We start from the raw sequence: 110096 nt of genomic DNA on the forward strand, positions 1-110096 counted from the left end.
CATTTCGAACCCGGAAGCTAAGCCTTTCAGCGCCGATGGTACTGCAGGGGGGACCCTGTGGGAGAGTAGGACGCCGCCGAACAATTTTTGTGAAAGCCCCGTGGGAACTTCGGTTCCCGCGGGGCTTTTTCGCGTTCCCGGAAAGGAAACGGGAATTCGCCGGCCGGCGGCCTCCGGTGCTGGGATGCTGAGCCGATGGGGTACCTGATCAGAGCCGTGCGGCCGGACGAGTGGCAGTGGCTCAAGGAGCTGAGACTGGCGGCGCTGGCCGACCCGGTGGCGCGGATGGCGTTCGTCGAGACGTACGAGGCCGCCGTAGGTCAGCCGGACGAATTCTGGCAGCGGAGAGCGGCACGGGGTGAGGAGAGCGGCGCCTCGGTGACGTATGTCGGCGAGGCGGCGGACGGTGGCTGGTGCGGCATGGTGGTCGTCTTTGTGGAGGAGGACGCCGCCGGGGAAACGGAGGGCGGCGGGGTGCCGCAGGCGCATGTGGTGGGGGTTTATGCGCGCCCGGAGCACCGTGGGACGGGGCTGGCGCGGGAGTTGTTGGGGGCGGCGGTCGGATGGGCGTGGAGCCGGGCGGAGCCGGCGGTGGGGCGCGTACGGCTGTGGGTGCATGAGGACAACGGGCGGGCCGCGGCGTTCTACCGTTCGCTCGGGTTCGAGGAGACGGGGCGGGTGATGACCGATCCGAAGAACGCGGCGGCCATCGAGCGGGAGATGGCGTTGGCGCGGGCGTGACCTGGGGGTGGTCAGGCGGGGAGGGGCTGGTGGGGCCAGCGGGCGCGGGCCTGTTCCGGGGAGCGCATCGTCGCGAGCGTCAACAGGCCGCGGGTGTGGCCCGTTTCGAGGAGATCGGGGAGCGCGGGGAACGGCGCGAGTGCCGCGATGTCGTCGAGGACCAGGGTGAGTGGTGGGTCGAGCCGACCGTCAGATGACCGTTCGGCCATGCGGCGGCCGTGCTCGACCACGTGCGAGAGGAGTGCGGTGAGCAAGGGCATCGCACCCGGATCGGTACGAGGATCCTCGATGGAGTCCCCGACCACATAGAGCGTTCCCCCTTCGTTCACGAATGATTCAAGAACGAGCGAATCCGCGCGCAGGGGATTGCAGGCGTCGCGGATATGGATCGAGGAGAGGGCGGCCAGGGCGCGGCCGACCAACTCCTTGGCCAGCTCGCGGCGTTCGGCGTGCGCGGTGAGGACGGATTCCAGTTCGCCGGCCTGGCCGGCGGACGCCTTGGGGTGGGTGCGCAGGACGCGTACGGGTTCCTGGGCGGCGCCGGTGGCGTGCGCCCAGCGGTGGAGTTGCCGGAACGGCCGGCCGTCCACCGCTGCGGCGTGCAGCCAGCAGCGCAGCAGCGTCTGGGCGGCGTCCGCGACGGCCGTGTCGAGCGTGCCGGCCGGGCGTACGGGGGCCAGGAGGGCGGCGGCGCGGGCGGTGGCGGTGGCGAGGTCGGCGCAGCCGGAGGCCGGGGACCAGCGGAGGCGGGCGGGGGTGTCGAGGCGGTGTGCGGGGTCGTACGTCAGCAGCGGGCCGAGCTTGGCGCGGGCGTCCTTGGTCTCGGACCAGAGGGCGGGGTCGGTGGTGGCGACGATGAGGGGGCCCTCGGCGGCGGCGACGGTGGCGGCGGCCGCGGTGCGGGTGGCGGCGCGGTCGGTGCCGTAGCGCAGGCGGGGGAGGGCGGCTTCGGTGAGGGCACGGGCCGAGGCGGGGGCCGCGAGCGGGGGTGTGGCGCGTTGCTCGGGGAGCGGGCCGTCGGCCGGGTCGTGCGGGGGGTGGTGGATGTCGGGGGTGGCCGAGGCGGGGGGTGTGACGCCGTCCGGAGCGGGGGTTGTGGGGAGGGGGTGGGTGGCTTGCGGGGGTTGCGGTTGGGGCTGCGGGGGCGGCTCTGGGGCAGTGCCGGCGTGGCCGGTGCTGTTGGTGAGCGGGGTGGGGTTCGGTGTGTGGGCCGGGGTGGCGGTTTCGGTGGGGGCTGCCGCGTCCAGGGTGGCTTCCCGGGCGTCGCGGGTCGCTTTACGGCGGGCGGCCCGGACGGCTCGGTAGCGGGTGATCGTGCCCAGCGTGAAGATCGTCAGAACGAGCAGCACCATCAGTTCGCCGATGAGGATGCCCCAGAACAGGCCGTAGCCCGGGAGTTGGCCTTTGGGGGTGCCGGGCCAGGCGGCGGCGAGGTCGTGCGGTGCGGAGACGAGGTGGCGCAGGGCCATGGGCGTGCCGGGGTAGGTGACGCCGTCGGGCCAGGCTCCGTGTGAGAACAGTCCGGCGAGGCCGGTCGCCGTCCACACCAGCAGGGTGAGGCCGAGGAGGAAGGCGAGCAGCCCGATGAGCAGGGAGTCGGGGACTCCGCGCTCGCGGCCGCCGTGGGTATCCCGGCCGTACCGTCCGTTGTCCCGTCCCTGCTCGTATCCGCGTGTCACGCCACCGTCTCGCTTGATTCGTCCCGCAACTGCCGTGCCATCGCCAGTGCTTCGGCGCGTTCCTCCGCCTCGGCGTCGGCCGCCCGTTCGATGGCGAGTGCCTCGTCCGTCAGCATCGAGGAGGCTTCCGTCATCGCGCGGTCGGTGTAGACCAGCGGGCGTTCGGCCTCGGTGATGAGGTGTTTGACGACCTGGACGTTGCCGTTGACGTCCCAGACGGCGATGCCGGGGGTGAGGGTGGGGATGATTTCGACGGCCCAGCGGGGCAGGCCGAGGACCCGGCCGGTGGCGCGGGCTTCGTCGGCTTTCTGGGCGTAGATGGTGCGTGTCGAGGCCATTTTGAGGATGGCGGCTGCTTCCCGTGCGGCGGCGCCGTCGACCACGTCGCTGAGGTGGTGGACGACGGCGACGAAGGACAGGCCCAGGCGGCGGCCGAACTTCAGCAGGCGCTGGAAGAGCTGGGCGACGAAGGGGGAGTTGATGATGTGCCAGGCCTCTTCGACCAGGAAGATGCGTTTCTTGCGGTCGGGGCGGATCCAGGTGTGTTCCAGCCAGACGCCCACGATGGCCATCAGGATGGGCATCGCGATGGAGTTGCGGTCGATGTGGGAGAGGTCGAAGACGATCAGCGGGGCGTCGAGGTCGATGCCGACGCTGGTCGGGCCGTCGAACATGCCGCGCAGGTCACCGTCGACGAGCCGGTCGAGGACCAGCGCGACGTCCAGGCCCCAGGCGCGGACGTCGTCTATGTCGACGTTCATGGCCTCCGCGGACTCCGCCTCCGGGTGGCGCAACTGCTCGACGATGTCGGTCAGGACGGGCTGGCGGTTGGTGATCGTGTCGTTGACGTAGGCGTGGGCGACCTTGAGGGCGAAGCCGGAGCGTTCGTCCAGGCCGTGCCCCATGGCGACCTCGATGATCGTGCGGAGCAGGGCGAGCTGGCCGGTGGTGGTGATCGACGGGTCGAGGGGGTTGAGGCGGATGCCGCCGTTGAGGGCGGCGGTGGGGTCCAGGCGGATGGGGGTTATTCCCAGCTCCTGGGCGATGAGGTTCCATTCGCCGACGCCGTCCTCGCCCTGTGCGTCGAGGACGACGACCTGCCGGTCGCGGAAGCGCAGTTGGCGCAGGACGTAGGTCTTCTCCAGGGCGGACTTGCCGTTGCCGGACTCGCCGAGGACCAGCCAGTGGGGGGCGGGGAGTTGCTGGCCGTAGAGCTGGAAGGGGTCGTAGATGTAGCCCTTGCCGCTGTAGACCTCGCGGCCGATGATCACGCCGGAGTCGCCGAGGCCGGGTGCGGCGGTGGGCAGGTAGACGGCCTGGGCCTGGCCGGTGGAGGTGCGTACGGGCAGCCGGGTCGTCTCCACCTTCCCGAACAGGAAGCTGGTGAACGCCTCGGTGAGCGCTGCGAGCGGATCGAGCATGGCCATGACGTACGCGCCTCCCAGCGGCTTTAGCGGCGGATCCCGGTCGCGAAAGGAAGGGTGTTGACGAACGCCCGGTGGTGCTCGCGGTCGCACCACTCCAGTTTGAGGTAGGACTTGCCGGCCGAGGCGCGGATGGTCCGCTTGTCGCGGGCGAGCGCTTCGGGCGAGCGGGAGGAGACGGTGATGTAGCCGACGAGGTTGACGCCGGCGGCGCCGGACGCCAGGTCCTCGCCGCGTTGGTCGATGCGGCCGTGGTGGGCGACATCGCGCGGGTCGACCACGCGGTTCATCTTGGCGGCGCGGCTGGCTTCCGCGTCGTCGTTGGTCTTCTCCGTCAGCATCCGTTCGATGGCGACCTCGGTGGGCTCCAGGTCCATGCAGACCGCGACGGTGCGGATCACGTCCGGGGTGTGCACCAGGAGCGGCGCGAGGAAGTTGACGCCGACCGGGGTCAGCGGCCATTCCTTGATCCAGGCGGTGGAGTGGCACCAGGGGGCGCGGGTCGTCGATTCGCGGGTCTTGGCCTGGAGGTACGTCGGCTCCATGGCGTCCAGTTCGGCGGGCCAGGCGTTGCGCTTGCTCATGGCCTGGATGTGGTCGATGGGGTGGTCCGGGTCGTACATGGAGTGCACGAGGGAGGCGAGGCGGGCCTGGCCGAGGGGCTGGCGGACGCGGATGTCGGCCTCGGCGAGGCGGGCGCAGATGTCGGTGAGTTCGCGGGCCATGACGACGGCCAGGCCGGCGTCGCGGTCCAGTTTCTGGCGCAGGAGGCCGCCGCCGCGGTGGGTGCGGGCGGCGCGGGCCATGGTGTGGGCCTCGGCGGCCAGTTCGCGGGTGTAGTGCATGCACGCGACGAGGTAGGCGCGGTGCTGTTCGGAGGAGGTGGAGACCATCGACTGGAGCTGCTCGTAGGACTCCTGGAGCCAGCGGGGGGAGGAGTGATCGCCGCGCTGGGCGACGTCCTTGGCGTGGGCGTCGGGGTCGGCGGGCAGCGTACGCGCCAGGATCTGCAGGCGGGTCACGAAGCCGTCGCCGTTGGCCACGTGCTTGAGGAGCGTCCCGAAGCGGTCTACGAGGGCCTCTTGGTCCTCGCTGTCGCGCAGGCCCACGCCGGGGCCCTCGATCTCGATGGCGGCGGTGACGGTCCGGCGGTCGGCGTGCAGGAGCACGGCGATCTCGTCGGGGCCGAAGGGGGCGGCCAGCCAGTTGATCCGGCCGATGCCGGGCGGCGGGCCGATCTCGACCTCGCGGCCGTCGAGCCGGATGCCGGCCTCGGCGGCGCCGGAGCGGTAGGTGGTGCCGCGGCGGACGGTGCGGCGGTAGCTGCGGTTGATCTCGAACCACTTGTAGAACGTCCGGCCCTTGTACGGGACGTAGACGGCTGCGAGGGCCAGCATCGGGAAGCCGGTGAGGGTGACGATCCGCAGGGGGAGCACGGGCACGAGGAGGCCGCAGAGCATGCCGATGAACGCGCCCGCGATGATCATCGCGATCTCGCCGGTCTCGCGGTTCTTGCCGACGATGGCGTTGGGCCGGGCGCGGCCGATCAGATACGTGCGACGGGGGGCGATCGGGTGGGACATGGAATGGGACTGCGTGCTCACCGCCCCTCACCTCCTGCTGTCTTGCCGGTGCGGGTGCTGCCGTGGGGGCCGGGGCCGGGGTTCGTACGGGGTGCCGGGGCGGCGGTGCCCGAGCCGCGGCCGCCGCCGGTGCGGGAGCTGTGCGCGGCGACGCCGCCGGAGACGGCGTCGGCGGGCCGCGACTGGCCGCCCTGTGCGCCCTGGGCCTGGCCGCCGTCGCCGCCGGAGCTGCGGGAGCTGTGGGTCTTGATGCCCTGGGAGACCAGTGCGGCGGGTGAGGAGATCATGGCGGCGGCCTGGCTGCCGTCGGTGGCGCGGCCCTTGTTCGTACGGGCCGAGACCATCTCGTCGCCGAAGCCGGGGACGAAGCGGTAGATGACGGCGCTGGCGAAGATGGCCAGGATGATGATGGCGAGGCCGGAGACGACGGCGGAGAAGGCGTTGGGGCCCTTGTCGTGGGAGAGGGCGCCGGCGACGCCGAGCACGATGACGATCACGGGTTTCACCATGATCACGGCGATCATGATGCCGGCCCAGCGGCGGACGTGGCCCCACATGTTCTTGTCGACCAGGCCGGCGTAGACGACGGTGCCCAGCAGCGCGCCGACGTACAGCAGTGCCGCCCGGATCACCAGCTCCAGCCAGAGCACGCCGGCGGCGAGGACGGACACCAGGGACACCACGATCAGCATGATCGGGCCGCCGCCGATGTCGGTGCCCTTCGTGAGCGCCTGGGAGAACGCTCCGAAGAAGGTGTCGGTCTGGGCGCCGGTGCCCTTGGCGATGATCTCGGTGACGCCGTCGGCCGCCGAGACGACGGTGTAGAGGATCAGGGGGGTGAAGGCGGAGGCGAGGACCGTCAGCCAGAGGAAGCCGACGGCTTCGCTGATCGCCTCGGTGAGCCGCACCCCGCGCACGGCGCGTTTGGCCACGGCGAGCAGCCACAGGACGAGCGTCAGGACGGTCGAGGCGGCGAAGACGACGGCGTACTGGCGCAGGAACGCGGTGTTGGTGAAGTCCACCTGGGAGGTGGACTTCACGGCGGCGGAGAGCTTGTCGACGATCCAGGCGGCGGCTTTGGCGCAGCCTTTGGCCAGGGATTCGAGGGGGTCGAGGGGGTTGTTGTCGAGGAGGCCCTTGGGGGGGGCGGGGGTGCCGCCGGGTTTGTCGCCGGATTGGCAGTAGTCCTTGGCGGGGCCGACGATGAGGTCGCAGTTGTCCTTGGGGGACGGGCTGGGGGTCGGCGCGGCCTGGGCACGGGCGGCCAGCAGGAAGAGTGTGGTGTGGACGGCCGCCAGGGCGGTGGTGATCGTAAGGGCGCGCTTCCGCCGGTTATCGCGCATAGGTGAACCCTCCGTACTGCTCAACCGCGTCGGCGATCTGGTCCGCGCCAGACGTCTTGTTGTCTCCGTTGACGGGGGCCGGGCCGTCCTGCTGCGCGAATCCCTCGACCTTCCAGTCGCCGTTGGCCCATCGCAGTTGGAGGCGCATGGTGAACCAGTCGCTTGTCACCGGGTTGGTCGACTTGACGCCGGCGGTTCCGAAGAGTCCCGTGCACCAGACCTCGACGTTCGCGGTGTCCTGCTCGAGCTTGACGACCTTGGTGCCGACGGGAACGGTCCGCGAGATGTACGTCATGCCCTGGGCGGCGTTGCCTTTGGCGTCGAGGCCGAGTTTCTTGAGGAAACCGGCTGAATACGCGCCGTCGAGCTTGCTCTGCATCTCGTCGACCTTCGTGGGGACGAAGGCTTTCTGGACGATCGCATGGCGTTCAGTGGGCTTGAGGATGTTGGCGGAAACGAGCGCCACCGCGTAGTTCGCCGCCGCCGACTGGGCGCCCTGTTCTGTCTTGGGGAAGCCGGTGGCGATGGTGCCGGTTTTGCCGGTGACGGGCTTGGTGCCGGTGGGGGCGGTGGGTTGGGCGGCGGGGTCCTTGGGGGTGTCGTTCGACGTCGTTTCGCTGTTGCCGCTGCCGCCGCGGTTGGCGAACGCGATGGCCGCGATCAGCAGGACGACGACGCCGACGATCGTGACGAGGTTCCGGCTGGAGAGGCCGGTTCGTGAGCGTCGTCCCGAGGCGTAGAGGTCACCCCCGCCGTCGGGGAGTCTCGTACGTGTCTGGCCCGTGTCGGGACCGTGGTGTTCGACGGTGCCGTAGCCGTCGTCATCGTTGAGACTCATCGCGCCTGTGCCCCCTTCGCCGACATCGCCTTCCCTGCCGTCACTGTGCCGCCCTCATATGACCGTAGCCGCGCGGGCGCCGGCTCGGGCGGAGTGGTACGAGTACATCTCACCGTGACGGGTCCTCAGAGGCTGGATGACGGAGGCGAATGGGGGACTCTGGGCTATTTGTTCCCAGGGTCGGTTCCGCGTCCGCCGTCGCCTTCTTGCCCCCGGCTCCACCTGTCCCCGCGCGGCGGGCGGCCCAACCGGTCCGCTGGTGGCGGGGGTGGCGACGGTCCGGCGAGGTGCCCGTCGCGCCGGGGTGAGCGGTCGTCAGCATGGGGCCTCGGCAGGGAAGGTGGGACCGGTGGGGGTGAGTGGGGGCACGGGGCGGCGGAGTGGAGGCGGGCGGGGGCGCATGGGGGCGGCGCCGGGAAGGGCGGGTTCGGGGCACGGCAGGGGCGGGGCAAGGGGTCGGGTACGCGGCACGGGTGGCCGCGGGGTCAGACCGCCATGCCGTAGACGATGGTGAAGAGCGTGCCCAGGGAGCCGATGATGAAGACGCCGGTCAGGCCGGCCACGATCAGGCCCTTGCCCTGTTCGGCGCTGAAGGTGTCGCGGAGCGCGGTGGCGCCGATGCGCTGCTTGGCCGCGCCCCAGATCGCGATGCCGAGGCAGAGCAGGATCGCCACCGCCATGATCACCTCGACCATCACGCGGGCTTCGGTGCCCAGGCTCCCGAACGGCCCCCAGTCGGGGGCGATTCCGCCGATGATGGTGGTGATATCGCCTTTGTCGGGTGCAGCTAGGAACATGTGTGAACTCACCGCCTTGTGTGGGTAATTGTGTCCCGCGCCGCATGGCGCAGGTCAGCTTCTATCTTCGCCGACGAAGACGCCATGGGATGTCGACTTGGCGGCTTTCTTCGATGGATCCGGTGGGGGTGCCGTGCGCGGGTGCACGCGCGTCGTCCATCGAACCCATTAGTCTCACTGTGTGTATCACGCCGGGTAACGCTGAGCAATGATCATCAGTGGGGGGTGGCCGGGTGGTGGCTACTTCGGGGCGTGGGACATGGCGAAGATCATGAGGAGCGCCACGAGGTGGATGGCGAACAGGAAGTACCCCACGCGCCACCACAGGTGCCGGTTCATCTGCTTCTCGTTGCCGGTATCCATGGGGCGCGTCCTGTCATAGGGGTTCCTTGAAGTGTCCCTCACGGGGGAGGGGAAGGGGGCCGTTGTCGCGGTGGGGTCGGCGATGATGGCCGGGGGATGGCCGGGGGGTGGCCGTATCGGAGGCCCGGGGGCGGCGTGCACGGCCCGGGAGCGGGTGCGCACGGCCGATGGCGGGTACGTCGAAGTCGGGGGCCTGACCGGGCTCTTGGGGCGGCGCAGGTGGCAGTGGCGCCTTCCCCTCGCCTCCCGCTCGCCTTCCCCTCACGTCAGCCGAGGAGTTGGTTCCGGGTGGTGCCGGGGGATGGGCCGGTGGCACTGTTGGTGGTCGGGGACCTTCGGCCGCGCCCGGTGGGGCGCCCCGTGCGCCGGTCGCGCGTCACCGTGTGCGCCGCCGTGCGGCGGCAACTCGCGCGTGGACGGTCGAAAGGGCGGTGAACCGCGCCTGGATAGGGGAGGGTTGGAGGGTGCGGAAATTCTGGGTTGCCGGTGGGCTCGGGGTGGGGCTGGTGCTCTGCCTGCTCGGGCTGCTCGTGATCGGTACGTACACCGCCGCCGCCGGGCTGGCCGGGGTCGGCGGGCGGGCCGTCGGGCTGGCGAAGGGGGCGGTGCCGGCCGCGTACCAGTCGCTGGTGCAGAAGTGGGGGACGCTCTGCCCGGCGATCAACCCGGCGCTGCTGGCGGCGCAGCTCTATCAGGAGAGCGGCTGGAATCCCAAGGCGCAGAGCCCGGCGTCCGCACAGGGGATGGCGCAGTTCATCCCGGGGACGTGGCAGACGCACGGCATAGACGGCAACGGTGACGGCAAGCGGGACGTCTGGGATCCGGAGGACGCGATCCCGTCGGCGGCGTCGTACGACTGCGAGCTGGCCCGGTATGTGAAGGACGCGCCGGGCAACGCCACGCACAACATGCTCGCGGCGTACAACGCGGGGGCGTACCGCGTGATCCAGTACGGCGGGGTGCCGCCGTTCCGTGAGACGCGGAACTACGTGAAGGTCATCACGACGCTGGCGAAGAGCTTCGAGGCGCCGGTGGGGCCGGTGGCGCCCTCCAGGCAGGCCGCCGGGGCGATCTACTACGCGCAGGAGAAGCTCGGTACGCCCTATCTGTGGGGCGGAAACGGGACAGCCGCGCAGAACGGCCGCTTCGACTGTTCCGGGCTGACGAAGGCCGCCTACCACTCGGTGGGTATCGAGCTGCCCCGGGTGGCGAACGATCAGTGGAACGCCGGCCCGCACCCGAAGCGGGCGGAGTTGCTCCCCGGCGACCTGGTGTTTTTCGCGTTCGACCTGAAGGATCCGCGATCGATCCATCACGTGGGCATCTACGTCGGTGGCGGATACATGATCAACGCGCCGTACACCGGGGCCGTGATCCGGTTCGACAAGATCGATACGCCGGATTACATCGGGGCCACACGGGTGACGTCCGATGGCGCAAAAGCGCTCCCCGGCGCGAACCCTGCGTGAACATAGGGCCCTGAACTGCGGCGATGAGTCAAGCTTCGATAACGTCCTGGTGATCATCCGGTGGAGGGTGGAACGTCGGGGGCGTTCATCGCGTTTCCTTGGCGTGGGGACGTAGGCAGAGCTCGACGCAGCAAACGCTCGACGACCACGGGGGTTGGCAGCACACGTAGGCGCTCGCGCGCGCGAAAGGTAAGGGGTCGCGGCAGATGGCTGGACTCGCACTGGAGGGGCCGAATCCGGATGTCGACGTGCTCGACGGCATCAACGGCCTCGCGAAAGACGCGCCGCAGTGGGTCAACCGCGCGATGGAGTACATCGGCGAGTACGGCATCATCGCCGCGCTCGCGGTGCTGTGCCTGATCGCCTGGTGGTCCGCGCGCCGCCGGCCGGACGCGCCCGCCGCCGTCGCCGGTCCCGTCTGGGCGCCGCTGGCCGCCGGGATCGCGCTGCTGGCGAACATCCCGATCCGGGCGTTCGTGGAGCGGCCGCGGCCGTTCAAGGACCACGCCGGGCTGGAAGTGCTGATCCCCGGCAAGAGCGACTTCTCGTTCGTCAGCGATCACGCGACGCTGACCATGGCCGTGGGCGTCGGCCTGTTCGTCGCCCACCGCAGGTACGGCCTGATCGGTATCGCGCTGGCGCTGCTCGAAGGCTTCTGCCGGGTGTACATGGGCGTGCACTACCCGACCGATGTGGTGGGCGGCTTCGCGCTGGGCACCGCCGTCGCCCTGCTGCTGGCGCCGCTCGCGCAGGCGCTGCTGGTGCCGCTGGTGACGGCGATCGGCCGGTCGCCGGCCGGGTGGCTGGTGCGGGCGCCGGGCGCCGGACAGGGGTCCGGGGCGGACGGCCGGGCGGAGCGGGACGCGGAGGACGAGCGGCTCCTGGCCGCGGGGTCGGCGGTGCCGCCGCGGCCGGACGAGCGCGACAAGGATCTCGCGGCCTGACGGATCGGCACCCTTGCGGGTCCGACGGCCGGTTGACCTGGCGGATGTGTACGGCCCGGTCCCCACGCGGGGGCCGGGCCGTACGTATGCGGACCGTCAGGGGGCCCTACGTGCCGTCAGAGGGCCTGCGAGAAGGTGCTGAACAGCCGCTGCGGGTCGTAGGTCCGCTTGACCGTGGCCAGACGGGCGGCGGCCGGTCCGTAGTAGGCGGACTTCCAGTCGGTCAGGCCCGGGTCGGTGTAGTTCTGGTAGGCGGCGCCGGAGGAGTGGCGGCGCATCGCGCCGTGGAAGGCGTCCAGCCACGCGGTGCGGGGGCCGGCCGACCCGCCGGCGGGCCAGGAGGCCAAGTACTGGGCGAGGAAGCGCGATCCGCGGTGGACGAACGCGGTGTCGGTGCGGCCCACCCGGTTGATCGCGCCGCCCAGTGCCGTCAGCGCGACGTTGCCGTTGACGCCCTTGTGGCCGGCGCTTTCGATCTGGTCCATCAGGGTGCGGATGCCGGTCGCGGACAGCGAGCGGTCGAAGAAGTGCGAGCGGGCGACGTAGGTCTCGCGGCCCAACTGGCCGGCGGCGTTCTGCCCCGGCAGCGAACCCGGGGTGTGGCACTGGGCGGTGGACTTCGACGAGCAGCCCGCGTACGCCTCCATCGCGTCCAGGTAGCCGATCCGCTTCAGGTGCACGGTGGCCGCCGGGCCGGGGCCGCCGGACTGGTCGGCGAGCTTGTCGACGGCGTTCTGGAGCTCGCGGTAGCCGCCGAGGGAGAAGACGGCGACCGAGACGGAGGGGGTGCCGCCGGGGCGGGCGTCGAGGTGGCAGGCGGACCATATCTCGTCGGCCTGGGCCGGGCCCCATTTCTGCCAGGACGCCAGGACCTTCGCGGCCTTGGCCCACGGCCAGGTGAGGTACGCCCGGACCGCGCCGGGGGCGGGGTGCGTACGGAAGCGGAGTTCGGTGACCACGCCGAAGTTGCCGTTGCCGGCGCCGCGCAGCGCCCAGAACAGGTCGGAGTGGTGGGAGGAGTCGCAGTCGACGGTTTTGCCGTCGGCCGTGACGAGGGTCGCGCCGACGAGGCTGTCGCAGGTCAGGCCGTAGGCGCGGGAGACCACGCCGTGTCCGCCGCCGAGGGTGAGGCCGGATATGCCGACGGTGGGGCAGGAACCGCCGGGGACGGTGACGCCGTGCCGGGCCAGGCCCTGGTAGACGTCGATGAGCTTGGCGCCCGCGCCGATGCGGGTGACGCCGCCGGAGGGTGCGGAGACCTTGGCGAGGGCGGAGACGTCGATGACGAGCTTGCCGTTGCCGCTGGAGAAGCCCGCGTAGGAGTGGCCGCCGCTGCGGATGGCGACCGGTGCGTCGTAACGGCGGGCGAAGGCGAGGCATTCGGCTATGTCGGCGGGGTGCTTGACGTAGGCGATGGCCGAGGGCTTCAGCGTGTCGTAGCGGGTGTTGTACAGGCGGCGGGCCCGCGCGTACGCGGCGTCGGAGGCCCGTATCAGACTGCCGTCCAGGCTTTTGCCCAGCGCGGTCCAGGAGGCGTTGGTCGCGGGGGCCCGCAGCGCCTTGGGGGAGGCGGCGGCGTTGGTCTGCACGCCGCCGGTGCCGGCTCCCGCCGTGGCGGCGGAGGAGGTCGCGCGGGCCCGGGCGGCGTGGGTGTCGCAGCCGGTGGCCCAGGCGAGCGAGGTCGCCGCGAGGCCACCGCCGGCCTGGAGGAGTGTGCGCCGGTTCACTGGGATGAGTCCCCCTCGAAGTCGTACGGCCCCGCCCCGGTCGGCCGTGGGCGGGCCGGTGGTCGCGGGGCGGTGCCGGGAGCGGGCTACCGGGCGGGTGCGGCGCCGCGGGAGGGCGGCCTGCCGTGGTGTCCGGTATCGCTCCGCGTTGTCCCGGGCCGTACGGATGGTCCGGTACCGCCCGGGCGTTGCCTGTCTGACTAGCCAGATGCGGTACGGGGGTCGGGGGTTCCCCGGACGGACGGTGTCATTCCGCGCGGTGTGCGGGGCCGGGCCCGTCGCCGCCTTCGGTGCCGGCCAGATGGCGTGCGGCGTCGGTACGCGCCTGGGAGCGGGCGCGGCGGGCAGGTCCCGTCCAGCCGCAGGCGCAGCGGGCCGTGCAGAAGGAGCCGCGTTCGGTGGTGGAGGTGTGGTGCGCGGGAGTCGCGGGAGCGTCGTCGGGGGCGGCCGGGCGGGGGGTCGGGCCCGTGGTCCGGGGGGCGTGGGGGCCGGTGGCGGGACCTGGCGGCGGCTCTTGGGGGGCTCGGTCGGGCACCCGGCCACGCTACGCGCTACCGGGTGGGGTTGCGTGACGGGCCCCCGTAACGGTCGTTGAACGGATCGGTTGGCGTTAGGCGTCCGACGAGTCGTTGGCGAAATGTCCGACCGCCCGGAACGGACCGGCCGGCACAGGCCGTCTCCAACACAGCGGCCGAGGGGGCTCGTACGCGATGGTGGTGCAGGACAGGCGAGGTGGCGTGGTCGCCGTGGCCGTGGCGTGCGGGACGGGTCTGGCGGCCGGGGTGCTGGCGACGGGTTGTTCCCCCGACGGTGCGGCGGCCGACGACCAGGCGCCGCCCGGCCGGGCGGGCGCGACGGCCGGGGACCTGCGCGACAGCGCGGATGTGCTGGTCGGCGCGGGGACGGCCCGGGTCCGTTCGGCGATGGAGACGGTCAGCGGCGGCACCCGGGTCGCGATCCGGGGGGCCGGCGGGTATGACTTCCGTCGCGGCGGCGGGCAGTTGCGGGTCGTGCTGCCCGATCCGGCGGGCGGGCCCGGCGGCGGGCATCAGCCGATCACCGAGATCCTGGCGCCCGGCGCCCTGTTCATGAAGAACCGCGGGGCGGGGGTGCCGGCTGACAAGTGGGTGCGGGTGGACACCGCTTCGCTGGCCGACGGCAATCTCGTCACCGGTGGTGCGACGGATCCGCTGGCCGCCGCGGAACTGCTGCGCGGGGCGCGCGATGTGACGTATCAGGGGGAGGAGCGGCTGGACGGGGTGGCGGTGCGGCACTACAGCGGGACGACGGACATCGGGGCGGCGGCCGCGGCGGCGTCGGCGCGGAGCAGGCCGGCGCTGGTCGCCGCGGAGAAAGGGTTCACCACCGACGCGGTGCCGTTCGACGCCTATCTGGACGACGCGGGCCGGCTGCGCAAGGTCCGCCAGCGGTTCCGGTTCGCCAACGGCGCGCCGCAGGGCGCCTCGGTGACCTCCACGACCGAGCTGTACGCGTTCGGGGCGAAGGTGGAGACGCGGCTGCCGCAGGAGGACGACATCTTCACCGGGAAGATCGCTTCCGCGGCGCCCTGAGGGTGCCCCCGGTGCCTTCCCGGCGCCTTCCGGATGGGCGGAAATGGCCCATCCGTGCCATGCGCGCGGCGTGCGGCCGTCCCTACTGTGGGCGGTAGCCACCGTCAGGCGTGGAAGGCGCTCGAAGGAGGAGGTGTCGCACGTGGCCCGGGACCGCCATCCAACGGTTCAGGATCACGCAGCCCTCGTCGAGATCGAGCTGATCGGTGAATTGATGATCGCGGCGGCGGCCGCCGCGGGGGACCGGCTCAGCCCGGACCGTATCGACGAGGTGCTGGAAGTGGAGGGCGACGGCGCGGAGCGGGCGCGGCCGTGGCCGGACACGGCCCGGCCGGACAGACCCTAGGCCGCCGGTCGCACGGCGGGGCGGGCCCCGGAGGTTGCGTGGCGGGTCAGGTGCGCAGCATCCGTTCGATGGCCTTGGTGGCCTCCTGGACCTTGGCGTCGATGGCCTCGGGGCCCTTGAGGGCGGCGTCGGCGACGCAGTGGCGCAGGTGTTCCTCCAGGAGCTGGAGGCCGAAGGACTGCAGGCCCTTCGTGCTCGCCGAGACCTGGGTGAGTATGTCGATGCAGTAGACGTCTTCTTCAAGCATGCGCTGGAGGCCGCGGATCTGGCCTTCGATGCGTCGCAGTCGCTTGAGGTGAGCGTCCCGCTGCTTGGCGTAGCCGTGGGCGCCGTCCCCGTGGGAGGGCGGTGCGGCGTCGGTCACGGCATTCGGGTCGCTTCGGGGGGTGTTTGGCGGCTGCCGGGTGGGGCGGGCCGTGGCGGTTTCGGCCCCGCCGTCGGTGTCGGCGTCCGTGGTCGTCATGGCCGTCTCCCGTGGTATTCCGTCGATTCTCATACCCCTGGTGGGTATATGGTACCGAACTTAGCGGGCACCTGCGGTACCCCGTGCAGAGCATGCTGCCCGATGGGCGACACTGAGGGAATGCCGGTTAGCTGTGGCTGGATGATGCGCCTAGCATCAACTCGACCGAATCCGATGCACCCCGAGGATTTCACGTGCGCTTTCGTCTGACCCCCAGGGAGACGAGCTTCTACGACATGTTCGCCGCCTCCGCGGACAACATCGTCACGGGCTCCAAGCTCCTGATGGAACTGCTCGGGGCGGACGCCTCCGCGCGGGCAGAGATCGCCGAGAGGATGCGGGCGGCGGAGCACGCGGGTGATGACGCGACCCACGCGATCTTCCACCAGCTCAACTCCTCCTTCATCACGCCGTTCGACCGCGAGGACATCTACAACCTCGCCTCGTCGCTCGACGACATCATGGACTTCATGGAAGAGGCCGTCGACCTGGTCGTCCTCTACAAGGTCGAGGAGCTGCCCAAGGGCGTCGACCAGCAGATCGAGGTGCTGGCGCGGGCGGCGGAGCTGACCGCCGAGGCCATGCCCAACCTGCGGACGATGTCCCACCTCACCGAGTACTGGATCGAGGTCAACCGCCTGGAGAACCAGGCCGACCAGATCCACCGCAAGCTGCTCGCGCACCTGTTCAACGGCAAGTACGACGCCATCGAGGTGCTCAAGCTCAAGCAGATCGTGGACATCCTGGAGGAGGCGGCGGACGCCTTCGAGCATGTCGCCAACACGGTCGAGACCATTGCGGTAAAGGAGTCCTGAGCCCCGGCCATGGACACCTTCGCGCTCGTCGTGACCATCGCGGTCGCGCTCGGTTTCACGTACACCAACGGCTTCCACGACTCCGCGAACGCCATCGCGACCTCCGTCTCCACCCGGGCGCTGACCCCGCGGGCGGCGCTGGCGATGGCCGCGGTGATGAACCTCGCCGGTGCCTTCCTGGGCAGCGGGGTCGCCAAGACGGTCAGCAAGGGACTGATCTCCACACCTGAGGGCAACAAGGGGATGGGCATCCTCTTCGCCGCCCTGCTCGGCGCGGTGGTCTGGAACCTCGTCACCTGGTACTTCGGGCTGCCGTCCTCCTCCTCGCACGCCCTGTTCGGCGGCATGGTCGGCGCGGCGCTCGCGGGCGGCATCGAGGTGATCTGGACCGGGGTGATCGAGAAGGTCGTCCTGCCGATGTTCATCTCCCCCGTGATCGGCCTCGGCCTCGGCTATCTGGTGATGGTCGTGATCCTGTGGATGTTCCGGAAGTCCAACCCGCACAAGGCCAAGCGCGGCTTCCGTATCGCGCAGACGGTCTCGGCGGCGGGCATGGCGCTCGGCCACGGCCTCCAGGACGCCCAGAAGACCATGGGTGTCGTGGTGATGGCCCTGGTCATCGCCGATGTCGAGGACGCCAACGACTCCATCCCGATCTGGGTCAAGCTGGCCTGTGCGATCACCCTCTCGCTCGGCACGTACGCGGGCGGCTGGCGCATCATGCGCACGCTGGGCCGGCGGATCATCGAGCTGGACCCGCCGCAGGGCTTCGCCGCGGAGACCACGGCCGCCTCGGTGATGTACACCGCGTCGTTCATGTTCCACGCGCCGATCTCCACCACCCATGTCATCACCTCCGCGATCATGGGCGTGGGCTCGACCAAGGGCTCGCGCGCGGTGCGCTGGGGCGTCGCCAAGAACATCGTGATGGGCTGGTTCATCACGATGCCGGCGGCGGCGCTGGTCGCGGCCGTGGCCTTCTGGATCATCCAGCTCGCGTTCTCGTAGCGGACGTCCCCGGGGCCTCGCGGCGACGGGGAACGGCACCACGGCACCACGGGACAAAGGAATGGGCCCGCCCCTCCGGGAAGGATGGGGCGGGCCCTTCGCCATGCGGTGGCACCGCCATGCAGCACCGCAGGACGCGGGGGGCGGCCCGGCGGGCGCCGGGGCCGTGGCCGGGCTCAGCCGAAGCGGCCGGAGATGTAGTCCTCGGTGGCCTGGACCGAGGGGTTGGAGAAGATCCGCTCGGTGTCGTCGATCTCGACGAGCTTGCCGGGCTGGCCGACGGCCGCCAGGTTGAAGAACGCGGTGCGGTCCGACACGCGGGCGGCCTGCTGCATGTTGTGCGTCACGATGACGATCGTGAAGCGCTCCTTCAGCTCCCCGATCAGGTCCTCGATGGCGAGGGTGGAGATCGGGTCGAGCGCCGAGCAGGGCTCGTCCATCAGCAGGACCTGCGGCTCGACCGCGATGGCGCGGGCGATGCACAGCCGCTGCTGCTGGCCGCCGGACAGGCCCGAGCCGGGCTTGTTCAGCCGGTCCTTGACCTCGTTCCAGAGGTTGGCGCCTTTGAGGGACTTCTCGACGACGTCCTTGAGGTCGCTCTTCTTGTACGAGCCGTTCAGCCGCAGCCCCGCCGCCACGTTGTCGAAGATCGACATCGTGGGGAACGGGTTGGGGCGCTGGAAGACCATGCCGACGGTGCGCCGGACGGCGACCGGGTCGACCCCGGAGCCGTAGAGGTCCTCGGAGTCCAGCAGCACCTTGCCCTCGACGCGGCCCCCGGGGGTGACCTCGTGCATGCGGTTCAGGGTGCGCAGGAAGGTGGACTTGCCGCAGCCGGAGGGGCCGATGAAGGCCGTCACCGAGCGCGGCTCGACGGTCATGGAGATGTCGTCGATGGCCTTGTGGCCGCCGTAGTACGCGGAGAGGCCGCTGACGTCGATTCGCTTGGCCATGGGGATCACTGCTTCTTTCATACGGGCGTGGGGCTCGGCGGCCGGCCACGCGGCGGAGCCGCGCATCAGCGCTGCGGGGCCTTCCAGCGGGCGATGCCGCGGGCCACCAGATTGAGGATCATGACGAAGGCGATCAGGACGAGGGCCGCGGCCCACGCACGGTCGTAGGAGGCGTCGGACCCCTGCTGCCATTGCTGGAACACATACAGCGGAAGCGACTGCTGGGCGCCTTCGAAGGGGTTGTTGTTGATCGTCTTTGCGCCCCACACCAGGAGGAGCACCGGGGCGGTCTCGCCGGTGATGCGGGCGATGGCCAGCACGACGCCGGTGGTGATGCCGCCGAGCGAGGTGGGCAGGACGACCTTGAGGATGGTGCGCCACTTGGGCACGCCGAGCGCCAGGGACGCCTCGCGCAGCTCGTTGGGGACGAGCTTGAGCATCTCCTCGGTGGAGCGGACGACGACCGGCATCATCAAGATCGCCAGGGCCATGGCGCCGGCGAAGCCGGAGGGGCCGAAGCCGAGGATCAGGATCCAGACGGACAGGATGAACAGGCCGGCCACGATCGAGGGGATGCCGGTCATCACGTCGACGAAGAAGGTGACGACCTTGGCGAGCTTGCCGCGCCCGTATTCGACCAGGTAGATGGCGGTGAGCAGGCCGATCGGCGCGGCGATCAGGGTGGCCAGGCCGACCTGTTCGAGGGTGCCGACGATCGCGTGGTAGATGCCGCCGCCGGGCATCGCGTCCGGCAGGGTGCCCATCGAGTGGGACAGGAAGAAGCCGTCCAGGACCTTGGTGCCGCGCGCGACGGTCTCCCACAGCAGGGAGGCGAGCGGGACGACGGCGAGGAGGAAGGCGATCCAGACCAGGCTGGTGGCCAGGCGGTCCTTGGCCTGCCGGCCGCCCTCGACGACGGCGGCCAGCGCGTAGCTGCCGAAGACGAAGACCAGGGCGGCGATCAGGCCCCACTGGATCTGACTGTCCAGGCCGGCGGCCAGACCGGTGCCGATGCCCACGGCCGCCGCGACGAGCGCGAGGACGGGCGGGGTCCAGCGAGGTAGGCGGGGGTGCTTGAGGGAGACGTGCAGGGGCGTGCCGCCGGGGTCCGCGACCGTTCGGCGTTCGGTCATGACGTCGCTCATGCCGCCACCTCGCTTCGCGAGGCACCGCATGCGCGAAGCGCGCACCTCTTGTTGATTCGTTCGCTGCGCTCACTCATGCTGCGGCTCCCGAGTACTCCTTGCGGCGGGCGATGATCAGCCGGGCCGCGCCGTTGACGAGCAGCGTGATCACGAAGAGGACGAGGCCGGAGGCGATCAGGGCGTCCTGGCCGAACTCGTCGGCCTCGCTGAACTTGCTGGCGATGTTCTGGGCGAACGTGCCGCCGCCCGGGTCCAGCAGGCTGCTGCCGATCAGGAAGCTGGGGGAGAGGACCGTGGCGACGGCCATGGTCTCGCCAAGCGCGCGGCCCAGGCCCAGCATCGAGGCGCTGATGACGCCGGAGCGGCCGAAGGGGAGCACCGACATCCGGATGACTTCCCAGCGGGTGGCGCCGAGCGCGAGCGCGGCCTCCTCGTGCATCCTCGGGACCTGGAGGAAGACCTCGCGGCTGACGCTGGTCACGATCGGCAGGATCATGATCGCGAGCAGGATGCCGACGGTGAACAGGGAGCGGGCGGCGCCGTCGCCGTAGGCGAAGACGCCGGTCCAGCCGAGGTAGTCGTCCAGCCAGCCGTAGAGGCCGCCCAGGTGGGGGACGAGGAAGAGGGCGCCCCACAGGCCGTAGATGATGCTGGGGACCGCGGCGAGCAGGTCGATGACGTAGCCGAGCGGTGAGGCCAGCTTGCGCGGGGCGTAGTGCGAGATGAACAGGGCGATGCCGACCGCGACCGGGACCGCGATGACCATGGCGATCACCGAGCTGACGACGGTGCCGAAGGCCAGGACGGCGATGCCGAACCGCGGCTCGGCGCCCGTGGCGTTCCACTCCAGGGTGGTGAAGAAGTTGGCCTTGTCGCCGGATATGGCGAGCACCGAGCGGTAGGTGAGGAAGGCCGCGATGGCGGCCATGATCACCAGCAGGGTGATGCCGGAACCACGGGAGAACCCGAGGAAGATCCGGTCACCGGGGCGGACCGCCTTGCCGGAGACGGCGGAGCGCTCGTCGGCCGGCGGTGGTGGCGTGTCGGGTATCAAGGATGTCGAAGTCATGGTTTCTCCGGTCTGCGGAGCCGGCGGGGGCTCCTGGCGCGGCGGTGCACCGGACGGGCGGCGGCCCCGGGGCCGTACGGCGGGCCGGGTGCGGGCCCGGGGACGTACGGCGGGTGGGGCCGCCGCCCGGTGGGTCAGGAGAGCGTGGCGACGGTCTTGCGGACCTTGTCGGCGATCTCGGTGGGCAGCGGGGCGTAGCCCAGTTCCTTGAGGGCGTCCTGGCCGTCCTTGCTGGAGACGTAGGTCAGGAAGGACTTGGTGGCGGGCAGCGTCTCGGTCTTGTTGCCCTTGTCGCAGGCGACCTCGTAGGTCACCAGGGTGATCGGGTAGGCGCCTTCGGCCTTGGAGGTGTAGTTGAGCTGGAGGGCGAGGTCGTCGCCCTTGCCGATCTGCTTGGCCTCGGCGATCGCCTTGGAGGCGTTGTCGACGGTGGCCTCGACCGGCGCCTTGGCCCCGGTGTTCAGCTTGACGGTCGGGATCTTGCCGGCCGTGGCGTAGGACAGCTCGAAGTAGGAGATGGCGCCGCTGGTCTGCTTGACCTGCGAGGAGACACCGGCCGAGCCGGAGGCCGCCTGGCCGCCCTTGCCTTCCCAGGTCTTGGCCGGCGCGTGCTTCCAGGCGGCCGGGGCGGCGCCCTTGAGGTACTTGGTGAAGTTGTCGGTGGTGCCGGAGTCGTCGGAGCGGTGGAACGCCTGGATCTTGAGGTCCGGGAGCTTGGCGCCCGGGTTCAGCTTCTTGATCGCGGCGTCGTTCCAGTTGGTGATCTGCGCGTCGAAGATCTTCGCGAGGGTCGGGGCGTCCAGCACGAGGTCGTCCACGCCGGGCACGTTGTAGCCGACCGCGATGGGGCCGCCGACCATCGGCAGGTTGATGGCCTGGCCGCCCTTGCAGATCTTCTTCGACTTCTGGACCTCTTCGGGCTTGAGGGCGGAGTCGGAGCCGGCGAACGCGGTCTGGCCCTGGAGGAACGTGGTGATGCCGGCGCCCGAGCCCGTGGGCTGGTAGTTGATCTCGGTGTCCGCGCAGGCGCCGGAGTAGTTCTGCACCCATACGTCCATGGCGTTCTTCTGCGCGGACGAGCCGGAGGCGAGCAGCTTGCCCTTGCCCTCGCACTTGACGTCGGCGGGCTTGGCGGACTTGCCGCCGCCGGCGCTGGTGTCGTCGGAGCCGCACGCCGTCAGGGCCAGGGCACCGGAGACGGCGAGAGCGCCAACGGCGAGGGCGCGAACCCGGTTCTTGCGCTGAAGCTTCACTGTCGAGAGTTCCTTCCTGGGGCGCGCCGCTTCTTCGGCGTGCGGGGGAGACGATCGGTGGGACCGCCGCGGGCCGCGGGGACTGCCGCGGTTCGCGGTGTCAGCTAGCCGTGCCGCGTCCGGTTGGGGGGGCGTGACGCGCACTCGGTACGGCTGAAATTAGGCAGATGAGGTGACGTGGCCGAAGGAGGGGAGTGAACGGAAGGTGAACCTCGGCCATCAGGTGGGTGCGGGATCTTGGGCGGGTGGCGACCGGGCGTAACTCGGGGGTCAGGGGCCCGTCGCCCTGTTGAATTACCGGCCGGTATGGCAGCATCCGCGCCTGAGGCGTAGACGCGAATCGGTGCGGACCGACCGGAGGTGGCTGGTGGGGAGCCAGGGGGCACGGCAGGACGTACGAGGCATGCGCGACGTACGAGGCGTACGCGGGGTGTGGGGCTTCCAGGGGCGACGGGAGCACTGGGGCGCGTGGGGCGGCCGGGTGGTGGCGTGCACGGCCGTCGTGCTGTGCGCGACCGGTCTGCTCGGTGGCACGGCGGCGGCCGCCGCCGCGGATCCGGGACCGGCCGGCGCGGCGGACGCCGCGGACCGGACGCCGGGGAGCGGCAAGCGCCTGGAGGAGGTCCGCAAGGAGATCGACGCGCTCTACCGCGAGGCCGAGCGGGCGACCGACGCCTACAACGGGGCCAAGGAACAGGTCGAGGTCCAGCAGAAGGAAATCGTCCGGCTGGCCCGGAGCATCGACGCGGCCCAGCGGAAGCGGGCCGCTCTCAAGCGGCAGGCGGGGGTGCTGGCCAGCGCGCAGTACCGCGCCGGCGGGGTCCCGCCCGAGGCCCGGCTGATGCTCGGCGCCGACCCCGAGGGATTCCTCGACAACGCCACCCTCGTCCGCAAGGCCCAGCAGGCCGCCAAGAGCGTGATCGGCCAACTGTCGCGGCAGGAAAACGACTTGGAGCACTACTCGGCGGCGGCCACCGACCGCTGGGAGCGGCTGGAGGCGAACCGCGAGAAGAAGGAAAAGGCGCGGCGGGACGTCGAGAAGAAGATCGAGGCGGCCAAGAAGCTGGAATCCCGGCTGGCCGCCGACGAAAAGGACCGGCTGAAAAAACTGGAGGACGAGCAGGCGTTCCGGGAGCAGCAGAAATGGCTGGATTCCGGTGTCCTGAAAGAGATCGACAACAAAGCCTCGGCCACCGGCAAGAAGGCGATCGCGTATGCCACGTCACAGATCGGCAAGGACTATGTGTGGGGCGCGGAAGGGCCGGACACCTTCGATTGTTCCGGGCTGACCCTGCGTGCCTGGCAGGCCGCCGGCCGGACGATTCCGCGGACCTCGCAGGAGCAGTGGCGGCGGCTGCCCCGGGTCGCCCTCAAGGACATGCGTCCCGGCGACCTGATCATCTACTTCTCGGACGCCAGTCATGTCGGGATGTACCTCGGCGACGGCGCGCTCGTGCACGCCCCCCGGCCTGGTCGGCAGATCACGGTCACGGGCGCCGGATCGATGCCGATCCTGGGTGTCGTGCGGCCCGATAAATGACCGGTTAGCTCGTTATCTGAGGGTTGCCGGACGTCGCCGAATGCGGTCATGCGGGGTGATGTTCGTCATTCCGCTTTCCTCCCTTCCCGCGCGTTACCGCAGATGGGATGCGGCATATGACGATGGCGGATTGCCATCGGCCATTCCAAAGCGCTCGGTCCTGGCGCTATGGTCGCCTCTCAGTGCCCGGCAACGCCCCGCTCAATTGACTCACGAGCGGTGGGGAACCGGGCACGGTGGTGCGCCGGTCGGCTCGCCACCGTACCCCTCGGGGGGAGGGAAGGAAGCAGAGGAAATGCCCGTACCCGTACCGCACCAGCGGACGGTCGTGCTGCCGCACCAGGCAGGACCGGTGGACACCGCCTGCGCGGATGCCGCGCGCACGGCCGGTACACCGACGGAGGGGGACGCGATGGTCCGGGGCACCGGCGACCTGTCGCGGACCGGCCAGGAGCAGGCCGCGCCCGAGCAGCCCGCGGCCGCCCAGCAGCCGACCCCTCAGGGCCTGACCCTGCTCCTCATAGGCGAGGACCCCAACAGCCCCGTCCCCGACATGTCGGACTGGGCGGGCCGCAAGGTCCGCCTGCGCACCGCCCGCAACCTCACCGAGGCCGAGCGGCTGCTCACCGACGACGTGCACTGCATCCTGCTCGACCTGGCACCGCCCGAGAGGCCCGACCGGGCCGAGAAGGCCGACAAGGGCGCCTCCGACGACGGCCGCCCCGGTGACGAGCTGGACGTGCTGCGTGAGGTGCTGCGGCTGGCCCCCTCGCACGCCGTGCTCGTCCTCACGTCCGAGACCGACGCCGAGCGGGCCGCGGACGCCGTACGCGTCGGCGCCCAGGACTACCTCTTCCGCGACGAGCTGGACGGCGCGGTGCTCAGCCGCGCGGTGCGCTACGCGGTCGAACGCAAGCGCGCCGACCTCGCGCAGCGGCAACTGACCGAGTCGCGGATGCGCGCGCAGGAGAACGCCCGCCTGGAGCGCGGCCTGCTGCCCACGCCCCTGCTCGACGGCTCCGACCTGCGCTTCGCGTCCTGCTACCGCCCCGGCCGCAGCCGCGCGCTGCTCGGTGGCGACTTCTACGACACCGTGCGCACCCCGGACGGCACGGTTCACGCCATGATCGGCGACGTCTGCGGCCACGGCCCGGACGAGGCCGCGCTCGGCGTCGAGCTGCGTATCGCCTGGCGCGCGCTGACCTTCGCCGGGCTGTGCGGCGACGAGCTGCTCTCCACCCTCCAGAAGGTGCTGGAGCACGAGCGCGCGGACGACGAGATCTTCGCGACGCTGTGCACCGTCGACATCTCCCCGGACGGCCGGCGCGCCGGCCTGTGCCTGGCCGGTCACCCCGCGCCGCTGGTGGCCCGCGCGGGCCAGGCGCCGCGGCTGCTGCCGTACGAGTCCGGCGGTCCGGCCCTCGGCCTGCTGCCGCACGCCCGCTGGCCGCGCCGGCAGGTCGAGCTGGGCGGCTCGTGGAACCTGATGATGTACACCGACGGCCTGATCGAGGGCCGGATCGGCGAGGGCAACCAGCGCCTGGGCCAGGACGGCATGGTCGAGCTGGTGAGCCGCCAGATGGCGGCCGGCCTGCGCGGCGAGGAACTGCTGGACGCCGCGGTCCGCGAGGTGCGCGACCTCAACGGCGGGGAACTGACCGACGATGTCGCCGTGCTGCTGCTGGACCGCCGCCAGGACGGCCGGGCTCAGCGGCCGCCGTTGTAGGGGCCGTACGGGCCGTCCGAGCTGGAGCCGCCGCGGCGCGGGCCGCGGCCGCCGCCGGAGGCGTCCTTGAGCGCGGGGCGCACGTCGACGGTGTAGACGATCACCGCGATGATGCCGATGACCGGCAGGAACGACATCAGCGGCAGCAGGAACAGCAGCGCCGTCGCGAGGGCGAGGAAAATGAGCCACATGCCCTTGGACTGCTTGCTCGCCGCGCGGTAGGCGTCGTCGCGGTGCACGGCCGCGTCGATCAGCATCACGGCGGCGTACACGCCCAGGGCGAGCTGCACCCAGTCCAGAACGTTCTGGAACCCGTAGATCAGCACTCCGCCACCACCCGTTCGCCTCGTTGTCCCTGGTCGTCCCTCGTCGCCCCGGCCCTGAGGGGCCCGACGGGGCCCCACCGTACCCGGTGAACGGGCCGGGCACGCCAAGCGTGCCCGGCCCGCCGGACGGACCTCTCGGGTCCGTCCGCCGCCGCTCAGATCACTTCGCGGACGGCGGCGTGGTCTTCTTCGCCGCAGGCTTGCGCGCCGTGGCCGTCTTCTTCGCCGTGGCCGGCTTCTCCTCGGTCTTGGTGCCGTTCGCCGTGGCCGGCTTCTCCTCGGCCGTGGTGCCGTTCGCCGTGGCCGGCTTCTGCTGGGCCTTCAGAGTGTCGCGGACCGTCGGCTGCGGCTTCGCCTCGGGCTCCGGCTCGATGGCCACCGCGAGCTCCTCGACCTGGTCGGCGGTCTCGCCGCGCCAGGTCTGCACGGCGCCGCGGCCCCGCTCGGCCAGCCCGTCGTACGTCTCCCGCGCCTTGACGGCGTACTCGGCGGCCCGGCCCACGCCCTGGAGCGCCAGGCCCTGCGCCTGCTCGCGGATCTTCTTCAGATCGCCGTCCAGCGTGCCCAGCAGCTCGCCCAGCTTCTCCTGGGCGTCCTTGGCCTGCTTGGCGACCCGCTCCTGCACGTCCTTGGGGTCGGTGGCGCGCACGGATTCGAAGGCTTTGGGCGCCTCGGCCCGCAGCTTCTCCACCAGCGCCGGCACCTCGCCGAGCTTCTCGGCGGCCAGGTCGGCGGTGCCGGCCAGCGCGTACAGCGGGGTGGCGTCGGTCAGGGTCTTGCGGAGGTCATCGGTGATGGCCATGACGTACTTCCTCCTGGAATCGAATGGGTCGCTCAGGTGGCGTGCGGGCCGCCGTCGGCCTCAAGCCTCATGGGTGTCCGGTCCCGTTCCGTCCTCGGGCCCGCGCGCGGTGCCGCCCCCGCCGCTCCCGAGCCCGTTCTCCTTGCGGAAGGACTCGTAGATCTGCAGCAGGACCTGCTTCTGCTTCTCGTTCAGCGCCGGATCGGTCAGGATCGCGGTCTGCACCTCGACCCCGTCCAGTCCATGCCGCTCATCGAGAATCCCGGCCTGGACGTAGAGCGTCTCGGCGGAGATCCGCAGTGCCTTGGCGAGCTGCTGCAAGATCTCCGCACTCGGCTTGCGCAAGCCGCGCTCGATCTGACTGAGATACGGGTTGGACACCCCCGCCGCATCCGCGAGCTGCCGCAGGCTGAGCTGCGCCGTGCGCCGCTGCTCCCGCAGGAACTCGCCGAGATTGCCGACGTTGAGTGATGCCATGCCTCGATAGTGCCCCCTCATGCTAACTATTGCAAGCAAGCGCTAGCGGGAGTGTCGGCGGCGGGCGACCGGGATGCTGTGCCTGAGCACGCTAGTTGTCACTTGAGCAGCACAACTGTCACCGTGCGTCTTGGCGGACTCCCGTGCAGGCGAGGATTGCGCTGGCGTCGTCGGCGAGGAAGAGCATGAAGGCCCACGTCCGGTCCGGTGAGAAGATGCGGCCGATCCTGACCTGAGTGGCTTCGAGCCGGGTGAGGGTGTCGACCGTGGACGGCAAGGCGAGAGTCTCAGTACCTCGCTTCCTCGCCCGCCGGAGGCGAGCCGCGTAGATGCCGGCAAGCTGCTGGCTGGGAACGCTGCCGTCCCATACGACGAAGTCGCCTCCGTCGAGAAGCGCCGCTCTGGCGGGTTCGCAGGCCGCGGTCTGGTCGCCCAGCATCTCGGCGAGTTCCGCCCGGTCCATCTGTCGTCCTCTCGCGTGCGGTCCCGTTGTCCGCTCAGTCGTCAACGTGGAGTTCGGGCCGAGTCCAGAGAGTGAGGTCGCTGCTGGTGGCGACCGCGAGAGTCAGGCCGGAGGGCGAGAACCCGGCTACACGGAATTCTGAGTACTCGGAGTGGAAGACTCGCGCAGATGCCCACGTCGACTCGAATTCTTGCCGGGTGATTTCGGCAGTGCCGTCCGCTTCTTGCCACCCTTGCAGGGTGCTTTCCGCAAGGACGCCGTACTGCCGCTCGTAGGAGGCCATGGCTGCCAGGTCGCCGCGGTCGCGGATCTCGATGACCTCCGCCAGCGAGGCTGCGGTCACAGGCTGGCGCTGAAGTCCTTGCAGGTCGACGTGCCGCAGCGCCCATTCCTCATTGTCGAGCTCGAAGTACGACCAGACATTGCTCTCGCCGTCGTAGGCGCGGATCCACAGCATCACGCTCACATGATCTCTCGGTGAGAAGAGGGGGCGTCCGGCGAGGCCCACGGGTCAGCTCCTTCCCGTTGACGCACCCGCGACGCCGTCCGACTCGGTTAGGGGTGGCTGCGGTGGGCGCGACGGTAGCTTCGTGGTCGGCTTTCGCTGGCCGTCCGATGGGGCAGGACCGCGGGCGATGATCAGGTGCATCGGAGCCCTGTGATTGAAGTGGTTCATGATGACGATCCGAAGCGGGAAGGGCCGATATTCGGTTGCCAGTCGGTGGGGGGCGCGGATGCAATGTCCGGCATGGTGACTCGGGTCCGCCCGCCACGACCGGATGAAATGGCTGCGTACTACCGGGCATTGCCGTTCGCGAACGGGCTGCCGAAGTGGGAGCCAGCGGACGCTGCGTGGCACGGTGGTCCTGAGCCGTGGCCCCCGCAGCGTGCCCCCGCGACCGCGGAGCAGCTCGATGAGTGGGCAGAGGCTGATATCAAGGATGAGTCCTTCCACCCGATCGCGACGTTCTTCGACGGCACGTGCGTCGGCGCATCCGCCACCATCTCCTTCGAGGTGACGGTCCCCGGCGGGGGTACGGTCAGGATGGCCGGCGTCACTGCCACCGGGGTGATCGCGACCCACCGCCGACGCGGTTACTTGCGGCAGATGATGCAGGCCATGTTCGAATCAGCCTTGGCCCGAGGCGAGCCGCTGGCGATGCTCAGCGCGAGTGAAGGCAGCATCTACGGGCGGTACGGGTTGTCGCCGTCGACCTACCGCGTCAGGTGGGAGCTGGCCCGTCACGAAGCCACCCTCCTTCCAGCCGAGACTGACCCCGGGGCGCTGGAGTTGGTCGGCGCCACGCAGGCGAAGCAGGCCTGGCCTGTGGTGCATGCGAGCGTACGTACATCGCGCGTCGGTGAACTCACCCCGCTCACCGGACGCTGGGAAGGGCTGTCCGACAAAGCAGACGGCACGAACGGACCGCTGCGGTATCTCGTCCACCGCAACCAGCGCGGCAATGTGGACGGCATCGCCAACTTTCGACTGCCGTGGTCCTCGACAGAGGACAACGCGGGAACACTCGTCGTGGAGGCCCTTGAGGCCATGAATCCGATCGCCTACCGCGCCTTGTGGAGCGTGCTGATCGACTTCGATCTCACCAAGACCATCGTGGCACCCGGCCGTCCGCGCGACGAACCCCTGCGGTGGATGCTCACGAACCCCCGCGCGATGCGCATTACCCGCCAGTCGGACAACCTGTGGGCGCGACTTCTCGACGTCCCCCTCGCCCTGACACAACGGTCGTACGACACGTCTGGCGAGCTGACGTTCACCATCGGCGGCGACCGGATGTGCCCAGCGAACAACCGGACGTGGCATATCCGAGCAGACGGTGCTTCGGTGACGTGCGTTCCGACCAATCAGGTGGCGGACATGACCATCACGGTCCCGGCGCTCAGTTCGCTCTACTTCGGTGGCATGTCGGCGCACGACCTGGCGTATGCGGGCCACATCACCCCGCACGCCGACGGCGCGATCGGGCGGCTGGCCCGGTTGTTCCGGATCGACCCCGAACCGCACAACTCCTTCGGCTTCTGACGAGTTGATGCGACCGGCTGCATGAGGAGTTCCGCCTGATCCTCCGGGACTGGCGGGCCGTACAGGAATACATTCCGGGGTTCGGGGACCGGGCCTTTGACTGGATGACCCAGAGCGTCAATGCCGCCTTTGACGCACTCGGCCGCAGTCGGCTTCCCGTCAGCATCGTCAATGGCTCATTGAATTGCCACACAGCGTACCTCGGCAAAGACGGGATGCAGATATCCGAATGGGAACCCCGGTACCTGGGGCACCCGTTCATGAACCTTGCCTCGCTGCTGCACGTACGCGGTGGATCCTTCACGTCGTTCTCACAGTCCCGCCTGGCACAGCCTTACTTGTCGGCCTGGTTGAAGAACTTCTCCATGACCGAGCCCGGCGGAGAGGTACGCGGGGCGATCATCGCCGGATGCGCGGTGCAGGCGATGACCACATGGCGAAGCACCACCAATTCACCCGAGGTCCGTGCCCTTTCCCTGGGGGCGGAACTCGCCTCCTGGTGGGAAATCATCATTCGCAGCTCGCTGTGAACCAGATGCACGGGAAAGGGAAAAGCCAAGGGTGCATCTTTCATGCCCGGGTACACTCGGCGCATGATGCGGGTACGCCCCATGCAGGAAGAAGACATCTGCGATGTTTCGACAGTGCGGGTGAAAGGCTGGCAGGCCGCCTACTCGGGCATGGTGCCGCAGGACTACCTCGACGCACTCACGGTCGCCGAGGACGCCCGCATGCGACGTGACATGTTCGTGCGCAGCACGGGGAGCGTCCTGAACTTCGTCGCCGAGGAAGACGGCGCCGTGGTCGGCTGGGCGGCACTCGGCCCCTCCAAAGAAGAGGACCGGAAACCCCAGGACGGCGAACTGCTCGCCCTCTACGCGGCCCCTGATCGCCTCGGCACCGGTGTCGGAAAAGCGCTGATGCAGCAGACGCTGGGGGCTGCCCGGGAGCGCTCGTTCCACAGGCTCGTACTGTGGGTGATCGCCGCCAACACAAGGGCGCGCCGCTTCTACGAGCGGGGCGGCTTCGTACTGGACGGCCGCTCGGCGGACTGGTCGGTGAACGGCACAGCGGTCCCCGAAGTCCGCTACTGCAAGGATCTCGCACCGCCGAACCTGCGAGGCTGAACTCAGCAGGGCTTCACTGCAGCTCTTCTGCCCGCCGGAAGATCCATCACCGCTTGCCTGAGCGGGACCGAGATCCAAGACGGGCGACGAAGCCATCTGCTCAGTGCGAGATCGGCTTCTCTCAGCCGTTCCTGCCGGGATGCGGTTGCGCCACTTCTCCGCCGTACGGAACCGGATACGCAACGGCTGCGACAGCACTTCCACCAGATCACCGGCAAAGTCCAGAGCTACCAGCAGCTGATCCTCTTCGAGGCTCTCGAACCCATGCAGGCGCCCCGTCGACACCAGGGACTCCAGACCGGGCCTGTGCCGCTGCTCCCGCCGCCAGGTGAACCCCCGCATCGGCCCACGGCTCGCCACCGGCACCTACCCCAGGTGCCGGACCGGCCCCGCAACCTCGTCCCCGGCGTACTTCCACGTCGCCGTCCACCGGTTCGGCCAGCCATCGGACAGGTCCAGGCCGCCCCGCCGCGCGTCCAGCGAGACAGGGACCAGCAGATCCGTCCACGTACAGATGTGGGACCACAAGGAGCCCCGGGTATCGCTCATCGAGAAAGGCCAGGTCGGGATAGGAGGTTAACGACAACTATCGCGCTCAGGCTCAGATGCGACGGTGAGAACGGGGCGGGCGGTGCGCGGCATACACACAGGCGCCGGCCGGCCGCTATTGCCTGAGCCAGTAGCTGACGCCGTCCAGCCAGGAGTCGAGCAGCCGTGCGTCGCCGAGGATCTCGACCGGGTGGGTGGGGGCGGCGGACCGTCCGTAGATGTGCAGGAGCAGGCCGGCGAGCGGGCCGCGGACGGTTACGGCGGCCTCCTCGCGGGCGCGGCGCCAGGTGAGGGGCTCGTGGGTGAGGTCGACCAGCCAGTGCGCGAGTGCCTGTGGCGCGGTGTCGGTGGCGTGGAAGTGGAGGGTGCGGCCGGGGCCGATCAGGGCGCGCAGGCCGGGGCCTTCCTCCAGGGCCTGCGGCAGGCAGGCGAAGGACATCCACTCGTCGAGGGCGTCGGCGGCGATCGGGTCGGCGACGGTGAAGCGGACGCCCAGGGCGACGGAGGCGTCGGCGCGGTGGACGACGGTTTCGTGCAGCATGCGGCGGGCCCAGAACTCCGGTGTGCCGCCGGGCGCCACGGTCCAGACCTCGGCGTCGGGACCGGCCTCGCGCAGGGCGGCCGCGAGCTGTTCGGCGCCCTCGGCGAGCCAGGCGCCGAGAGCGGCCGGGTCCTTGTCGGCGTACCCGGACACGTCGTTGACCTGCGCGTCGGACACGGGCCCGGACGCCCGCGTCCGCACGACCGTCTCGGCCCAGCGGTGGGCTCCGCCGACATGGCGCAGCAACTGGCCGAGGTTCCAACCGGGGCAGCCCGGCACCGGCGTCCCCAGGTCCGCGTCCGCGAGGAGAGACCTCAACAGGGCGGCCTGGGCGACGATTTCGGCACAGTGGTGGTCGTAGCTCATCGGAGGCATGGGAGCACGGTAGACCGGATGAGGTGGTGGGGTGGAGGGGAGGGAGGGGAGGGAGGGGAGAGCGGGCGGGTGCGTCGGGTGGGCCCGGTCCGGTGGTCAGGTGGGCTGGGGGGAGTTGCCGGGGCGGGTCCCGATGATGACGGTGGCGTACCACTCGTCGGAGGTGGCCACTTGGGGGAGCAGGCCGCCGCGGGTGAAGGTCTCGACGGCCCGTGGCGCCTGGCGTTCGCTGGTTTCGACCAGGAGGTGGCCGCCCGGGGCCAGCCACTGTGCCGCCTGCGCCGTCACCCGCCGCAGGACGTCGAGCCCGTCCGCCCCGCCGTCGAGCGCCACCAGCGGCTCGTGCTCCCGGGCCTCCGCGGGCAGCAGCCCGACCTCCTCGGTCGGTACGTAGGGCACGTTCGCGACGAGGATGCCGACGCGGCCCCGCAGGCGGTCGGGCAGCGGGGCGTAGAGGTCGCCCTCGTGGACCGTGCCGCCGGCGGCGGTGAGGTTGCGGCGGGCGCAGCGGACCGCGGCGGGCTCGATGTCCGCGGCGTGCAGTTCCACGGGGCCGAGGGCGGCGGCCAGGGCGGCGCCCACCGCGCCCGTACCGCAGCACAGGTCGACGACGACCGCGGGAGGCGCGGCGGCTCGCGCGGCGAGGGCGAGGGCCTGGCCGACGAGGAACTCCGTACGGCGCCGGGGCACGAACACGCCCGGGTCCACGGCCACCCGCAGGCCGCCGAACTCGGCCCAGCCCAGGACGTGTTCCAGCGGCCGGCCGGCGGCCCGGCGTTCGACCATGGCGGCGAGGTGGGCGGGTGTGCCGGCCGTGGAGAGCAGCAACTCGGCCTCGTCCTCCGCGAAGACGCAACCGGCCGCGCGCAGGCGGGCGATGACGGCGGCGCGGGAGAGCGCGGGGGAGGCGGGAGCGGAGAGTGAGGTGCGAGGGGACGGGTGTGACGACATGGGTGAGCCTTTCGGGGCGCCGATGGGCGCGTCCCGGTCACGACTGCCGGAGGGTCACCTTGTCCGGGTGGACCGTACGGCCGTGAGACGGGAGCACCTGCCTGGTCTGGCGGGAAATCGGTCTCACCTCCTCGGTCGGTCCACTGCTCGATCCGCCAACTCTACCGGAGCCGGAGCGGCGCACCGGCCCGGCCGCAGCGTTGTTGACTTGAAGTGCGCTCCAACTCCTACGGTCTGGCACAGGAGTCCGGGAGCGACCGGATCCGTTCCCGACACAGTGCCAGGAGGCAGCAGCGATGACCGACACAACCCGGCGTCACCTCGGTGAATTGGTGGTCTCCGCGCAGGGACTCGGGTGCATGGGGATGAGCCACGGCTACGGGGCGGCCGACGACGACCAGTCGGTCGCGACCATCAACCGGGCGCTCGACCTCGGCGTCACCCTGCTGGACACCTCCGATTTCTACGGGGCGGGGCACAACGAGGAGCTGATCGGGCGGGCCATCGCCGGGCGGCGCGACGACGCGGTGGTGGCGACCAAGTTCGGGTTCGCCAACCGGCTCGGGGAGCCGACCGCCATCCGGGGCGACGCCGCGTACGTGCGGCGGGCCTGCGAGGCGTCGCTGCGCCGGCTCGGCGTCGACCACATCGACCTCTACTACCAGCACCGCGTCGACCCCGACATACCGATCGAGGAGACCGTCGGCGCGATGGCCGAACTCGTCGCGGCGGGCAAGGTCCGCCACCTCGGGCTGTCCGAGGCGGGCGCGGCGACCCTGCGACGGGCGCACGCGGTGCACCCGATCGCCGCGCTCCAGAGCGAGTGGTCGTTGTGGACCCGCGACCTGGAGCGGGAGATCGCGCCGGTGTGCCGGGAACTCGGCATCGGGCTGGTGCCGTTCTCGCCGCTCGGCCGCGGCTTTTTGACCGGGCGTTACACCTCGGTGGAGAAGCTGCCGGAGTCCGACATCCGGCGCACCCAGCCGCGCTTCGCCGAGGGCAACCTGGAGCGGAACCTCGCCATCGTGGCGCAACTGGACGCGCTGGCCGCCGCGAAGGGCGTCACCGCCGGACAGCTCGCGCTGGCCTGGGTGCACCGCCGTGGCGACGACGTGGTGCCGATCCCCGGCACCCGGCGGCAGAAGTACCTGGAGGAGAACCTCGGCGCGCTCGCCGTGGAGCTGTCCGACGAGGAGCTGGCCGCCATCGACGCCGCCGCGCCGGCCGGCCGGATCGCCGGGACGCGCTACGACGAGGGGAGCCTGGCGTTCGTGGAGGGGTGACCCGCTCGGCGGGGGAGCCCCGCCGTGCGCTCCTCGGGGGGCGCGGGCCGGTGGCCGCCGGGCGGCGCGTTCGCCGTCGCGTCCCTAGACTTCTGGCGGGGAACGAGGCGGCCGGCCGCGGTTCCGCCCCGGGCCCCCTCCCGCCCGTACGGAAGGACGGCGCGTCATGGACTGGAAGCTCGAACTGGTCCCCATCCCGGTGTCCGACGTGGAACGCGCGAAGCGGTTCTACAGCGAGCAGGTGGGCTTCGCCGTCGATCACGACACCCGCCTGGGCGAGGGCGTGCGCATCGTGCAACTGACGCCTCCGGGGTCGGACTGCTCCATCGTCATCGGCTCCGGGCCGGGCGTCACGACGGCGGAGCCCGGGACGGTACGGGGCTTGCAGCTCGTGGTGTCGGACATCGCGGCGGCCCGCGCCCAACTGGTCGAGCGGGGCGTCGCGGCCGGTCCGGTGCGGCACGTCGAGGACGGGCGGATGGCCGAGGGGGGCGGTGGGCCGTGGAACTCGTTCGTCTACTTCGACGACCCCGACGGCAACGGCTGGTCGGTGCAGGAGGGCCCGCCCCAAGCGCCGCCCCGAGCGCCGGCGCGGCCTCCCGCGGACGACGAATGACGGTCGGGCCCCCCTCGCGGCCCCTTGCGCCGCTCAGAACCCTTACCCCTCGTACGGCCGCGCCGCCCGGGCCTCGCGCAGGGTGACCGCCCACCAGGTCACCTGGCGGAGCAGGGCGTCGGCGGCGCGCTCGGCGGGGGCCGCCTCGCGCAGTCGGCCGGTGTCGTCGAAGAGGGCGCCGGCGAGCGGGAAGCTGACCGTTTCCCGGACCGTCGTGGCGTGCAACTCGGCGAAGACCAGGCGCAGTTGCTCTACGGCGCGCAGGCCGCCCGAGATCCCGCCGTAGGAGACGAAGCCCACCGGCTTCGCCTGCCACTGGGCGTGCAGCAGGTCGATGGCGTGCTTGAGCGGGGCGGGGAAGGAGTGGTTGTACTCCGGGGTGACCACGACGAACGCGTCCGCCTCGCCCACCCGTTTGGCGAAGGAGGCGTGGTCCTCGCCGCCGGGGCTCAGTTCGTAGGGGCGGACGGCGTCGAGGTCGATGACGTCGAGGTCGATGTGGGGGTGCCGGGCGACCTGCTGGGTGAACCAGTTCGCGACGACCGGCGCGAACCGGCCCTCCCGGGTGCTGGCGATGATCACTGCGAGGGTGTAGCGGGGCGCGGACATGCGGGGGCCCTTCGTGGCGTGTGCGGGTGAGCGGCGGTGTTGCCGTCAGGTCCGGACGCTAGGACCTCGACCAAACTTGAGGTCAAGCTGGGACGGGCCGGCCGCCCCACCGCGCTCGCCGCCCCACCGCGCTCGCCGCCCCACCGCGCTCGCGGCTCGACCGCGCTCGCCGCCCGGCCCCGGCCCGCCCGGTCCTGGCCCCACCCCGCTCACTCGGCGCCGAACAGCTCCAGCAGCTCCGTCTTCTGGAACATCCGGGCCGTCTCGATCGCCGACGGCGTCCCCGCGGCCGGGTCCGCGCCGTGCGCCACCAGGATCCGGACGATCTCGTCCTCGCCCTTGAAGACCGCGCCGGCCAGCGGCGTCTGGCCCCGGTCGTTGGGCCGGTTGGCGTCGGCGCCGCGCTGGAGCAGCACCGACACGGTGTCCGGGTGGCCGTGGTAGGCGGCCAGCATCACCAGGGAGTCGCCCTTGTCGTTCGTCAGGTTGGCGGGCACGCCCGCGTCCACGTAGGCGGCGACGGTGTCGGTGTCACCGTGCCGTGCCAGCTCGAACACCTTGGCCGCGAGCTGGAGTACCTCGGGGTCGTGCGCGTGCTCGGTCGCCTCGGGCTTCTGCGGCTCGCTCTTCGCGTCGCTCATGGTCGCCGGCCTCCTGCTGGGGTGAGTGTGCGGTGATCGTGGACTGTGTTCTCGCCACTTTATGCAGGCCACCGCCCTCGGGTCAGCGTCCCCGGCGGAGGGGATGGGCGCCGCCCCGGACGGATCCCCCACCGCCCCGGCCGCCCCCCCACGGTCCCGGGTGGCGCCTCAGAACGCCGCGCGGATCTCGCCGACCCGGGCGCCGCCGCCGAGCAGCGGAGCGTCCTCGATGCGGGACAGTACGGGCGCGTCGACGCCCATCCGGCGCAGGACGCGGGCCAGGACCGGGCCCAGGGTGCGGGTCGAGCCGTCGTCGATCTTGAAGGCCAGGGCCCGGCCGTCGGGCAGCGCCAGTGCCTGGACGGCCTCCGCGCCCATCTTCGCCAGCGTCCCCGGCAGCTCCCGCATCAGCCAGGTGTCCGGGCGCCGGGTGCCGGCGACGTACTCCGGGTGAGCCCGCATGGCGTCCGCGACCCGGCGCTCGGGGGTGCCCGGGTCGGCCGTCACGAAGTACCGGAAGGCGCGGGCCAGACCGGTCAGCGACAGGGACATCAGCGGCGCCCCGCAGCCGTCCGTCCCGATGTGCGCGACCTCCTCGCCGCTCGCCGCGCGGACACCGTCCAGCACCAGCCGCTGGAGGGGGTGGTCGGCGTCGAGATACGAATCGAGCGGCCAGCCGTTGAGCGCGCAGGCGGCCAGCATCGCGGTGTGCTTGCCCGAGCAGTTCATGGTGAGCCGGTCGCGCACCCCGCCCGAGGCCAGGTACCGCTCCGACTCCTCCGGGTCCAGCGGCAGGTCCGGCGGCGTCCGCAGTTGCTCGGCGGCCAGCCCGTGCTCGGCCAGCATCGTCCGTACGAGATCCAGGTGGAAGCCCTCACCGGAGTGGCTCGCGGCGGCCAGCGCCAGCCGCTCACCGGACAGCTCCAGGCCCGCCCGCAGCACCGCCGCCGCCTGCATCGGCTTGTTCGTCGAACGGGGGAAGACCGGGGCCGTGACATCACCCAGTGCCCACTCCACATCGCCGTCGGCCGCCAGCACCACCACCGAGCCGCGGTGGCGGCCCTCTACGAAGCCGGAACGGACGACCTCGGCGAGGACGGGGGAGACCGAGAGCCGCGGGGACGGCGCGGCTGCCGGGGACGGCACGGGTATCGGGCTGGGCGAGGTCATCGTCGGCCTTCCGGGAGGAGAACCAGCGTCCCCCCAGGGCTGGTGGCCGGGTCAGGACAGCAGGTCGTCTACTTGCGCTTCGCCTTCACGGTACCTGCGGGTCATTTCCGTGCTGCAATCGTCGGCCATGCGCTGCAGCGACTGGCGGCGCCGCGAGACCTGCCGCTCGTAGCGGATCAGCCGGGCCATCGCGTCGTGCAGCTCCTGATCGGTGCGGGCCGTGAGGTCCGACAGCTCGATGTCGCCGAGCATCTCCTCGGCCATCTTGCGGTACTCCTCGCTGTGCGGAGTGCCGAGCGTCACGTGCCGGGCGGAGGAGCGGTGCCGCGACGGGAGGTCTGTCAGGATCTCCGGCAGCCGGTCCAGCAGCGGCGAATGCTGCGCGCTGCGCCGGGCGATCTCGGCCCGCAGGATGTCGATCCGGCCCTGGAGCAGCCGCCGCAGATAGCTCAGATCCGCCTCCTCCCGCTGCGAATCGCGGCGCACCACCCGCAGCTCGGGCAGGCCCAGGCCGGACAGGTCGGGCGTCGCCACCGCCCGGAAGCGGTCGCGTTGCTGCGGGGGGCGGGGGTGCTGCGCGTGGCCTGCCTGGAGCATGGGGCCATCCTCGGTGCGGGTCGGCTCGGCGCGAGCCGTCGCCGTGGTCGTCAGGGCGGTCGTGGTCATGGCCGTCGGCGCGGCCGGGGTCGTGCGGGCGGGTGGTACGGGACCGGGCCTCGGCCCGGAGGCGGCAATGCTCATGAATCGTTCCGTCCCCTCGTCCGGTGCGGCATCCAGGGCATGTTGTCCATGAAACGCACCGCGTGCACGCATCGTGCCACTCTGGGCGGTCCGTGTGCAGGGCCATGGCACCCGAACGGCCCTTGCGGGGGTACGGCTGTCCGAACGCCGGCGGCCGCCCGGCATGATGGCGCGTATGCGAGCTGTGGTGCAGAGGGTCGACGGCGCACGTGTCGACGTGGCGGGCGAGACGGTCGGCGAGATCGTCGGAGAAGGGCTGTGCGTGCTGGTGGGGGTCACCCACGAGGACACAACGGACAAGGCGGCACAGCTCGCCCGCAAGCTCTGGTCGGTGCGGATCCTCCAGGGCGAGAAGTCCTGCTCGGACACCGGGGCGCCGCTCCTGGTGATCAGCCAGTTCACTCTCTACGGTGACGCCCGCAAGGGCCGCCGCCCCACCTGGAACGCGGCGGCCCCCGGCCCGGTCGCCGAACCACTGGTCGACGAGGTCGTCGCGCGGCTGCGGGAGCTCGGGGCCCGGGTGGAGACCGGCCGCTTCGGCGCCGACATGAAGGTCTCGCTCACCAACGACGGGCCCTTCACCGTCCTCATCGAGGTCTGAGCGCACCGTCCTCATCGAGGCCGGAGCGCCCGGCCGCGTCACGGCCGTACGGCGCGCCCTCCCCGGCCCGCCGCACGGCCACGCCGGCTCACGGCTCGACGACGACCTCCTGGGCCGCCGCGGTGTCGCCGGCCAGGAGCGCCGCGTCGGTCGGCACATTGCGCTTGATCAGCGCCAGGGCGATCGGGCCCAGCTCGTGGTGACGCGCCGAGGTGGTGAGGAAGCCGAGCTGCCGGCCCTCCTCGCCGTCCGCGGCCAGCCGCACCGGGGTGCCGTGCGGCGGCAGACGCACCTCGCTGCCGTCCAGGTGCAGGAAGACCAGGCGGCGCGGCGGCTTGCCCAGGTTGTGGACCCGGGCGACCGTCTCCTGGCCGCGGTAGCAGCCCTTTTGCAGGTGGACGGCGGTGCCGATCCAGCCCAGCTCGTGCGGGATGGTGCGGTGGTCGGTCTCCAGGCCCAGGCGCGGGCGGTGCGCCTCGACGCGCAGCGCCTCCAGCGCCAGGATGCCGATCGCCGGACCGTGCGTGGCCGCGAACGACTCCAGGTCCGCGCGCGGGAGGAACAGCTCCCGGCCGTGGGCGGTCTCGCGGGTGACGACGCCCGCGGGCACCTCGGCGATGGAACCGGCCGGGAGGTGCACGACGGCGGTGTCGCCGGTGCGGTCGGCGACCTCGACGCGGTAGAAGAACTTCATGCTCTCCAGGTAGGCGATCAGCGCCTCCTGGCGGCCCGGCTCGGTGTGCATCCACGTCGTCTCGCCGTCGTCGACGAGATACAGCGCGTGCTCGATGTGGCCGTGCGCGGAGAGGATCAGGGCCTCGGTGGCGTGGCCGGGCGGGAGATCGCTGACGTGCTGGGTGAGCAGCAGATGCAGCCAGCTCAGCCGCTCGGCGCCGGTGACGGTGACCACGCCGCGGTGGGAGAGGTCCACGAAGCCGGAGCCGTCGGCGAGTGCCCGCTGCTCCCGGAAGAGGTCGCCGTAGTGCGCGGCGACGCCTTCGTCGGGGGCCTCGGCCGGGACGGCACCGGGCAGCGACAGCAGGGGGCCGGCATTCGAAGGTCGCAGCATGGGGCAAGCCTACGACTCACCCGCGAACATCCGCCGGACAGGCCCTAGGCGCCGTCGGCGGCGGCCTTCGCCGTGCACCGCGCGCAGCGGCCGAAGATGGCGAAGTGCTTCATGTCCGTCTCGAAGCCGAACGTCTCGCGCAGCGTCGCGGTGAACGGCGCGGCCACCGACAGATCCGCCTCGATGACCTCCGTGCAGTCCCGGCACACCAGGTGGATGTGGTGGTGGCGGTCGGCGAGGTGGTAGGTGGGGGCGCCGTGGCCGAGGTGGGCGTGGCTGACCAGGCCCAGCTCCTCCAGCAGCTCCAGGGTGCGGTAGACCGTGGAGATGTTCACGCCGCCCGCCGTCTTGCGCACCTCGGTGAGGATGTCGTCGGGGGTGGCGTGTTCCAGCCTGTCCACAGCCTCCAGGACGAGCTGGCGCTGCGGGGTCAGGCGGTAGCCGCGCCTGCGGAGGTCGCTCTGCCAGTCGGTGGTCACCACAACGCCAGTGTAGGAGGGCGGGCGGCGGGCGCGTATTCCCCGGGGTCGGTCGTCAGCCGGTCCGGACGCCGCGCAGATAGCGGGCAAGGCGGGTGACGGCGGCGGGGTTGCGGGGGCTTTCGACGAGGTCGGCGTAGTCCAGGACGTAGATCCGGTCGTTTTTGACGGCCGAGACGCCGGCGAGCGGCGCGAAGGACTTCAAGAACGCCTTCTTCTGCGCGGCGGTGGGGGTGCCGTAGTCGTTGATGACGATGACGTCGGGGTCGCGGGCGACGACGCTCTCCCAGCCGACCGTCGTCCAGGAGTCCTTGAGGTCCTTCATGACGTGGTCGCCGCCGGCCTTGGTGATGATGTCGTGCGGCCCGGCGTAGCGGCCCGAGGTCAGCGGCTTGTCCTGGCCGCCGTCGTAGAGGAACACCGAGGGCCGGTGGCCGTCCTCGGGCAGCCGCGCGCGGACATCGGCGATCTGCCGCCGGTAGGTCTTCACCAGCGCGGCGGCACGGTCCTCGACGCCGAAGATCCTGCCCAGGTTCTCCAGGTCGGTGTAGAGCGCCTCCAGGGGCGGCATCACCCCGCGCGCGCCGCCGGAGGCGCCGTTGCGGCAGGACTCGGTGAGGACGTAACTGCCGATGCCCAGCTCCTTGAGGGAGGCGGGGGTGAGGTGGGTGTCCTCGCCGAAGCCGTAGTTCCAGCCCGCGAAGACCAGGTCGGCCCTGGCCTGGAGCGCGATCTCCTTGGTGAGCGCCTTCTTGCTCAGCCAGGGGACCTTGTCGTAGGCGTCCTTCCAGGCGACGGCCTCGATCCTGCCCCGGTAGGCGGGCATGACGTAGCCGGCCATGCGGTCTTCGAGGCCCAGCGCGAACATGATGTCGGCGATCCCGACGTCGTTGGTGACCACGCGGCGCGGGGCCGCCCGGAAGGTCTTGCGCACACCGCAGTTCTCGACGGTGACCGGGTAGCGGCCCGCGCCCTTCCCGGCGGTCGCCCCCTTGTCGTTTCCGGGGGCGATCTCGGCGCCGCAGCCGGTGACGGCGGCGGCGAGGGCCAGGGCGAGGACGGTGAACAGGACGGCGGGGCGGCGCGGGCGCATGGGGGTCCTCACGGGGCGGGCGGGGCGAGACGGTCGAACAGGAGCTGTACGGCGCCCGATCGGGGGTGCCGTACGCGGTGGGCGCGGACGCCGAAGACGTCGGCGAGCAGGGCGGGGGTCAGCACGTCGTGCGGCGGGCCGGAGGCGACGATGCGGCCGGCGTCGATGACGTACAGCTCGTCGCAGTGCACGGCGGCCAGGTTCAGGTCGTGCAGCGCGGCCAGCACCGTCAGGCGGCTGTTCCGCACCAGCGCCAGCACCTCCAACTGCTGTGCGATGTCGAGGTGGTTGGTGGGCTCGTCGAGCACCAGCACGGCCGGTTCCTGGGCGAGCGCGCGGGCGATCAGGACCCGCTGCTTCTCGCCGCCGGACAGGCTCGCGAAGCCGCGGCCGGCCAGATGGCCCGCGCCGACCCGGGCGAGCGCCCGCGCGCAGATCTCGGTGTCCGCCGCGCTCGCCCGTCCGGAGCCGCGCTGACGTGGCAGCCGCCCCATCGCGACGACCTCGCCGACGCTGAAGTCGAAGTCGGTGGCGGCCTCCTGGGGCAGCGCCGCCAGCAGCCGGGCCCCCTCGCGGGCGTCCATGGCGTGCAGATCCGCGCCGTCCAGGCGGACCGTTCCGGTGGTCGGCCGCAGTGCCCGGTAGACGCAGCGCAGCAGGGTCGACTTGCCGCTGCCGTTGGGCCCGACCAGGCCGACCAGCCGTCCGCTGCCGGCCCGCAGCGCGATGTCGTGGACCAGCCGGCGCCCGGCCACCTCGACGGACAGGTCCTCGATGTCCAGCCGCATCAGGCACCCCCGGAGAAGCTGTAGCCGCGCCGCCGCATCAGGAGGACGAAGCAGGGCACGCCGATGACGGCGGTGATGACGCCGACCGGCAGTTCGACGGGTGCCAGCAGCACCCGCGAGAGCAGATCCACCCACACCAGCAGCACCGCGCCCAGCAGCGGAGCGACGGCCAGCACCCGGCGGTGGTCGGCGCCGACCAGCATCCGCGTCGCGTGCGGCACCATCAGCCCGACGAAGCCGATCGCGCCGCTGACCGCGACGACGGCGCCGGTGACGGCCGCGGCCACGACGAACAGTTCGCGGCGCAGTCGGCCCGCGTCCACGCCCAGCGCGGCGGCGGTCTCGTCGCCCATGGCCAGCGCGTTGAGCCGGCCCGCGGCGAGCAGCAGGTGGACGAGCGCCGCGGCCACCGCGACGGCGGCGATCGGTACCGAGCCCCAGCCGGCGCCGCTCAGGCTGCCCAGCAGCCACATCATCGCCGAGCGGGCGGCCTCACCGCGGTCGGCGGTGAACACCATCAGCGTGGTGACGGCGGAGAAGCCGTAGTACATGGCGGTGCCGGTGAGCACCAGCCGCAGCGGGGTCAGCCCGTGGGGCGTACGGGCGGCCGCGTAGACCAGGACCATCGCCAGCAGCGCGGAGACGAACGCGGACACCGACAGGGCCCAGACGCCGAGGGCGCCGAGCGCCCCGAACAGCAGGACCGCGTTGGCGCCGACGGCGGCACCGGAGGAGATGCCGAGGACGAAGGGGTCGGCGAGCGCGTTGCGCACCAGGGCCTGGACGGCGACGCCGATGGCGGCCAGGCCCGCGCCGACGACGGCGGCCAGGACCGCGCGCGGGAAGCGCAGTTCCCACACGATGGTGTAGGCGGGGACCTCGTCGGCGGAGATCGTCCCGCCGGTCAGCCCGGCGAGGAGGTAGCGGGCCGCCTGTGCGGGCGTCAGACCGGACGCGCCGAGGGCCACGCCGCCGAGCACGGAAGCGAGCAGCACGGCCGTCAGGACGGCCACCAGGGGCGTCACGGGCAGCCGGCGCGGCGGCGCGGGGCCGTCGGGCGGCACGTGGACGGGAGGTGCGGCGTCGGTGGTGCTCGCCACGGGCGGGTCCGCCTTCGGCTCGGGCCGTGGTCCCGGCGGAGGGGGAGACACGGCCCGGCGCGGAGGCGGCGGAGGCGTCCCCTCGCAGTCCACGGCGAGTTGTCGGGATCGGGCGCCGCCGCGGGCGATCGGGCTCGCGGAACGACGTTCCGCTCTACCGTTGCGGGTCAGCGCCGGGATCTCACCGGACTTCCCCCGCGGGGCGTTGTGGTGCGGGTGTGCGGGTGCCTGCCGGTAGGCCGGTGGCTCACCGGCCTACCGGGTCACGCGGCTCACCGGAAGAAGGCGATGCCGTCGTCCGGCAGGTCCTTGAGGTCCTTGGCCCACTCGCGCGGGTCGACGACCTTCTTCAGGTGCGCGGACATGTAGGGGCGCAGCGGCACCTCGGGGGTGGCCTTCTCACCGACCCACATCAGGTCGCTGTTGACGTAGCCGTAGAGCCGCTTGCCGCCGCTGTACGGGCCGGAGGCACCGGTGCGCGCGATGGCGTCGGTGGCCAGGTCGATCTGCGGCTTCTTGTCGGCCAGCTCGCCGTACCAGACCTCCACCACGCCCTGGTCGCGGATCATCACGATCTCGACCTTGCGGTCGGCGTCGATGCGCCAGTAGCCGCTCTCGGTCTCCAGCGGGCGGACCTTCTTGCCCTCGCTGTCGAGCACCCAGGTGTGCGAGGTGTATTCGAGGAAGTCACGGCCGTCGTGGGTGAAGGTGACCTCCTGCCCGAAGTTGCACTTCTCGGCGCCGGGGAAGTCCGCGACGCCGGCGCCCTCCCAGTTGCCCAGGAGGAAGGCGAGCGGCACCAGGGCCGGGTTCAGGTCGGACGGGATCTCGATCATGAGCTCAGGCGATCTGTAGGGGGAGGTCGGAGGGGTGGTGGGGTACCTCAGCGCTGGCCCTGGTAGAGCTTCTTCCAGGTCAGGGCGGCGAAGCCGAGCACGCCGACGGCGACCAGGACGAGCAGGGTGGTGAAGAATGCCTCAAGCACGAGCGCGCTCCTTGGACGGAGTGAGGTGTTACGGACCGGAAGCGAGTCTAGTCGGCGGCGCCGGGGGCGGCGCTGTGAGGTCCGCCGCCTACGCTTGGTCTCATGGCGAAGAAGCTCGTGATCAAGGTGACGGCGGGCGCGGACGCGCCCGAGCGGTGCTCGCAGGCGTTCACGGTGGCGGCGGTGGCGGTGGCCAGCGGTGTCGAGGTGTCGCTGTGGCTGACCGGGGAGTCGGTGTGGTTCGCGCTGCCAGGGCGGGCCGCCGAGTTCGAGCTGCCGCACGCGGCGCCCCTGCCCGAGCTGATCGACGGGATCGTGGCGGGCGGCGGCGCGATCACGGTCTGCACGCAGTGCGCGGCCCGGCGGGACATCGAGGAGAAGGACCTGATCGAGGGTGCGGCGATCGCCGGGGCCCAGGTCTTCGTCAGCGAGATCATGCCGGAGGGCGTGCAGGCGCTGGTCTACTGACCGGGGGCCGCGGCGCGCGGCGGCGTGCGGCGCGGGTTACTGGGGGTGGCTGTCGTCGCTGTCGTCCAGCTCGCGCCACCAGCGGTCGGACTCCGGGTCGCCGGACTCGTCCCACCAGCGCTCGCCGGGCTCCCGGCGGTTGCCGATGATCGCGGCGACGGGCGGGATGACCATGGCCACCACGCACATCCCGACCGCGGCGGGCACCGACCACAGCCGGACCACGCTCCAGGCCAGCACGAACAGCACCAGGCACACGCCCATCAGCAGGAAGTACCTGCGGTGGCGGCGCTGTGCGGGCGACAGCCGGCGGTGCGCGTACATACCTCAACGGTAGATCCGGGCGGGCCCGTGGAGAAGTCCGGACGGCAGCGCGGAGGGCCGCTCCCCGGTCAGGCGTCCAAACCCCTGGGGTGCGGCCCTCCGGCCGTACGGGTCACGGGAGGCGGCTCCTCCCGGCCGAAGCCGGGAGGGCCTGTCCGTGCGTGGTGTCAGACGGCGATGGCGACCTCCGCCAGCCCGCCCTTCTGGGCGACGACGGTGCGGTCCGCGGTGCCGCCGGGGACGAGCGCGCGCAGCGTCCAGGTGCCCTCGGCCGCGTAGAAGCGGAACTGCCCGGTCGCCGAGGTGGGGACCTCGGCGGTGAACTCGCCGGTCGAGTCCAGGAGGCGGACGTAACCGGTGACGGGCTCGCCGTCGCGGGTCACGCTGCCCTGGATCGTGGTCTCACCGGGCTTGATGGTCGAGGCGTCGGGGCCGCCTGCCTGTGCTCCACACATGGGATACGTCCTTGAGGGGTTCGGGGGAAAGCTTCGCTTACCGGTTACTTGTTGGCGCCGAGCTCGATCGGCACGCCGACCAGCGAGCCGTACTCGGTCCAGGAGCCGTCGTAGTTCTTGACGTTGGTCTGGCCGAGCAGCTCGTGCAGCACGAACCAGGTGAGCGCGGAACGCTCGCCGATGCGGCAGTAGGCGATGGTGTCCTTCGCCAGGTCGACGGACTCGTCCTCGTAGAGGGCCTTGAGCTCGTCGTCCGACTTGAAGGTGCCGTCGTCGTTGGCGTTCTTCGACCAGGGGATGTTGCGCGCGCTGGGCACGTGGCCGGGGCGCTGCGACTGCTCCTGCGGGAGGTGCGCCGGCGCGAGCAGCTTGCCGCTGAACTCGTCGGGGGAGCGGACGTCGACGAGGTTCTTGGCACCGATGGCGGCGACGACGTCGTCGCGGAAGGCGCGGATGGAGGTGTCCTGCGCCTTGGCCTTGTAGTCGGTCTTGGCGCGCTGGGGCACCTCGGCGACCAGGTCGCGGGAGTCCAGCTCCCACTTCTTGCGGCCGCCGTCGAGCAGCTTGACGCTGTCGTGGCCGTAGAGCTTGAAGTACCAGTAGGCGTAGGACGCGAACCAGTTGTTGTTGCCGCCGTAGAGGATGACGGTGTCGTCGTTGGCGATGCCCTTCTCCGAGAGAAGCTTCTCGAAGCCCGCCTGGTCGACGAAGTCGCGGCGCACCGGGTCCTGGAGGTCGGACTTCCAGTCGATGCGGACGGCGTTCTTGATGTGGTTCTTCTCGTAGGCCGAGGTGTCCTCGTCGACCTCGACGATGACCACCTTGGGGTCGTCGATGTGGGCCTCGACCCAGTCGGCGTCCACCAGGACGTCACTGCGGCTCATGTTGTTCTCCTCCGGGGCAGATGCGGGGGCGGATGTGCACGCGGATACGCCGGTGTGCGCGGGGGGCCTTCCGGAGGGAGGTCCGGGGAGGCCGCGTTCGCGCGGCGCCGCGCGGGGTGCGTCAGGGAACGGCCCGAGGGGGCCGGGCCGGCGGAAGACGGGGAGAGATAGGGGCCCGTCAGACAGGGCGACAGAGCATGGCGGCGACGCGGCACAGGTCAACTGCCCGCCGCTTCGTCAGGACCGCCTGTCCCCGTGGACGGAGACCGCTCAATGAGCTCTGCATGGCACCGATCGTAGGGACGGACGGCGGGGCGTGTCACCGGCGTGTCAAATGGCGAGACGCGTTTGTCCGCGATGTGGGATGTCGAGTGGTGCGGCGGGGCCGGACGCGCGGGCGGGGCGCCCGTACGCCCGTGGGGGGTCTGGCGTACGGACTTCCCCGTCTCAGCGACTGGACGAGGCGGGTGAGGCGGATGAGGCGGACGAGGTGGGGCTCGTCCGGGGGAACGCGGCGGGAGTGGCGGCTCAGCCGGGGAGCTTGACGTTCTTGCCCGAGGCGGTGATCGAGATGCCGTCGCGCATCGTCGTCACCTTCTCCAGGTCGAGGTTGCCGGGCAGTTGGTCCAGCTTCCAGTCGTGGTCGGTCTGCGCGCGGACCTTCGACTCGCACCCCGGCAGGACCCGGCACATGCCCGGGATGGAGTCGGCGCGCAGTCGGACGGTGTCGCCGCCGACGGTGGTGATGGAGCCGGTCACCTCAAGGGAGCTCAGCAGCGGCATGTTCGGCGAGATCCTGACCTGGCTGCGGCCGTTCTTCTGCCCGGCGTAGTCGATCTTCACGCCGCCGCCCGCGGCCTTGGTCAGGTCCGCGTAGGTGATCTTGGCCTTGCCGGTCGCCGAGTCGGCGCTCTCGATGGAGCTGTAGTCGCTGGTCAGGCCCACGCCGTAGAACCGCGCGCTGAGCCGGTCGATGCGCAGCGTCCGCCCGTCGGCGCTGGCCTGGAGCCCGCCGAGCTCGGCGTCCACTTCCTCCAGCGAGCGGCCGGCCACCTGCGTCAGGAACGGGAAGCCCTTGATGGAGACCTCCGGGGTCCGGTCGAGCCCCTGGGCGGCGCGGATCTTGTCCGCCGCCTTGTCCTCGGCCAGATTCACCGCGACCCGGTCACCGGCGACGAACAGCGCCCCGAGTATGACGACGATGAACAGCAGTATCCGTAGTGCGCGCATCGAACCACTTCCCCCACGCCAGGGCCGGACGCCCGGCCGTTTTCCGTCCCGCAGGCCCCAGCCCCCGCCTGCGCACGGGGGAGCCTAGACGACCCGGTCCCCCTCGCGCGCGAGCCGGCCGCCGGAAGGCACCGACGGGTGGCCTCCGGCGGCCGGCTCGGCCGTGGGGGACGGGTGCGGGCGGTCCGGGTCAGGTCAGCGCGCGGCCCAGGACGTACACGGCGGGGGCGGCCAGAGCCAGGGGCAGGGCCACGCCCGCGGTCATGTGGACGAAGCGGGAGGGGTAGTCGTAGCTGGCCACGCGCAGGCCGATCAGGGCGCAGCCGCCGGCCGCCAGGCCCAGCAGCGCGCCGGACGGGCCGAGGCCGGCCAGACCGCCCGCCGCGATCCCGGCGCCGGCCGCGGCCAGCAGGGAGACGGCCACGGACGCGAGCGAGGGCAGCGGCAGGGCGCGGGCGAGCGTCGCCACGCCCGCGCCGGCCGCGCCGACCACCACCGCCTCGGGGGCGGCGGAGAGCTGGCCCGAGGCGAGCACCGCGAGCGCGGTGGAGGTCAGGCCCGCGGTCAGCGCGTACATCCGCTCGTCGGCGCTGCCGCGGTTGCGCATCTGGAGCACGAGGACGAAAAGGCACCACACACCGAGCGTGCCGACGGCCACGACGGGCGCGTCCTCGCGGTCGGTGGCCAGCAGGGCGGCGTCGGTGGCCAGACCGGCCAGGAACGCCAGCGCGATGCCCTGGCGGGCGGGCCACATGCCGTTCAGCCGGAACCAGCCGGCCGCCGTGACGGCCTGGAGCAGCGCCACCGGCACGGCCAGCACCGGGCGGCCCAGCGGCGCGGTCACCGCGAGCAGCAGGGCGAGCCCGGCGGTCAGTACGGCCGGCTTCATCCCCGGCGGGATGATCGGCGAGCGGCCCTCGGCGCGGGCGCGCTGATTGGGCGCCAGGTGCGCGGTGGAGGCCGGCGCGGGGGCGGCGGCGGTGACGGTCGCGCGGGCGGGGGGCGGTCCGCCCGCCTCGGCGCGCGCCTGCTGCGGGTACCGGGGGGCGCGGGTCTCCTCCGGCGGCATCGCGGCGTGCCGGCCGTGGCCCTGGCCGCCCTGCCACTGCTGCGCGTAGGGGTCGGGGTGGCGGGCGTACGGAGGCTGCGGGGCGTAGCCCTCACGCGGCGGGTACGGCTCGGCGGCCGGGTACGCCTCGCCCTGCTGGTACTGCTGGTGCGGCTGGTGCGGCTCGTACGGCTCGCGGGCGTGTCGGCCCTGCGGCTGGTGGTCGCTCATGGTCTGTCCTCACCCTCCCGCGAACGGCGGGAGGACCTCGACGGTGCCGCCCTGGGCCAGGCGCACGGCCGCGTGGTCGCGGGTGCCGACCGGATCGCCGTCCACCAGGAAGGAACAGCGCATCAAAACGCGCGCGAACTCGGGGTTCTCGGCGTGTGCCGCGCGCGCCGCGTCGAGCGCCTCGGCGAGCGTCGCCGCCGCGTACGGCTCCTCTGCCGTACCGGCGGCGGCCTTGGCCGCGGCCCAGTAGCGCACGGTGCCAGTTGTTGTCACGGCGGCCTCTTCATCGTCTCGGTCGTGGGTGTCCGTCCGGGCGGCTGCCCCGGCGTTGCCGCCTCCATGATGGCGTACGCGCGGGCCGGCGCGGTCCCGGGCAAGATCTGGCAAAGGCGCGCGTGCCCGCCCGGCGGCCCCGCGGAAATTCGATTGCCGAAGGCAAGTGTTCGCATAGGCTCGATGGGTGTTGGTCCGACTCGCGCGGGCGCATTTGCGGCCCCATAGGCGCTCGATATCCCTGATCGTGCTGCTCCAGCTCATCCAGACCCTGGCCACCCTCTACCTGCCCACCCTCAACGCCGACATCATTGACAACGGTGTCGTGAAGGGGGACGCGGGCTACATCCTCCGCCTGGGCGGCTTCATGATCGCCGTCACACTGCTCCAGATCGTCTGCGCCCTCGGCGCGGTCTACCTCGGCGCCCGTACGGCCATGGCGCTCGGCCGCGACATCCGCGCGGCGGTGTTCGACCGGGTGCAGTCCTTCTCCGCGCGGGAGATGGCCTCCTTCGGCGCGCCCTCACTGATCACCCGGACCACCAACGACGTCCAGCAGGTCCAGATGCTGGTGCTGATGACGTTCACGATGATGGTCTCGGCGCCGATCATGTGCGTCGGCGGTGTCGTCATGGCGCTCAACCAGGACGTCCCGCTGTCGGCCCTGCTGCTCGTCATCGTCCCGGTCCTGGGGATTCTCGTCTCGCTGATCGTGCGCCGGATGCGTCCGCTCTTCCGCGGGGTGCAGGAGCGCATCGACACCGTCAACCGCATCCTGCGCGAGCAGATCACCGGCATCCGCGTCATCCGCGCCTTCGTCCGCGACCGGCACGAACGCGAGCGGTTCGGCGCGGTCAACACCGACCTGTACGACGTGTCGATGCGCGCCGGCCGGCTGATGTCGATGATGTTCCCGCTGGTCATGCTGGTCATGAACCTCTCCGGCGTCGCCGTCGTCTGGTTCGCCGGGCTGCGCATCGACAGCGGCGACATGCGGATCGGCGCGCTGACGGCCTTCCTCAGCTACCTCATGTACATCCTGATGTCGATCATGATGGCGACGTTCATGGTCATGATGCTGCCGCGGGCCGAGGTCTGCGCCGAGCGCGTCCAGGAGGTGCTGGCCACCGACACCAGCGTCCTGCCGCCCGAGCACCCCGTCACCGAACTGCGCCGCCACGGCGAACTGGAGCTGCGGGGCGTGGAGTTCCGCTTCCCGGGAGCCGAGCAGCCGGTCCTCAAGGACGTCTCGCTGGTGGCCCGCCCCGGTGAGACCACCGCCGTCATCGGCTCGACCGGCAGCGGCAAGTCGACCCTCCTCGGGCTCGTACCGCGGCTGCTGGACGCCACCGGCGGCACGGTCCTGGTGGACGGCGAGGACGTGCGCACCCTGGACCAGGAGACGCTGGCCGACGCCATCGGCCTGGTCCCGCAGAAGCCGTATCTCTTCTCCGGGACCGTCGCGACGAACCTGCGCTACGGCAATCCGGACGCCACCGACGACGAGCTGTGGCACGCCCTGGAGATCGCGCAGGCGCGGGAGTTCGTCGAGCGGATGGAGGGTGGCCTGGACGCCCCCGTCGCGCAGGGCGGCGCCAATGTCTCCGGGGGCCAGCGGCAGCGGCTGGCCATCGCGCGGGCGCTGGTGCGCCGGCCCGAGATCTACCTCTTCGACGACTCCTTCTCCGCGCTGGACTACGCCACGGACGCCGCGCTGCGCGCGGCCCTGTCCCGGGAGACCGACCGGGCGACGGTGGTGATCGTCGCGCAGCGCGTGGCCACCATCCGCGGCGCCGACCGCATCGTCGTCCTGGACGAGGGACGCGTCGTCGGCACCGGCACCCACGCCGAGCTGATGGCCGGCAACGACACCTACCGGGAGATCGTGCTCTCCCAGTTGACCGAGCAGGAGGCGGCGTGACCACCGCGGACAAGGCGGCGGGCGCCCCGCCGCAGACGCCGAGGGCGCCCGCGCGCGGGCCCGCGCCGGCGCTCGGACCGGGCCGGATGATGGGCGGCCAGCCCACCGAGAAGTCGATGGACTTCACGGGATCGGGCAAGCGGCTGCTGGGCTGGATGCGGCCCGAGCGCGGCGTGATCTCCTTCGCGCTGACGCTGGGCGTCCTGTCCGTGGCCCTGTCGGTGGTGGGCCCCAAGGTCCTCGGCCACGCCACGGACCTGATCATGGCCGGCATCGTCGGCCGCCGGCTGCCGGAGGGCATCAGCCGGGCCGAGGCCGCCGAGCGGCTGCGCGCGCACGGCCAGGGCGGCCTGGCCGACATGCTCGCCACGCTGCCGGTCGTGCCCGGCCGCGGTATCGACTTCGGCGCGGTCGGCGTCGTCCTGCTGTGGGCGGCGCTGATCTACGCCGGCGCCTCGCTCTTCGGCTTCGTCCAGGCCAGGATCGCCACCCGCGTCGTGCAGAACACCGTCTTCCGGATGCGCGAGCGGGTCGAGGAGAAGCTGGCCCGGCTGCCGCTGAGCTATTTCGACAAGCAGCAGCGCGGCGAGGTGCTCTCCCGGGCCACCAACGACATCGACAACATCCAGCAGACGCTCCAGCAGACCCTCAGCCAGATCGTCGCGTCGGTGCTGACCATCGTCGGCGTCCTGGTCATGATGTTCTGGATCTCGCCGTTGCTGGCGCTGGTCGCCCTCGTCACCGTCCCGGTGTCGGTCCTGGTCGCCACCAAGATCGGCAAGCGCGCGCAGCCGCAGTTCGTCCAGCAGTGGAAGACCACCGGCAAGCTCAACGCGCACGTCGAGGAGATGTACACCGGCCACTCCCTGGTGAAGGTCTTCGGCCGCCAGCGGGAGTCCGCCGAGCTGTTCCGCGAGCAGAACGACGCCCTGTACGCCGCCGGGTTCAAGGCGCAGTTCATCTCCGGCGTCATCCAGCCCGCGATGATGTTCATCGGCAACCTCAACTACGTCCTGGTCGCGGTCGTCGGCGGTCTGCGGGTCGCCTCCGGCGCCCTGTCCATCGGTGACGTCCAGGCCTTCATCCAGTACTCCCGGCAGTTCAGCCAGCCCCTCACGCAGGTCGCCTCGATGGCCAACCTCGTCCAGTCCGGTGTCGCCTCCGCCGAGCGGGTCTTCGAGCTGCTCGACGCCGACGAGCAGGAGCCCGACACGGAGCCGGCCGGGCGTCCGGAGCGGGTCACCGGCCGCGTCGCCTTCGAGCACGTCTCCTTCCGCTACGACGAGGACAAGCCGCTCATCGAGGACCTCTCGCTGAGCGTCCGCCCCGGCCAGACCGTCGCCATCGTCGGCCCGACCGGTGCCGGCAAGACCACCCTGGTCAACCTCCTCATGCGGTTCTACGAGGTGCGCGGCGGCCGGATCACCCTCGACGGGGTGGACATCGCCCGGATGCCGCGGGAGGAACTGCGCTCCCACATCGGCATGGTGCTCCAGGACACCTGGCTCTTCGGCGGCACCATCGCCGAGAACATCGCCTACGGAGCGCCCGAGGGCACCTCGCGCGAGAAGGTGATCGAGGCCGCCAGGGCCACCCACGTCGACCGCTTCGTGCGGACCCTGCCCGACGGCTACGACAGCGTCATCGACGAGGAGGGCGGCAACGTCTCCGTCGGTGAGAAGCAGCTCATCACCATCGCCCGGGCCTTCCTCGCCGAGCCCGCCATCCTCGTCCTGGACGAGGCGACCAGCTCGGTCGACACCCGCACCGAGGTGCTGATCCAGCACGCCATGGCCCAACTGCGCACCGGCCGCACCAGTTTCGTCATCGCCCACCGCCTCTCCACGATCCGCGACGCCGACGTGATCCTGGTGATGGAGTCCGGCGCGATCGTCGAACAGGGCACGCACGACACCCTGCTGGCCGCCGGCGGGGCCTACGCCCGCCTGTATGCCGCCCAGTTCGCGCGGGCGGTGGCCGAAACGGAGTGAGATGCGACCGGCATGAGCGCCCGTGACCTGCGCGTAAACCCAACTCCCTTTCGAATATGGCAATTTGTGTGTAGGTCGTACGGGGGCGCCGCTATGGTGTGCGGGACACGTGACGCGAGTCGGCACTGTGACGCAGGGGTCCGGGAATGATCCTGGAAGCCGCCGCCCGTCGGGACGTTGACGGGCGAGGCTGCTGCTTGGGGTGAGTGTGCGCCTCCCATGAGGTCTGATCCGCCGCAGAGCCAGTATCCGGTCCGGCCGCCGCGCAGCACGTGGGCGTGGTGAGTGGGAACGCTCCACGCCCCGCTCCGCGACCGAAGGGCTTGCCCGGGCGGCGGACGGGGGAGGGGGCGCGGACGATGGCGTTCGCGCGCGGTCCTCAATGCGGCCCAGTACGGAGATGGCTGTCATGGCCACCAAGGACTCCGCCGCGCCTCTGCGGCTCATCTATGTCGACGACACCGGCGACTCCCGCAGGACGGCGGCGTTCGCCTCGTTATCCCTCGCCGTGGACCAGGTGGCTTCGGCCAAGCGGCATCTGCTGCGCTTCCGCGCCGAGCTCGAAGCCGACCCGGCGCTGGAAATCCCCCTGGACGCCTCCCTGCACGCCCAGGATCTCGCCGCCGGCCGCGGACGCCATGTGCACCGCTACGGCCCGGCCGACCGCGACGCGCACCTCGCCAACTGCCGCGGGGTGATCCTGCGCGGCCTGCGGGCCGTCGCCGGCATCTCCGGGGCGCGGGTGACCGCCGTCTACCGGGAGACCGACGACTACGGCTGCGACCGCCCGGCGCTCTACCGGGCCTGGCTCGCGCGCGTCAACGCCGAACTCGCCGCGTCGGACGAGTACGGCGTGGTGATCCTCGACGGGGACGGCACCGAACGCCCCCTGATCGAGGCCCACCAGGCGCTGCCGGCGCGCGACCGGCGGATCAAGGGCGACCCGCTCTTCCAGTCCGCCCGCATCAACTACTTCCTGCAGGCCGCCGACCTGCTCGCGTACGCCGCCTACCAGAGCGTGGCCAAGCGTGCGGAGCGGGAGTTCATGTGGGACTGGTTCGGCGCCACGCTTCCCGGGGCCGACGGCCCCTGCGCGCTGTGACGCCCGTCAGCGGTCCACCACCACCCGAGCACGACGGAGGGGTTATGTCGAAGTCCGCGGCCCAGCAGCCGATCACCGTGGAATGGGGCAAGGAACAGGTCGTGGTGTCCGACGTCGCGCGGGAGCTGCCCGACGCGTCGCACGTCGACGACCGGTTGAAGCTGGTGAAGGCCGGCACCGCCAGCGGCCTGGCCTCGCTCCCCGAGGACGCCTGGCACGCGGTCTCCCGCGCCTCGGTCAGCCCCGAGCTGGTCGCGCTCCAGCTTCGCCAGTCCTCGGAGTCGGGCGGCAGCCTGCTGCTGGAGGAGCACGTGGACGGGGCCACGCTCCACTCGGTGCACACCCGGGTGTGGCTGACGGAGCTGTTCCCCGGCATCCAGCCGCGTACCGGCCAGGAAGTGCTGGACGAGGACGATCCCCAGGTCTCCGGCCTGGCCGAGGACGGCCGCCCGCAGGCGATCCTGCGCTACCGCTACCGCGACCTCGCCCACCTGCGCAAGCACGTCTGGCAGACCATCGACGCCACCTTGAAGCTGAACTCCTACGAGGAGTCGATCCTGGCCCGGCGGGTGACCCGGGCCCTGATCGTCCACCCCGTCGTCTTCGACTTCGCCGACGGCACGGAGTCGGTGCACGCCCTGGTCGCACGGGACGGCATCACCCGCCTGGCCAGCGCCTGGAAGGTGCTGGCGGGGCCGGGCGCGGTGCAGGAGGAGGCGGCCGAGCTGGCCGTGGAGACCCTGCTCGCCGAGCGCAAGCAGCCCGCCAACGAGTCGCTGAAGTCGCGTACGCAGCGCTGGGCGCTGGGCCGGGAGCTGCGCCGCGGCCTGCTGCGGGAGGAGTTCGCCAAGGAGGCGGCCGGCGAGGTGCCGTCGCTGCGCGCCATCCAGATCGCCCAGACGTACGTCGTGCCGGCGCATGTCGCCGTGGGCGCCCAGGCGCACGGGAGCGGCATGCTGGCCGCCGAGGACGTGTTCGACGACGCGCTGCGCTCGATCCTGGCCTCGGTGCACGTGGAGTTCAAACCGTGGGACGCGGCGGCCCAGAACCTGGAGGTGGCCACCCGCGCGCTCAAGCTCGTCGTCCAGACGCGGGCCCGCGAGTGGGGCAAGGAGGACGAGCTGGGGGCGGTCTACTCCCTGGCGGTGGGGCGGCGCCCGGCGGCGGACACCCCCGCCATCTTCCGGGACGAGCGGATTCCCGGCACTCCCCTGTGGCGGGCGGTCTGCCTCCTGCACGTGCTGACCCGGTCCGAGCTGTTCGCGGAGCTGCGGGGCCGGGCGAAGGAGATCAAGAACGAGCGGCGGATGACCATCAAGGGCTATGCGGGGCTGCTGGGCCCTGTGGTGGACGAGCCGTGGCGGGCGCAGAAGAAGTCGGCCGTCAAGCAGGCGCGCAACGCGTGGAGCAACGGCGGTGTGCTCTGTGCCGACGTGCTGTCCGACGGCTGGGTGCCGGTGCCCACCGAGGACTTCACCACGCTCGTCGAACCCGCCCTGAACGGCGATCTCGACGCCCGCTGCACCCTGGCCCTGGCCGGCGGTACGGCGCTGATCGCCGACAAGTTGATCACCCGGAACGTCGGTTCCGCCGTCGGCACCCAGCGCCAGCCGGGCAAGGTGCCCTTCCGGGCCGACGCCTCCGCCGTCGTGGCCGGCCTGGCCCGCGAGGGCAACGCGCTGGGCCTGTGGACGCTGGCCCTCGCGGCCCAGCGGTTCGAGGCGGGCCGGCTGCCCCGTAACGCCAGTTCCCGGCAGGAATTCGGGCTGCCGGACGAGGACGGGCCGGAGGGGGCGCTCTACCAGCACGTGGCGGTGGATCTCAAGGCGCCGGACCGGGTCCGCCGGGCCGGTGAGGACGAGGTGCCGCTGCTGCCCTGGGACGTCGTGTACGCCTCGGACGAGGCGCGGGCGCGCAAGACGATCGCGGACTCGCTGCCGCCGGCGCCCGCCGGACCCCCGCCGACCGCCCCGCCGGGCCAGGAGGGGGCGCCCCACGCGGACGAGGACGACACGGCGGCGCCGGGCGGCTCCCCGGGGGCCGGCGACCGGCCCGTCGGGCTGCGGATCGCCGATCAGCGCCGCGCGCTCGCCCTGGCGCTGGCCGACGCGGAGGGGGCGCTGGGCAGGCTGCGCGAGCTGGGGCTGAACCGGACCTATCCGCCGCTGTTCACCGACGTCGACGAGTGGAACGAACTGCGCGAGACCGCGATCCGGGTCCAGAACGAGATCCATGACCACCGGCCGCCGACGGAGGACGACGACCTGGGGGAGGACGGCGTGGAGGACTGACCGAGGGCGGCCGGGGGGCCGGGGCGCGGCGCGCCGGGGCCGGGGACCGGCGTGCGCACCCGTGCGCCTCTCGCGCGCCCCCCGGCCGTAAAGCGCCGCCCACCGGGGCGGCCGCGGCGCCGGGATCGACAAGGTGATCAGGGCCGCACGCTGGGGAAACGTAGGCCCCGGTCCGGACGCCGTCTTCCGTCAACAAAGGGGCCCAACGACCACTCGAAGTGATCGACAGAACACAAGAACGTGCAAAATCGGCCGCCGGTCCGGAACCCAGGTGAGCTATTCTGCTGGACAAGAAGGATCCGGGCAGCGTTGCCCCCGGGTCCTTTTGTGCTTTCAGCCGGGATAGGGCGCGGTTGAGAGGACCGTACGAAGCAGTGCCGCAGACTCCCCCGGCCCAGGCCGGGAGGTGCCCCCCGTCGCCGGGACCGAGGAGGAACCAGACGTCATGGGCGAGCGAAGCGAGCAGGACCGCGAGCAGCACACGATGAAGCACGCCGTGAACCGGGTAGGTGGTCGGAAGTGAGTTCGCTTCTGCTGCTGACCAACGCACTCCAGCCGTCGACGGAGGTGCTCCCGGCGCTCGGCCTGCTGCTGCACAGCGTCCGGGTGGCCCCCGCCGAGGGCCCGGCCCTGATCGACACCCCAGGGGCCGACGTCATACTGATCGACGGCCGCCGAGACCTTCCCCAGGTGCGGTCGCTGTGCCAGCTCCTGCGCTCCACCGGACCGGGCTGTCCGCTGGTCCTGGTGGTCACCGAGGGCGGCCTGACCGCCGTCACCGCGGACTGGGGCATCGACGACGTCCTGCTGGACACCGCCGGCCCCGCCGAGGTCGAGGCCCGGCTGCGGCTGGCGATGGGCCGCCAGCAGATCACCACCGACGACAGCCCGATGGAGATCCGCAACGGCGATCTGTCGGTGGACGAGGCGACCTACAGCGCCAAGCTCAAGGGCCGGGTCCTGGACCTGACCTTCAAGGAATTCGAACTGCTGAAGTACCTGGCGCAGCACCCGGGCCGGGTGTTCACCCGCGCCCAGCTCCTCCAGGAGGTGTGGGGCTATGACTACTTCGGCGGTACGCGGACGGTGGACGTGCACGTACGGCGGCTGCGCGCGAAGCTCGGCCCCGAGCACGAGTCGCTGATCGGCACGGTCCGCAACGTCGGCTACCGCTTCGTGACGCCCGAGAAGGTCGAGCGGGCGGCGGCGGAGGCCCAGGCCAAGGAGAACGCCGCCCAGGCCGCCAAGGCCGCGCAGGCGGCGAAGGCCGCCGGGAGCGGCTCCGGTGACCAGGGCGGGGAGCCGGTGGCGCCCGGTGCCCGGCCCGCGTCCGGACGGTCCGGCCAGAGGTGAGGGGGACGTCCGGCAGAGCGGCGGGGAGCGCGCGCTCCCCGCTCGGCGTACAACTGCCGGACACCCTCGTGAACGACCCGCGTAGACTTCCGCGCGTGGCCAAGGTGACGCGGGATGATGTGGCAAGGCTGGCGGGTACGTCCACCGCCGTTGTCAGCTACGTCATCAACAACGGACCAAGGCCGGTCGCCCCGGCCACACGCGAGCGGGTGCTCGCCGCCATCAAGGAGCTCGGCTACCGGCCGGACCGCGTCGCGCAGGCGATGGCGTCCCGCCGTACCGACCTCATAGGTCTGATCGTGCCGGACACCCGGCAGCCGTTCTTCGCGGAGATGGCGCACGCCGTGGAGCAGGCCGCCGCCGAGCGCGGAAAGATGGTCCTGGTCGGCAACGCCAACTACCTCGACGAGCGCGAGGTGCACTACCTGCGCGCCTTCCTCGGGATGCGGGTCTCGGGACTGATCCTGATCAGCCAGGGCCCCAGTGAGCACGCCGCCGCCGAGATCGACGCCTGGGACGCGCGGGTGGTGCTGCTGCACCGCCGGCCGGACGCCATCGACGACGTCGCGGTGATGACGGACGACGTCTGGGGCGCGCAGTTGGCCACCCGGCACCTGCTGGAGCACGGCCACCCCTACGTCGCCTTCCTCGGCGGCACGGAGGAGACCCCGAAGTCCGGCGACCCGGTCACCGACCACGTCGAGGGCTGGCGGCGGGCCATGCAGGAGTCCGGGAAGTCGCCCGAGGGCCGGTACTTCCAGGCGCCGTACAACCGCTACGACGCCTACCAGGCCGCGCTGAAGCTGCTGGCCGGCCCCGACCGGCCGCCGGCCATCATGTGCGCGACGGACGACCAGGCGATCGGCGTGCTGCGGGCCGCCCGGGAACTGCGCATCGACGTGCCGGGCGAGCTGGCCGTCGCGGGCTTCGACGACGTGAAGGAAGCGGGCCTGACCGACCCGCCGCTGACGACGGTCGCCTCCGACCGGCCGGCGATGGCGCGGGCCGCGGTCGATCTGGTGCTGGACGACGGGCTGCGCGTGGTCGGCTCGCGCCGGGAGCGGCTGAAGCAGTTCCCCTCGCGGCTGGTGATCCGGCGGTCCTGCGGCTGCGGAGGCTGAGCCGGGAGGCTCTCCTCCCGCGCGCAGGCCGCTCCGGCCGCCCGCCTTTATACCGGGCATACCCACTTCTGTCGGGTCTCTCAGGGCGTTCTCAGACGTTTCTCATGGACCTCTCGCACAGTCGGAGGCATGACCGACAGCTACCGCCGAAGCGGCGATGACATGCCTGAGGACCGGCCGTTCGGATACGGCCAGGACGTTCCCCGCGGCGGGCCGGTGTTTCCGCCGCCGCCTCCGAACCCGCCGGCTCCCGGGCCGCGCGAGCCGCGGCGCACCGTGCGCCGGCCGGTCGCGCTGATCGCGGCGGTGGCGGTCGCCTCCGGCCTCATCGGCGGCGGCAGCGCGGCCCTGATCGCCGGCGCCACCCACTCGGCGACCGGCGGCGTCTCCACACCGGTGGTCAACGCGGGCAAGACCGGCGGCAGCGGGGTGTCGGGCGTCGCCAAGGCCGTCGGCCCGGCCATCGTGGAGATCGAGGCGCGGACGGCCGGCGGCCGGTCCACCGGCTCCGGCGTCGTCCTCACCGGCGACGGCGAGATCATCACCAACAACCACGTGCTCTCCGGCGCGCGCACCGTCACCGTCACCTTCAGCGACGGCGGCCGGAAGACCGCACAGGTCGTCGGGACCGACCCCGGCAAGGACCTGGCACTGATCAAGGTCCAGGGCGCCAAGGGCCTGACCACCGCGGCCCTCGGCGACTCCGACGACGTCGCGGTCGGCGACCAGGTCGTCGCGATCGGCTCCCCCGAGGGCCTGACCGGCTCCGTCACCAGCGGCATCGTCTCCGCGCTCAACCGGGACGTCACCGTCCCCAAGGAGGACGGCCAGGGGCCGGGGCCGGGAGAAGGCGGCCCGGGCGGGGACGGCGGATGGCCCTTCGAGTTCGGCGGCAACGAGTACAACGGCGACACCGGCTCCTCGAAGACCTCCTACAAGGCCATCCAGACCGACGCCTCGCTCAACCCCGGCAACTCCGGCGGCGCCCTGATAAACCTGCGGGGCCAGATCATCGGCATCAACTCCGCGATGTACTCGCCCAGTTCGGCCTCCAGCAGCACGGCCGGCAGCGTCGGGCTGGGCTTCGCCATCCCGGTCAACACCGTCAAGGCCGACCTCGACGATCTGCGCGGCGGCGGCGGCCGCGGCGGCGGCGTCTGAGGACGCGCCCGTCCGGCCGCCGTGCGAGGCTGAGGACCGGCCCGCGACCCGGCGGCCGCCGCCCGCACATCCGCATCCCTCCGAGGTAGTCACGCATGAGTCCCGCCGAGCACGGTGACCAGCCCGCCCGCATCCTGATCGTCGACGACGAGCCCGCCGTCCGCGAGGCCCTCCAGCGGTCGCTCGCCTTCGAGGGCTACGGCACCGAGCAGGCCGCCGACGGCCTGGAAGCGGTGGAGAAGGTCGCGTCCTTCGACCCCGAACTGATCGTGCTGGACGTCCTGATGCCCCGGATGGACGGGCTGACGGCCGCCCGCCGACTGCGGGCGAGCGGCGTGACCGTACCGATCCTGATGCTGACCGCCCGCGACACCGTCGGCGACCGCGTCACCGGGCTGGACGCGGGCGCGGACGACTACCTCGTCAAACCCTTCGAGCTGGACGAACTGCTGGCCCGCATCCGGGCGCTGCTGCGGCGCACCTCGTACGCGACGACGGCCGGGGCCCGCCGCGAGGAGGGCGACACGCTGGCCTTCGCCGACCTGCGGATGGACCTGGCGACCCGCGAGGTGACCCGCGGCTCCCGGCGGGTCGAGCTGACCCGCACCGAATTCACCCTGCTGGAGATGTTCCTCGCGCACCCGCGGCAGGTCCTCACCCGCGAGCAGATCCTCAAGGCCGTCTGGGGCTTCGACTTCGAGCCCACCTCCAACTCCCTCGATGTGTACGTGATGTACCTGCGTCGCAAGACGGAGGCCGGCGGCGAACCGCGGCTGGTGCACACCGTGCGCGGCGTCGGCTACGTCCTGCGGGCGCCGGGCGGCGCCGAATGACCGGCCCGCGCCGCTACCGCCGGCTGCCGCTGCGCTCGCGGCTGGCGGTGCTCACCGCGGTCGCCGTCGCCTTCGCCGTGGCCCTCTCGGCCGCCGCCTGCTGGCTGATCACCCGCGACCGGCTCACCGAACAGCTCGACACGACCCTGAGCACCGTCGAGGTCGACCAGCGCTACGTCCAGGCCCTGATCACCTACTGCGCCGACCCCACCGACCGGGCGCCCTTCCAGCCCACGCCGTACACCGTCCAACTGGTGTCGGCGGGCGGCTACGTCTGCACCTCGCCCGACAAGAAACCCATCCCCGCGCAGCACTCGGACACGGCGGTGGCCGAGGGCCGGCTGCCCGGCACGGTGCACACCACCAAGGCCGTGCACGGCCCCGAGATGCGGGTGTCGACGGTGCCCGACCGCAGCGGGCTCACCGACGCCCGGGGCAACCGGCTCGCGGTGTCCGTCGCCGTACCGATGGACCAGGTCACCCAGCCGCTCAACCAGCTCGCGCTGGTGCTGCTGATCGTCGCCGGCGTCGGGGTGCTGGGCGCGGCGACCGCGGGACTGTGGGTCGCCAGCGCGGGCCTGAAACCCGTGGACCGGCTGACCGAGGCCGTCGAGCACGTCGCCCGCACCGAGGACCTGACCCTGCGGATCCCCGCCGAGGGCGAGGACGAGATCGCCCGCCTCTCGCGCTCCTTCAACTCCATGACGGCGGCCCTGGCCGCCTCCCGGGACCTCCAGCAGCAACTGATCGCCGACGCCGGTCACGAACTGCGCACCCCGCTGACCTCGCTGCGTACCAACATCGACCTGCTGGTGCGCAGCGAGCGGTCCGGCCGGCAGATTCCGGCCGCCGACAAGGAAGCGCTGCTGTCGTCGGTGAAGGCGCAGATGGGAGAGCTGGCGGCGCTGATCGGCGACCTCCAGGAGCTGTCGCGGACCCCGGAGGCCGGGCCGGGCGGCGCGGGCGCGGTGAAGGTGGTGGCCCTGCACGACATCGTGGCCACCGCGCTGGAGCGGGCCCGGCTGCGCGGCCCGACGCTGACCGTCACCGCCGACCTCGACCCCTGGTACGTGCGCGCCGAGCCGGCCGCGCTGGAGCGGGCGGTGGTCAACCTGCTCGACAACGCGGTCAAGTTCAGCCCGCCCGGCGGCACGGTGACGGTCCGGCTGGCCGCCGGCGAACTGGCCGTCCGCGACCACGGACCCGGCATCCCCCAGGACGAGCTCCCGCACGTCTTCGAGCGGTTCTGGCGCTCACCGTCCGCCCGCAGCCTGCCCGGCAGCGGCCTGGGCCTGTCCATCGTCGCCCGCACCGCCCAGCAGGCCGGCGGCACCGTCCGCCTGCGCCCCGCCCCCGACGGCGGCACCGAGGCCCTGCTGACCCTGCCGGGCGCCGCCACGCCCCCGCCGGACCTGCCGGAGTCCTAGGCCCTGTCGGCCTAGCGCCGCTTCTTCGCCGCGTCGCCGAACGGCAGGTCGGTGCCGACGAGTTCGGCGCGGATGCCGTCGCGTTCGACGGAGATGTCGCGCAGCCGGACGTCGCCGGGCGTCCTGGGCAGTTGGAAGGACAGGGAGAGCTGGTCGGCGAGCTGGGGCTTGGTCAGGCCGGTGAGGGCGCCGAGCACCTTGGGGTCGATGCCGACCTTCTCCAGCAGCCAGGGGTGGTCGATCACCACGTCGACGAGATTGACCTTCATCAGCTTGTCGATGAAGCGCGGTGAGCCGGTCAGCTCGTGCAGCTTCTCCTCGCTGCTCAGCGCCTGCTCGATGTACGGCCGGGGGATGCCGATGCGCTCCGCGATGGCCGGGATGCCCAGCATCGCCTTGACCTTGGCCGCCTGCCGGCTGACCTCGGCGGCGGCCCGGCGGGTCAGCCGCAGGCCCTCTTCCTTGCCGGTGCCGGGGCGGTAGACCGCGACGTCGCCGAGGTCCAGGCGCATCCCGCTGATGTCGGTGGAGATGCCCCGGTCGCCGGCCCGCCGGATGCGCGCCTCGGCCCGTACGCGCAACTCGTGGCCGGCGATGGACAGCCGCCCGACGGCGCGGACCGCGTCGGGCCCCCGCTCGCTGAACCTCACCTGCGAGGCGCCCAGCTCGCGGTTCATGTCGTCGAAGGCCAGCAGCACGCTGCCGTGCATCCGGCCGATCGTGGCGCCCTTGATGGAGGAGGGCAGGTCACCGTCGAGACGGATGTCGTTGGCGGTGGCCTCGAACTTCGCCAGGGAGATCCGGTCGGCCGCCACGTCGGGAATGGTGAGGCGGACCTGTTCGAGACGCTTGCCGAGGACCTGCGTCAGGAAGGGGAAGCCCCGGATGTCGACTTCCGGCGCCGCCGTCAGGTGCAGCGTCTTCTTCAACTGCTCCTCGGCCTTGTCCTGCGCGTACAGCACGGCGAACCGGTCGAAGAGGGCGAGGAAGGCGGTGCAGACCAGGACGGCGACCAGCAGCTTCGCGGTGCGGGGGACGGCGGCGAAGCGGCTGATGCCGCGCTTGGCGCGGCGGTGGTTGGGCGGGGACCACGCCGCGTCGTCGCCGTCGTCCTCGTCGTCCGAGCGCAGGCCCAGCCCCAGCGGGTCGTCGCTGTCGTCGCGTTCGTTGAGGTAGGTGCGGCGGCCGGTGCCGCCGGCCCGGCCGTGCTCCGGCTCGGACTCCGCGACCGGCTCCGGGTCGGCGAGGGCGGCCAGGTCCGCGTAGGGATTGGCGGGCGGGAACTCCCTGGTGTCGCCGTGTGCGTCGCGCTCGGGGCCCGCTGCGGCGGGGTGCGGCTGCCGGGCGGTCGGTGCCGAGGCGGGCGAGGATATGCGTGTGGGGGTTCGCATCCGAACATCCCACCACGCGCGGGACCCTTGAACGCAAGTCCTACCGGCAGTATGTGAGATACCCGAAATTCGTGTGGTCCGTCCGGACGGAAATTCGCGGCGGCGACGGGGCGGCCTGAACTACCGTCACACCTTTGGCCGCACTTCCTTCCCGAGGGTGGATCCATGATTGTGGTAACCGGAGCAACCGGCAATATCGGACGCAGCCTCGTCCGTCGTCTGCTCGCGGAAGGCTCGCCGGTGCGCGCGCTGACCCGCGACCCGGCCCGCGCCCAGCTCCCCCAGGGGGTGGAGACGGTCCGCGCGGACCTCACCGACGCCACGGCGCTGGAACCGCTGCTGGCCGGCGCCGACGCCCTCTTCCTCAACCTCGCCGCCGGCGGCGTCCAGGCCGCCCGGGCGCTGCTCGGCGCCGCCGTGAAGGCCGGCGTCCGCCGTGTCGTGCTGAACTCCTCGATAGCGGTGACCGACAGCCCGGACGGCGAGAGCCATCACATCGCCCGGATCCACTCCGACCTGGAGCGCGAGGTACGGGACTCCGGTCTGGAGTGGACCTTCGTGCGGGGCGCCAACTACGCCACCAACGCGCTGATGTGGGCCCCGTCGATCCGCGAGTCCGGCGTGGTCCGCGACGCCCACCCGGGCGCTCAGGGCGTCCCCGTCCACGAGGACGACCTCGCGGATGTCGCCGCCGTCGCCCTGCTGGACCGCACCGGCGCCCACCTGGGCCGGGTCTATGCCGTCACGGGCCCGGAGCCGAAGACCGTGGCCGAGCAGGTCGCCGAGATAGGCCGGGCGATCGGGCGCGAGACGCGGGTCGAGCGGATCTCGGAGGAGGAGGCCGCCGAGACGATCGCCCGGCACGGCCTGCCGATGGAGGGCGCGCGGGAACTCGTCCGGCTGTTCGGCGAGTCGGTCGGCCGGCTGCCGAATCCCGTCTCGGACGCCGTCGAGAAGGTCACCGGCCACCCCGCCCGCCCCTTCTCCCAGTGGGCCCGGGACCACGCCGCCGACTTCTCCTGAACGCCTGGACGCCCGGGCGGGCGAGCCCGAAGTCCCGCCCGCCCGGCGGGCCTAAAACCCGTTGATCGTCGGCGACTTCGGGCCGTACCGTCCGCGCATGCTGCCTCGCGTGGATACGGACGACGAGTGGGACGCGGTGGTCCCGGACGAACAGGTGATGCGACCGGGAGCCGCCGCCCTGTGCGCCCGGCTCGGTCTGGCCGGTGCGCCGCTGACCCGCTATCCCGCCGGCTCCCAGCCGGTCTACGCCGTGGGCGACCGCCACGTCCTCAAACTCTTCCCGGCGGCCGCCGCGGCCGATGCCATCGCCGAGGCCCGCGTCCTGGCCCACGTCCAGGGCCGGCTGCCGGTCCCCACCCCGTACGTCCAGGACGCGGGGGAGTACGACAACGGCTGGCGCTACGTCCTGATGTCCCGGCTGCGCGGCACGGACCTGGCCGTCACCTGGCCCCGCGTCCCGCGCGCCGAGCGGGAACGCATCGCCACCGAGGCCGGTGAGACGCTCGCCGCGCTGCACGCCCTGGACCCGGCGCCGCTCGCCGACATCCTCGGACCCGGCGACTGGGCCTCCTTCGCCACCGGGCAGCGCGCGACGGCCGTCGCCCGGCAGCGCGCCCGCGGCCTGCCCGAACCGTGGCTCGACCAGATCCCCGGCTTCCTGAACTCGGTGGCGCTGCCCGCGGATCCCCCGGGCGTCCTGCTGCACACCGAGTTCATGCGGCAGCACCTGACCGTCGACGCGCACGACGACTGGCGCCTGACCGGCCTGCTCGACTTCGAACCCGCCATGATCGGCCACCGCGCCTACGACTTCGTGGCCGTCGGCCTCTTCCTCTCCCGCGCCGAGCCCCGCCTCCTGGCCCGCGTCTTCAGCGGTTACGGCGAGAGCTTCGACCCCCGCGAACTCCTCGCCCACACCCTCCTGCACGTCTACGGCAACCTCCCCCGATATCTGCGCGAGCTGCCCGCCCCACCCGAGCCGACGCTGGAGTCCCTGGCCCGGACCTGGTTCGGGACGGACCGCTGAGGCGGGCGCCGGACCGGTGGATACCCTGGGCGTCCACTCACGGAATTGGGGAACTGCCGCATGGCGATGCGTAAGGCAACGATGAAGGAACAGGTCTCCGAGGCGATAGCCCAGCAGGCCCCAGGCGACCGGGCGTTGGTGACGATCGCCTGCCTCACCGGGCCCACGCCCTGGCTGACCGGCGCGCTCGGACTGATCGGGCAGTTCCTGGTGAAGTACTACTTCGTCACCGTCACCGACCAGGCCATCGTCCTGCACCGGATGCACCGGCTCAGCCAGCGGCCGCAGGAAGTGGCGTACGCGATCCCGCGCGACCAGGCCCAGCGGTCGATCTCCGAGGTCAACCTCAACCCGCTGTGGAGCTCGTTCCACCTGCTGCTCACCGGCGACGTGGCGCCCACCCGGCTGAACGTCCACCGCCTGTGGCGCGACGAGCTGGAGCAGCTCCTGGCCGTGGTGGGCGGCGCACCGCAGCCGCAGCAGGGGTACGCGCCGCAGCAGCCGCAGGCCCTCGCACCGCAGCAGCAGGGTTACGCGCCGCAGCAGGGCTACGCGCCGCAGCAGCAGCCGGCTCCCGCGGCTCCCGCACCGCAGCAGCAGCCGGGCTACGCGCCCCAGCAGCCCCAGGGCGTCCCCCAGCAGCAGGGTTACGCGCCCCAGCCCGGATACCAGCAGGCCCCGCCGCAGGCCCCCCAGCCCGGCTACCCGCAGGCCCCCCAGCCCGGTTACGCCCAGGCCCCGCAGGCCCAGCCCGGCGCCGGCCAGTACGGCTACCCGGCCGCGCCCGCGCCCGGGCAGCCGCAGCAGGGCAACCCGTACGGCGGCTGAGCCCGTACGCGCGCCGACGGCCCGGTGGGAGCACCCACCGGGCCGTCGGTCTTGTCTCACGGAGGGCGGCGCTCAAAGCCGCCCGCTTCCGGTCTACTTCACGACCGTGATCCGGTCCGCCTTCGGCGGGGCGAGCGGGTCGGCCGCCGAGGAGTGGGCGGTCAGGTAGGCGGTGAAGGCGTCCAGGTCGGACGGGCCGACGTACTTGTTGCCGCCGCCCTTGAAGGCGGTGAAGCCGTCCCCGCCGCCGGCCAGGAACTCGTTCATCGCCACCCGGTAGGTCTTGGCCGGGTCGAGGGCCGCGCCGTCCAGCTTCACCGAGTCCTTGACCACCCGGTCGGCGCCGGACTTGGTCATGTCGAGGGTGTAGGTCAGGCCCCGGGAGACCTGGAGGATCTTCGGAGAGGCCGCGTTCGGGCCGCTGACCTGCTGCTGGAGGGCGGTCAGCAACTGCGCGCCGGTGAGGTCGACGACGTTCGTCATGTTGGTGAACGGCTGGACGGTGAACGCCTCGCCGTAGGTGACCACCCCGTCACCTTCCGAGCCCGACGCCTTGAACGCCAGGTCGGAGCGGATGCCGCCGGGGTTCATCAGGGCGAGCTGCGCACCGCCCTTGTCGGCCGCCCGGGTGGCCTCCAGTTGGGCGTCGGCGATGACATCACCGAGCGGGGACTCGGGCGCGTTCGCGCCGCGGCCCGCGATGTCGGCGGAGATATGGCCGACCGGCCGGCTCGCGACGGGCGCGGCGAGCTTGTTCCAGCGGGCGATCAGGGACGTCATGTCCGGGGCCTTGGGCTGCGTGCGGTCCACGACGTGGTTGACCGCGCCGGGCGCCGTGACGCTGGTGCGCACGATGTCCCGGGTGCGGCGGTCGTACGTCAGCGTGGTGTCGGTGTAGAGCTTGCCGTAGGACGCGGCGGAGGTGACGGTGCGCGGCGTGCCGGCGGGGTCCGGGATGGTGCAGGTGTACGCCTGGTGGGTGTGCCCGGTGACCAGCGCGTCGACCTTCGGCGTGACCCGCTTGGCGATCTCGGTGATCGGCCCGGAAATGCCCCCTCCCGGACCGGGGCTGTCGCAGTCGTAGTTGTACGAGGTGGAGGCGGGCAGCCCGCCCTCGTGGATGAGCGCGACGATCGCCTTCACGCCCTGCCGGTTGAGCACCTTGGCGTACTTGTCGATGGTCTCGACCTCGTCGTGGAACTTCAGGCCCTTGATGCCCTCGGCGTTGACGATGTCCGGCGTGCCCTCCAGCGTCACACCGATGAAGCCGATCTTGACGCCCTTGTGCCGCCAGACCGTGTACGGCTTGAGCAGCGGCCGGCCGCTCTTCTCGTCCGTGACGTTGGCCGTCAGGTAGGGGAAGCCGGCGCCCTCGAAGGTCCTGCCGTCCTCGTAGCAGCCGTCCTTGGGGTGGCAGCCGCCGTTCTGCAGCCGCGTCAACTCCGCCCGGCCCTCGTCGAATTCGTGGTTGCCGACCGAGGTGACGTCCAGGCCCAGCTTGTTCATCGCCTCGATGGTCGGCTCGTCGTGAAACAGGCCGGACAGCAGCGGGCTGGCCCCGACCATGTCGCCGGCGGCGGCCGTGACGGAGTACGGGTGACCCTTGCGGGCCGTCCGCAGCGACTGGGCGAGGTACTCCACGCCGCCGGCCGCGATGGACTTCTTGGTCCCGTCCGGCTGTATCTCCTCCACCGTGCCCGAGGAGCCCTGCGGCGGTTCGAGGTTGCCGTGGAAGTCGTTGAAGGAGAGGAGCTGCACATCGACCGTCCGGCCGGAGCGCGCGGTGCCGCTGTCGGCACCGGCCGGCATCGCCGTGACGGTGGCGGCGAGGGCGGCGGCCAGTGCGGCGGTCCCGGCCGCCAATCCGCGCCCGAGGCGGCGCCGTTGAGGTGTCGCTGACATGAGTTCCCCTTCGTGAACCGGACGGACAGCCGTGATCGGTGTCCGAGCGGTGGGCAGCTTATTGTCGACGCGCGTAGTGCGACAGGGGGGACGGGCGACGAGCCGGTGTCCGGCGGGGAAAAGGGGCTCCCTCGGCCGCGCCGCCCGGTGGCCGTGCCGGGGGCGTTCCCGGCCTCGGGAGCCGCGGGGGTCGTACGCTTCAGGCATGACTGACGCAGCACAGGAGATGGGTCACAGCCGCCGCAGGATCGAGGTGGCCGAGGAGCTCGGTCCGGAGCGGGCCGCCACCGTCCTCGCTCTGATCGAGCGGGCCGCGCGGACGGACGGGCAGCCCGCCGTGTCCGAACAGGGACGGTTGCAACTGCGGGGCGGCGCGCGGGCCGGGGTCCGCCATGTGCTGGTGTACGTGCCCGGCGAGGAGGGCGAGGAACTCGTCGCGTACGGGCAGCTCGAGGACACCGACCCGGTGGAGGCCCCCGCCGCCGAGCTGGTCGTGCTCCCCGGGCACCGCGGCCGCGGGCACGGCCGGGCGCTGGGCACCAAGCTGCTCGAACAGTCCGGGCGCCGGCTACGGGTATGGGCGCACGGCGGCCACCCCGCCGCCCGGCATCTGGCCCAGACGCTGGGACTGACGATGTTCCGCGAACTGCGCCAGATGCGGCGCTCGCTGGCGGACCTGGACCTGCCGGAGCCGGCGCTCCCGCCGGGGGTGAGCGTGCGGACCTTCCAGCCGGGCACGGACGACGCGGCGTGGCTGGAGATCAACGCGGCGGCCTTCGCGCACCACCCGGAGCAGGGCGCGCTGACCCAGCGGGACCTGGACGACCGCAAGGGCCAGCCGTGGTTCGACCCGAAAGGTTTCTTCCTCGCGGAGCGGGACGGCCGCCTGGTCGGCTTCCACTGGACCAAGGTGCACGCCGAGGAGGGCCTGGGCGAGGTCTACGTCCTCGGGGTCCGGCCCGGCGCGCAGGGCGGCGGACTGGGCAAGGCGCTGACCGCGATCGGGCTGCGGCACCTGGCGGCGCAGGGGCTGCCGACGGCGATGCTGTACGTCGACGCGGACAACACGGCGGCGGTGACGGTCTACGAGCGGCTGGGCTTCGTCACCCACGAGACGGATCTGATGTACCGCTCGGAGACCTGAGCCCCTCCCGCTCCGCCTGTCCCGCCTACTCCTGCTGTCCCTGACGCCATTCCCGGGCCAGGAGCGCGTAGACGACCTCGTCGGTCCACTCGCCGTCGAGGAACTCGTTCTCCCGCAGGTGGCCCTCGCGGCGCATGCCCAGGCGTTCCAGCAGTCGGGCCGAGGCGGTGTTGCGGCCGTCCAGTTCGGCCTGGACGCGGTGCAGCCGCAGGTCGTCGAAGGCGAGCCGCAGCAGTGCCCGGCACGCCTCGGTGGCGTAGCCGTGGCCGGCGGCGTCGGGGTGGAAGACGTAGCCGATGCCGCCCTGGCGGTGCTCGCGGCTGGTGTAGACGAAGGTGACGTCGCCCACCAGCCTGCCCGACTCCCGTACGACGACGGCGAGTTGGAGGATGTCGCCGCCGGCGCGCAGCGTCGTGCGGGTCGCCTTGGTCTCGACGGAGGCGCGGGAGGCGGCCTCGTCGAAGGGGCCCCAGTAGAGGTAGCGGCAGACCTCGGGGCGGCGCTGGTAGTCGTGGATCGCCGCGAGGTCGTCGGCGCGGACCGGGCGCAGGTCCAGGCGCTCGGTGCGTATCGGGTAGTCGGGGCGGTACGGCAGGGCAGGCAGCGGCGGTGGGGTAGAAGTGGGCACGGCGGGCAGCGTACGCAGCGGAGGGCGGCGGGCGCGGCCGATTTTCCGGGGATGGTTCACGGTTTGACGAAGGGCAGCGTCCGGGCGTGGGAATACTCGTCGTCCGGGCACGGAGAACACCCGTCCTCCGGGCACGGAATTACCCGCCGGTAGCACCCCGCTTGCCTGTCCGCCATGTCGGCGTTACCGGCGATTCAACGGCGCTTGCGAACATCACCGAATGCAGCCCGCTGTGCCGAACGCCGCCCACCCGGGGCTCCGAGTCGCTCCGCCTCCTCCCGACGCGCCTGGAATCGCCCCGGCGCGGAAGAATGAGGACATGAACCAGCAGCCCAGCGCGCAGGCCCAGGTCCAGCCCGACGCGGCGCTCCGGCGGCCGCAGCAGACCCCACCGCACGGCACCGGCCCCGCGGCCCAGCCGTCGGTCGGTTCGATCGCCGCCCACCGGCCGCACGCGGTCGGCCCCGCGCTGCCCGAACTGGAGCTCGACCTGGACGCGGATCTCGACGCGTACGAGGACGAAGGGGTGCCCGGCGCCAACGGCGAGGAGCTGCCCAGCGGGCGGTTCCTGGACCGCGAGCGCAGTTGGCTGGCGTTCAACGAACGGGTGCTGGAGCTGGCCGAGGACCCCGCCACCCCGCTCCTGGAGCGGGCGAACTTCCTGGCGATCTTCGCGAGCAACCTGGACGAGTTCTTCATGGTCCGGGTCGCCGGCCTCAAGCGGCGGATAGCCACGGGCGTCGCCACCCGCTCCGCCTCCGGGCTCCAGCCCCGCGAGGTACTGGACCTGATCTGGACGCGCTCGCGCGAGCTCATGGCGCGGCACGCCGCCTGCTACCAGCACGACGTCGCCCCCGAGCTGGGCGAGCAGGGCATCCACCTCATCCGGTGGCCCGAGCTGACGGAGAAGGAACAGGCCCGCCTGTTCACCCTCTTCCGCCAGCAGATCTTCCCCGTCCTCACCCCGCTCGCGGTCGACCCCGCGCACCCCTTCCCGTACATCTCCGGCCTGTCGCTGAACCTCGCCGTCGTCGTCCGCAACCCGGTCAGCGGCCACGACCACTTCGCCCGGGTCAAGGTGCCGCCGCTGCTCTCCCGCTTCCTGGAGGCCGCCCCGCAGCGCTACGTCCCCATCGAGGACGTCATCGCCGCGCACCTGGAGGAGCTGTTCCCGGGCATGGAGGTGCGCGCGCACCACATGTTCCGCGTCACCCGCAACGAAGACCTCGAAGTCGAGGAGGACGACGCGGAGAACCTCCTCCAGGCGCTGGAGAAGGAGCTGATGCGGCGCCGCTTCGGGCCGCCGGTCCGGCTGGAGGTCGAGGAGTCCATCGACCCGGCCGTCCTGGACCTGCTCGTACAGGAACTGAAGGTCTCCGACGCGGAGGTCTACCCGCTGCCCGGCCCGCTGGACCTGACCGGCCTGTTCGCCATAGGAGCCCTGGACCGGCCGGAGCTGAAGTACCCCAAGTTCGTCGCCGGCACGCACCGTGACCTGGCCGAGGTGGAATCGGCGTCCGCGCCCGACATCTTCGCCGCCCTGCGGGCCCGCGACGTCCTCCTGCACCACCCCTACGACTCGTTCTCCACCTCGGTGCAGGCGTTCTTGGAGCAGGCCGCCGCCGACCCGGACGTCCTGGCGATCAAGCAGACGCTGTACCGCACCTCGGGCGACTCGCCGATCGTGGACGCGCTGATAGACGCCGCCGAATCCGGCAAGCAGGTCCTCGTCCTCGTCGAGCTCAAGGCGCGTTTCGACGAACAGGCCAACATCAAGTGGGCGCGGAAGCTGGAGGAGGCCGGCTGCCACGTCGTCTACGGCCTGGTCGGGCTCAAGACGCACTGCAAGCTGTCGCTCGTCGTCCGTCAGGAAGGCGAGATGCTGCGCCGGTACTCCCACGTGGGCACCGGCAACTACCACCCCAAGACGGCCCGGTTGTACGAGGACCTGGGGCTGCTGACCGCCGACCCGCAGGTCGGAGCCGACCTCTCCGACCTGTTCAACCGGCTCAGCGGCTACTCCCGGCGGGAGACCTACCGCCGGCTGCTGGTCGCGCCCAAGTCCCTGCGCGACGGCCTGGTCCAGCGCATCACCAAGGAGATCGCGCACCACCGCGCCGGGCGCCCCGCCTCGGTCCGCATCAAGGTCAACTCCATGGTGGACGAGGCGGTCATCGACGCGCTCTACCGCGCCTCGCAGGCCGGCGTGGAGGTCGGCGTCTGGGTGCGGGGCATCTGCGCGCTGCGCCCGGGCGTCCCCGGACTGAGCGAGAACATCCGCGTCCGCAGCGTGCTGGGCCGCTTCCTGGAGCACTCGCGGATCTTCGCCTTCGGCAACGGCGGCGAGCCCGAGGTGTGGCTGGGCAGCGCCGACATGATGCACCGCAATCTGGACCGGCGGATCGAGGCACTGGTGCGGGTGACCGACCCGGCCCACCGCGTCTCGCTGACCAAACTGCTGGAAACCGGCATGTCGGACGCCACCTCCTCCTGGCACCTGGGCCCGGACGGCGGCTGGACCCGGCACGCGGTGGACGCCGAGGGCGCGCCGCTGCGGAACGTACAGGAAATGCTCATTGACGCGCGGAGGCGCCGGCGTGGCCCAGCGACATGACCAGTCGGCCGGGGGGCCGACCGGTCTCATCGGCAGCGGATACGAGCCCGGCCGGGCGCCCGGAGCCCGGGCGGCGGTGGTGGACGGCCCCTACGGTCCCCACGGCACCCACGGCACCCACGGCACCCACGGACCGGGCGGGCCGCCCGGGCGGTACGGGGACACGGGGGGCGAGGGCCGGGCCGGCACGGACCCCGGCGGGCAGACCGCCGGGGAGCTGCTCGCCGGCTACCTGCACCGGCAGTCCGCGGAATTCCTGCGCGGCCTGCGACTGCACCGCGAGAGCGGTTCGGACGCGGTGGGCGCGGCCGAGGCCGCCTGGCTGCTGCGCGGCGCGGCCCGCCGGATCAGCGCGTCCCTCTACACCTTCCGGCCGCTGACCGAGGAGGGCTGGGCCGACCAACTCCGCTGCGAACTCGGCTGGTTGTCCGGCACGCTGGCCCGCGAACACGCCTGCGCGGCCCGCCGCGAGCGGCTGATGGCGGCCCTGCAGCGACTGACCGGCCGGGCGGAGCGGGCCGAGCGCGCGGAGCGGGGCGGCCGGGGCGCGCGCCCGGCCGCGCCGAAGACCGCCGAGGCCGAGCCCGAAGGCGCCCTGGCGGCCGGGGCGGCGCGGGCCGGGGCGCTGCTCGACCGCCAGCTCACGCTCGCCCGTACCCGCGCGCACTCCGCCGCCCTCCAGGCGCTGGGCTCCTCCCGCTTCCACGCCCTCGCCGACGCGGTGGCGGTACTCGCCTCGGAAGCGCCCCTGGCCGCCGCGACCGGGCCGGCCACCGAGAGCCTGGTACCGCTCGCCGAGCAGGCCCACCGGCGGCTGGCCGAGGCGGTCACGGCGCTGCCGCTGTCCCGCGCCGGCCACCCGTACAACGCCGACGCCCTGGCCGCCGACCCCCGCCAGGACGCCCCCTGGCACCAGGTCCGGCTGCTCCTGCGGCTCAGCCGCTACGCCCGGGAGGTGAGCGCTCCGGAGCACCCCGACGCCCGCCTGGCGGAGGCCGGCCGCGCCCTGGAGCGCCATCGGGACGCCGCCGAGGCGGCCGCGGCGGCCGCCGCCGCGGCCCGCACTCCCCGGATCGCCCCGGCCACGGCGTACGCCCTGGGCGTCCTGCACGCCGACCAGCGGCACGAGGTCGAGGCGGCCCGCTTCGCCTTCGGCCGGACGTGGCTGACGGAAGGACCGCGGACGTGACGGCGTCCCCCAAGCCGGTGCGGGCGGCGGGCTGCGTCCTGTGGCGCCGCGCCGCGAACGAGGACGGCCTGGAGGTCGCGCTGGTGCACCGTCCCAAGTACGACGACTGGTCGCACCCGAAGGGGAAACTCGAGCGCGGCGAGGACGCGCTGGCCGGTGCGGTGCGCGAGGTGGCGGAGGAGACCGGCCTGCGCTGCCGGCCCGGGGCGCCGCTGCCCACCGCCCACTACCTGGCCAACGGCCGCGCCAAGCAGGTGCGTTACTGGGCGGCGGAGGCGGTCGCCGGGGCCTTCACGCCCAACCGCGAGGTGGACCGCCTGGCCTGGCTGGCACCCGCCGAGGCCCGCGCGCGCCTGACCCACGAGAGGGACCGGCCCCTGGTCGACGCGCTGCTCGCCGCCCTGCACCTGACCTGAGCCGCGACCGGCGACGCCGCGGGGACCGTAGCCGCCGGGGATCAGCGGCGCCGCGGGGACCGGAACCGGCAGGGCATCAGCGGCGCCGCAAGGACGCGTCCTCGATGGCGGGCGGCAGGTAGTAGCTGTCGGCCCGGTTCAGGTCGGTGCCCGGCGGGACGATCGCGTCGATCCGGTCCAGGACCTCCGCGCTCAGCGTCACCTCCGCGCCGTCCAGCGACGAGGTGAGCTGGTCCAGGGTGCGCGGGCCGATGATCACGGACGTGACCGCCGGGTGGGACCGTACGAAGGCGGTCGCCAGGTGCGGCAGCGACAGGCCCGCCTCCGCGGCCAGCTTCGCCAGCGCGTCGACCGCCGCCGCCTTCCGACGGTTCTCAGGGAGGGACAGATCGAACTTGCCCGTCTCCAGGCCGGCCCGCGAACTGGCCGACAGCTCACGCCCGGACAGCCAGCCGGCGCTCAGCGGCCCCCAGGTGAGCACGCCCATGCCGTAGCGGCGCGCCGTCGGCAGGACCGCGTTCTCCACGCCGCGGGCCAGGACCGAGTACGGCGGCTGCTCGCTGCGGAAGCGGACATGGCCGCGGCGCTCGGCCGTCCACTGCGCCTCGACGAGCAGCTCGGCGGGGAAGGTGGAGGTGCCGATCGCGCGCACCTTGCCCGACCGTACGAGGTCCGACAGGGCCGAGAGGGTCTCGTCGATGTCGGTGGCCGGGTCGGGGCGGTGCGCCTGGTACAGGTCGATGTAGTCGGTGCCCAGGCGGCGCAGGCTGTCCTCGACCGCACGGACGATCCAGCGCCGGGAGTTCCCGCCGTGGTTGGCGTCCGGCCCCATGGGGTTGAAGAACTTCGTGGCCAGTACGACGTCCTCGCGCCGCCCCTTGAGGGCCTTGCCGACGATCTCCTCGGACTCGCCGGCGGCGTAGATGTCCGCGGTGTCGACGACGTTGACGCCGGCGTCCAGGGCGCGGTGGACGATCCGCACACAGTCCTCGTGGTCGGTGTTGCCCCAGGCGCCGAGCATCATCGTGCCGAGCGTGTACTCGCTGACCGAGATGCCGGTGCCGCCGAGGATCCTGCGCCGCATGAGGTGCTCCCTTGTACGAGGTACGAAGTCGGTGGGCTTTTACGCAGTCGGGCGGGCGGTGCAGGTGCCCGGTGGCCGCCGCGGGCACCAGCCTGCGCCGCCCGCTGAAGGGGGACCAGGCCCGTCGCAGCCTGGGTCCGGCGGAACCACCCAGGAGGCGGCGCGTCGCATACTGGACGGATGCTGCATGCGGAAGTCGAGATCAGCTCGTTCCTCAAGGCGCGTCGCGCGGCGCTCGACCCGGCCGACCTCGGGCTGCCCGACGGGCTGGGCCGGCGGCGGGTGCGGGGGCTGCGGCGCGAGGAGGTCGCCCAGCTCGCCGGTATCAGCGTCGACTACTACACCCGGATCGAACAGGGCCGCGCCCCCGCCATCTCCGACTCGGTCCTGGACGCCGTCGCGCGGGCGCTGCGGCTGACCGACGGCGAAGTGACGTATCTGCGCAATGTGGCCGTGCCGCGCCGCCGCGGGGACGACCCCTGCTCGGCCGCCGACCGCCCCGGGCGGACGGTGCGCCCGGAGATCCAGCAACTGCTGGACGCGATGGCGACCACCGTCCCGGCCATGGTCATCGGCCGCGGCATGGACATCCTGGCCTGGAACACGCTCGGCGGCCGGGTCGCCTTCGACCTCGAAGAGCTCGACCCCGACCGGCGCAATTCGGCGCTCCTGGTGTTCCTCCACCCCGCGGCGCGGACCCTGCACCCGGAGTGGCAGCGCATCGCCGAAGAGGTCGTCGGCAATCTGCGGGCCGAGAGCGGCCGGCATCCGGACGATCCGCGGTTGTGCGAGGTCGTCAGCGAACTCCTGGAGCGCAGCGCCGACTTCCGGCGGGTGTGGGAGGCGCAGGCGGTGCACGAATGCCTCCGCGGCACCAAACGCCTCATCCATCCCCAGGTCGGCGAGCTCCACGTCACCTTCGAGAGCTTCCGGCTGGCCACCGACCCCGATCAGGCGCTGGTGACGTACACCGCGCCGCGCGGCTCGGTCACCGAAGCGCGGCTGCGGGAGCTGGCGAGGGCGGCGGGAACGGGCGCCGGGCGGCCGGCGACCGGTGAGCGGCGCGCCGGAGAGCCGGCGGGCGTCGCGGCGTCGGCGGGGACGGCCGGGGCCGCTTAAGCCCGCGGCACCGGCCAAGAGGCGGCCCGCGGCGCCAGCGCGTCCCACCGCACCGTGATCTCGCCCTGGCGCCGCCGCCGCGGATCGCCGGTGAGCGGCCAGTCCGCCGCCAGGCTGCCCACGGCCGCCAGCCAGCGCTGGCGCGCGCCCAGCGCTCCCAGCGGTGCGGCCGCCGCCCAGGCCCGGTCGAAGTCGCGCAGGAAGGCGTGCACCGGCTCGCCCGGGACATTGCGGTGGATCAACGCCTTCGGGAGGCGTTCCGCCAGGTCGGACGGGGTGCCCAGGGATCCGAGCCGGGTCGCGAAGGTGACCGTGCGGGGCCCTTCGGGGCCGAGCGCCACCCATACGTGGCGCCGGCCGATCTCGTCGCAGGTGCCCTCCACCAGCAGCCCGCCGGGCGCCAGCCGCGCACACAGCAGCCGCCACACGGCGGCCACCTCGTCCTCGTCGTACTGCCGCAGCACGTTCGCCGCCCGGATCAGGACCGGCGCGCGCCCCGGCCCGCCCGGCAGCGGCAGCTCGAAGCCGCCGTGCACGAAGTCCAGCCCCGCCCGCTCGTACGGTCTGGCGGCCTCGACCCGCGCCCGCTCGATCTCGATGCCGACGACCCGCGCGTCCGGCCGGACCGTCCGCAGCCGGCCCAGCAGCTCCACCGCGGTCCAGGGCGCCGCGCCGTACCCGAGGTCGACGGCGACCGGATCGGCGGCCCGCCGCAGCTCGGCGCCGTGTTCCGCGGCGATCCAGCGGTCCATGCGGCGCAGCCGGTTGGGGTTGGTCGTGCCGCGGGTGACGTTTCCGACGGGGCGGGACGGCGCGGACGCCGGGGCGGCGGCGGGGACGGGGGAGCGGCGGGCCATGCGACGAGCGTACGGGGACGCGGTGCGGGCCCCGCCGCCCGTCCGCCGGTGGGTCACGCTTTGGCAAAGTGCGAAGAGGGCAGGCCGGACGGAAATGGATGGCCGGATGCCGTTGTTGACGGGGTTCGGAGCGGCCGGCCGGCCCGCCCCGGTAGGAGGTAGCTCACCTTGAGCCCATATGTGTCCCGGCTCCGCAGCCGTCCCCACGGCCCGTTCCCGGGGCAGGCCCGGCTGCGGCTGCCCGGCGGCGCGCGCCGCCCGCGCCGCGTCGCGATGCTCAGCGTGCACACCTCCCCGCTGCACCAGCCCGGCACGGGCGACGCCGGCGGCATGAACGTCTACATCGTCGAGCTGGCCAGGAAGCTCGCCGCCATCAACATCGAGGTGGAGATCTTCACCCGCGCCACCACCGCCACCCTCCCGCCCGCCGTCGAGCTGGCCCCCGGCGTCCTCGTCCGGCACGTCGACGCCGGACCGTACGAAGGACTGGCCAAGGAAGAGCTGCCGGCCCAGCTCTGCGCCTTCACCCACGGCGTCATGCAGGCATGGGCGCGCCACCGCCCCGGCTACTACGACCTGGTGCACTCCCACTACTGGCTGTCCGGACACGTCGGCTGGCTCGCCTCCGAGCGCTGGGGCGTCCCGCTGGTGCACGCCATGCACACCATGGCCAAGGTCAAGAACGCCTCCCTCGCCGTCGGCGACACCCCCGAGCCCGCCGCCCGCGTCATCGGCGAGACCCAGGTGGTGCGCGCCGCGGACCGCCTCGTCGCGAACACCGCCGAGGAGGCGGACGAGCTCGTACGGCACTACGGCGCCGACGCCGCCAAGGTCGCGGTCGTGCACCCGGGCGTCAACCTCGACCGCTTCCGGCCCACCGGCGACGTCGCCGCCAGCCGGGCCGCCGCCCGCGCCCGCCTCGGCCTGCCGCAGGACGCGGTCATCCCCCTCTTCGCCGGGCGCATCCAGCCGCTGAAGGCCCCCGACATCCTGCTGCGCGCGGCCGCCGCCCTCCTGGAGGCGGACCCCTCGCTGCGCTCCCGGCTGGTGGTGCCGGTGGTCGGCGGGCCGAGCGGCAGCGGCCTGGCCCGGCCCGAGGGGCTGCACAAGCTCGCCGCCCGGCTCGGCATAGCCGATCTCGTACGGTTCCGTCCCCCGGTCGGCCAGGAGCAGCTCGCCGACTGGTACCGCGCCGCGTCGGTGCTGGTCATGCCCTCTTACAGCGAGTCGTTCGGGCTGGTCGCCATAGAGGCCCAGGCGTGCGGCACCCCGGTCGTCGCGGCCGAGGTCGGCGGGCTCCCGGTCGCCGTGCGCGACGGCGTCAGCGGCTTCCTGGTGCCCGGTCACGACCCGTCCGACTACGCCCGCGCGCTCGCCCGCTTCGTGGCGGACCCGGCGCTGGCCACCCGCATGGGCGCCGCGGCCGCCCGGCACGCCCGGGCCTTCGGCTGGGACACCGCCGCCGCCGCGACCGGCGAGGTCTACTCCGCGGCGATGCAGGAGCGCCACCGTCACCTACGATCCCACCATGCGTGACGTGACAGAGGTGACCGAGGAATCCGGCGGGCCCGGCGGCGCGGGCGACCCGCGCGAGGTGATCGAGCGGACCTTGCGCGACGCCGAGCTGGAATGGGAGTCCCCCTCCGCCGGCACCTACGTCGTCAAGCTCCCCGGCACCCGCAAGCTCTCCACGACCTGCTCCCTCATCGTCGGCAGGCACTCCCTCTCCCTCAACGCCTTCGTCGTCCGCCACCCGGACGAGAACCACGAAGCCGTCCACCGCTGGCTGCTGGAGCGCAACACCCGCCTCTACGGCGTCAGTTACGCCATCGACAAGCTCGGCGACATCTACCTCGTCGGCAAACTCCCGCTCGCCGCCGTCACCCCCGACGAACTCGACCGCCTCCTGGGCACGGTCCTGGAAAACGCCGACGGCAGCTTCAACACCCTGCTGGAGATGGGCTTCGCGACCGCCATCCGCAAGGAGTACGCCTGGCGGGTGTCGCGCGGCGAATCCACCCGCAATCTGGACGCGTTCACGCATCTGACGGGGCGCTCGGCCCGATAACGGGCCGGAAGCGCCCGCGCCGCCACGCCACCCGCCCCTAGGCCGACACGACGGTCTCCTGCGCGGACGCCTTCCCTTCCTCCGCCCCCGTCTCCGCCATCTCCGTCTCCGTCTCCGTTTTTCCCGAACCCGTCACCGGCTCCGACTGCCCCGGCAGGTTCCGCAGCAGCAGCCCGTACCCGACCGCCGCGACCGTCCCGACGACCGCGCAGCCGGCCCACAGCGCGTCCGCTCCGTAGTGGTCGATCACCGCGCCGCCGATCAGGGGGGCCGTCAGGGAGGCGACCGACCAGGACAGGGAGTACATGCCCTGGTAGCGGCCCCGGCCGTGGACGGGGGAGAGGCGGACGACCAGGCTCATCTGGGTGGGCGAGTTGATGATCTCGCCGAGGGTCCAGACGGAGACGGCCAGCGCGTACATGGCGACCGAGCCCGCCAGCGCGGTCAGTCCGAAACCGTAACCGGCGAGCAGTGCCGAGCCGATCAGCAGCATCGCGGGGCTGCGGTGTTCGATGAACCGCGTCACCGGGATCTGGAGCAGCACGATCAGCACACCGTTGACCGCGACCACCAGGCCGAAGTCCGTACTGGAGAAGCCGTCCTGACCCATCGACACCGGCATCGAGACGTACGCCTGCTGGTAGAGGAGGGCCAGCAGCAGGTTCAGCCCGACGACGATCATGAAGCGGCCGTCGCGCAGCACGGTCAGCATGGAGATCCGTGCGGGCTCCGGACCGGCCGCCTCCCCCGATCCGTTCGTGGCCGGGCCCGCGGCGGGCTTGGACTCCGGCAGCTTCCAGAAGACCACCAGCGCGCAGGCCAGCACGAGCGCCGACTCGCCCAGGAAGAGGGCCAGGTAGCCGTGCCGGGCGATGAGTCCGGCGGCGGTCGAGGAGATCGCGAAGCCCAGGTTGATGGCCCAGTAGTTGAGCGAGTAGGCACGCACCCGGTCCTTGGGGGCGACGATGTCCGCCATCATCGCCTGCACGGCGGGCCGGGAGGCGTTGGACGCCATGCCGACCAGCCAGGCCACCGCCGCGATGGCGACCGGGTGTTCCATGAACCCGAGCAGCGCCACCGACGCCGCCGTCGACAGTTGCGCGATCAGCATGGTGGGCCGCCGGCCGAGCCGGTCGGTCATGACGCCGGCCCCGATGGAGGAGACCACGCCGCCGAGCCCGTAGAGCGCGCCGACCAGGCCGGCGTAGGACGCCGAATAGCCGCGGTCGACGGTGAGGTAGAGCGCCAGGAACGTGGCGACGAACGCGCCCAGCCGGTTGATCAGGGTGCTGGTCCACAGCCACCAGAACTGCCGCGGCAGCCCCGAGACGCTCTCCACGGCGGCTCGCCTGATCCCAGCGATGGATGCGGACATGACATTTCCCCCGGCGGCAGTCACTGAATGGGTGGTCGGCGCGGTCGGCGCGGTCGGCGGGTCTAGGTGCTGGCGTACGCCAGGACGCGAACGCTTCTCACGCCCTCACTCCCTCACTCCCTCGCCCCTCGCTCCCCGGCACCCGACCCGCGCCGGAAGCGCGTCACCCGCCCCCTGTGTAAGTGGCGTAAGCGACGATCGCAACCTACTTTCCCGCCCACCCCCACCGCCACTCAATTGCGGAAACCGTCAAACCGCGCCGTAACCCCCCCGGCCACCACCCCGGCCGGGTCACACGCGGCCGTGGATTACGCTCGACGTCATGGCCGACGCACCGTACAAGCTGATCCTCCTCCGCCACGGCGAGAGCGAGTGGAACGCGAAGAACCTGTTCACCGGCTGGGTGGACGTGAATCTCAACGAGAAGGGCGAGAAGGAGGCGGTCCGCGGCGGAGAGCTGCTCAAGGACGCCGGTCTGCTCCCCGACGTGCTGCACACCTCCCTCCAGAAGCGCGCCATCCGCACCGCGCAGCTCGCCCTGGAGGCAGCCGACCGCCACTGGATCCCGGTCCACCGGAGCTGGCGCCTGAACGAGCGCCACTACGGCGCCCTCCAGGGCAAGGACAAGGCCCAGACCCTCGCCGAGTTCGGCGAGGAGCAGTTCATGCTCTGGCGCCGCTCGTACGACACCCCGCCGCCGGTCCTCGCCGACGACAACGAGTTCTCCCAGGCCAACGACGCGCGCTACGCCACGATCCCGCCGGAGCTGCGCCCGCGCACCGAGTGCCTCAAGGACGTCGTGGTCCGCATGCTGCCGTACTGGTACGACGGCATCGTCCCGGACCTGCTGGCCGGCCGCACGGTCCTGATCGCCGCCCACGGCAACAGCCTGCGCGCCCTGGTCAAGCACCTCGACGGCATCTCCGACGCGGACATCGCCGGCCTGAACATCCCCACCGGCATCCCCCTCTCCTACGAGCTGGACGCCGACTTCCGCCCCCTCACCCCCGGCGGCACCTACCTCGACCCAGAAGCCGCCAAGGCCGCCATCGAGGCTGTAAAGAACCAGGGCAAGAAGAAGTAAGCAGGGCCGAACAGGCCCCCTACCTGCGGGTTGTCCGTTGGTAGGGGGCTTCTTGGTGGCGCTGGGCCGTGTGTGGGCCGTCAGGTGCGGGACGGCTCGGGCCGGGCCGTGTCGAAGACGGCGGCCACGGCCTTGCGAGAGCGCTCCTGGCTGGACGGCATGAGGTATCGCGTACACGCGGAGGGTTAGGCCGGGGTCGGAGTGACCCAGGTACTCGGCGAGGGCCTTGATGTTCTCGCCAGCGTCCAGAAGTACCGAGGCGTAGAAGTGCCGGAGCGCGTGCATGCCGTTCTCACGGGACTCGGCGTAGGGCTGGCCCCGCTCTGGAACCGGTATGACCCCGGCAGCGGCGAGCGCCGGTTTCCACGCCTCCTCGTTGAGTGACGTACGCCAGACATGCACCGCCATCTCCGGCGGCGCGGCCGGTGGCGCCGGCGCTACGATGCGAGGCGTCGACAAGGGCCTGCGCGACATCGCGAACGACCTCAGGGGTACGCACACCCCCGAGAGCCACGACATGGCCAGAGACACCGCGTGGGGCACCGCCGTCCCCATCGCCGGCGGTGTCGCGGCGAACGACGGCAAGGACGGCTGGGGAGACGTGGACGACCACAACAAGGACGTCCAGTCGGGCGCCGAGCAGGGCACCAAGGGGCGCGACGCCTCGGCGACCGACGAGGTGCGGAATGTCTTCGGCTGACCGGACCGCAACCGGCGCCGGTCCCGCCCTTCGCCGGGTGGGCGCGGGACCCCGCCGGGCCGGGGCGTGGTTCGGCGCGCTGGGGCTGGCCGCCCTCGTCCCCGTCTTGCCGCTGTGGCTCTTCTGCTCGGATCCGGAGCCGCGCCGGACGGCGATCCTCGTCGCGCTGGGGTGCGCACTGGCCTGTGTCGGCGGCGTCGCCGTCTTCCAGCGCGCGGCAGGTGGACGCCAGCCGTACGCCGCGGTCGCCGTCGCCGAGTTCTCGGGTGCCGTGGAGGCGGGCGGACCGGGCGCCCCGCAACCGGAGAGGCCGGGCGCCGCGGAAGCGGAGGGACCGGGCGCCGCGCAGCCGGAGGGACCGCCCCGGGTGCTGCCCTCGCGCCGGGGCATGCAGGGCCGTTCCCTCGCGTGGTACCTAGGGGTCTGCACGGCGCTGGTGACCCTTCTCGCGCTCGTGATGGGGACGCCCCAGCGTCCGGAACTCATGCAGCGGATCGCCGACGCCGGTGCGGAATTCGCGCACGTCCGGGTGGAGAAGGTCAGCGACGTCCAGCTCCACGACCCGAGCAAGGGCCATGACTACTACACCTCGACGGCGGTCGTCCGGCTTTCCCCGGGCGCGGGCGGGGAGCCGGTGACGGCAACGGTCCATCCGGTCACGCCCGACCGTCCGCACACGGGCGGCGAGGTCTCGGTCCTCTACGCCCCGTCGCGTCCCGCACTGGGCGCCCTCGCGGGGGACGAGCAGAGCCTCGGTGCGGCACTGGAAGGCTCCACGATGGCGACCGGCCGCGTCTGGATCGTCGGCATCGCCTGGGCCGCCGGCATCGTCCTCTCCGTGGCCGGCCTTTCCCTGCGCCATGGGTTCCGTTCCTTCTCCCGGCTGGGCGGCGCCGATATGGCCGTACGCGGGAAATGCCTGGGGCCCGGGTTCTGGCAGCGGGACTCCCAAAAGCAGAGGTGCCTGAAAATTGTCACCGCGTCATCCCGCACCGCGCATTTCCTGGCCTCTGTAGCAGAGGAGCATGTCCCCGACTCCCTGACGGGGCAGCACCTGTGGCTGTGCTGGGGCGCCCGGCGTGGCGCCGACGGCGGGCGGTCCTCCGGGGGCGACACCCCGGCGGTACTGGTGTCCGACGACGGCTGGGTGATGCACGGGATGCTCAAGCCCGACGATGCGCGGATGATGGCCGCCGAACGCGTCTCCGTCGAAAAGGCCGCCGTGGGGACCGGCGAGCCACGCGCTCTGCGGCTCTGGGATCCCCATTCCGCGTGGCCGCTTTACGTGGCACCGTCCGTGCTGGTGCTCGCCGCGGCGCTCATCGGCTGCGCCGCGCTGCTGACCTTCGACATCACGGGCGTCTGGCGCTGGGTGACCGGGATCTCGGGCGCCGTCGCCGGGCTGGTTCTCGGCTATCTCGCGACGACCGCCCCGCACTCGTCGAACCTCCAGGCGGCCCCGTCCACCGGCGGGACGCATCCGGCCTGAGCCCCTGCCCGGACCCCTTACTTGGGGTCCCCAGGCCGGATTGCGCGGTTGCCAGTCGGCCCGGTCGTCAGGCGAGCAGGTGTCGGCGGCCCAACTGGCTCGCAGCGCCTTGTCCCAGGTCGAGCAGACTCCAAGCGGTCATGCCGACAGCATCCCAGCCACCGCTGACATCGCGGACGAACGACCGCCCCGCCGCAGGTCAGTTGGGGTACCGCCGCCCCTTCGCGCTCCACGCGGCAAGCCCCCTGCCCGCAGGAATCTGTGGGCAGGGGGCTTGTGCGTTGGCTGGAGCGGGTTGCGGCAGGCCGTATGTGTCGCAGTCATACGGCCCGCCGGCGGGCTATGAGCAGCCGCCGCCGCACTGGCAGGGGCCGCCGGACTGGCAGCCGCAGCTACAGCCCGGGCCGCAGGAACACGCGCTGAGCAGGGGGAGCCGTGGTCGTGCCGCGGCCGGTGGGGCGTCGTGGGATGCCGGGTTGAGGGATTCCGCCATGAGTGCCATGAAATTGCCTCCTAGGGGTCACCTGCCGCCCATTGCAATCCCTGCCCAAGAGGCGCGTCAACGGCGCGCGGAGGCACGAGCCAACGCGGCACGGTGTGCGAGGGGCGGCCGCGCGCCCCCTGCCCGCCGTCGCCGCTACGCGCCCTCCACCGGGGTGGGCGGCGCGATCTCGTCGGCGTGTTCGCCGGTCACCAGGTAGACAACCCGCTTGGCCACGGAGACCGCGTGGTCCGCGAAACGCTCGTAATAGCGGCCGAGCAGGGTCACGTCCACGGCCGTCTCGATGCCGTGCTTCCAGCGGTCGTCCATCAGGTGCTGGAAGAGGGCGCGGTGGAGCAGGTCCATCGCGTCGTCGTCCTGCTCCAACTGGAGCGCCAGATCGACGTCCTTGGTGATGATGACCTCGGCGGCCTTGGCCATCAGCCGCTGCGCGAGCTGCCCCATCTCCAGGATGGTGGCGTGCAGATCACCCGGTACGGCCGTCTGCGGGAACCGCAGGCGCGCCAGCTTGGCCACGTGCTGGGCCAGGTCGCCGGAGCGCTCCAGGTCGGCGCTCATGCGCAGGGAGGTGACGACGATCCGCAGGTCGGTGGCGACCGGCTGCTGGCGGGCCAGCAGGGCGATCGCGCGGGCCTCCAGCTCGCGCTGGAGGTCGTCGACCTTCTCGTCGCCGGCGATGACGTTCTCGGCCAGCTTGAGGTCCGCGTCGAGTATCGCCGTGGTGGCGCGCCCGATCGCGGAGCCCACGAGCCGGGCCATCTCGACCAGGCCCTCGCCGATCGAGTCAAGCTCCTCGTGGTACGCGTCCCGCATCAGTGACCTTCTCTCGCGTTGAATTTGCTGGGGGTGGGGTGGGGAGGTGGGTGAGGGCCGGAGGGTGCCCCCGGGCCCTGGCCATGGCCGTACGGTGCGGCCGGTCCGTGTGGTCCTCATGGAGCTCGCGGTTTATGGAGCTCACGATGGTCCTTATGGGCTCACGCTCCCACGGTCCGGGGCCGCGTGGCCCGTACTTCGCCTGGCCGGCCGGACCGGGACACCGGGTCTTCCCGACGTCCCCCGGTTCCGGCCCGGGCCCCGACGCCAGGTCGTTCCGGCCCCCCGGGCCCGTCGTGCCGGAACCCGTTCCGGTACCCCCGGCCCGTCGGCCGGAACCCGTTCCGGCCTATCTCACCTTGCGGTGGCATCGCGACCTGCGGTCCCACCCGGAGTGAATCCCCGCCGACGTGAAGGTGAACTCTGGGCGACGCGACCACTGCCCCGTGGCGCCACGGGCCCGACCCGGCGGCGCCTCCGGTGCCACCGCGCCGGGCCTCACGCGCTCGTCACGGGCCCCGAACGCCCCGTCCGACCCCTCACCACCCTCCGAACGCCCCGTCCGAGCCCCGCACCACCCTCCGAACGGCCCATCCGCGTCCCGCACCACCCTCCGAACGCCCCGTCCGCACCCCTCACCACCCTCCCAGCGCCCCGTCCGCGCCCCTCCCCGCCCTCCGGAGTGAACCGGCACCAACGCCGTGGTGAACTCTGGGCGACTTGTGTTCGAGCAGGGGCTCGTACGGCTGGGGAAGTGTCCGACCCGGCGCATAACCTGGAGTCATGAACGTGGACGCGGCCGTCGCCGCAGTGGCAGCGATCGCCGGGTTGTGCACCGGCGTCTTCGCCATGCTGGCGTTCCGCTGGAGCGAACGCGAGCAGGCCAAGCCGACCCGCAGCTCCCTGCACACCGACGCCGTGCTGCCGCCCGGAGTCGACACCGTCCTGTCGGTGCTGCGCTCGTCGGCCGTCGTCCTGGACGAGGCCGACGCCGTCGTCAAGGCCAGCTCCGCCGCGTACGCCCTCGGGCTCGTCCGGGGCGGCAAGCTCGCCGTCGAGCCGATGATGCAGATGGCCCGCGACACCCGCCGGGACGGCGAGATACGCCAGGCCGAGCTCGACCTGCCGCGCCGCGGCACCGGCCGCGGGGACGCCCTCGCCGTCTCCGCACGCGTCGCCCCGCTCGGCTCCCGCCTCGTTCTCCTGCTGGTCGAGGACCTCACCGAGGCGCGCCGCATCGAGGCGGTCCGCCGCGACTTCGTGGCCAACGTCAGCCATGAGCTCAAAACGCCCGTCGGAGCCCTCTCGCTCCTGTCCGAGGCCGTGATGGACGCCTGCGACGACCCCGAGGCCGTCACCCGCTTCGCCGGCCGGATGCAGAACGAGGCCACCCGCCTCACCAACCTCGTCCAGGAGCTGATCGACCTCTCGCGGGTGCAGAACGACGACCCGCTGGAGGACGCCGAACCAGTCCGCGTGGACGAGCTGGTCGCCGAGGCGATCGACCGCTGCCGCCAGCAGGCCGGCACCAAGCAGATCACCATGGCCAGTGCGATCGGCGGGCCCGAAGGGTCCTCCACCCGGGGTGGTGGCCCGGAGGGCGAAACCTCCGCCCTGTATGTCTGGGGAAACCGCGGCCAGCTCGCCGCCGCGCTGGGCAACCTCGTGGAGAACGCCGTCAACTACTCCCCGGCGCGCACCCGCGTCGGCATCGCCGGCCGCCGGATTCCCGCCCCCACCGGCAAGGCCGTCCCGCACGCCGGCGGCACCGGGGGACTGATCGAGATCTCGGTGACCGACCAGGGCATCGGGATATCGGAGAAGGACCGGGACCGCGTCTTCGAGCGGTTCTACCGTGTGGACCCGGCGCGCTCGCGCGCCACCGGCGGGACCGGCCTCGGTCTCGCCATCGTCAAGCACGTGGCCGCCTCGCACGGCGGGGAGGTCACGGTGTGGAGCGCTGAGGGTCAGGGCTCCACCTTCACCCTGCGTCTCCCAGAGGCCGGAGCCGCTCGCGACCGCGAACGGCCCGCCGATTCCCCGACCGCGGAGGACCTCGACCCCGAGGACCCCCCGTACGAGACCTTCAACGATCCACTTCCAGCTCACCCTGCCCCGGAGGTCCTTCCGTGACCCGAGTGCTCGTCGTCGAGGACGAGGAATCGTTCAGCGACGCACTGTCCTACATGCTCCGCAAGGAAGGTTTCGAGGTCGCCATCGCGGCTACGGGCCCCGACGGACTGGACGAGTTCGAACGCAACGGTGCCGACCTGGTCCTGCTGGACCTGATGCTGCCGGGCCTGCCCGGCACCGAGGTCTGCCGCCAACTGCGCGGCCGTTCCAACGTCCCGGTCATCATGGTGACCGCCAAGGACAGCGAGATCGACAAGGTGGTCGGCCTGGAAATAGGAGCTGACGACTACGTCACCAAGCCCTTCTCCTCCCGGGAACTGGTCGCCCGCATCCGCGCGGTGCTGCGCCGGCGCGGCGAGCCGGAAGAGGTCGCCCCGCAGGCGCTGGAGGCCGGCCCGGTCCGGATGGACGTCGACCGCCATGTCGTCACGGTCTCCGGCGGCAAGGTCGACCTGCCGCTGAAGGAGTTCGACCTCCTGGAGATGCTGCTGCGCAACGCCGGCCGGGTGCTGACCCGTATGCAGCTCATCGACCGGGTGTGGGGCGCCGACTACGTGGGTGACACCAAAACCCTCGACGTCCACGTCAAGCGGCTGCGCGCCAAGATCGAACCGGATCCGGGCGCGCCGCGCTATCTGGTCACGGTCCGCGGCCTGGGCTACAAGTTCGAGCCGTAAAGAGAAGCCGTCGACAGAAGCCGCGAAGACGAGCCGCGAAGGCAAGCCGCGAAGAGAAGCCGTCAACGCCTCAGGGGCGCCCGTCCGGACCGGACGGGCGCCCCTGAGGCGTTCGGGCTGCTCGCGGGCGGTCAGTGACCGGCGTGCGCCGCCTGGGAGGTCTCGCCGGACGGGGTGGCCGAGCCGGAGGGCGTCGCGGAGCCGGACGGCGTGGCCGACCCCGAGGGCTCACCGGACGGCGACGCCGGAGCGGGCGTCTGCGGCACCTCGGTGGGGCCGTACTCCTCGAAGTAGCTCTTCGCCGGGACGACGAAGGCCCGCAACTTGACCTTGCCGGCGTCGCTGAAGGTGAACGTCACGGCCTGCGCGTTGCCGTCCTGGACGGCCTCACGGCTGTCCTCCAGGACGGCCGTGGCGTTGCCCTTGCCGCCGATGACGACGGAACCGCCGGCCGGCACGGTGATCGAGCGGCCCTTGAGGGGCGTCAGCTTGGCCCGCGTGCCGGTGGCGTCGAGGGTGATGGCGGTCAGCTTCTGGGCCTCGGTGCCGTTGTTGAACACCGTCGCGGTGACCGCGGCCGGGCCCTTGGCCTCAGGGTCGGGCTGGGTGACCACGGAGGCGTTCTGGATCTTGATGTCGCCGACGGTGATCGCGGCGTTGTCCGGCTTCACCTGCAGCGTCTGAGCGTCGGCCCCGGCCCCGCAGGCGGAAAGCGAGGCGATCGAGAGCGAGAGGACGGTAGCGGCGAGGACGCCGCGTCGAAGGCTGCGGCTCACGGCGGCGGCATCTCCTTGACGAGCTACGGCGGCCGAACTTGTGCCCGGTCGCGGATGGACGGCTGGGGCGGTCCTCGCGTACGCGTCATGACGACGGGTGCGTAAAGCCGCCCTAAGGGTGTGTCAGCGCCGCTAGGTTACCGAGCCGTCCACGCGCCGCCGCACCCGACCCGCCCCCGGGGCCGTCCGGCACCGCCGCCCGCGACTTTCCTCGGGTCTTCCGCCGCCACTTCCCCCGCTTCCCGCGCACTTCTCCCCGCCGTTTCCGAACCTTCTCGGCCCCGTTCCGGACCGCGTTTCACGAGCCCGTTCCGGACTCCCTTCCAGGACGCTTCCCGAGTGTCGTGCGAAGGGGACGCATATTCGGCAAGACGCCGTTCGGGTGGTGACCGCATGACTTTCCGCCGGGGGAAAGCGGTAATGCCGGGGAATGCGCGCGCCGCGCGTAATTGATCACGCTCCGGGGCGCGCCGCGCGGTGATCAATTCGAGAATCGGGCCCGAGCCGCCCCCCGGCCACCGAACGGAGTAGCGGAAGTCGCTCTTGCGGATCGCCGCAAAACGGGACGTTCGTCATGTCGGCCGCCGAGTTCCCGGTGTGTGACGGGCGCGTTTCCGCTCGGCGGCGAAGCCCCTCCGACCTGCGAATACCTGCGTCGAGCGGCCCCTCGCAGCACGTGGCGGGCGCTGTTGTCAAGCCCCGAGATATGCCCTGACCTGCGAAAACGCCATTCAGAACGCCCCGTTCCCGTGTTAGCATGGATAGCCACGGAAGGGGTACCTGTCACATGACGTTCAAGGTTGGCGACACCGTGGTCTATCCCCATCACGGGGCCGCGCTGATCGAGGCCATCGAAACTCGCCAGATCAAAGGCGTGGACAAGACCTACTTGGTGCTGAAAGTCGCCCAGGGCGACTTGACTGTTCGTGTGCCAGCGGACAATGCGGAGTTCGTCGGCGTACGCGACGTGGTTGGTCAGGACGGGCTCGACCGGGTCTTCGAGGTGCTTCGCGCACCGTATGCCGAAGAGCCGACGAACTGGTCCCGTCGCTACAAGGCAAATCTTGAGAAGCTCGCTTCCGGCGACGTGATCAAGGTCGCCGAGGTAGTTCGAGACCTGTGGCGGCGGGAGCGCGAGCGCGGACTCTCCGCCGGTGAGAAGAGGATGCTCGCGAAGGCCCGCCAGATTCTGGTGAGCGAACTCGCCCTCGCGGAGAACACCAACGAAGACAAGGCCGAGGCTCTGCTCGACGAGGTCCTCGCGTCCTGACGACGCTGTGCGAAATGCGAGACCGCAAGACCGCTTGAAGCGCCCGTGACGCCTCGGAGTCAAGATCGCTTGAAGCAGCATCGCTTGAAACAGCACTGCCGCGGTGCCCGAGTGACGACCGCCTCCCCAGTGGAGGCGTCTGTCGCCGGGCGCTGCGGCATATCTGCGGTCATGCGTTTCTGCGGTCATGCGTATCGCGGTCATCTCGCGAGCGGTCGATCGCCGCGTCAACCCTCGCGTCCTCAACGTCACCCTCGCCGTGTGGCGTCACCCGCCCGCCGTACGCGCCACGCCGTGTGCCGGGCCCGGGCTGCCGCCTCGACGGATGTCACGGAAGGGTCCGGTCAAGGTGTCGCGCCCGGCACGCTGACGCTGAGGCCATACCCAACCCGGCCGAGGAAACAAACCTGTCTGCGCCAATTCCGGGGCTGCCCCGGACTCCGGAGTCATCGATGCCAGATACCTCCCGCCCCCACCGCACCGCCGCGGTGATTCCCGCCGCCGGCCGCGGTGTCCGGCTCGGCCCCGGTGCCCCGAAGGCGCTGCGCGCCCTGGGCGGCACCCCCATGCTGGTCCACGCCGTCCGCGCGATGGCCGCCGCCCGCACCGTCTCCGTCGTCGTCGTGGTCGCACCCCCCGACGGCGCCACCGAGGTCCGCCACCTCCTGGACGAGTACCCGCTCAGCGACCGCACCGACCTCCTAGTGGTTCCCGGCGGCGAGACCCGCCAGGAGTCGGTCCGGCTCGGCCTCGCGGCACTGCCGGACGCCGTCGACGTGGTGCTGGTGCACGACGCGGCCCGCCCGCTGGTACCCGTCGACACCGTCGACTCCGTGATCGCGGCGGTACGCGCCGGCGCGCCGGCCGTCGTCCCCGCCCTGCCCCTAGCCGACACCGTCAAGCAGGTCGAGCCGCAGCCGCAGGGCACTCCCGAGCCCGTCGTCGGCACCCCGGAGCGGGCCCGGCTGCGCGCCGTGCAGACCCCGCAGGGCTTCCAGCGCGAGACCCTGCTCAGGGCCCACGACACGGTCGTCGAGGGCGAGGGCGCCACCGACGACGCCGGGCTGGTCGAGCGCCTCGGCGCGCCGGTCGTGGTCGTCCCCGGACACGAGGAAGCGTTCAAGGTGACCCGGCCGCTGGACCTGGTCCTGGCCGAGGCCGTACTCGCCCGTAGGAGGGCCACCGATGGCTATGTCTGACACACCCGGAGCCGCCACCGCGCCCGGCGCCGGAGGGCTGCCCGGCATCCCGCTCGTCGGCATCGGCACCGACGTGCACGCCTTCGAGCGGGGCCGCGAACTGTGGTGCGCCGGCCTGCTGTGGGACGCGGCGGAGAGCGACGGGTACGGCCTGGCCGGTCACAGCGACGGCGACGTGGTCGCGCACGCCGCCTGCGACGCCCTGTTCTCGGCGGCCGGCGTCGGCGACCTCGGCGCGCACTTCGGCACCGGGCGCCCCGAGTGGTCCGGCGCCTCCGGTGTGACGCTGCTGGCCGAGGCCGCGCGGATCGTACGGGCCGAGGGCTTCGCGATCGGCAATGTGGCGGTGCAGGTCATCGGCGTCCGGCCGAAGGTCGGCAAGCGGCGGGACGAGGCGCAGAAGGCCCTGTCGGCGGCGGTCGGGGCGCCGGTGTCGGTCTCCGGCACGACGTCGGACGGGCTGGGTCTGACCGGCCGCGCCGAGGGTCTGGCCGCGGTGGCCACGGCGCTGGTCGTCCGTACGGCCTGACGGGGCGCGGGCGGGAGCGCGAAGGTGCCGGCCCGGCCCCGCGCGCCTACCGGGGCAAACCGGTCAAGTGTCGATCCGGTGCGACCCGGTGGCCCAAGGGGTCGCGGGGCACTGCTCGGTTCCGACTACCCTGGTTCCGTGACGATTCGCCTGTACGACACCAGCGCCCGGCAGATTCGCGATTTCAACCCGCTCACGCCGGGCTGTGTCTCGATCTACCTCTGTGGTGCGACCGTGCAGGCCGCCCCGCATATCGGTCACATCCGGTCCGGTCTGAACTTCGACATCATGCGCCGCTGGTTCACCTACCGCGGCTACGACGTCACGTTCGTGCGGAACGTGACCGACATCGACGACAAGATCATCCAGAAGTCGGCGGAGCAGGGCCGCCCGTGGTGGTCGATCGGCTACGAGAACGAGGTCGCCTTCAACGCGGCGTACGACAGCCTCGGCTGCCTGCGTCCGACGTACGAGCCGCGCGCCACCGGCCACATCCCCGAGATGGTCGAGATGATGCGCGGCCTGATCGAGCGCGGCCACGCCTACGCCGCCGACGGCAACGTCTACTTCGACGTCAAGTCCTTCCCCGGCTATCTCCAGCTCTCCAACCAGGAGTTGGACAACCTCCTCCAGCCGTCCGGCGACGGCGAGACCGGCAAGCGCGACCCGCGCGACTTCGCGATGTGGAAGGCGGCGAAGGACGGCGAGCCGAGCTGGGAGACGCCCTGGGGCCCCGGCCGGCCGGGCTGGCACCTGGAGTGCTCGGCGATGGCCCACAAGTACCTGGGCTCCGCCTTCGACATCCACGGCGGCGGCGTCGACCTGGTCTTCCCGCACCACGAGAACGAGATCGCGCAGGCCAAGGCGTTCGGTGACGACTTCGCCGCCTACTGGTCGCACAACGCCTGGGTGACCATGAGCGGCGAGAAGATGTCCAAGTCGCTGGGCAACTCCGTGCTGGTCTCGGAGATGACCAAGCGCTGGCGTCCGATCGTGCTGCGCTACTACCTGGGCACCCCGCACTACCGCTCGATGATCGAGTACAGCGAGGAAGCGCTGCGCGAGGCCGAGTCCGCCTTCGCGCGGATCGAGGGTTTCGTCCAGCGCGTCGTGGAGAAGGCCGGGGCCGTGGAGCCCGCCGACGAGGTGCCGCCGGCCTTCGCCGAGGCGATGGACGACGATCTGGGTGTCCCGCAGGCGCTGGCGATCGTCCACACCACCGTCCGGCAGGGCAATTCCGCGCTGACCGCCGACGACAAGGAAGCGGCGGTGGCCCGGCTGGCCGAGCTGCGGGCGATGCTGGGCGTGCTCGGCCTTGACCCGCTGGACGAGCGGTGGTCGGGGAGCGGCGCGGACCATGGCCAGGACCTGCACGGCGTCGTGGACTCCCTCGTACGCCTGGTCCTCGACCAGCGGCAGGCAGCCCGCACCCGCAAGGACTACGCCACCGCCGACGCCATCCGCGACCAGCTCCAGCACTCCGGTCTCGCCATCGAGGACACCCCCTCCGGCCCCCGCTGGTCGCTGTCGTGAACCGCCCGATCCTGGACGGGAACCGCTCGGCCGCGGACGAGAACCCCTGATGGGCCGCACGTGAGCCCGTCCTGACCCCCGCCGTGCCCCAGCCCCCGACCTTCGTCGCGCCCCCGGTCCGACCCCCGGATTCGCCCTTCCCGGGGGCCGCGGGCGACACTCAATCCATACGTACGTACCCACTCCACGTCGCGAGACGTCGAGAGCAGTGAAGAAACAGGTGACCCATGGCCGGCAACAGCCAGCGCAGGAACCGCCGCACGTCCAACAAGAAGGGCGCGCAGGTCGGCAGCGGCGGTAAGCGGCGCCGGAGCCTGGAAGGCAAGGGCCCGACCCCGCCCGCCTCCGAGCGGAAGGGCCACGTCAAGAACCGCGTCGCCAACGCCAAGGCCAAGCACGCGGCCACGCGCCGGCCCGCCCCGCGGCGCGGCGGCGCGAAGGGCACCTCCGAGCTCGTCGTCGGCCGCAATCCGGTCTTCGAGGCGTTGCGCGACGGCGTGCCCGCGACGACGCTCTACGTCCAGCAGTTCATCGACACCGACGAGCGGGTGCGCGAGGCGCTCCAGCTCGCCTCGGAGCGCGGCAACATCAACCTGATGGAGGCGCCGCGGCCCGAGCTGGACCGGATGACCAACGGCCTCAACCACCAGGGCATGGTCCTCCAGGTCCCGCCGTACGACTACGCGCACCCCGAGGACCTGGCCGCGGCGGCCTTTGACACCGGGGACGACCCGCTGATCGTGGCGCTCGACGGTGTCACCGACCCGCGCAACCTCGGTGCGGTCGTGCGTTCGGTGTGTGCCTTCGGCGGCCACGGCGTGGTCGTGCCGGAGCGCCGGGCGGCCGGTATGACGGCCGGTGCGTGGAAGACCTCGGCGGGCACGGCCGCCCGTACGCCGGTCGCCCGCGCCACGAACCTGACCCGGACCCTGGAGGCGTACCAGAAGGCGGGACTGACGGTCGTCGGTCTGGCCGCGGACGGCGAGATGGAGCTCCAGGACGTCGCGGCGCTGGACGGCCCGGTCGTCATCGTGGTCGGCAGCGAGGGCAAGGGCCTGTCGCGGCTGGTCGGCGAGACCTGTGACGTACGGGTGCGGATCCCGATGCCGGGCGTCGCGGAATCGCTGAACGCCGGTGTCGCGGCCGGCGTCGTCCTGTGGGAAGCGGCGCGGCGCCGCGCCTGACCAGGGCATTTGAGGGCAGTATGGGGTCATATGCCCCCGGATGGGCGGTTCGCCCACCTGGGGGCAGGGCCTGACGCTCCGTACTTCTTTCGCGTATCCTGTGATCTTTTGACGGGTCTCGGACAGTTCGGGCCGGTCAAGGCAGTGTCTTAACCGGGGGTCACTCGGTTAGATGAGCGTGGACACCAGAACACCCCGCACACCTACGGGGGGACGCTCGCCGGGCTTTGATGACGAGCCGGTCCTGAGCTCGGTCAAGGTGCCGTGCGATCCCGCGCAGGTCATCGTCAACCACGCCAGCTTCCGCGTGCAGCTCGCCGCCCCCGTGCGCAGCGCCATGACGGACACCGCGCGTATCCCCGCGGTCCGCAGCCCGGCCGCCGGCGCCAGACGCCGGGCGCCCGTGGTGTGGAGCGGGCGCACGGACCCGGGCGGCACGGCCGGCGCCACCACCCAGCTACTGCACGCGGTACGCGACGCGGGCATCGGCCTCGACGGCGGCCCCGGCCGGGACACCGGCACGACCCAGGTCCTACCCCGCGTCCGCCTCGGCGACGCGCCCCCGGGCTCGACCGTGATCGGCCAGCGCGGTCCCGCCGACTCCGACACGACCCTGCTGCGCGGCGTACGCCCCGTAGCCGGCGCGTACGGCGACGACGCCTACGGCGACGACTACGGCGGCGCCGACGACGGCTACGACGACGACGGCTTCGACGACGGCTTCGGGGCGCGCGACCGCTACGACTCCGACGCCAAGCGGCGCGCCGCCGACACCGTCCGGCACGCGTACTACCCGGGCCGCCGGATGAACCTCGGCGTCGTCCTGCTGCCGCTGCGGATCTTCCTCGGCCTGATCTCCGTCTACGCCGGCATGGGCAAGCTCTGCGACCCCGTCTACTTCGACGGCGGCGAGCGGGGCTCCATGGTCACCTGGCTCCGGTCGCTCGACCCCTGGGCGCTGGCCGTGCCGCTGCGCGACTTCGCCGTGGCCCACCCCGTCGGCGCCGGCCTGACGGTCGCCTTCCTCCAGGTCGTGGTCGGCGTCCTGACGATGTGCGGCCTGTGGCAGCGGCTCGCCGCGTCGTTCGGCGCGCTGCTGTCCGCGGCGCTGCTGATGACCGTCACCTGGCGCACCGTCCCGGCCTACGACGCCCCCGACATCATCTACCTCGCCGCCTGGAGCCCGCTGATCATCGCCGGCGCCCCCGTCTACTCCATGGACGCGCGGCTGGCCGGCGAGGCATGGCGGCGGCTCGGCCCCCGCGTCGAGGTCGCCGACCTGCGCCGCCGGGTGCTGCGCCGCGGCTCCGTGATGACCGCGGTCGTCGCCGGCCTGACCCTGCTCATCGGTTCGCTGCTCGGCGGCGCCGTACGGTCCGCGACGGTCGCGCCCGTACCGCGGCCCGGGGAGCCCGCGATCAACAACCTCCCCGGGTCGCCGCTGCCGCGCCCCGGCAAGAGCGTCAACCGGCCCGGCAAGGGCCGCGCCGGCCTGCCCACCCCGCGCCACCGCGGGACGCCCTCCGCGGGCGCCTCGCACAAGGCCGGCAAGGCCGGCAGGCCGTCCGCCCCGGCCCGCGGCACCGCCCCGTCCGGCAGCGCCACCGGCAGCGCCCAGCAGCCCGGCGCGACGACCAGCGGCCCGCCGCGCCGAACGGCACCGAGCCGGGCCCCCGCCACGACGCAAGGATCGCCCGCCTCGGGCGGCACCGGCGGCGGCACCAGCGGCGGCGGCACCGACAGCTCGGGCTCCGGCGGCGACTCCGGCCGCGGCAGCACGCTGGGGGGTCTGCTGGGGTGAGACCCGGACGGCGCGCGCCCCTCGGCACTTGTGTGCCGGGGGGCGCGCGGCGTGAGTGGGGATCTGCGGTGCGCGGTCCGAGCCTCACGCCAGGCGCTCCGAGCCTTCCGCCCCTTACGCCCGCCACAGCCCGCACGCGCAACCCAGGGGTCCGCTTCCCCGCTTCGCGGTGTGGGGGGACCGGTGACAGGTGGCCGTGGGTGGCGGCCGTGGGGGCGGCAGTCGGCGGCGGCGAGCGGCCACCGGTCGGGCCGATGCTGTGGTGCTCCCTGGTTCCCTCCCGCCCTTGCTCCCTCGGGGAGGGGGGAGTCGCGGGCAGGCGCCCGCGTGCGGGGCGGACGGCGCCTGGTGGGCCTCGGGGGAGGTCGGGTGGCCCGGGGGTCGTCCGGCGGCCGGGCGGGCGCCTGCGGGCGGTTCAACGCCTCCGTGGGGGCAGTTCAGCGCCTCCGTGGGGATGGCTCAACGCCCCCGTGCGGGCGGCTCGACAGCCTTGCCCGGGCGGCTTCCCGACCAGGCGCGGGCGGCTCAACGCCCCTGCGCGGCCAACTCCTTGGCGGCCTCGGTGAGGTCCTTGGCGGTGTCGATGGCGCGCCAGTACGCCCCTTGGGGCAGCGGATAGCCGGCCAGCCGGCGTTCGCGGGCCAGGCGCGGGAAGGTGGTCCGCTCGTGGTCGCCGCGGGTGGGCAGCAGGTCCGTGAAGGCGGCGGAGAAGACGTAGACGCCCGCGTTGATGAGATACGGCGAGGGGGGCGACTCGATGAAGTCCAGGACGTGCCCGAACGCGTCGGTCTCCACCGCGCCCCAGGGGATCCGCGGGCGGGCCAGCGCGAGGGTGGCCTCGGCGTCGCGTTCGTAGTGGAACTCCGCCATCTCACGGAGCGGGAAGCGTGTCCAGATGTCGCCGTTGGTGGCGTACCAGGCTTCGTCCTGGCGCGGGAGGGAGGCGGCGGCGTACTTGAGGCCGCCGCCGCGGCCCAGAGGCTCGGGCTCGACAACGGTCGTGACCCGCAACGGCAGTTGGGCCTGGGAGAGCCAGTCCTGGAGCACCTCGGCGAGGTGGCCGCAGGAGATCACCGCGTCCGTGACGCCTTCCTCGGCCAGCCAGTTGAGCTGATGGCCGATGATCGGGGTTCCGGTGCCGGGAATCTCGACCATCGGCTTGGGTCGGTCATCGGTGTACGGGCGGAGTCGCGAGCCCTGGCCTCCGGCCAGGACCACGGCTTGCGTGGGGTACGGATGCGGGGCGCCTGTCATGGGTCGCACCTTAAGTGGTGCGCGTAGCGGTCACTGGGCGGCGGCGACGCCGGTGGCGAAGGAGGTGTCACAGACCGGGCGGGAGAACGCCTGGGCGCGGTGCGGGGCGCCGTACTTGGCGACCGCGGCGCGGCCGAGGGCACGGGCGATGGAGGCGCAGTGCTTGGCCAGAGAGGGCCGTGCGGTGGTCGCCTCCTGGAGGTGGGTGAGCGCGACCCCGGGGTCCTTCTGCTGAAGTTCCGCGAGGAGGCGGTCCCGCAGGACGTCCTGGGCGGCCCGGGGGCCAGCCTTGGCGGCGGCGACCTTCCCGGAGGACGCGGTGAGCACCTGCGATTCGGTGGCCGTCGACGCCCACGGGACGCGGGTGACCGCGAGGGTCCCGGACAGGACGAGGACGACGGGGAGGACAAGGGCGAGAGATCGGCCGATACGGCGGGCTGCTGAGTTCACGGTGGTGATGGTAGCGAGGAGTAATGATTTGGCGACATTTGGTCACCTTATCGAGGGACAGAATGGCTCGTCACCGTGGTTGCGATGTTGACGCGCTGGCGCGAAAGGCCGTTTCTGGCCCGGTCTGCGGCCGTTTGCCGAACTCTCGGGATGTATGCCTCTGTCTGCGGATGTCTGCTGCCGTCTATTGCCGTCTATCGCTGTCTATTGCCGTCTGGGGGCTTTCCGGGACCGCCTGACGTCCCCTCGCGCACTTCTGCCGAGGGTATTTGTCGACACGGCCGCCCTTGCCGGCCCCACGGTGGTGGCGTCCGGGCCCGCCATACGCCGACGGGGCGCCGGGCTCGTACGCCCAGCACCCCGCCGTGTAACCGCTACCGCTACCGCTTCCGCTTCCGCTTACCGCTCAACCTCTGACCGGTCGGGCCTGTCAGTCGGTGAGGCGCTCGCCCGACGACGTCGAGAAGACATGCGTCTCGCCCGGGCGCGGCACGACGTGCAGCCGGGCGCCCTTCTCCGGCACCTCCCGGCCGTTGACCCGCACGACCAGGTCCTTGACCTCGCCGCCGACCTCCGCGGTGCCGTAGACGTAACCGTCGGCGCCCAGCTCCTCGACCACGTTGACCGTGACGGCCAGGCCCGCCGGGGCGTCCGCGCTCTCCTTGGTCAGCGACTTCGCGGCCGCGCCGTCGCGCTCGACGATCTCGAAGTGCTCGGGGCGCACGCCCACCGTGACCGTCGTGTCGCCCTTGTCGGCGGCCGCGGTCAGCGCCTCGCGGTTGACCGGGACGACGCTGTTGCCGAACTTCACGCCGCCGTCGGTGATCGGGACCTCGACCAGGTTCATCGCGGGCGAGCCGATGAAACCGGCGACGAACAGGTTCGCCGGGCGGTCGTACATGTTGCGCGGCGAGTCGATCTGCTGGAGCAGTCCGTCCTTGAGGACGGCGACCCGGTCGCCCATCGTCATGGCCTCGACCTGGTCGTGGGTGACGTAGACCGTGGTGATCCCGAGCCGGCGCTGGAGGCCGGCGATCTGCGTACGGGTCTGCACGCGGAGCTTGGCGTCCAGGTTGGACAGCGGCTCGTCCATGAGGAAGACCTGCGGCTCCCGGACGATCGCACGACCCATCGCGACCCGCTGCCGCTGACCACCGGACAGCGCCTTGGGCTTGCGCCCGAGGTACTCCGTCAGGTCCAGGATCTTCGCCGCGTCCTCGACCTTCTGCCGGATCTCGGCCTTCGGCACACCGGCGATCTTGAGCGCGAAGCCCATGTTGTCGGCGACCGTCATGTGCGGATACAGCGCGTAGTTCTGGAACACCATGGCGATGTCCCGGTCCTTGGGCGGAAGGTGGGTGACATCGCGGTCCCCGATGCGGATGGCACCGCCGTCGACGTCCTCCAGCCCCGCGAGCATGCGCAGCGACGTCGATTTGCCGCATCCGGAGGGGCCGACGAGGACGAGGAATTCGCCGTCCTCGATGGCGATGTCGAGCTTGTCGACGGCGGGCTTGTCGGAACCCGGGTAGATGCGGGTTGCCTGGTCATACGTGACCGTAGCCATGGTGAGGTGTCCCTTCACCGGCAGGAACGTGCCGGACGATCCGAGTAAAGGAGTGGTGTAGTCCACTGTGCGGTGGACTCCGCGTGACGCTACCTCCGCGACGCCCGTCTGTCAGTAGCCCCCGGGTCACGAAATGGGGGACCGGCACCCGACGCTCCTGGGTACACTTCTTCACGCACGCCTCCTTAGCTCAGTTGGCCAGAGCACCGCTCTTGTAAAGCGAAGGTCGTCGGTTCGAATCCGACAGGGGGCTCTGAGAAGTCCAGGTCAGCTAGCCTCTGACCTGGGCTTTCTTTATGCGCGGACCCTGCTGGACGGGAACGCGATGATCTTCGCGCCGCCGCGTGTGGCCGACGTGTGGCCATCGTGTTCTGCGGTTGTGGTCGCAGCCAACGCGAGTCCCTGCTGCGGAGCATCGACCGTTACCGGCTGCGGCTCCTCGACCGCCTCTTGCTTCGGCCGGCGGGCGGCGCCCCTGGGAACGATGGCGGCGGTTGCCTCGGCCGCCTCCTGAGCGGCCTTCGGCATGACCGACTGATAGATGTCCCGAGTGATCACGTGCGGGCGGCGGACCGTCAGCATCCGGCGCGGCGAGGGTGGGTGGTCATGCCGGCGTACAGGCTCGCTTGGGTTCTGTCTTCGGCAAGCTGTCCGCGTCCACCTTCCGTCGACTCCCACAGGTCGGCGGCGGTGATGTCCACGCGGACGATGCCGGGGCCGGCCGATGGTGCGGTGTCGGTCATGCCGTCGGGCACGCATGAGCCGGCCGCCGTGGTTCGCCGGGCGGTGGGAATTCACGCGACCGGGTGTCACCGCGCGCATACGACGGTCTCGAGTGCGGTCGTGCGGCGCGCCCCCGCCCCGCCCTGTCGTAGGCGCTGTTGGTGAATTGAACTCGGCACTAGCCGCATCCGAGCTCACGCTCCGCCCTCTATGCCGCCAGAGCTGTCCTTCTGGTGCCGATCCGGTTCTGGAGTCGAGTCACGCCCCGAGTGAAGCGATCTGTCATATCAGTGGCGATTTGCACCGAAAGGCGAAAGTGGCTGCCCGCTCCCCGGAGCTGATAGCGTCGAATATGGGCACGAATTAACTTCGTTGCCATGTGCACTCATGACCAGAGTGTCGAAGTGAATCCTTGGGGGAAATTTATGAATAGCACGGCGAAACTCGGAGTGCTTGCAGGCGCGCTCGCGATCAGCGTGCTCGGAGCTGGCGTTACTTCAGCTACCCCTGCCGTCGCGCAGGATAAGGGGCGCAAGCCTGGAGTCGACACCTCTATCAAATTCTTCAAGCCTGGCGCCAACACCATAGTCAAGCTGAACGCTGATTATGCTGGCCCCTCAGCGGACGCCCCTGCGAACTCCTCTGCGAGCCCCTCCATGAGTGGCAATGCGATTCAGGGTCCAAACTTGCCCGCAGAGAAGTTCAAAAACCGGAAGTACAGGGGGCAGGTATGCAGCACTGAGAAAATATCGAGCACGAGCGGTCAGGGCAAGACCACGCTAGTGCTGGCGGTCGACGAGGCCGTATCGACACAGGTGGACGCAGAATTCAAGCTCGAAATGGAGGGTCTCTCGGCGGGAGTGGGCTTCAATGTACAGAAGTCTCGCACCGTGAAGAATGAAACCCGATACGAGGTTGCCAAGGGAAAGATGGGGACTGTTGAGGCATACCCCACCTACGACATGTATCAGGTCTCAGGGTATAACATACTCGGGCAGTTCGTGGGATACGCCACTGTGCTGAAACCAGTCGGCGTATGCTTCAACCAGTGGTCGAAGTAGCCTAGAATCACGCGCGAATGAAGGAGTGGCCTCGTGGCTCGAGTAATCCGGAAGCTAGTCGTCGGGGCCGCTCTTTCTCTTTCCTGTGTCGCCTGCACGGCGAATAGCGGGGGTAATTCCCCCGCCACCGCTTCTTCAGTGGACCAGTTCGCGCCAATAAACCAGCTCAAGCCGATCAGCCTTGAAGGGGACCCGCTCTCCGAAACGGAAACTTCTGATACGCATAAGATCCCCCGGGCGGTAGGGGAAGTTCACGCAGGCCACTACCGCATAATTGCGTATATTCAAGGAAGTTCCTGCGGGCTCCTAGTAGTCGACGCGAAGAGCTCGAAGCGACCTTTGATAAACCTTGTTTCGGCCTGGCCAAAGAATGCTTCAGAAGGCAGTAAACGTTATGCTGCTGGCCCTTACGGCTTTGCTTCGGGTGAGGGCGCAGACGGTTCTCACTCGCGAGCGTCGCTGTACTGTGGCAAGAGAGCGATGGTCGTCGAATTCGCGTCCGGGGAAAACATGCCGACGTCTGGACAGCAAGGCCATGTTTCGCTCAAAGAGCGCCAATCCGAGCCTGAGGCATTGGTAATAATCGTCGGTTCGGATGGTGCGCGCAAGAAAATCACGGACCAGGTAAAATGAACTCGTGCAGTGAACGACTTCGGGGCGTATAAATTCGTAAAGTTCGCGTGCCGATGAAAATTCACGGCAAGGCCCTACCCCTCAACAGTCATACGGCGGGGCGCGCGGCTGTTATACGGCCTGGTCAGTCTGTCGCGCGGGCCGGTGTGGCGTGAGGGTGGCGGCCGTGACGGTGGGCGCTACTCCGGGCGGGCAATGGCCGCGGTGCCACGCCTCGTAGTACACGTTCGCTAGGGCGAGCAGGGCCTGTTGGGCGGCGTCCGACGCGGTGCAGCCGGTCTCCATAAATCCGTACAGATCGTCCTACATGCCCTCGTCGGTAACACGCACGGGCAGTTGCTTGCCGATCGTCGGCGGGAGGTTCGATGCCGGCTCGGTAGAGTTCTTCTTACCCATGCGGGGGCTGCTCCCATCTGTGGCGAGGTCCGTCCGGGGTGTGGAGCGCCTGGCGGGCCGCTTGCGTTTTCAGGGCCAAGGCGCCCGCCCCGACCGTTGAGGCCGAGGCGGGCAGGCTGAATCAGCCGAAGAGCGCTCCCTGCTCGCCCTCGCCGACGTCGAACAGTGCATCGCCGCACGTCGGGGGAGTTGAGGCGATCCAGCCGCCGCGCCACGTCCCGCCGGCGGCCTCGGCCTGCTCGACAGCCTCGACGGTGTCAGCGAGCTCGGCCTCGGCGACGTCCTCGACGAGGTGCTGCTCGCCGAACAGCGGGGCACCGAGGTCGCGTGCGATCTGCTCGGCGCGCTCGACGGATGCGGCGTACTTTCCGTCGTCGATGGTGCGGGGATTGGCGGTGAAGGTGTGCCGTTCGCCGTGTGCGCGGGTGATGGCGCCCGGCCATGCGCTGCGCAGGAAGCCGACGACCTGTTCGCGCTCGATCACGAGCACGTCGCCGTCGGCGATGTCGTCACGGGACTGCGAAGCGTCGTACGCCTCGGCCGTGCTGCCGAAGTGGTGTACGGCCGGCTTCGCCTCGGCCGCAGCGGCGGGCGTAGGGGCTTCTGACCAGTGCAGAGATCGCACTCGGATGCGATACTGCTTGGTTCCAATCGCGCTCCGGACGGGGGTCCAGGTGGCAGAGCCAGAGTTCCAGAAGACGACCGAAGTGCGTTACAAGGTCGTTCCGGACGACCAGATGCCCGCAGGGCGGGCAACCCTCGTCGTAGATGGGCCGGGCTTCGTCGAAGCCCGCATCCGTCGAGGCCATGCAAGCGACCTTCTGTGCCAGCAGATGATGGCCGTCAGCCTCCACATCTTCAGTAATGGCCTTTGGGTCTACCACTGGAGGGAGGACGCGAACGCAGCGGGCGCACCCGTCGACGGTACCCCCGCCGAAGTGCGGTTCGAGATCCATCCTGCCGACGCCTTCCCCAAAGACATGGTCTGCCTGCACCTTGAGGAACCAGGGGAATTCATCTGGTTTGTCCGTGAGGGGCACCTCTCCGAACAAGCCTGCGGCGAGTTCAACGAGTACCTCAAGAGCTCTCTCCAGAACGGCTACTGGGTTCAGCGTTGGGACGAGGGCGAAGCTGGGGCCGTCGTCACCCCCGCAGCGCATCCCTCCCCAGAGCGATAAGCGGATACGTCGGGGGCTGCTCTGGGCGCCGGGCACAGGCAGGCAACACCGTGGCTCGGTCGTGCCGCGCCACGGTGCGCAGCCCGCCGGCTGATCAATCTGAAGGACGGGCGGCAACGCATGATCGGCCCGTCCCGCTGATCATGACTGGCCTAAATCGTCATGGCGAGGAGATTCGCCCGGTTCTTCTTCGCATCTTCGGACTCTCCGATGCCAGCCACGCTGGTCACCGAGCCGTCGCTGGTGTCGCCCTCTCCCGAGGCCCATCTCGCCGCGAGGGCCTGCTGATCCTTCAGTGACAAGCCTTGCACCTTGGCCTTGTTGTCCGGGTCGAGCAGATCCAGAAAGGGTTGCAGCACCTCTTTGCCCAGGTCTTCGAGCATGGAGTCTCCTGTCTTCTCTGAGCCCCACAGCCGGGCTGGCTCGTGGGGGCGGCGCGGATGATGTGCGGCGACATCACCAACCGGGTCCCCGGCACCGGGGCGGGGCATGCCCGTGGCCCCGCGTTTCCACCCCATCGGCTGGCAGGGCGCCGCCCCGTCGAGCGGTCGACGCGATCCCCTCCTGCTCACCCTTTTTATGAACGCCCTCGGGCTGGTCGCGGGGTGGTGCGCAGGCCCTTGATGTGTGGCCAATGTGTGGCCGGACTGCCTTGAACGGGCTGTCATGGACTGTTAGGCAATGTGATGCCGCCCGACGCTGACCTGCATAAACAGCAACCGGGCAGCATGGTTCGAACCCACCTGACATGAACGGTCTTGGGCTTGTAGAGCGAAGGTCGTCGGTTCGAATCCGACAGGGGGCTCTGAGAAGTCCAGGTCAGCTAGTTCCTGACCTGGGCTTTCTCCCCAGGGGGTGCGTCATTCGAGCGGGCCTCCCGCTCCCGCGCCCGAGCTCAGTTCCGCCACGCACAGGACCTGCGCCGGGCGGCCCGCGACCTCATCCACAGCGGGCCCGCGGTTGGCCGGGGTGAGGACGGAGCCGGCACTGCGATGGTCCTCGGCATGCTGGTCGTCCTTGCCACCGCCGCCGCGCACTGGCACGCCCAGCGACACCACGCCCGGCAGGCCGAAGTCGCCCGCCAGGCCGCCGAGCGCCTGCGGAACGTGGCCGCCGCATCGCCCCGTCCCTGCGCCGCCACCCTGCCGAACTCGCTGAGACCGTCCTGGCCGAGCCCGGCTGGGATGCCCTGGCCACCACCCTCGCCGACGCCGAACGCGCAGGCCACAACCCCGACGACCTGTTCACCGAGGCCGCCGCCCACCGAGAACTGGACACCGCCGAACCGATCAGCGACGTCCTCTCTGGCGCCTGCGGCGCACCATGGACCTCTCCGCCTACGCCTCTTCCCCGGAAGGCAGCCGGGCCAACCCCAATGATCAACGGTCTGTCGCACGGCAGCAGTCGACACCGTCGACGCGGCGCGCACCGCGCCGCTAACCACGGCGAAAGCGCAGACTCCGTTGAGGCTGCCCGAATGGTTCCTGCCAAACGACTGACGGGCCCGACCACGCCGTGGTCGGGCCCATCAGTCGTCTTCGCCCATCGGCATACGGCGACCGCAGCCCGTACTCCGTGAAGCAGAACTCACACCCTCAACGGAACGCCGGCCTCTCACACCCACCGCCCTCCAGAGCTTCCTGGACTGGCGGCGCATCCCAAGGCCAACCGCATGGCGGACCGCGGGGAAATCCTGACCTCCGAGATCCCGAACAGCGTCAGGCGCTAGGCGGGGCTTCGGTGATGTTTGGGGGTGGGGCGGCACGGACAGGCGTGCAGTGAACGCACATACGTGAAACGGGGGTTGAGCGTATTACACCGGAAACGCATCGTTGCTCTGACCGCAGCGGCCTGCGCGACCGTGATCGCCACAACAACAGCCATGGCGCCTGGCCCCGTACGGGACGGCAGCGGCGCGGCACACATAGTTGACGACAGCTTCACGACACTGGCGTCCCCGGGAGGCGAAGACCCGATCCTGCGCGCGGGGAACGCGAAGTTCGGGCTTGCTCACATCAAGCAAGGGGGACGGCACCACGACAAGCCCAGCCATCCCTACAACGCGGCGGCCAAGAAGCTGTGGCAGTTGGCCTTCTACAACAGCATCTGCAAACCTCTCGGCAAGTACTACACGCTGTACTGCCACCCCTATAAGCAGGGCTCGGAGAAGCGCACGATGTGCGTGTTCGTCGATTACGGCGACTACACTTTCCACGGACAGAACATGGGCCAGAAGGGCATCATCACCGCCTACTGGACCAACGGGCAGAAAGGCCCGAACGGACGCGACTCATGCCTGGCGAAGGACGACTGAGGGGTGCTGCTGCCCGGCGTTTCGTGCCCGGGGACCAGGTCACGCCGCGTGAGGCGACAGACCATCCGGAGGACCCGATCGGCACGGTCATGACGCGGGTGGCGACCGGTGAGCTCCTGGTGGCCTTCCCCCTGGCCGGAGGCGAGATGTATCTCGACGAAGAACTCGACCTCGTCGAGCCTGCCCCGCCGGGTTGGACACCGCCTCCCCCAGCCACTTCGTAGGGCGGGGGCGAGAGCAAGCGCAGCGATGCACCACAGGTGCCGTTGTCCGCGTTCACGGGCAACGGCACCTCGGCATTCGCGTCAGCCAACTCGCCCGGCACGCTGTTTCTTTGGCGGTGCCCGAGCCAGAAGACCATAAGAGCGAAGGTCGTCGGTTCGAATCCGACAGGGGGCTCTGATGTGAGCGGGGAGCCCCGGGCCGGTGAGGGCCCGGGGCTTTTGGTGCCTGTGGGGGCTGGATTCGGTCGTGTGCGGACGGGTTCGGTGGGTTCGTTCGGGGGGCGGCGTAGGTTCGGCGGCATGGTGACTTCGATGATGTGTGAGGACTACGCGCGGCGCATGGAACGGGCCGGGCAGGCGGCCGTGGACGCGGGTCTGGCGGGGCTCGTGGTGACTCCGGGGCCGGATCTGGTGTGGCTGTGCGGCTACCGGCCGACCGCCGTCACCGAGCGGCTGACCGCGCTGGTCATCGTGCCGGGGCAGCGGCCGCGCCTGCTCGTACCCCTCCTGGAGCGGCCCGACGCGGAGCGGTGCGCCGGGGCCGGCGCAGTGAAGGTGTCGGGGTGGCGGGACGGTGCGGATCCGTATGCGGAGATCTCCAAGTGGCTGGGTGGGCAGGGGCGTTACGGCGTGTCGGACGCGACGTGGGCGCTGCATCTGCTGGGGCTGCAGCGGACCCTGCCGGGCAGCGCGTACGGGGCGCTGACGGAGGTGCTGCCGATGCTGCGCGCCATTAAGGACGCGCATGAGGTCGAGCGGCTGGCGGCGGCGGGCGCGGCGGCGGACGCGACGTACGAGGAGATCCTGGGGGTGCGGTTCGCGGGGCGCCGGGAGCGGGACGTGGCCGCGGATCTGGCCCGGCTGCTGATCGAGCACGGGCACAGCCAGGTGGACTTCACCGTCGTGGGGTCGGGCCCCAATGGAGCCAACCCGCACCACGAGGCGGGGGAGCGGGTCATCGAGGACGGGGACATGGTCGTCCTCGACTTCGGCGGGCTGAAGGACGGGTACGGCTCCGACACGACGCGGACCGTGCATGTGGGGGCGCCCGGGGCCGAGGAGCGGAAGGTGCACGACATCGTGCGCGAGGCGCAGCAGGCGGCGTTCGAGGCGGTACGGCCCGGGGTGGCGTGCCAGGAGATCGACCGGGTCGCCAGAAGGGTGATCAAGGCCGCCGGATACGGCGAGTACTTCATCCACCGGACGGGTCACGGCATCGGTGTGACCACGCACGAGCCGCCGTACATGGTCGAGGGCGAACATCTGCCGCTGGTTCCGGGCATGTGCTTCTCGATCGAGCCGGGGATCTATCTGCCCGGGCGGTTCGGGGTGCGGATCGAGGACATCGTGACGTGTACGGAGGCGGGCGGGCGCCGGCTGAACGAGACGGCGCGGGAGATGGCGGTGGTGGGGTAGGGGCCGGGCGCGGGGGGCGGTCTCGGGTGTGGGGTGAGGCCGGCCGGCTTTCGGTGGGCCGGCCGGTGGTCTACCCCGCTTCCTCAAGGGGGTGGTTGAGGCCAAGGCAGGCCAAGGCAGGCCAAGGCGGGACTCGTTATCGGCTTCGCTCAACGTCCGTACGCGCTGGGCGTTCTCTGCCTTCGGCGCGGCGTGGGGCCGAGGCGCTGAGGGCGAGCGATACGGCGGTGAGGGCGCTGGTGAAGGACACCTCGCTCAGGAGGCCGGGTGCCGCGACCTGGTCGCCGGCCAGGTAGACGCCGTTGCCGCGGTCGACGGCGGGGCGGTCGCGCCAGGTGGAGCCCGGCAGGTCGACCGCGCCCGTACGGCCGGTGGCCAGGGACTCGCGGCGCCACGTTGTGCGCTCGCGCCATTCGGGGAAGCCCGCGTCCAGGAGGCGTTCGGCGCGGGCGACGCCGTCGGCGCGCCGCTCGTCCGGCGCGATGCCGATCTGACCCTGGAGAAGCTGTTCGCCCTCTGGCGCGAGGGCGGGGTCCTGCGCGGTGAACCGTTCGATCCAGCCGGAGAAGTCCAGACCGGACAGGGCGAACGGGTCGCCGCGCCGGGTGCGTACGGCGAGATCGATCAGGACGGTTCGCGCGCCGGTCCACGTGAGACGGTCGTCCTTCAGGAGGGCGCGGGCCGCGTCCAGAGTGGTGGCGACGATGACCGGGGCGTCCTCGGGCAGCGAGTCGACACGGGAGCCGGTCTCGATACGGACGCCGAGCCCGCGCGCGTGGTCGGCCATCCGCGCGATCAGGTCGCCCCAGCCGCCGCGGAGGTAGTGCGCCTCGGGCGGTATGCGGGTGGCGCGGCGCAGCCGCTCCTGTACGAACGCGGCGGAGAGCAGGCCGGGATCGTGGTGGAAGGTGGCCACGCCGATGAAGTTGGCGGCGGCACGCGCCGCCGACTCGCCGACCTGGGTGCTCGCCCAGGTGAAGAAGTCCTGGTCGACGGGGGCGTTCTTGAGGCCCCGCAGCTTCAGGACGCCGCGCGGCGGCAGCCGGTGCAGGCCGTCGCGGTGGAAGAAGCGCAGGCGGGCGGCTTCCCGCAGCGGCAGGGGGGCGAGCGGCCGGAGCAGGCCGCGTTGCTTGAGCCAGGCCCACTGCGGGCCGCGGTGGTAGAGGGCGTGCGGGCCATCGTTGGTGCGGTAGGGCGCTTCGGCGGTACGCGCGCGCCCGCCGAGGGTGCGGTGCGCCTCGTGGAGGGTGACGGCGGCGCCGGCCTCGGCGGCCGAGATGGCCGCGGTCAGACCGGCCAAGCCGCCTCCGATGATGGTGAGGGGGCGGGTGGGAGTGAGGGTGGGGAGATGGGGGGTGGCCTGCGGCATGGTGGGGGCTCCTTTGGGGTGGTGGGGGTGGTTGGGGTGGGGCGGGTGGGGTCCTGCGCTTCCGTGTGTGGGGGCTCTGGAGGGGGGCCGCCCTGCCTGTCTGTCTGTCTGTCTGCCGTCCTTCCGTCCCGCTCGCCTGTTTGGTTGTCTGCCTGCTTTCCGGTTTCCGTTCTTCGTGGGCTTGGACGGATGAGGAGGTGTTGGATGTGACATCGCGGCCGGATGCGGAACGTTTGCGCAGGTCAGGAGGGTGTCCGGGGGCGTTGTCAGTGGTGTGGGTCACGATGGGGTGTGCAGGCTGATCGACGGGCTGGACTGTCGGTCGGCCCGGTCGTCCGCTGCGGTCGGCCGGCTCCGCCGAGGGGCTGCGAGACGGCGCGGGCGAGCGGAAGGCGTTGATCGCGTGGCAGGGCGCGGTAGGCAGACGGCGGGGGCGGTGCGGCGGCCGGAGGTGCGGCTGCCGGAGCTCGACGCGTATGACGGCGGGGAGTTGGAGCCCGAGGGGGACTACGACGGCCTGGAGTTCGCGGACGCGGACTGGGCGGGCCAGGAGGCGCGCGGCGCCCGTTTCATGGACTGCGCGGTGCGCCGGTGCGCGCTGGACGAGACGGTGCTGAGCCGGGCGAGATTCATCGACACCGTGCTGAGCGGCGTGCGCGGGGTCGGGACGGATCTGTCCCAGGCGTCACTGCGCGATGTGGAGGTGTCGGACGCCCGGCTCGGCGGGACGCAACTGCACGGCGCGGTGCTGGAGCGGGTCGTGGTGCGCGGCGGGAAGATCGACTTTCCCAATCTGCGCACGGCGAAGCTGCGGGACGTCGCCTTCGAGGGGTGCGTGCTGATCGAGCCGGATTTCTCGGGCGCGGAGCTGAACCGCGTCACGTTCGACGACTGCACCCTCGCCCGGGTGGATTTCACGGGCGCGCGGATGAAGGACGTCGATCTGCGCGGCGCGGCCGCGGTGGACATCGCGCGTGGCATCGACCGGCTGGCGGGCGCGGTGATCAGCCCCGCCCAACTGATGGACCTGGCACCGGCGTTCGCGGCGCAGATAGGCGTCCGGGTGGAGTGAGTCAGTGCGTTAGTGAGTCCGTGGGTTGGCGGGTTGGTGGGTGAGCGTTGGCTGGGTTCCGGGGGTCAGATGCGGGGGAAGCGGGCCTGGAGGTCCCAGATGGCGGGGTTGTCGCCGAGGCCGTCGTGCATGTCGGTGAGGTCGGCGATCACGTCGTGGAGGAAGTCGCGGGCCTCGCGGCGCAGCGCTGAGTGGTTGAAGGTGAGCGGCGGCTCGTCGGCCGGCATCCAGTCGGCCTCGACCTCCACCCACCCGAAGCGGCGCTCGAAAAGCATCCGGTCGCTGGATTCGGTGAAGTCCAGCTCGGCGTAGACGGGCCGGGAGGAGCGGTTGCCGCGCGGGTC

109 protein-coding genes, 1 tRNA gene, 1 rRNA gene and 1 pseudogene (1 of these 112 running past the window's edge) are annotated in these 110096 nt (G+C 71.6%); 54 read left to right on the top strand and 58 right to left on the bottom strand.

The window, feature by feature from the left end; translation table 11 throughout:
• Both rrf and ACZ45Z_RS16300 read left to right on the top strand, forming a co-directional pair.
• Positions 1-82, top strand: a 5S ribosomal RNA gene (gene rrf / locus ACZ45Z_RS16295); the annotation flags it as partial.
• A gap of 113 nt (positions 83-195) precedes the next feature.
• A complete protein-coding gene (locus ACZ45Z_RS16300; RefSeq protein WP_468362396.1) occupies positions 196-741 on the top strand; it encodes a GNAT family N-acetyltransferase in 546 nt (181 codons plus the stop codon).
• An 11-nt stretch (positions 742-752) separates the two neighbouring features.
• Here ACZ45Z_RS16300 and ACZ45Z_RS16305 read toward each other — a convergent pair whose 3' ends face one another.
• The 7 genes from ACZ45Z_RS16305 to ACZ45Z_RS16335 all read right to left on the bottom strand — a co-directional run bounded on the left by ACZ45Z_RS16305 (position 753) and on the right by ACZ45Z_RS16335 (position 8768).
• Positions 753-2420, bottom strand: a complete 1668-nt coding sequence (locus ACZ45Z_RS16305; protein ID WP_468362398.1) for a type IV secretory system conjugative DNA transfer family protein — start codon at positions 2418-2420, stop codon at positions 753-755.
• A complete protein-coding gene (locus ACZ45Z_RS16310) occupies positions 2417-3841 on the bottom strand; it encodes an ATP-binding protein (RefSeq protein WP_468362935.1) in 1425 nt (474 codons plus the stop codon). The genes ACZ45Z_RS16305 and ACZ45Z_RS16310 overlap by 4 nt, the downstream gene beginning before the upstream one ends.
• 29 nt (positions 3842-3870) lie before the next feature.
• Positions 3871-5427, bottom strand: a complete 1557-nt coding sequence (locus ACZ45Z_RS16315) for an SCO6880 family protein (protein WP_468362937.1) — start codon at positions 5425-5427, stop codon at positions 3871-3873.
• 17 nt (positions 5428-5444) lie between these two features.
• The gene (locus ACZ45Z_RS16320; protein ID WP_468362400.1) at positions 5445-6770 is read right to left on the bottom strand and encodes a hypothetical protein; all 1326 of its coding nucleotides are present in this window, start codon (positions 6768-6770) and stop codon (positions 5445-5447) included.
• A complete protein-coding gene (locus tag ACZ45Z_RS16325; RefSeq protein ID WP_468362402.1) occupies positions 6760-7608 on the bottom strand; it encodes a DUF8175 domain-containg protein in 849 nt (282 codons plus the stop codon). The genes ACZ45Z_RS16320 and ACZ45Z_RS16325 overlap by 11 nt, the downstream gene beginning before the upstream one ends.
• Before the next feature lie 485 nt (positions 7609-8093).
• Entirely contained in the window at positions 8094-8405 is a 312-nt protein-coding gene (locus tag ACZ45Z_RS16330; RefSeq protein WP_468362404.1) for a hypothetical protein, read from the bottom strand.
• Positions 8406-8645: 240 nt separating this feature from the next.
• On the bottom strand, positions 8646-8768 hold the full coding sequence (locus tag ACZ45Z_RS16335; protein ID WP_468362405.1) for a hypothetical protein: 123 nt from the start codon (positions 8766-8768) through the stop codon (positions 8646-8648).
• A gap of 464 nt (positions 8769-9232) precedes the next feature.
• On the opposite strand from ACZ45Z_RS16335, the gene ACZ45Z_RS16340 reads away from it, so the two are divergent.
• Complete coding sequence (locus ACZ45Z_RS16340) at positions 9233-10237, top strand: C40 family peptidase (RefSeq protein WP_468362939.1); 1005 nt, start codon at positions 9233-9235, stop codon at positions 10235-10237.
• A gap of 206 nt (positions 10238-10443) precedes the next feature.
• Positions 10444-11181 (top strand): phosphatase PAP2 family protein, encoded by a 738-nt coding sequence (locus ACZ45Z_RS16345; RefSeq protein WP_468362407.1) that lies wholly within the window; start codon positions 10444-10446, stop codon positions 11179-11181.
• Between the two features lie 116 nt (positions 11182-11297).
• Here the strand turns inward: ACZ45Z_RS16345 and ACZ45Z_RS16350 are convergent, their stop codons facing one another.
• Positions 11298-12908, bottom strand: a complete 1611-nt coding sequence (locus ACZ45Z_RS16350) for an FAD-binding oxidoreductase (RefSeq protein WP_468362409.1) — start codon at positions 12906-12908, stop codon at positions 11298-11300.
• Between the two features lie 247 nt (positions 12909-13155).
• Positions 13156-13443 carry a hypothetical protein gene (locus ACZ45Z_RS16355; protein ID WP_468362411.1) on the bottom strand — a complete coding sequence of 96 codons (288 nt, stop codon included), beginning with the start codon at positions 13441-13443 and terminating at the stop codon, positions 13156-13158.
• 175 nt (positions 13444-13618) lie between these two features.
• Here ACZ45Z_RS16355 and ACZ45Z_RS16360 point away from each other — a divergent pair, with 175 nt between their 5' ends.
• Both ACZ45Z_RS16360 and ACZ45Z_RS16365 read left to right on the top strand, forming a co-directional pair.
• Entirely contained in the window at positions 13619-14479 is an 861-nt protein-coding gene (locus ACZ45Z_RS16360) for an SCO4651 family lipoprotein (protein WP_468362413.1), read from the top strand.
• Positions 14480-14612: 133 nt separating this feature from the next.
• Positions 14613-14825: a hypothetical protein gene (locus tag ACZ45Z_RS16365; protein WP_468362415.1), complete on the top strand. Its 213-nt coding sequence runs from the start codon at positions 14613-14615 to the stop codon at positions 14823-14825.
• 46 nt (positions 14826-14871) lie between these two features.
• Here the strand turns inward: ACZ45Z_RS16365 and ACZ45Z_RS16370 are convergent, their stop codons facing one another.
• Positions 14872-15288 (bottom strand): metal-sensitive transcriptional regulator, encoded by a 417-nt coding sequence (locus ACZ45Z_RS16370; protein ID WP_468362417.1) that lies wholly within the window; start codon positions 15286-15288, stop codon positions 14872-14874.
• A gap of 194 nt (positions 15289-15482) precedes the next feature.
• Between ACZ45Z_RS16370 and ACZ45Z_RS16375 the strand changes: the two genes are divergently transcribed.
• Positions 15483-16103, top strand: a complete 621-nt coding sequence (locus ACZ45Z_RS16375; RefSeq protein ID WP_329396769.1) for a DUF47 domain-containing protein — start codon at positions 15483-15485, stop codon at positions 16101-16103.
• A 9-nt stretch (positions 16104-16112) separates the two neighbouring features.
• On the top strand, positions 16113-17111 hold the full coding sequence (locus ACZ45Z_RS16380; protein WP_468362419.1) for an inorganic phosphate transporter: 999 nt from the start codon (positions 16113-16115) through the stop codon (positions 17109-17111).
• A gap of 176 nt (positions 17112-17287) precedes the next feature.
• Here the strand turns inward: ACZ45Z_RS16380 and pstB are convergent, their stop codons facing one another.
• The 4 genes from pstB to pstS form a co-directional block, all read right to left on the bottom strand.
• Entirely contained in the window at positions 17288-18064 is a 777-nt protein-coding gene (gene pstB / locus ACZ45Z_RS16385; RefSeq protein WP_468362421.1) for a phosphate ABC transporter ATP-binding protein PstB, read from the bottom strand.
• Positions 18065-18129: 65 nt separating this feature from the next.
• Complete coding sequence (pstA, locus tag ACZ45Z_RS16390; protein ID WP_468362423.1) at positions 18130-19209, bottom strand: phosphate ABC transporter permease PstA; 1080 nt, start codon at positions 19207-19209, stop codon at positions 18130-18132.
• A 73-nt stretch (positions 19210-19282) separates the two neighbouring features.
• A complete protein-coding gene (gene pstC, locus ACZ45Z_RS16395) occupies positions 19283-20278 on the bottom strand; it encodes a phosphate ABC transporter permease subunit PstC (RefSeq protein WP_468362425.1) in 996 nt (331 codons plus the stop codon).
• A gap of 134 nt (positions 20279-20412) precedes the next feature.
• Complete coding sequence (gene pstS / locus ACZ45Z_RS16400) at positions 20413-21531, bottom strand: phosphate ABC transporter substrate-binding protein PstS (RefSeq protein ID WP_468362427.1); 1119 nt, start codon at positions 21529-21531, stop codon at positions 20413-20415.
• A 403-nt stretch (positions 21532-21934) separates the two neighbouring features.
• On the opposite strand from pstS, the gene ACZ45Z_RS16405 reads away from it, so the two are divergent.
• Both ACZ45Z_RS16405 and ACZ45Z_RS16410 read left to right on the top strand, forming a co-directional pair.
• The gene (locus ACZ45Z_RS16405) at positions 21935-23071 is read left to right on the top strand and encodes a C40 family peptidase (protein ID WP_468362429.1); all 1137 of its coding nucleotides are present in this window, start codon (positions 21935-21937) and stop codon (positions 23069-23071) included.
• Between the two features lie 295 nt (positions 23072-23366).
• Positions 23367-24797, top strand: a complete 1431-nt coding sequence (locus ACZ45Z_RS16410) for a PP2C family protein-serine/threonine phosphatase (RefSeq protein ID WP_468362431.1) — start codon at positions 23367-23369, stop codon at positions 24795-24797.
• Here the strand turns inward: ACZ45Z_RS16410 and ACZ45Z_RS16415 are convergent.
• The 5 genes from ACZ45Z_RS16415 to ACZ45Z_RS16435 form a co-directional block, all read right to left on the bottom strand.
• On the bottom strand, positions 24779-25123 hold the full coding sequence (locus tag ACZ45Z_RS16415) for a DUF2516 family protein (RefSeq protein WP_468362433.1): 345 nt from the start codon (positions 25121-25123) through the stop codon (positions 24779-24781). The two genes, ACZ45Z_RS16410 and ACZ45Z_RS16415, sit on opposite strands and share 19 nt — an antisense overlap.
• A gap of 160 nt (positions 25124-25283) precedes the next feature.
• Positions 25284-25925, bottom strand: coding sequence for a hypothetical protein (locus ACZ45Z_RS16420; RefSeq protein ID WP_468362435.1), 642 nt, complete (start codon positions 25923-25925; stop codon positions 25284-25286).
• Between the two features lie 60 nt (positions 25926-25985).
• Positions 25986-26402 carry a helix-turn-helix domain-containing protein gene (locus ACZ45Z_RS16425; RefSeq protein WP_468362437.1) on the bottom strand — a complete coding sequence of 139 codons (417 nt, stop codon included), beginning with the start codon at positions 26400-26402 and terminating at the stop codon, positions 25986-25988.
• A gap of 118 nt (positions 26403-26520) precedes the next feature.
• Positions 26521-26865, bottom strand: coding sequence for a hypothetical protein (locus ACZ45Z_RS16430; RefSeq protein WP_468362439.1), 345 nt, complete (start codon positions 26863-26865; stop codon positions 26521-26523).
• A gap of 34 nt (positions 26866-26899) precedes the next feature.
• The gene (locus tag ACZ45Z_RS16435; protein ID WP_468362975.1) at positions 26900-27325 is read right to left on the bottom strand and encodes a hypothetical protein; all 426 of its coding nucleotides are present in this window, start codon (positions 27323-27325) and stop codon (positions 26900-26902) included.
• Positions 27326-27523: 198 nt separating this feature from the next.
• On the opposite strand from ACZ45Z_RS16435, the gene ACZ45Z_RS16440 reads away from it, so the two are divergent.
• The 3 genes from ACZ45Z_RS16440 (at position 27524) to ACZ45Z_RS16450 (ending at position 30036) form a co-directional block, all read left to right on the top strand.
• Positions 27524-28909 (top strand): GNAT family N-acetyltransferase, encoded by a 1386-nt coding sequence (locus ACZ45Z_RS16440; protein WP_468362440.1) that lies wholly within the window; start codon positions 27524-27526, stop codon positions 28907-28909.
• Between the two features lie 104 nt (positions 28910-29013).
• Positions 29014-29439 (top strand): hypothetical protein, encoded by a 426-nt coding sequence (locus tag ACZ45Z_RS16445; protein ID WP_468362442.1) that lies wholly within the window; start codon positions 29014-29016, stop codon positions 29437-29439.
• Between the two features lie 63 nt (positions 29440-29502).
• Positions 29503-30036, top strand: coding sequence for a GNAT family N-acetyltransferase (locus ACZ45Z_RS16450; RefSeq protein WP_468362444.1), 534 nt, complete (start codon positions 29503-29505; stop codon positions 30034-30036).
• Positions 30037-30402: 366 nt separating this feature from the next.
• On the opposite strand, the gene ACZ45Z_RS16455 is transcribed toward ACZ45Z_RS16450, so the two are convergent.
• The 3 genes from ACZ45Z_RS16455 to ACZ45Z_RS16465 form a co-directional block, all read right to left on the bottom strand.
• Entirely contained in the window at positions 30403-30585 is a 183-nt protein-coding gene (locus tag ACZ45Z_RS16455; protein WP_468362446.1) for a hypothetical protein, read from the bottom strand.
• Positions 30586-30700: 115 nt separating this feature from the next.
• Complete coding sequence (locus tag ACZ45Z_RS16460; RefSeq protein ID WP_468362448.1) at positions 30701-31501, bottom strand: maleylpyruvate isomerase family mycothiol-dependent enzyme; 801 nt, start codon at positions 31499-31501, stop codon at positions 30701-30703.
• Positions 31502-31597: 96 nt separating this feature from the next.
• Positions 31598-32452 (bottom strand): putative protein N(5)-glutamine methyltransferase, encoded by an 855-nt coding sequence (locus ACZ45Z_RS16465; RefSeq protein WP_468362450.1) that lies wholly within the window; start codon positions 32450-32452, stop codon positions 31598-31600.
• Between the two features lie 296 nt (positions 32453-32748).
• Between ACZ45Z_RS16465 and ACZ45Z_RS16470 the strand changes: the two genes are divergently transcribed.
• Positions 32749-33735: an aldo/keto reductase gene (locus ACZ45Z_RS16470; protein WP_468362452.1), complete on the top strand. Its 987-nt coding sequence runs from the start codon at positions 32749-32751 to the stop codon at positions 33733-33735.
• A 166-nt stretch (positions 33736-33901) separates the two neighbouring features.
• Positions 33902-34351 carry a VOC family protein gene (locus ACZ45Z_RS16475; RefSeq protein WP_468362454.1) on the top strand — a complete coding sequence of 150 codons (450 nt, stop codon included), beginning with the start codon at positions 33902-33904 and terminating at the stop codon, positions 34349-34351.
• Positions 34352-34393: 42 nt separating this feature from the next.
• On the opposite strand, the gene ACZ45Z_RS16480 is transcribed toward ACZ45Z_RS16475, so the two are convergent.
• The 4 genes from ACZ45Z_RS16480 to ACZ45Z_RS16495 form a co-directional block, all read right to left on the bottom strand.
• Positions 34394-34960 (bottom strand): NADPH-dependent FMN reductase, encoded by a 567-nt coding sequence (locus ACZ45Z_RS16480; RefSeq protein ID WP_468362456.1) that lies wholly within the window; start codon positions 34958-34960, stop codon positions 34394-34396.
• A 209-nt stretch (positions 34961-35169) separates the two neighbouring features.
• Complete coding sequence (locus tag ACZ45Z_RS16485; RefSeq protein WP_468362457.1) at positions 35170-35601, bottom strand: ankyrin repeat domain-containing protein; 432 nt, start codon at positions 35599-35601, stop codon at positions 35170-35172.
• A gap of 168 nt (positions 35602-35769) precedes the next feature.
• Positions 35770-36771 (bottom strand): asparaginase, encoded by a 1002-nt coding sequence (locus tag ACZ45Z_RS16490; protein WP_468362459.1) that lies wholly within the window; start codon positions 36769-36771, stop codon positions 35770-35772.
• Positions 36772-36822: 51 nt separating this feature from the next.
• Entirely contained in the window at positions 36823-37512 is a 690-nt protein-coding gene (locus ACZ45Z_RS16495) for an RsiG family protein (RefSeq protein ID WP_468362461.1), read from the bottom strand.
• 175 nt (positions 37513-37687) lie between these two features.
• On the opposite strand from ACZ45Z_RS16495, the gene dtd reads away from it, so the two are divergent.
• Positions 37688-38113 (top strand): D-aminoacyl-tRNA deacylase, encoded by a 426-nt coding sequence (gene dtd / locus ACZ45Z_RS16500; protein ID WP_468362463.1) that lies wholly within the window; start codon positions 37688-37690, stop codon positions 38111-38113.
• Between the two features lie 88 nt (positions 38114-38201).
• Here the strand turns inward: dtd and ygfZ are convergent, their stop codons facing one another.
• The 6 genes from ygfZ to ACZ45Z_RS16530 form a co-directional block, all read right to left on the bottom strand.
• On the bottom strand, positions 38202-39182 hold the full coding sequence (gene ygfZ / locus ACZ45Z_RS16505) for a CAF17-like 4Fe-4S cluster assembly/insertion protein YgfZ (RefSeq protein ID WP_468362465.1): 981 nt from the start codon (positions 39180-39182) through the stop codon (positions 38202-38204).
• A 44-nt stretch (positions 39183-39226) separates the two neighbouring features.
• A complete protein-coding gene (locus ACZ45Z_RS16510) occupies positions 39227-39664 on the bottom strand; it encodes a Fur family transcriptional regulator (protein ID WP_468362467.1) in 438 nt (145 codons plus the stop codon).
• Positions 39665-39716: 52 nt separating this feature from the next.
• Positions 39717-40754, bottom strand: coding sequence for an ABC transporter substrate-binding protein (locus ACZ45Z_RS16515; RefSeq protein WP_468362469.1), 1038 nt, complete (start codon positions 40752-40754; stop codon positions 39717-39719).
• A gap of 8 nt (positions 40755-40762) precedes the next feature.
• Positions 40763-41542, bottom strand: coding sequence for an ABC transporter ATP-binding protein (locus tag ACZ45Z_RS16520; protein ID WP_468362471.1), 780 nt, complete (start codon positions 41540-41542; stop codon positions 40763-40765).
• Positions 41542-42642 carry a FecCD family ABC transporter permease gene (locus tag ACZ45Z_RS16525; RefSeq protein ID WP_468362473.1) on the bottom strand — a complete coding sequence of 367 codons (1101 nt, stop codon included), beginning with the start codon at positions 42640-42642 and terminating at the stop codon, positions 41542-41544. The genes ACZ45Z_RS16520 and ACZ45Z_RS16525 overlap by 1 nt, the downstream gene beginning before the upstream one ends.
• Positions 42643-42914: 272 nt before the next feature.
• On the bottom strand, positions 42915-43478 hold the full coding sequence (locus ACZ45Z_RS16530; protein WP_468362475.1) for a heme-binding beta-barrel domain-containing protein: 564 nt from the start codon (positions 43476-43478) through the stop codon (positions 42915-42917).
• A gap of 251 nt (positions 43479-43729) precedes the next feature.
• Between ACZ45Z_RS16530 and ACZ45Z_RS16535 the strand changes: the two genes are divergently transcribed.
• Positions 43730-44095: a DsrE family protein gene (locus ACZ45Z_RS16535; protein WP_468362477.1), complete on the top strand. Its 366-nt coding sequence runs from the start codon at positions 43730-43732 to the stop codon at positions 44093-44095.
• Between the two features lie 36 nt (positions 44096-44131).
• On the opposite strand, the gene ACZ45Z_RS16540 is transcribed toward ACZ45Z_RS16535, so the two are convergent.
• From ACZ45Z_RS16540 to ACZ45Z_RS16570, 7 genes are all read right to left on the bottom strand, one after another.
• On the bottom strand, positions 44132-44419 hold the full coding sequence (locus ACZ45Z_RS16540; RefSeq protein ID WP_468362479.1) for a DUF3099 domain-containing protein: 288 nt from the start codon (positions 44417-44419) through the stop codon (positions 44132-44134).
• Positions 44420-44586: 167 nt separating this feature from the next.
• The gene (locus ACZ45Z_RS16545; RefSeq protein WP_006603933.1) at positions 44587-44874 is read right to left on the bottom strand and encodes a DUF1416 domain-containing protein; all 288 of its coding nucleotides are present in this window, start codon (positions 44872-44874) and stop codon (positions 44587-44589) included.
• Between the two features lie 44 nt (positions 44875-44918).
• On the bottom strand, positions 44919-45758 hold the full coding sequence (locus ACZ45Z_RS16550; RefSeq protein WP_468362481.1) for a sulfurtransferase: 840 nt from the start codon (positions 45756-45758) through the stop codon (positions 44919-44921).
• 178 nt (positions 45759-45936) lie between these two features.
• Positions 45937-46044, bottom strand: a complete 108-nt coding sequence (locus ACZ45Z_RS16555; RefSeq protein ID WP_371873992.1) for an Ms5788A family Cys-rich leader peptide — start codon at positions 46042-46044, stop codon at positions 45937-45939.
• A gap of 242 nt (positions 46045-46286) precedes the next feature.
• Positions 46287-46988: an LmeA family phospholipid-binding protein gene (locus tag ACZ45Z_RS16560; RefSeq protein ID WP_468362483.1), complete on the bottom strand. Its 702-nt coding sequence runs from the start codon at positions 46986-46988 to the stop codon at positions 46287-46289.
• Positions 46989-47178: 190 nt separating this feature from the next.
• Positions 47179-48267: a hypothetical protein gene (locus ACZ45Z_RS16565; protein WP_468362485.1), complete on the bottom strand. Its 1089-nt coding sequence runs from the start codon at positions 48265-48267 to the stop codon at positions 47179-47181.
• A gap of 9 nt (positions 48268-48276) precedes the next feature.
• Positions 48277-48522, bottom strand: a complete 246-nt coding sequence (locus ACZ45Z_RS16570) for a MoaD/ThiS family protein (RefSeq protein ID WP_468362941.1) — start codon at positions 48520-48522, stop codon at positions 48277-48279.
• Positions 48523-48727: 205 nt separating this feature from the next.
• On the opposite strand from ACZ45Z_RS16570, the gene ACZ45Z_RS16575 reads away from it, so the two are divergent.
• From ACZ45Z_RS16575 to ACZ45Z_RS16615, 9 genes are all read left to right on the top strand, one after another.
• Positions 48728-50461: an ABC transporter ATP-binding protein gene (locus tag ACZ45Z_RS16575; protein ID WP_468362487.1), complete on the top strand. Its 1734-nt coding sequence runs from the start codon at positions 48728-48730 to the stop codon at positions 50459-50461.
• Positions 50462-50550: 89 nt separating this feature from the next.
• Entirely contained in the window at positions 50551-52452 is a 1902-nt protein-coding gene (locus tag ACZ45Z_RS16580) for an ABC transporter ATP-binding protein (protein ID WP_468362943.1), read from the top strand.
• Positions 52453-52861: 409 nt separating this feature from the next.
• Positions 52862-53554: a DUF3800 domain-containing protein gene (locus ACZ45Z_RS16585; RefSeq protein ID WP_468362489.1), complete on the top strand. Its 693-nt coding sequence runs from the start codon at positions 52862-52864 to the stop codon at positions 53552-53554.
• 44 nt (positions 53555-53598) lie between these two features.
• Positions 53599-55845, top strand: a complete 2247-nt coding sequence (locus ACZ45Z_RS16590) for a hypothetical protein (protein ID WP_468362491.1) — start codon at positions 53599-53601, stop codon at positions 55843-55845.
• 519 nt (positions 55846-56364) lie between these two features.
• The gene (locus tag ACZ45Z_RS16595; RefSeq protein WP_468362493.1) at positions 56365-57198 is read left to right on the top strand and encodes a response regulator transcription factor; all 834 of its coding nucleotides are present in this window, start codon (positions 56365-56367) and stop codon (positions 57196-57198) included.
• Positions 57199-57293: 95 nt separating this feature from the next.
• Positions 57294-58319 carry a LacI family DNA-binding transcriptional regulator gene (locus ACZ45Z_RS16600; RefSeq protein WP_468362495.1) on the top strand — a complete coding sequence of 342 codons (1026 nt, stop codon included), beginning with the start codon at positions 57294-57296 and terminating at the stop codon, positions 58317-58319.
• A 129-nt stretch (positions 58320-58448) separates the two neighbouring features.
• A complete protein-coding gene (locus tag ACZ45Z_RS16605; protein ID WP_468362497.1) occupies positions 58449-59480 on the top strand; it encodes a S1C family serine protease in 1032 nt (343 codons plus the stop codon).
• A 95-nt stretch (positions 59481-59575) separates the two neighbouring features.
• On the top strand, positions 59576-60313 hold the full coding sequence (locus ACZ45Z_RS16610; protein ID WP_468362499.1) for a response regulator transcription factor: 738 nt from the start codon (positions 59576-59578) through the stop codon (positions 60311-60313).
• On the top strand, positions 60310-61740 hold the full coding sequence (locus tag ACZ45Z_RS16615) for a sensor histidine kinase (RefSeq protein ID WP_468362501.1): 1431 nt from the start codon (positions 60310-60312) through the stop codon (positions 61738-61740). Before ACZ45Z_RS16610 ends, ACZ45Z_RS16615 begins: the two co-directional genes overlap by 4 nt.
• An 11-nt stretch (positions 61741-61751) precedes the next feature.
• Here ACZ45Z_RS16615 and ACZ45Z_RS16620 read toward each other — a convergent pair whose 3' ends face one another.
• The gene (locus tag ACZ45Z_RS16620) at positions 61752-63131 is read right to left on the bottom strand and encodes an LmeA family phospholipid-binding protein (RefSeq protein ID WP_468362503.1); all 1380 of its coding nucleotides are present in this window, start codon (positions 63129-63131) and stop codon (positions 61752-61754) included.
• A 165-nt stretch (positions 63132-63296) separates the two neighbouring features.
• Between ACZ45Z_RS16620 and ACZ45Z_RS16625 the strand changes: the two genes are divergently transcribed.
• The 3 genes from ACZ45Z_RS16625 (at position 63297) to ACZ45Z_RS16635 (ending at position 66009) form a co-directional block, all read left to right on the top strand.
• Positions 63297-64154: an SDR family oxidoreductase gene (locus ACZ45Z_RS16625; RefSeq protein ID WP_468362505.1), complete on the top strand. Its 858-nt coding sequence runs from the start codon at positions 63297-63299 to the stop codon at positions 64152-64154.
• 97 nt (positions 64155-64251) lie between these two features.
• Positions 64252-65181, top strand: coding sequence for an aminoglycoside phosphotransferase family protein (locus tag ACZ45Z_RS16630; RefSeq protein WP_468362507.1), 930 nt, complete (start codon positions 64252-64254; stop codon positions 65179-65181).
• Positions 65182-65241: 60 nt separating this feature from the next.
• On the top strand, positions 65242-66009 hold the full coding sequence (locus ACZ45Z_RS16635) for a hypothetical protein (protein WP_468362509.1): 768 nt from the start codon (positions 65242-65244) through the stop codon (positions 66007-66009).
• A gap of 93 nt (positions 66010-66102) precedes the next feature.
• On the opposite strand, the gene ACZ45Z_RS16640 is transcribed toward ACZ45Z_RS16635, so the two are convergent.
• Positions 66103-67911: a bifunctional metallophosphatase/5'-nucleotidase gene (locus ACZ45Z_RS16640; RefSeq protein ID WP_468362511.1), complete on the bottom strand. Its 1809-nt coding sequence runs from the start codon at positions 67909-67911 to the stop codon at positions 66103-66105.
• Between the two features lie 226 nt (positions 67912-68137).
• Here ACZ45Z_RS16640 and mshD point away from each other — a divergent pair, with 226 nt between their 5' ends.
• A complete protein-coding gene (gene mshD / locus ACZ45Z_RS16645) occupies positions 68138-69055 on the top strand; it encodes a mycothiol synthase (RefSeq protein WP_468362945.1) in 918 nt (305 codons plus the stop codon).
• 25 nt (positions 69056-69080) lie between these two features.
• On the opposite strand, the gene ACZ45Z_RS16650 is transcribed toward mshD, so the two are convergent.
• Entirely contained in the window at positions 69081-69683 is a 603-nt protein-coding gene (locus ACZ45Z_RS16650) for a GNAT family N-acetyltransferase (RefSeq protein WP_468362513.1), read from the bottom strand.
• A 319-nt stretch (positions 69684-70002) separates the two neighbouring features.
• Here ACZ45Z_RS16650 and ACZ45Z_RS16655 point away from each other — a divergent pair, with 319 nt between their 5' ends.
• Genes ACZ45Z_RS16655 through ACZ45Z_RS16665 form a run of 3 tightly spaced genes read left to right on the top strand, consistent with a single transcriptional unit; the run spans position 70003 to position 73902 of the window.
• Positions 70003-72297, top strand: coding sequence for an RNA degradosome polyphosphate kinase (locus tag ACZ45Z_RS16655; protein ID WP_468362515.1), 2295 nt, complete (start codon positions 70003-70005; stop codon positions 72295-72297).
• The gene (locus ACZ45Z_RS16660) at positions 72281-73486 is read left to right on the top strand and encodes a CHAD domain-containing protein (RefSeq protein ID WP_468362517.1); all 1206 of its coding nucleotides are present in this window, start codon (positions 72281-72283) and stop codon (positions 73484-73486) included. The genes ACZ45Z_RS16655 and ACZ45Z_RS16660 overlap by 17 nt, the downstream gene beginning before the upstream one ends.
• On the top strand, positions 73483-73902 hold the full coding sequence (locus tag ACZ45Z_RS16665; RefSeq protein ID WP_468362519.1) for an NUDIX hydrolase: 420 nt from the start codon (positions 73483-73485) through the stop codon (positions 73900-73902). Before ACZ45Z_RS16660 ends, ACZ45Z_RS16665 begins: the two co-directional genes overlap by 4 nt.
• 76 nt (positions 73903-73978) lie before the next feature.
• Here ACZ45Z_RS16665 and ACZ45Z_RS16670 read toward each other — a convergent pair whose 3' ends face one another.
• The gene (locus ACZ45Z_RS16670; RefSeq protein WP_468362521.1) at positions 73979-74986 is read right to left on the bottom strand and encodes an aldo/keto reductase; all 1008 of its coding nucleotides are present in this window, start codon (positions 74984-74986) and stop codon (positions 73979-73981) included.
• Between the two features lie 180 nt (positions 74987-75166).
• Between ACZ45Z_RS16670 and ACZ45Z_RS16675 the strand changes: the two genes are divergently transcribed.
• Entirely contained in the window at positions 75167-76105 is a 939-nt protein-coding gene (locus ACZ45Z_RS16675; protein ID WP_468362523.1) for an MmyB family transcriptional regulator, read from the top strand.
• Here the strand turns inward: ACZ45Z_RS16675 and ACZ45Z_RS16680 are convergent.
• The gene (locus ACZ45Z_RS16680) at positions 76102-76962 is read right to left on the bottom strand and encodes a methyltransferase domain-containing protein (protein ID WP_468362525.1); all 861 of its coding nucleotides are present in this window, start codon (positions 76960-76962) and stop codon (positions 76102-76104) included. The two genes, ACZ45Z_RS16675 and ACZ45Z_RS16680, sit on opposite strands and share 4 nt — an antisense overlap.
• A 168-nt stretch (positions 76963-77130) precedes the next feature.
• Between ACZ45Z_RS16680 and mshA the strand changes: the two genes are divergently transcribed.
• Positions 77131-78498 (top strand): D-inositol-3-phosphate glycosyltransferase, encoded by a 1368-nt coding sequence (mshA, locus tag ACZ45Z_RS16685; protein ID WP_468362527.1) that lies wholly within the window; start codon positions 77131-77133, stop codon positions 78496-78498.
• On the top strand, positions 78491-79030 hold the full coding sequence (locus tag ACZ45Z_RS16690; protein WP_468362529.1) for a type III secretion system chaperone family protein: 540 nt from the start codon (positions 78491-78493) through the stop codon (positions 79028-79030). Before mshA ends, ACZ45Z_RS16690 begins: the two co-directional genes overlap by 8 nt.
• A gap of 37 nt (positions 79031-79067) precedes the next feature.
• On the opposite strand, the gene ACZ45Z_RS16695 is transcribed toward ACZ45Z_RS16690, so the two are convergent.
• Complete coding sequence (locus tag ACZ45Z_RS16695; RefSeq protein WP_468362531.1) at positions 79068-80405, bottom strand: MDR family MFS transporter; 1338 nt, start codon at positions 80403-80405, stop codon at positions 79068-79070.
• 322 nt (positions 80406-80727) lie between these two features.
• Between ACZ45Z_RS16695 and ACZ45Z_RS16700 the strand changes: the two genes are divergently transcribed.
• Complete coding sequence (locus tag ACZ45Z_RS16700; protein ID WP_468362533.1) at positions 80728-81489, top strand: phosphoglyceromutase; 762 nt, start codon at positions 80728-80730, stop codon at positions 81487-81489.
• 80 nt (positions 81490-81569) lie between these two features.
• Here ACZ45Z_RS16700 and ACZ45Z_RS16705 read toward each other — a convergent pair.
• Positions 81570-81951, bottom strand: a pseudogene (locus ACZ45Z_RS16705) (site-specific integrase); the annotation flags it as partial.
• Between the two features lie 55 nt (positions 81952-82006).
• Between ACZ45Z_RS16705 and ACZ45Z_RS16710 the strand changes: the two are divergent.
• Positions 82007-82189 carry a hypothetical protein gene (locus ACZ45Z_RS16710; RefSeq protein WP_468362535.1) on the top strand — a complete coding sequence of 61 codons (183 nt, stop codon included), beginning with the start codon at positions 82007-82009 and terminating at the stop codon, positions 82187-82189.
• Positions 82176-83678: a hypothetical protein gene (locus ACZ45Z_RS16715; RefSeq protein WP_468362537.1), complete on the top strand. Its 1503-nt coding sequence runs from the start codon at positions 82176-82178 to the stop codon at positions 83676-83678. Before ACZ45Z_RS16710 ends, ACZ45Z_RS16715 begins: the two co-directional genes overlap by 14 nt.
• Positions 83679-84315: 637 nt before the next feature.
• Here the strand turns inward: ACZ45Z_RS16715 and phoU are convergent.
• Positions 84316-84993 (bottom strand): phosphate signaling complex protein PhoU, encoded by a 678-nt coding sequence (gene phoU / locus ACZ45Z_RS16720; protein ID WP_468362539.1) that lies wholly within the window; start codon positions 84991-84993, stop codon positions 84316-84318.
• Positions 84994-85776: 783 nt separating this feature from the next.
• Between phoU and phoR the strand changes: the two genes are divergently transcribed.
• Together phoR and phoP are read left to right on the top strand one after the other, a co-directional pair.
• On the top strand, positions 85777-87126 hold the full coding sequence (gene phoR / locus ACZ45Z_RS16725; RefSeq protein ID WP_468362541.1) for a two-component system sensor histidine kinase PhoR: 1350 nt from the start codon (positions 85777-85779) through the stop codon (positions 87124-87126).
• Positions 87127-87131: 5 nt separating this feature from the next.
• Complete coding sequence (phoP, locus tag ACZ45Z_RS16730) at positions 87132-87803, top strand: two-component system response regulator PhoP (protein WP_466419800.1); 672 nt, start codon at positions 87132-87134, stop codon at positions 87801-87803.
• A gap of 131 nt (positions 87804-87934) precedes the next feature.
• Here phoP and ACZ45Z_RS16735 read toward each other — a convergent pair whose 3' ends face one another.
• Positions 87935-88579, bottom strand: coding sequence for a copper chaperone PCu(A)C (locus ACZ45Z_RS16735; protein ID WP_468362543.1), 645 nt, complete (start codon positions 88577-88579; stop codon positions 87935-87937).
• A 787-nt stretch (positions 88580-89366) separates the two neighbouring features.
• Between ACZ45Z_RS16735 and ACZ45Z_RS16740 the strand changes: the two genes are divergently transcribed.
• The 6 genes from ACZ45Z_RS16740 (at position 89367) to ACZ45Z_RS16765 (ending at position 96095) form a co-directional block, all read left to right on the top strand.
• Entirely contained in the window at positions 89367-89849 is a 483-nt protein-coding gene (locus ACZ45Z_RS16740; RefSeq protein WP_003953493.1) for a CarD family transcriptional regulator, read from the top strand.
• 452 nt (positions 89850-90301) lie between these two features.
• Entirely contained in the window at positions 90302-91048 is a 747-nt protein-coding gene (ispD, locus tag ACZ45Z_RS16745; protein WP_468362545.1) for a 2-C-methyl-D-erythritol 4-phosphate cytidylyltransferase, read from the top strand.
• Positions 91035-91577, top strand: coding sequence for a 2-C-methyl-D-erythritol 2,4-cyclodiphosphate synthase (gene ispF, locus ACZ45Z_RS16750; protein WP_468362547.1), 543 nt, complete (start codon positions 91035-91037; stop codon positions 91575-91577). Before ispD ends, ispF begins: the two co-directional genes overlap by 14 nt.
• A 138-nt stretch (positions 91578-91715) precedes the next feature.
• A complete protein-coding gene (gene cysS, locus ACZ45Z_RS16755; RefSeq protein WP_468362549.1) occupies positions 91716-93110 on the top strand; it encodes a cysteine--tRNA ligase in 1395 nt (464 codons plus the stop codon).
• A 227-nt stretch (positions 93111-93337) separates the two neighbouring features.
• Complete coding sequence (rlmB, locus tag ACZ45Z_RS16760) at positions 93338-94294, top strand: 23S rRNA (guanosine(2251)-2'-O)-methyltransferase RlmB (RefSeq protein WP_468362551.1); 957 nt, start codon at positions 93338-93340, stop codon at positions 94292-94294.
• Positions 94295-94466: 172 nt separating this feature from the next.
• Positions 94467-96095 carry a DoxX family protein gene (locus tag ACZ45Z_RS16765; protein ID WP_468362553.1) on the top strand — a complete coding sequence of 543 codons (1629 nt, stop codon included), beginning with the start codon at positions 94467-94469 and terminating at the stop codon, positions 96093-96095.
• A 525-nt stretch (positions 96096-96620) separates the two neighbouring features.
• On the opposite strand, the gene ACZ45Z_RS16770 is transcribed toward ACZ45Z_RS16765, so the two are convergent.
• The 3 genes from ACZ45Z_RS16770 to ACZ45Z_RS16780 form a co-directional block, all read right to left on the bottom strand.
• On the bottom strand, positions 96621-97349 hold the full coding sequence (locus tag ACZ45Z_RS16770) for a nucleotidyltransferase family protein (protein WP_468362555.1): 729 nt from the start codon (positions 97347-97349) through the stop codon (positions 96621-96623).
• A gap of 30 nt (positions 97350-97379) precedes the next feature.
• The gene (locus tag ACZ45Z_RS16775) at positions 97380-97799 is read right to left on the bottom strand and encodes a hypothetical protein (RefSeq protein WP_468362557.1); all 420 of its coding nucleotides are present in this window, start codon (positions 97797-97799) and stop codon (positions 97380-97382) included.
• Positions 97800-98229: 430 nt separating this feature from the next.
• Positions 98230-99366, bottom strand: coding sequence for an ABC transporter ATP-binding protein (locus ACZ45Z_RS16780; RefSeq protein WP_468362559.1), 1137 nt, complete (start codon positions 99364-99366; stop codon positions 98230-98232).
• Positions 99367-99545: 179 nt separating this feature from the next.
• On the opposite strand from ACZ45Z_RS16780, the gene ACZ45Z_RS16785 reads away from it, so the two are divergent.
• Positions 99546-99619 (top strand) — tRNA-Thr (locus ACZ45Z_RS16785).
• A 41-nt stretch (positions 99620-99660) separates the two neighbouring features.
• Here ACZ45Z_RS16785 and ACZ45Z_RS16790 read toward each other — a convergent pair.
• Together ACZ45Z_RS16790 and ACZ45Z_RS16795 are read right to left on the bottom strand one after the other, a co-directional pair.
• Positions 99661-99948, bottom strand: a complete 288-nt coding sequence (locus ACZ45Z_RS16790) for a hypothetical protein (protein WP_468362561.1) — start codon at positions 99946-99948, stop codon at positions 99661-99663.
• Positions 99942-100109 (bottom strand): hypothetical protein, encoded by a 168-nt coding sequence (locus ACZ45Z_RS16795; RefSeq protein WP_468362563.1) that lies wholly within the window; start codon positions 100107-100109, stop codon positions 99942-99944. The genes ACZ45Z_RS16790 and ACZ45Z_RS16795 overlap by 7 nt, the downstream gene beginning before the upstream one ends.
• 405 nt (positions 100110-100514) lie before the next feature.
• Here ACZ45Z_RS16795 and ACZ45Z_RS16800 point away from each other — a divergent pair, with 405 nt between their 5' ends.
• Together ACZ45Z_RS16800 and ACZ45Z_RS16805 are read left to right on the top strand one after the other, a co-directional pair.
• Positions 100515-101150, top strand: a complete 636-nt coding sequence (locus ACZ45Z_RS16800; protein ID WP_468362565.1) for a hypothetical protein — start codon at positions 100515-100517, stop codon at positions 101148-101150.
• 138 nt (positions 101151-101288) lie between these two features.
• Positions 101289-101783, top strand: coding sequence for a hypothetical protein (locus ACZ45Z_RS16805; protein WP_468362567.1), 495 nt, complete (start codon positions 101289-101291; stop codon positions 101781-101783).
• Between the two features lie 517 nt (positions 101784-102300).
• On the opposite strand, the gene ACZ45Z_RS16810 is transcribed toward ACZ45Z_RS16805, so the two are convergent.
• Positions 102301-102804, bottom strand: a complete 504-nt coding sequence (locus ACZ45Z_RS16810) for a hypothetical protein (RefSeq protein WP_468362569.1) — start codon at positions 102802-102804, stop codon at positions 102301-102303.
• 49 nt (positions 102805-102853) lie between these two features.
• Between ACZ45Z_RS16810 and ACZ45Z_RS16815 the strand changes: the two genes are divergently transcribed.
• Entirely contained in the window at positions 102854-103357 is a 504-nt protein-coding gene (locus tag ACZ45Z_RS16815; protein WP_468362571.1) for a hypothetical protein, read from the top strand.
• Positions 103358-103509: 152 nt separating this feature from the next.
• Here the strand turns inward: ACZ45Z_RS16815 and ACZ45Z_RS16820 are convergent, their stop codons facing one another.
• On the bottom strand, positions 103510-103740 hold the full coding sequence (locus ACZ45Z_RS16820) for a hypothetical protein (RefSeq protein WP_468362573.1): 231 nt from the start codon (positions 103738-103740) through the stop codon (positions 103510-103512).
• A 477-nt stretch (positions 103741-104217) separates the two neighbouring features.
• A complete protein-coding gene (locus tag ACZ45Z_RS16825) occupies positions 104218-104400 on the bottom strand; it encodes a hypothetical protein (protein WP_468362575.1) in 183 nt (60 codons plus the stop codon).
• A 761-nt stretch (positions 104401-105161) separates the two neighbouring features.
• Between ACZ45Z_RS16825 and ACZ45Z_RS16830 the strand changes: the two genes are divergently transcribed.
• Both ACZ45Z_RS16830 and ACZ45Z_RS16835 read left to right on the top strand, forming a co-directional pair.
• The gene (locus ACZ45Z_RS16830) at positions 105162-105671 is read left to right on the top strand and encodes a hypothetical protein (RefSeq protein ID WP_468362577.1); all 510 of its coding nucleotides are present in this window, start codon (positions 105162-105164) and stop codon (positions 105669-105671) included.
• A 536-nt stretch (positions 105672-106207) separates the two neighbouring features.
• Positions 106208-107311, top strand: coding sequence for an aminopeptidase P family protein (locus ACZ45Z_RS16835; RefSeq protein WP_468362947.1), 1104 nt, complete (start codon positions 106208-106210; stop codon positions 107309-107311).
• 136 nt (positions 107312-107447) lie between these two features.
• On the opposite strand, the gene ACZ45Z_RS16840 is transcribed toward ACZ45Z_RS16835, so the two are convergent.
• Positions 107448-108680, bottom strand: coding sequence for an FAD-dependent oxidoreductase (locus ACZ45Z_RS16840; RefSeq protein WP_468362579.1), 1233 nt, complete (start codon positions 108678-108680; stop codon positions 107448-107450).
• Positions 108681-109083: 403 nt separating this feature from the next.
• Between ACZ45Z_RS16840 and ACZ45Z_RS16845 the strand changes: the two genes are divergently transcribed.
• A complete protein-coding gene (locus ACZ45Z_RS16845; protein ID WP_468362581.1) occupies positions 109084-109752 on the top strand; it encodes a pentapeptide repeat-containing protein in 669 nt (222 codons plus the stop codon).
• A gap of 65 nt (positions 109753-109817) precedes the next feature.
• On the opposite strand, the gene ACZ45Z_RS16850 is transcribed toward ACZ45Z_RS16845, so the two are convergent.
• Positions 109818-110096: the 3' portion of a hypothetical protein gene (locus tag ACZ45Z_RS16850; RefSeq protein ID WP_468362583.1), read on the bottom strand. 219 nt of this gene lie beyond the right edge of the window; the window shows 279 of its 498 coding nt (coding positions 220-498); the start codon falls outside the window, past its right edge; its stop codon occupies positions 109818-109820.

It is taken from the genome of Streptomyces sp. NPDC031210 (genome assembly GCF_055570395.1).

Coding starts and splice junctions, on each gene's coding strand:
- ACZ45Z_RS16420 (WP_468362435.1), bottom strand. CDS start 25,925: ATGGCCATCACCGATGACCTCCGCAAGACCCTGACCGACGCCACCCCG.
- ACZ45Z_RS16430 (WP_468362439.1), bottom strand. CDS start 26,865: ATGGACCGGGCGGAACTCGCCGAGATGCTGGGCGACCAGACCGCGGCC.
- ACZ45Z_RS16490 (WP_468362459.1), bottom strand. CDS start 36,771: ATGACCTCGCCCAGCCCGATACCCGTGCCGTCCCCGGCAGCCGCGCCG.
- ACZ45Z_RS16480 (WP_468362456.1), bottom strand. CDS start 34,960: ATGTCCGCGCCCCGCTACACCCTCGCAGTGATCATCGCCAGCACCCGG.
- ACZ45Z_RS16690 (WP_468362529.1), top strand. CDS start 78,491: ATGCGTGACGTGACAGAGGTGACCGAGGAATCCGGCGGGCCCGGCGGC.
- ACZ45Z_RS16475 (WP_468362454.1), top strand. CDS start 33,902: ATGGACTGGAAGCTCGAACTGGTCCCCATCCCGGTGTCCGACGTGGAA.
- ACZ45Z_RS16790 (WP_468362561.1), bottom strand. CDS start 99,948: ATGCTGACGGTCCGCCGCCCGCACGTGATCACTCGGGACATCTATCAG.
- ACZ45Z_RS16320 (WP_468362400.1), bottom strand. CDS start 6,770: ATGCGCGATAACCGGCGGAAGCGCGCCCTTACGATCACCACCGCCCTG.
- phoU (WP_468362539.1), bottom strand. CDS start 84,993: ATGCGGGACGCGTACCACGAGGAGCTTGACTCGATCGGCGAGGGCCTG.
- ACZ45Z_RS16770 (WP_468362555.1), bottom strand. CDS start 97,349: ATGACAGGCGCCCCGCATCCGTACCCCACGCAAGCCGTGGTCCTGGCC.
- ACZ45Z_RS16635 (WP_468362509.1), top strand. CDS start 65,242: ATGGCGATGCGTAAGGCAACGATGAAGGAACAGGTCTCCGAGGCGATA.
- ACZ45Z_RS16530 (WP_468362475.1), bottom strand. CDS start 43,478: ATGATCGAGATCCCGTCCGACCTGAACCCGGCCCTGGTGCCGCTCGCC.
- ACZ45Z_RS16590 (WP_468362491.1), top strand. CDS start 53,599: ATGTCGAAGTCCGCGGCCCAGCAGCCGATCACCGTGGAATGGGGCAAG.
- ygfZ (WP_468362465.1), bottom strand. CDS start 39,182: ATGCTGCGACCTTCGAATGCCGGCCCCCTGCTGTCGCTGCCCGGTGCC.
- ACZ45Z_RS16655 (WP_468362515.1), top strand. CDS start 70,003: ATGAACCAGCAGCCCAGCGCGCAGGCCCAGGTCCAGCCCGACGCGGCG.
- ACZ45Z_RS16445 (WP_468362442.1), top strand. CDS start 29,014: ATGACCCAGAGCGTCAATGCCGCCTTTGACGCACTCGGCCGCAGTCGG.
- ACZ45Z_RS16695 (WP_468362531.1), bottom strand. CDS start 80,405: ATGTCCGCATCCATCGCTGGGATCAGGCGAGCCGCCGTGGAGAGCGTC.
- ACZ45Z_RS16520 (WP_468362471.1), bottom strand. CDS start 41,542: ATGCGGCTGGACATCGAGGACCTGTCCGTCGAGGTGGCCGGGCGCCGG.
- ACZ45Z_RS16460 (WP_468362448.1), bottom strand. CDS start 31,501: ATGCCTCCGATGAGCTACGACCACCACTGTGCCGAAATCGTCGCCCAG.
- ACZ45Z_RS16710 (WP_468362535.1), top strand. CDS start 82,007: ATGGCCAGAGACACCGCGTGGGGCACCGCCGTCCCCATCGCCGGCGGT.
- ACZ45Z_RS16450 (WP_468362444.1), top strand. CDS start 29,503: ATGATGCGGGTACGCCCCATGCAGGAAGAAGACATCTGCGATGTTTCG.
- rlmB (WP_468362551.1), top strand. CDS start 93,338: ATGGCCGGCAACAGCCAGCGCAGGAACCGCCGCACGTCCAACAAGAAG.
- ACZ45Z_RS16580 (WP_468362943.1), top strand. CDS start 50,551: ATGGGCGGCCAGCCCACCGAGAAGTCGATGGACTTCACGGGATCGGGC.
- ACZ45Z_RS16380 (WP_468362419.1), top strand. CDS start 16,113: ATGGACACCTTCGCGCTCGTCGTGACCATCGCGGTCGCGCTCGGTTTC.
- ACZ45Z_RS16425 (WP_468362437.1), bottom strand. CDS start 26,402: ATGGCATCACTCAACGTCGGCAATCTCGGCGAGTTCCTGCGGGAGCAG.
- pstC (WP_468362425.1), bottom strand. CDS start 20,278: ATGACTTCGACATCCTTGATACCCGACACGCCACCACCGCCGGCCGAC.
- ACZ45Z_RS16620 (WP_468362503.1), bottom strand. CDS start 63,131: ATGCGAACCCCCACACGCATATCCTCGCCCGCCTCGGCACCGACCGCC.
- ACZ45Z_RS16555 (WP_371873992.1), bottom strand. CDS start 46,044: ATGCAGAGCTCATTGAGCGGTCTCCGTCCACGGGGACAGGCGGTCCTG.
- ACZ45Z_RS16820 (WP_468362573.1), bottom strand. CDS start 103,740: ATGCTCGAAGACCTGGGCAAAGAGGTGCTGCAACCCTTTCTGGATCTG.
- ACZ45Z_RS16550 (WP_468362481.1), bottom strand. CDS start 45,758: ATGAGCCGCAGTGACGTCCTGGTGGACGCCGACTGGGTCGAGGCCCAC.
- ACZ45Z_RS16335 (WP_468362405.1), bottom strand. CDS start 8,768: ATGGATACCGGCAACGAGAAGCAGATGAACCGGCACCTGTGGTGGCGC.
- ACZ45Z_RS16410 (WP_468362431.1), top strand. CDS start 23,367: ATGCCCGTACCCGTACCGCACCAGCGGACGGTCGTGCTGCCGCACCAG.
- ACZ45Z_RS16540 (WP_468362479.1), bottom strand. CDS start 44,419: ATGTACGCGCACCGCCGGCTGTCGCCCGCACAGCGCCGCCACCGCAGG.
- ispD (WP_468362545.1), top strand. CDS start 90,302: ATGCCAGATACCTCCCGCCCCCACCGCACCGCCGCGGTGATTCCCGCC.
- ACZ45Z_RS16700 (WP_468362533.1), top strand. CDS start 80,728: ATGGCCGACGCACCGTACAAGCTGATCCTCCTCCGCCACGGCGAGAGC.
- ACZ45Z_RS16455 (WP_468362446.1), bottom strand. CDS start 30,585: ATGAGCGATACCCGGGGCTCCTTGTGGTCCCACATCTGTACGTGGACG.
- mshD (WP_468362945.1), top strand. CDS start 68,138: ATGGGTCACAGCCGCCGCAGGATCGAGGTGGCCGAGGAGCTCGGTCCG.
- ACZ45Z_RS16675 (WP_468362523.1), top strand. CDS start 75,167: ATGCTGCATGCGGAAGTCGAGATCAGCTCGTTCCTCAAGGCGCGTCGC.
- ACZ45Z_RS16640 (WP_468362511.1), bottom strand. CDS start 67,911: ATGTCAGCGACACCTCAACGGCGCCGCCTCGGGCGCGGATTGGCGGCC.
- ACZ45Z_RS16465 (WP_468362450.1), bottom strand. CDS start 32,452: ATGTCGTCACACCCGTCCCCTCGCACCTCACTCTCCGCTCCCGCCTCC.
- ACZ45Z_RS16515 (WP_468362469.1), bottom strand. CDS start 40,754: ATGCGCCCGCGCCGCCCCGCCGTCCTGTTCACCGTCCTCGCCCTGGCC.
- ACZ45Z_RS16545 (WP_006603933.1), bottom strand. CDS start 44,874: ATGTGTGGAGCACAGGCAGGCGGCCCCGACGCCTCGACCATCAAGCCC.
- ACZ45Z_RS16740 (WP_003953493.1), top strand. CDS start 89,367: ATGACGTTCAAGGTTGGCGACACCGTGGTCTATCCCCATCACGGGGCC.
- ACZ45Z_RS16680 (WP_468362525.1), bottom strand. CDS start 76,962: ATGGCCCGCCGCTCCCCCGTCCCCGCCGCCGCCCCGGCGTCCGCGCCG.
- pstB (WP_468362421.1), bottom strand. CDS start 18,064: ATGGCCAAGCGAATCGACGTCAGCGGCCTCTCCGCGTACTACGGCGGC.
- ACZ45Z_RS16780 (WP_468362559.1), bottom strand. CDS start 99,366: ATGGCTACGGTCACGTATGACCAGGCAACCCGCATCTACCCGGGTTCC.
- ACZ45Z_RS16345 (WP_468362407.1), top strand. CDS start 10,444: ATGGCTGGACTCGCACTGGAGGGGCCGAATCCGGATGTCGACGTGCTC.
- ACZ45Z_RS16310 (WP_468362935.1), bottom strand. CDS start 3,841: ATGCTCGATCCGCTCGCAGCGCTCACCGAGGCGTTCACCAGCTTCCTG.
- ACZ45Z_RS16470 (WP_468362452.1), top strand. CDS start 32,749: ATGACCGACACAACCCGGCGTCACCTCGGTGAATTGGTGGTCTCCGCG.
- ACZ45Z_RS16610 (WP_468362499.1), top strand. CDS start 59,576: ATGAGTCCCGCCGAGCACGGTGACCAGCCCGCCCGCATCCTGATCGTC.
- ACZ45Z_RS16670 (WP_468362521.1), bottom strand. CDS start 74,986: ATGCGGCGCAGGATCCTCGGCGGCACCGGCATCTCGGTCAGCGAGTAC.
- ACZ45Z_RS16585 (WP_468362489.1), top strand. CDS start 52,862: ATGGCCACCAAGGACTCCGCCGCGCCTCTGCGGCTCATCTATGTCGAC.
- ACZ45Z_RS16795 (WP_468362563.1), bottom strand. CDS start 100,109: ATGACCGACACCGCACCATCGGCCGGCCCCGGCATCGTCCGCGTGGAC.
- ACZ45Z_RS16765 (WP_468362553.1), top strand. CDS start 94,467: ATGAGCGTGGACACCAGAACACCCCGCACACCTACGGGGGGACGCTCG.
- ACZ45Z_RS16625 (WP_468362505.1), top strand. CDS start 63,297: ATGATTGTGGTAACCGGAGCAACCGGCAATATCGGACGCAGCCTCGTC.
- ACZ45Z_RS16565 (WP_468362485.1), bottom strand. CDS start 48,267: ATGAGCGACCACCAGCCGCAGGGCCGACACGCCCGCGAGCCGTACGAG.
- dtd (WP_468362463.1), top strand. CDS start 37,688: ATGCGAGCTGTGGTGCAGAGGGTCGACGGCGCACGTGTCGACGTGGCG.
- ACZ45Z_RS16495 (WP_468362461.1), bottom strand. CDS start 37,512: ATGAGCATTGCCGCCTCCGGGCCGAGGCCCGGTCCCGTACCACCCGCC.
- ACZ45Z_RS16360 (WP_468362413.1), top strand. CDS start 13,619: ATGGTGGTGCAGGACAGGCGAGGTGGCGTGGTCGCCGTGGCCGTGGCG.
- ACZ45Z_RS16485 (WP_468362457.1), bottom strand. CDS start 35,601: ATGAGCGACGCGAAGAGCGAGCCGCAGAAGCCCGAGGCGACCGAGCAC.
- ACZ45Z_RS16535 (WP_468362477.1), top strand. CDS start 43,730: ATGGCGAAGAAGCTCGTGATCAAGGTGACGGCGGGCGCGGACGCGCCC.
- ACZ45Z_RS16615 (WP_468362501.1), top strand. CDS start 60,310: ATGACCGGCCCGCGCCGCTACCGCCGGCTGCCGCTGCGCTCGCGGCTG.
- ACZ45Z_RS16325 (WP_468362402.1), bottom strand. CDS start 7,608: ATGAGTCTCAACGATGACGACGGCTACGGCACCGTCGAACACCACGGT.
- ACZ45Z_RS16630 (WP_468362507.1), top strand. CDS start 64,252: ATGCTGCCTCGCGTGGATACGGACGACGAGTGGGACGCGGTGGTCCCG.
- ACZ45Z_RS16405 (WP_468362429.1), top strand. CDS start 21,935: ATGCGCGACGTACGAGGCGTACGCGGGGTGTGGGGCTTCCAGGGGCGA.
- phoR (WP_468362541.1), top strand. CDS start 85,777: ATGAACGTGGACGCGGCCGTCGCCGCAGTGGCAGCGATCGCCGGGTTG.
- ACZ45Z_RS16840 (WP_468362579.1), bottom strand. CDS start 108,680: ATGCCGCAGGCCACCCCCCATCTCCCCACCCTCACTCCCACCCGCCCC.
- pstA (WP_468362423.1), bottom strand. CDS start 19,209: ATGAGCGACGTCATGACCGAACGCCGAACGGTCGCGGACCCCGGCGGC.
- ispF (WP_468362547.1), top strand. CDS start 91,035: ATGGCTATGTCTGACACACCCGGAGCCGCCACCGCGCCCGGCGCCGGA.
- ACZ45Z_RS16715 (WP_468362537.1), top strand. CDS start 82,176: ATGTCTTCGGCTGACCGGACCGCAACCGGCGCCGGTCCCGCCCTTCGC.
- ACZ45Z_RS16370 (WP_468362417.1), bottom strand. CDS start 15,288: ATGACGACCACGGACGCCGACACCGACGGCGGGGCCGAAACCGCCACG.
- ACZ45Z_RS16835 (WP_468362947.1), top strand. CDS start 106,208: ATGATGTGTGAGGACTACGCGCGGCGCATGGAACGGGCCGGGCAGGCG.
- ACZ45Z_RS16300 (WP_468362396.1), top strand. CDS start 196: ATGGGGTACCTGATCAGAGCCGTGCGGCCGGACGAGTGGCAGTGGCTC.
- ACZ45Z_RS16315 (WP_468362937.1), bottom strand. CDS start 5,427: ATGTCCCACCCGATCGCCCCCCGTCGCACGTATCTGATCGGCCGCGCC.
- ACZ45Z_RS16605 (WP_468362497.1), top strand. CDS start 58,449: ATGACCGACAGCTACCGCCGAAGCGGCGATGACATGCCTGAGGACCGG.
- ACZ45Z_RS16330 (WP_468362404.1), bottom strand. CDS start 8,405: ATGTTCCTAGCTGCACCCGACAAAGGCGATATCACCACCATCATCGGC.
- ACZ45Z_RS16560 (WP_468362483.1), bottom strand. CDS start 46,988: ATGCGCGCACTACGGATACTGCTGTTCATCGTCGTCATACTCGGGGCG.
- ACZ45Z_RS16800 (WP_468362565.1), top strand. CDS start 100,515: ATGAATAGCACGGCGAAACTCGGAGTGCTTGCAGGCGCGCTCGCGATC.